Source organism: Neglectibacter timonensis, from assembly GCF_900048895.1.
Classification (GTDB): Bacteria; Bacillota; Clostridia; order Oscillospirales; family Acutalibacteraceae; genus Acutalibacter; species Acutalibacter timonensis.
In genome coordinates this window covers 351,029-466,371 of sequence record NZ_LT160639.1, presented here as the reverse complement: position 1 = coordinate 466,371, position 115,343 = coordinate 351,029, and the positions used below count along the sequence as shown (strand labels likewise).

The 115,343-nt window shown below is 50.9% G+C and carries 100 protein-coding genes, 2 other RNA genes and 1 pseudogene (2 of these 103 running past the window's edge); 52 read left to right on the top strand and 51 right to left on the bottom strand.

Annotated elements, in window-relative coordinates:
* The 13 genes from BN3911_RS07230 to BN3911_RS07165 all read left to right on the top strand — a co-directional run.
* A protein-coding gene (locus tag BN3911_RS07230; protein WP_187127704.1) for an Orn/Lys/Arg family decarboxylase crosses the window boundary here: on the top strand, positions 1 to 458 show its 3' portion. It extends 892 nt beyond the left edge of the window; only the last 458 of its 1,350 coding nucleotides appear in the window; its start codon lies beyond the left edge, outside the window; the stop codon is at positions 456 to 458.
* A gap of 573 nt (positions 459 to 1,031) precedes the next feature.
* Complete coding sequence (locus tag BN3911_RS07220) at positions 1,032 to 2,054, top strand: M42 family metallopeptidase (RefSeq protein WP_066863373.1); 1,023 nt, start codon at positions 1,032 to 1,034, stop codon at positions 2,052 to 2,054.
* A gap of 144 nt (positions 2,055 to 2,198) precedes the next feature.
* Complete coding sequence (gene alaS / locus BN3911_RS07215; RefSeq protein ID WP_066863370.1) at positions 2,199 to 4,832, top strand: alanine--tRNA ligase; 2,634 nt, start codon at positions 2,199 to 2,201, stop codon at positions 4,830 to 4,832.
* Positions 4,833 to 4,866: 34 nt separating this feature from the next.
* Positions 4,867 to 5,217 carry a histidine triad nucleotide-binding protein gene (locus BN3911_RS07210; protein ID WP_066863367.1) on the top strand — a complete coding sequence of 117 codons (351 nt, stop codon included), beginning with the start codon at positions 4,867 to 4,869 and terminating at the stop codon, positions 5,215 to 5,217.
* Between the two features lie 517 nt (positions 5,218 to 5,734).
* Positions 5,735 to 6,274 carry a phosphoribosyltransferase family protein gene (locus tag BN3911_RS07205; protein WP_066863364.1) on the top strand — a complete coding sequence of 180 codons (540 nt, stop codon included), beginning with the start codon at positions 5,735 to 5,737 and terminating at the stop codon, positions 6,272 to 6,274.
* Complete coding sequence (locus BN3911_RS07200) at positions 6,246 to 8,456, top strand: ComEC/Rec2 family competence protein (RefSeq protein ID WP_187127703.1); 2,211 nt, start codon at positions 6,246 to 6,248, stop codon at positions 8,454 to 8,456. The genes BN3911_RS07205 and BN3911_RS07200 overlap by 29 nt, the downstream gene beginning before the upstream one ends.
* Positions 8,456 to 9,502, top strand: a complete 1,047-nt coding sequence (gene holA / locus BN3911_RS07195; RefSeq protein ID WP_066863358.1) for a DNA polymerase III subunit delta — start codon at positions 8,456 to 8,458, stop codon at positions 9,500 to 9,502. Before BN3911_RS07200 ends, holA begins: the two co-directional genes overlap by 1 nt.
* Positions 9,499 to 10,098 (top strand): ribonuclease M5, encoded by a 600-nt coding sequence (locus BN3911_RS07190; protein ID WP_066863355.1) that lies wholly within the window; start codon positions 9,499 to 9,501, stop codon positions 10,096 to 10,098. Before holA ends, BN3911_RS07190 begins: the two co-directional genes overlap by 4 nt.
* Positions 10,099 to 10,100: 2 nt before the next feature.
* A complete protein-coding gene (locus BN3911_RS07185; protein ID WP_066863352.1) occupies positions 10,101 to 10,502 on the top strand; it encodes a DivIVA domain-containing protein in 402 nt (133 codons plus the stop codon).
* Between the two features lie 15 nt (positions 10,503 to 10,517).
* The gene (locus tag BN3911_RS07180) at positions 10,518 to 11,240 is read left to right on the top strand and encodes a CBS domain-containing protein (protein ID WP_066863349.1); all 723 of its coding nucleotides are present in this window, start codon (positions 10,518 to 10,520) and stop codon (positions 11,238 to 11,240) included.
* Positions 11,241 to 11,454: 214 nt separating this feature from the next.
* Complete coding sequence (locus BN3911_RS07175; protein ID WP_066863346.1) at positions 11,455 to 12,228, top strand: nitroreductase family protein; 774 nt, start codon at positions 11,455 to 11,457, stop codon at positions 12,226 to 12,228.
* A gap of 11 nt (positions 12,229 to 12,239) precedes the next feature.
* A complete protein-coding gene (locus BN3911_RS07170; RefSeq protein ID WP_066863343.1) occupies positions 12,240 to 12,608 on the top strand; it encodes an ArsR/SmtB family transcription factor in 369 nt (122 codons plus the stop codon).
* Positions 12,608 to 13,378, top strand: a complete 771-nt coding sequence (locus BN3911_RS07165) for an EFR1 family ferrodoxin (protein WP_066863341.1) — start codon at positions 12,608 to 12,610, stop codon at positions 13,376 to 13,378. Before BN3911_RS07170 ends, BN3911_RS07165 begins: the two co-directional genes overlap by 1 nt.
* A gap of 152 nt (positions 13,379 to 13,530) precedes the next feature.
* On the opposite strand, the gene BN3911_RS07160 is transcribed toward BN3911_RS07165, so the two are convergent.
* The 3 genes from BN3911_RS07160 to BN3911_RS07150 all read right to left on the bottom strand — a co-directional run bounded on the left by BN3911_RS07160 (position 13,531) and on the right by BN3911_RS07150 (position 15,315).
* Positions 13,531 to 13,992, bottom strand: coding sequence for a MarR family winged helix-turn-helix transcriptional regulator (locus BN3911_RS07160; protein WP_066863337.1), 462 nt, complete (start codon positions 13,990 to 13,992; stop codon positions 13,531 to 13,533).
* Positions 13,993 to 14,108: 116 nt separating this feature from the next.
* The gene (locus BN3911_RS07155; RefSeq protein ID WP_066863334.1) at positions 14,109 to 14,693 is read right to left on the bottom strand and encodes a uridine kinase family protein; all 585 of its coding nucleotides are present in this window, start codon (positions 14,691 to 14,693) and stop codon (positions 14,109 to 14,111) included.
* A 19-nt stretch (positions 14,694 to 14,712) separates the two neighbouring features.
* Positions 14,713 to 15,315 (bottom strand): GNAT family N-acetyltransferase, encoded by a 603-nt coding sequence (locus BN3911_RS07150; protein ID WP_066863332.1) that lies wholly within the window; start codon positions 15,313 to 15,315, stop codon positions 14,713 to 14,715.
* Between the two features lie 507 nt (positions 15,316 to 15,822).
* Between BN3911_RS07150 and BN3911_RS07145 the strand changes: the two genes are divergently transcribed.
* The 5 genes from BN3911_RS07145 to BN3911_RS07125 all read left to right on the top strand — a co-directional run bounded on the left by BN3911_RS07145 (position 15,823) and on the right by BN3911_RS07125 (position 21,615).
* On the top strand, positions 15,823 to 16,680 hold the full coding sequence (locus BN3911_RS07145) for a glycoside hydrolase family 25 protein (protein ID WP_242871103.1): 858 nt from the start codon (positions 15,823 to 15,825) through the stop codon (positions 16,678 to 16,680).
* A gap of 144 nt (positions 16,681 to 16,824) precedes the next feature.
* A complete protein-coding gene (locus BN3911_RS07140) occupies positions 16,825 to 17,736 on the top strand; it encodes a glycoside hydrolase family 25 protein (protein ID WP_082942152.1) in 912 nt (303 codons plus the stop codon).
* 135 nt (positions 17,737 to 17,871) lie between these two features.
* Positions 17,872 to 18,417, top strand: coding sequence for a sigma-70 family RNA polymerase sigma factor (locus BN3911_RS07135; RefSeq protein WP_066863325.1), 546 nt, complete (start codon positions 17,872 to 17,874; stop codon positions 18,415 to 18,417).
* Positions 18,395 to 20,176, top strand: a complete 1,782-nt coding sequence (locus BN3911_RS07130) for a DUF4179 domain-containing protein (RefSeq protein WP_187127701.1) — start codon at positions 18,395 to 18,397, stop codon at positions 20,174 to 20,176. Before BN3911_RS07135 ends, BN3911_RS07130 begins: the two co-directional genes overlap by 23 nt.
* A gap of 428 nt (positions 20,177 to 20,604) precedes the next feature.
* Complete coding sequence (locus tag BN3911_RS07125) at positions 20,605 to 21,615, top strand: LacI family DNA-binding transcriptional regulator (RefSeq protein ID WP_066863321.1); 1,011 nt, start codon at positions 20,605 to 20,607, stop codon at positions 21,613 to 21,615.
* A 35-nt stretch (positions 21,616 to 21,650) separates the two neighbouring features.
* Here BN3911_RS07125 and BN3911_RS07120 read toward each other — a convergent pair whose 3' ends face one another.
* The 3 genes from BN3911_RS07120 to BN3911_RS07110 are packed head-to-tail and all read right to left on the bottom strand — an operon-like array spanning position 21,651 to position 25,667.
* Positions 21,651 to 23,120 carry an alpha/beta hydrolase domain-containing protein gene (locus BN3911_RS07120; protein ID WP_066863318.1) on the bottom strand — a complete coding sequence of 490 codons (1,470 nt, stop codon included), beginning with the start codon at positions 23,118 to 23,120 and terminating at the stop codon, positions 21,651 to 21,653.
* A gap of 21 nt (positions 23,121 to 23,141) precedes the next feature.
* On the bottom strand, positions 23,142 to 24,140 hold the full coding sequence (locus BN3911_RS07115) for an MBL fold metallo-hydrolase (protein WP_066863315.1): 999 nt from the start codon (positions 24,138 to 24,140) through the stop codon (positions 23,142 to 23,144).
* Positions 24,141 to 24,191: 51 nt separating this feature from the next.
* Positions 24,192 to 25,667 (bottom strand): putative collagen-binding domain-containing protein, encoded by a 1,476-nt coding sequence (locus BN3911_RS07110; protein ID WP_066863312.1) that lies wholly within the window; start codon positions 25,665 to 25,667, stop codon positions 24,192 to 24,194.
* 257 nt (positions 25,668 to 25,924) lie between these two features.
* On the opposite strand from BN3911_RS07110, the gene BN3911_RS07105 reads away from it, so the two are divergent.
* Positions 25,925 to 27,001 (top strand): alpha/beta hydrolase, encoded by a 1,077-nt coding sequence (locus BN3911_RS07105; protein ID WP_066863308.1) that lies wholly within the window; start codon positions 25,925 to 25,927, stop codon positions 26,999 to 27,001.
* 333 nt (positions 27,002 to 27,334) lie between these two features.
* Here BN3911_RS07105 and BN3911_RS07100 read toward each other — a convergent pair whose 3' ends face one another.
* From BN3911_RS07100 to BN3911_RS07075, 6 genes are all read right to left on the bottom strand, one after another.
* Positions 27,335 to 28,219 (bottom strand): carbohydrate ABC transporter permease, encoded by an 885-nt coding sequence (locus tag BN3911_RS07100; protein WP_066863305.1) that lies wholly within the window; start codon positions 28,217 to 28,219, stop codon positions 27,335 to 27,337.
* 18 nt (positions 28,220 to 28,237) lie between these two features.
* Positions 28,238 to 29,161: an ABC transporter permease subunit gene (locus BN3911_RS07095; protein ID WP_066863302.1), complete on the bottom strand. Its 924-nt coding sequence runs from the start codon at positions 29,159 to 29,161 to the stop codon at positions 28,238 to 28,240.
* Positions 29,162 to 29,278: 117 nt separating this feature from the next.
* A complete protein-coding gene (locus tag BN3911_RS07090; RefSeq protein ID WP_066863299.1) occupies positions 29,279 to 30,829 on the bottom strand; it encodes an ABC transporter substrate-binding protein in 1,551 nt (516 codons plus the stop codon).
* A gap of 204 nt (positions 30,830 to 31,033) precedes the next feature.
* Positions 31,034 to 32,620 carry a response regulator transcription factor gene (locus tag BN3911_RS07085; RefSeq protein ID WP_066863296.1) on the bottom strand — a complete coding sequence of 529 codons (1,587 nt, stop codon included), beginning with the start codon at positions 32,618 to 32,620 and terminating at the stop codon, positions 31,034 to 31,036.
* Positions 32,617 to 34,356: a sensor histidine kinase gene (locus BN3911_RS07080; RefSeq protein ID WP_066863293.1), complete on the bottom strand. Its 1,740-nt coding sequence runs from the start codon at positions 34,354 to 34,356 to the stop codon at positions 32,617 to 32,619. Before BN3911_RS07080 ends, BN3911_RS07085 begins: the two co-directional genes overlap by 4 nt.
* 35 nt (positions 34,357 to 34,391) lie before the next feature.
* A complete protein-coding gene (locus BN3911_RS07075; RefSeq protein ID WP_066863290.1) occupies positions 34,392 to 35,642 on the bottom strand; it encodes an ROK family transcriptional regulator in 1,251 nt (416 codons plus the stop codon).
* 248 nt (positions 35,643 to 35,890) lie between these two features.
* Here BN3911_RS07075 and BN3911_RS07070 point away from each other — a divergent pair, with 248 nt between their 5' ends.
* Together BN3911_RS07070 and BN3911_RS07065 are read left to right on the top strand one after the other, a co-directional pair.
* Entirely contained in the window at positions 35,891 to 37,456 is a 1,566-nt protein-coding gene (locus BN3911_RS07070) for a carboxylesterase/lipase family protein (protein WP_066863287.1), read from the top strand.
* Between the two features lie 12 nt (positions 37,457 to 37,468).
* Positions 37,469 to 38,431 (top strand): MBL fold metallo-hydrolase, encoded by a 963-nt coding sequence (locus tag BN3911_RS07065; RefSeq protein ID WP_066863284.1) that lies wholly within the window; start codon positions 37,469 to 37,471, stop codon positions 38,429 to 38,431.
* A 407-nt stretch (positions 38,432 to 38,838) separates the two neighbouring features.
* Here the strand turns inward: BN3911_RS07065 and BN3911_RS07060 are convergent, their stop codons facing one another.
* The 7 genes from BN3911_RS07060 to ffs form a co-directional block, all read right to left on the bottom strand.
* Entirely contained in the window at positions 38,839 to 39,396 is a 558-nt protein-coding gene (locus tag BN3911_RS07060; RefSeq protein WP_066863281.1) for a hypothetical protein, read from the bottom strand.
* A gap of 129 nt (positions 39,397 to 39,525) precedes the next feature.
* Positions 39,526 to 39,901, bottom strand: a transfer-messenger RNA (tmRNA) gene (ssrA, locus tag BN3911_RS07055).
* Positions 39,902 to 40,034: 133 nt separating this feature from the next.
* A complete protein-coding gene (smpB, locus tag BN3911_RS07050) occupies positions 40,035 to 40,502 on the bottom strand; it encodes an SsrA-binding protein SmpB (protein ID WP_066863278.1) in 468 nt (155 codons plus the stop codon).
* A gap of 57 nt (positions 40,503 to 40,559) precedes the next feature.
* Complete coding sequence (gene recR / locus BN3911_RS07045) at positions 40,560 to 41,159, bottom strand: recombination mediator RecR (RefSeq protein ID WP_066863275.1); 600 nt, start codon at positions 41,157 to 41,159, stop codon at positions 40,560 to 40,562.
* Positions 41,159 to 41,509 carry a YbaB/EbfC family nucleoid-associated protein gene (locus tag BN3911_RS07040; protein ID WP_066863272.1) on the bottom strand — a complete coding sequence of 117 codons (351 nt, stop codon included), beginning with the start codon at positions 41,507 to 41,509 and terminating at the stop codon, positions 41,159 to 41,161. Before BN3911_RS07040 ends, recR begins: the two co-directional genes overlap by 1 nt.
* Before the next feature lie 53 nt (positions 41,510 to 41,562).
* The gene (dnaX, locus tag BN3911_RS07035) at positions 41,563 to 43,320 is read right to left on the bottom strand and encodes a DNA polymerase III subunit gamma/tau (protein WP_242871102.1); all 1,758 of its coding nucleotides are present in this window, start codon (positions 43,318 to 43,320) and stop codon (positions 41,563 to 41,565) included.
* Positions 43,321 to 43,401: 81 nt separating this feature from the next.
* Positions 43,402 to 43,499, bottom strand: an RNA gene (gene ffs, locus BN3911_RS07030) — signal recognition particle sRNA small type.
* Between the two features lie 286 nt (positions 43,500 to 43,785).
* Between ffs and BN3911_RS07025 the strand changes: the two genes are divergently transcribed.
* Complete coding sequence (locus tag BN3911_RS07025; RefSeq protein WP_066863266.1) at positions 43,786 to 44,322, top strand: GNAT family N-acetyltransferase; 537 nt, start codon at positions 43,786 to 43,788, stop codon at positions 44,320 to 44,322.
* 33 nt (positions 44,323 to 44,355) lie between these two features.
* Here the strand turns inward: BN3911_RS07025 and BN3911_RS07020 are convergent, their stop codons facing one another.
* A complete protein-coding gene (locus tag BN3911_RS07020; RefSeq protein WP_066863263.1) occupies positions 44,356 to 45,198 on the bottom strand; it encodes an NYN domain-containing protein in 843 nt (280 codons plus the stop codon).
* A gap of 134 nt (positions 45,199 to 45,332) precedes the next feature.
* On the opposite strand from BN3911_RS07020, the gene BN3911_RS07015 reads away from it, so the two are divergent.
* Together BN3911_RS07015 and BN3911_RS07010 are read left to right on the top strand one after the other, a co-directional pair.
* A complete protein-coding gene (locus tag BN3911_RS07015) occupies positions 45,333 to 45,812 on the top strand; it encodes a YbaK/EbsC family protein (RefSeq protein WP_066863260.1) in 480 nt (159 codons plus the stop codon).
* Positions 45,813 to 45,898: 86 nt separating this feature from the next.
* Positions 45,899 to 46,855, top strand: a complete 957-nt coding sequence (locus BN3911_RS07010) for a DUF3658 domain-containing protein (RefSeq protein WP_066863258.1) — start codon at positions 45,899 to 45,901, stop codon at positions 46,853 to 46,855.
* 127 nt (positions 46,856 to 46,982) lie between these two features.
* On the opposite strand, the gene BN3911_RS07005 is transcribed toward BN3911_RS07010, so the two are convergent.
* From BN3911_RS07005 to kdpA, 6 genes are read right to left on the bottom strand one after another with little or no spacing between them, the layout of a single operon-like run.
* Entirely contained in the window at positions 46,983 to 47,699 is a 717-nt protein-coding gene (locus BN3911_RS07005) for a response regulator (protein ID WP_066863255.1), read from the bottom strand.
* Positions 47,692 to 50,388, bottom strand: coding sequence for a sensor histidine kinase (locus BN3911_RS07000; protein ID WP_066863252.1), 2,697 nt, complete (start codon positions 50,386 to 50,388; stop codon positions 47,692 to 47,694). Before BN3911_RS07000 ends, BN3911_RS07005 begins: the two co-directional genes overlap by 8 nt.
* Positions 50,389 to 50,422: 34 nt before the next feature.
* Positions 50,423 to 51,313 (bottom strand): hypothetical protein, encoded by an 891-nt coding sequence (locus tag BN3911_RS06995; protein WP_066863249.1) that lies wholly within the window; start codon positions 51,311 to 51,313, stop codon positions 50,423 to 50,425.
* A 19-nt stretch (positions 51,314 to 51,332) separates the two neighbouring features.
* Entirely contained in the window at positions 51,333 to 51,938 is a 606-nt protein-coding gene (gene kdpC, locus BN3911_RS06990; protein WP_066863246.1) for a potassium-transporting ATPase subunit KdpC, read from the bottom strand.
* Between the two features lie 57 nt (positions 51,939 to 51,995).
* Complete coding sequence (gene kdpB / locus BN3911_RS06985; protein WP_066863244.1) at positions 51,996 to 54,065, bottom strand: potassium-transporting ATPase subunit KdpB; 2,070 nt, start codon at positions 54,063 to 54,065, stop codon at positions 51,996 to 51,998.
* A 19-nt stretch (positions 54,066 to 54,084) separates the two neighbouring features.
* Entirely contained in the window at positions 54,085 to 55,899 is a 1,815-nt protein-coding gene (kdpA, locus tag BN3911_RS06980) for a potassium-transporting ATPase subunit KdpA (protein WP_074039124.1), read from the bottom strand.
* A gap of 407 nt (positions 55,900 to 56,306) precedes the next feature.
* Here kdpA and BN3911_RS06970 point away from each other — a divergent pair, with 407 nt between their 5' ends.
* From BN3911_RS06970 to BN3911_RS06960, 3 genes are all read left to right on the top strand, one after another.
* A complete protein-coding gene (locus BN3911_RS06970) occupies positions 56,307 to 56,486 on the top strand; it encodes a ribbon-helix-helix domain-containing protein (protein ID WP_066863235.1) in 180 nt (59 codons plus the stop codon).
* Positions 56,487 to 56,759: 273 nt separating this feature from the next.
* A complete protein-coding gene (locus BN3911_RS06965; RefSeq protein ID WP_074039129.1) occupies positions 56,760 to 57,137 on the top strand; it encodes a BlaI/MecI/CopY family transcriptional regulator in 378 nt (125 codons plus the stop codon).
* A gap of 29 nt (positions 57,138 to 57,166) precedes the next feature.
* Positions 57,167 to 59,278 carry a M56 family metallopeptidase gene (locus tag BN3911_RS06960; RefSeq protein WP_066863232.1) on the top strand — a complete coding sequence of 704 codons (2,112 nt, stop codon included), beginning with the start codon at positions 57,167 to 57,169 and terminating at the stop codon, positions 59,276 to 59,278.
* Between the two features lie 167 nt (positions 59,279 to 59,445).
* On the opposite strand, the gene BN3911_RS06955 is transcribed toward BN3911_RS06960, so the two are convergent.
* Complete coding sequence (locus tag BN3911_RS06955; protein ID WP_066863229.1) at positions 59,446 to 61,560, bottom strand: glutamine synthetase III family protein; 2,115 nt, start codon at positions 61,558 to 61,560, stop codon at positions 59,446 to 59,448.
* Positions 61,561 to 62,017: 457 nt separating this feature from the next.
* Between BN3911_RS06955 and BN3911_RS06945 the strand changes: the two genes are divergently transcribed.
* The 7 genes and pseudogenes from BN3911_RS06945 to BN3911_RS17745 all read left to right on the top strand — a co-directional run bounded on the left by BN3911_RS06945 (position 62,018) and on the right by BN3911_RS17745 (position 71,998).
* Complete coding sequence (locus tag BN3911_RS06945; RefSeq protein WP_066863223.1) at positions 62,018 to 63,088, top strand: carbamoyl phosphate synthase small subunit; 1,071 nt, start codon at positions 62,018 to 62,020, stop codon at positions 63,086 to 63,088.
* 19 nt (positions 63,089 to 63,107) lie between these two features.
* Complete coding sequence (carB, locus tag BN3911_RS06940) at positions 63,108 to 67,190, top strand: carbamoyl-phosphate synthase large subunit (protein WP_074039123.1); 4,083 nt, start codon at positions 63,108 to 63,110, stop codon at positions 67,188 to 67,190.
* A 249-nt stretch (positions 67,191 to 67,439) separates the two neighbouring features.
* Positions 67,440 to 68,288: a diaminopimelate epimerase gene (gene dapF, locus BN3911_RS06935; RefSeq protein ID WP_066863220.1), complete on the top strand. Its 849-nt coding sequence runs from the start codon at positions 67,440 to 67,442 to the stop codon at positions 68,286 to 68,288.
* Between the two features lie 75 nt (positions 68,289 to 68,363).
* Positions 68,364 to 68,516: pseudogene (locus tag BN3911_RS16805) on the top strand (hypothetical protein); the annotation flags it as partial.
* 119 nt (positions 68,517 to 68,635) lie between these two features.
* Entirely contained in the window at positions 68,636 to 69,823 is a 1,188-nt protein-coding gene (locus BN3911_RS06930) for an LL-diaminopimelate aminotransferase (protein WP_066863217.1), read from the top strand.
* Positions 69,824 to 69,922: 99 nt separating this feature from the next.
* Positions 69,923 to 70,615 (top strand): L-ribulose-5-phosphate 4-epimerase, encoded by a 693-nt coding sequence (gene araD / locus BN3911_RS06925; protein WP_066863214.1) that lies wholly within the window; start codon positions 69,923 to 69,925, stop codon positions 70,613 to 70,615.
* Positions 70,616 to 70,939: 324 nt separating this feature from the next.
* A complete protein-coding gene (locus BN3911_RS17745) occupies positions 70,940 to 71,998 on the top strand; it encodes a GNAT family N-acetyltransferase (RefSeq protein ID WP_082942200.1) in 1,059 nt (352 codons plus the stop codon).
* Positions 71,999 to 72,249: 251 nt separating this feature from the next.
* On the opposite strand, the gene BN3911_RS06915 is transcribed toward BN3911_RS17745, so the two are convergent.
* From BN3911_RS06915 to BN3911_RS06905, 3 genes are all read right to left on the bottom strand, one after another.
* A complete protein-coding gene (locus tag BN3911_RS06915; RefSeq protein ID WP_066863212.1) occupies positions 72,250 to 73,296 on the bottom strand; it encodes a hypothetical protein in 1,047 nt (348 codons plus the stop codon).
* A gap of 82 nt (positions 73,297 to 73,378) precedes the next feature.
* Entirely contained in the window at positions 73,379 to 73,888 is a 510-nt protein-coding gene (locus BN3911_RS06910; protein ID WP_066863209.1) for a GNAT family N-acetyltransferase, read from the bottom strand.
* Positions 73,889 to 74,228: 340 nt separating this feature from the next.
* Entirely contained in the window at positions 74,229 to 76,907 is a 2,679-nt protein-coding gene (locus tag BN3911_RS06905) for a MerR family transcriptional regulator (RefSeq protein WP_066863206.1), read from the bottom strand.
* Between the two features lie 357 nt (positions 76,908 to 77,264).
* Between BN3911_RS06905 and BN3911_RS06895 the strand changes: the two genes are divergently transcribed.
* From BN3911_RS06895 to BN3911_RS06885, 3 genes are read left to right on the top strand one after another with little or no spacing between them, the layout of a single operon-like run.
* Positions 77,265 to 77,603, top strand: a complete 339-nt coding sequence (locus BN3911_RS06895) for a PadR family transcriptional regulator (protein WP_066863200.1) — start codon at positions 77,265 to 77,267, stop codon at positions 77,601 to 77,603.
* Positions 77,600 to 78,202, top strand: coding sequence for a DUF1700 domain-containing protein (locus BN3911_RS06890; RefSeq protein WP_066863197.1), 603 nt, complete (start codon positions 77,600 to 77,602; stop codon positions 78,200 to 78,202). Before BN3911_RS06895 ends, BN3911_RS06890 begins: the two co-directional genes overlap by 4 nt.
* A complete protein-coding gene (locus tag BN3911_RS06885; RefSeq protein WP_066863194.1) occupies positions 78,199 to 79,224 on the top strand; it encodes a DUF4097 family beta strand repeat-containing protein in 1,026 nt (341 codons plus the stop codon). Before BN3911_RS06890 ends, BN3911_RS06885 begins: the two co-directional genes overlap by 4 nt.
* A gap of 74 nt (positions 79,225 to 79,298) precedes the next feature.
* On the opposite strand, the gene BN3911_RS06880 is transcribed toward BN3911_RS06885, so the two are convergent.
* The 4 genes from BN3911_RS06880 to BN3911_RS06865 form a co-directional block, all read right to left on the bottom strand.
* Complete coding sequence (locus tag BN3911_RS06880; protein WP_066863192.1) at positions 79,299 to 79,508, bottom strand: DUF378 domain-containing protein; 210 nt, start codon at positions 79,506 to 79,508, stop codon at positions 79,299 to 79,301.
* 286 nt (positions 79,509 to 79,794) lie between these two features.
* Complete coding sequence (locus tag BN3911_RS06875; protein ID WP_066863189.1) at positions 79,795 to 80,376, bottom strand: manganese efflux pump MntP; 582 nt, start codon at positions 80,374 to 80,376, stop codon at positions 79,795 to 79,797.
* 77 nt (positions 80,377 to 80,453) lie between these two features.
* Positions 80,454 to 80,828: a sulfite exporter TauE/SafE family protein gene (locus BN3911_RS06870; protein WP_066863186.1), complete on the bottom strand. Its 375-nt coding sequence runs from the start codon at positions 80,826 to 80,828 to the stop codon at positions 80,454 to 80,456.
* Entirely contained in the window at positions 80,825 to 81,184 is a 360-nt protein-coding gene (locus BN3911_RS06865) for a TSUP family transporter (protein ID WP_066863184.1), read from the bottom strand. The genes BN3911_RS06870 and BN3911_RS06865 overlap by 4 nt, the downstream gene beginning before the upstream one ends.
* A gap of 173 nt (positions 81,185 to 81,357) precedes the next feature.
* On the opposite strand from BN3911_RS06865, the gene BN3911_RS06860 reads away from it, so the two are divergent.
* Entirely contained in the window at positions 81,358 to 82,746 is a 1,389-nt protein-coding gene (locus BN3911_RS06860) for an MATE family efflux transporter (protein WP_066863181.1), read from the top strand.
* Positions 82,747 to 82,883: 137 nt separating this feature from the next.
* Here BN3911_RS06860 and BN3911_RS06855 read toward each other — a convergent pair whose 3' ends face one another.
* The 8 genes from BN3911_RS06855 to BN3911_RS06820 form a co-directional block, all read right to left on the bottom strand.
* Positions 82,884 to 84,542 carry a recombinase family protein gene (locus BN3911_RS06855; RefSeq protein ID WP_066863178.1) on the bottom strand — a complete coding sequence of 553 codons (1,659 nt, stop codon included), beginning with the start codon at positions 84,540 to 84,542 and terminating at the stop codon, positions 82,884 to 82,886.
* A 128-nt stretch (positions 84,543 to 84,670) separates the two neighbouring features.
* Complete coding sequence (locus BN3911_RS06850; protein WP_066863174.1) at positions 84,671 to 84,856, bottom strand: hypothetical protein; 186 nt, start codon at positions 84,854 to 84,856, stop codon at positions 84,671 to 84,673.
* 147 nt (positions 84,857 to 85,003) lie between these two features.
* Positions 85,004 to 85,942, bottom strand: a complete 939-nt coding sequence (locus BN3911_RS06845) for a phage major capsid protein (protein ID WP_082942149.1) — start codon at positions 85,940 to 85,942, stop codon at positions 85,004 to 85,006.
* Positions 85,943 to 85,955: 13 nt separating this feature from the next.
* The gene (locus BN3911_RS06840; protein ID WP_147578542.1) at positions 85,956 to 86,162 is read right to left on the bottom strand and encodes a hypothetical protein; all 207 of its coding nucleotides are present in this window, start codon (positions 86,160 to 86,162) and stop codon (positions 85,956 to 85,958) included.
* A 145-nt stretch (positions 86,163 to 86,307) separates the two neighbouring features.
* Positions 86,308 to 86,529 (bottom strand): hypothetical protein, encoded by a 222-nt coding sequence (locus BN3911_RS06835; protein ID WP_066863168.1) that lies wholly within the window; start codon positions 86,527 to 86,529, stop codon positions 86,308 to 86,310.
* Positions 86,530 to 86,542: 13 nt separating this feature from the next.
* Positions 86,543 to 86,827, bottom strand: coding sequence for a PaaD family protein (locus BN3911_RS06830; RefSeq protein WP_066863164.1), 285 nt, complete (start codon positions 86,825 to 86,827; stop codon positions 86,543 to 86,545).
* Positions 86,828 to 86,830: 3 nt separating this feature from the next.
* On the bottom strand, positions 86,831 to 87,085 hold the full coding sequence (locus tag BN3911_RS06825; protein ID WP_066863161.1) for a hypothetical protein: 255 nt from the start codon (positions 87,083 to 87,085) through the stop codon (positions 86,831 to 86,833).
* 176 nt (positions 87,086 to 87,261) lie between these two features.
* Positions 87,262 to 89,580 (bottom strand): phage/plasmid primase, P4 family, encoded by a 2,319-nt coding sequence (locus BN3911_RS06820; protein ID WP_187127700.1) that lies wholly within the window; start codon positions 89,578 to 89,580, stop codon positions 87,262 to 87,264.
* Positions 89,581 to 90,201: 621 nt separating this feature from the next.
* Here BN3911_RS06820 and BN3911_RS06815 point away from each other — a divergent pair.
* From BN3911_RS06815 to BN3911_RS06790, 6 genes are all read left to right on the top strand, one after another.
* The gene (locus tag BN3911_RS06815) at positions 90,202 to 90,426 is read left to right on the top strand and encodes a helix-turn-helix domain-containing protein (protein WP_066863157.1); all 225 of its coding nucleotides are present in this window, start codon (positions 90,202 to 90,204) and stop codon (positions 90,424 to 90,426) included.
* 4 nt (positions 90,427 to 90,430) lie between these two features.
* Entirely contained in the window at positions 90,431 to 92,950 is a 2,520-nt protein-coding gene (locus BN3911_RS06810; protein ID WP_066863155.1) for a DNA cytosine methyltransferase, read from the top strand.
* Positions 92,943 to 94,154, top strand: a complete 1,212-nt coding sequence (locus BN3911_RS06805; RefSeq protein ID WP_066863152.1) for a restriction endonuclease — start codon at positions 92,943 to 92,945, stop codon at positions 94,152 to 94,154. The genes BN3911_RS06810 and BN3911_RS06805 overlap by 8 nt, the downstream gene beginning before the upstream one ends.
* Before the next feature lie 21 nt (positions 94,155 to 94,175).
* Positions 94,176 to 95,174: a Shedu immune nuclease family protein gene (locus tag BN3911_RS06800; RefSeq protein WP_082942148.1), complete on the top strand. Its 999-nt coding sequence runs from the start codon at positions 94,176 to 94,178 to the stop codon at positions 95,172 to 95,174.
* Positions 95,175 to 95,198: 24 nt separating this feature from the next.
* Positions 95,199 to 96,341: an AlbA family DNA-binding domain-containing protein gene (locus BN3911_RS06795; protein ID WP_187127699.1), complete on the top strand. Its 1,143-nt coding sequence runs from the start codon at positions 95,199 to 95,201 to the stop codon at positions 96,339 to 96,341.
* Positions 96,342 to 96,464: 123 nt separating this feature from the next.
* Positions 96,465 to 96,746 carry a DUF6809 family protein gene (locus BN3911_RS06790; RefSeq protein ID WP_066863147.1) on the top strand — a complete coding sequence of 94 codons (282 nt, stop codon included), beginning with the start codon at positions 96,465 to 96,467 and terminating at the stop codon, positions 96,744 to 96,746.
* Between the two features lie 165 nt (positions 96,747 to 96,911).
* Here BN3911_RS06790 and BN3911_RS06785 read toward each other — a convergent pair whose 3' ends face one another.
* From BN3911_RS06785 to BN3911_RS06760, 6 genes are all read right to left on the bottom strand, one after another.
* Positions 96,912 to 97,880: a CehA/McbA family metallohydrolase domain-containing protein gene (locus tag BN3911_RS06785; protein ID WP_066863145.1), complete on the bottom strand. Its 969-nt coding sequence runs from the start codon at positions 97,878 to 97,880 to the stop codon at positions 96,912 to 96,914.
* 20 nt (positions 97,881 to 97,900) lie between these two features.
* Complete coding sequence (locus tag BN3911_RS06780) at positions 97,901 to 99,175, bottom strand: glycoside hydrolase family 125 protein (RefSeq protein WP_066864264.1); 1,275 nt, start codon at positions 99,173 to 99,175, stop codon at positions 97,901 to 97,903.
* 237 nt (positions 99,176 to 99,412) lie between these two features.
* Positions 99,413 to 100,135, bottom strand: a complete 723-nt coding sequence (locus BN3911_RS06775) for an amino acid ABC transporter ATP-binding protein (protein ID WP_066863142.1) — start codon at positions 100,133 to 100,135, stop codon at positions 99,413 to 99,415.
* Positions 100,122 to 100,856 (bottom strand): amino acid ABC transporter permease, encoded by a 735-nt coding sequence (locus tag BN3911_RS06770; protein WP_066863139.1) that lies wholly within the window; start codon positions 100,854 to 100,856, stop codon positions 100,122 to 100,124. The genes BN3911_RS06775 and BN3911_RS06770 overlap by 14 nt, the downstream gene beginning before the upstream one ends.
* Before the next feature lie 18 nt (positions 100,857 to 100,874).
* Complete coding sequence (locus tag BN3911_RS06765; protein WP_066863136.1) at positions 100,875 to 101,111, bottom strand: hypothetical protein; 237 nt, start codon at positions 101,109 to 101,111, stop codon at positions 100,875 to 100,877.
* Between the two features lie 54 nt (positions 101,112 to 101,165).
* On the bottom strand, positions 101,166 to 101,978 hold the full coding sequence (locus BN3911_RS06760; RefSeq protein WP_066863133.1) for a transporter substrate-binding domain-containing protein: 813 nt from the start codon (positions 101,976 to 101,978) through the stop codon (positions 101,166 to 101,168).
* Between the two features lie 421 nt (positions 101,979 to 102,399).
* On the opposite strand from BN3911_RS06760, the gene BN3911_RS06755 reads away from it, so the two are divergent.
* Together BN3911_RS06755 and BN3911_RS06750 are read left to right on the top strand one after the other, a co-directional pair.
* Entirely contained in the window at positions 102,400 to 105,462 is a 3,063-nt protein-coding gene (locus BN3911_RS06755) for a type 1 glutamine amidotransferase family protein (protein ID WP_066864261.1), read from the top strand.
* A gap of 29 nt (positions 105,463 to 105,491) precedes the next feature.
* Positions 105,492 to 106,517: a zinc-dependent alcohol dehydrogenase gene (locus BN3911_RS06750; RefSeq protein WP_066863130.1), complete on the top strand. Its 1,026-nt coding sequence runs from the start codon at positions 105,492 to 105,494 to the stop codon at positions 106,515 to 106,517.
* Positions 106,518 to 106,718: 201 nt separating this feature from the next.
* Here the strand turns inward: BN3911_RS06750 and BN3911_RS06745 are convergent, their stop codons facing one another.
* Positions 106,719 to 108,089 (bottom strand): DUF4179 domain-containing protein, encoded by a 1,371-nt coding sequence (locus tag BN3911_RS06745; RefSeq protein ID WP_066863128.1) that lies wholly within the window; start codon positions 108,087 to 108,089, stop codon positions 106,719 to 106,721.
* Positions 108,073 to 108,624: an RNA polymerase sigma factor gene (locus tag BN3911_RS06740; protein WP_074039121.1), complete on the bottom strand. Its 552-nt coding sequence runs from the start codon at positions 108,622 to 108,624 to the stop codon at positions 108,073 to 108,075. Before BN3911_RS06740 ends, BN3911_RS06745 begins: the two co-directional genes overlap by 17 nt.
* A 232-nt stretch (positions 108,625 to 108,856) precedes the next feature.
* On the opposite strand from BN3911_RS06740, the gene BN3911_RS06735 reads away from it, so the two are divergent.
* Positions 108,857 to 109,969: a GGDEF domain-containing protein gene (locus BN3911_RS06735; protein WP_066863125.1), complete on the top strand. Its 1,113-nt coding sequence runs from the start codon at positions 108,857 to 108,859 to the stop codon at positions 109,967 to 109,969.
* Here the strand turns inward: BN3911_RS06735 and BN3911_RS06730 are convergent.
* A complete protein-coding gene (locus BN3911_RS06730) occupies positions 109,908 to 110,792 on the bottom strand; it encodes an AraC family transcriptional regulator (RefSeq protein ID WP_066863122.1) in 885 nt (294 codons plus the stop codon). The genes BN3911_RS06735 and BN3911_RS06730 overlap by 62 nt on opposite strands.
* A gap of 197 nt (positions 110,793 to 110,989) precedes the next feature.
* Here BN3911_RS06730 and BN3911_RS06725 point away from each other — a divergent pair, with 197 nt between their 5' ends.
* The 5 genes from BN3911_RS06725 to BN3911_RS06705 form a co-directional block, all read left to right on the top strand.
* On the top strand, positions 110,990 to 111,754 hold the full coding sequence (locus BN3911_RS06725) for a sugar phosphate isomerase/epimerase family protein (RefSeq protein WP_242871087.1): 765 nt from the start codon (positions 110,990 to 110,992) through the stop codon (positions 111,752 to 111,754).
* A 19-nt stretch (positions 111,755 to 111,773) separates the two neighbouring features.
* Positions 111,774 to 112,928 carry a Gfo/Idh/MocA family protein gene (locus BN3911_RS06720; RefSeq protein WP_066863119.1) on the top strand — a complete coding sequence of 385 codons (1,155 nt, stop codon included), beginning with the start codon at positions 111,774 to 111,776 and terminating at the stop codon, positions 112,926 to 112,928.
* 114 nt (positions 112,929 to 113,042) lie between these two features.
* Positions 113,043 to 113,915 (top strand): sugar phosphate isomerase/epimerase family protein, encoded by an 873-nt coding sequence (locus BN3911_RS06715; RefSeq protein ID WP_066863116.1) that lies wholly within the window; start codon positions 113,043 to 113,045, stop codon positions 113,913 to 113,915.
* Positions 113,912 to 114,919, top strand: a complete 1,008-nt coding sequence (locus BN3911_RS06710) for a Gfo/Idh/MocA family protein (protein ID WP_066863113.1) — start codon at positions 113,912 to 113,914, stop codon at positions 114,917 to 114,919. The genes BN3911_RS06715 and BN3911_RS06710 overlap by 4 nt, the downstream gene beginning before the upstream one ends.
* 23 nt (positions 114,920 to 114,942) lie before the next feature.
* Positions 114,943 to 115,343, top strand: partial view of a GNAT family N-acetyltransferase gene (locus tag BN3911_RS06705; protein WP_066863109.1) — the beginning only. It continues 466 nt past the right edge of the window; only the first 401 of its 867 coding nucleotides appear in the window; the start codon lies at positions 114,943 to 114,945; its stop codon lies off the right edge, out of view.

Here is a 115,343-nt window from a genome sequence, read left to right as displayed (position 1 = left end):
GAACCGGAGGCGGAGAGCCTTTGAAGCTGACGCTGTACTGCAGGGAAAGCGGATGCACCGGAATGGAAGCCGCCGCGCTGCTGCGCGCCAACAACGTAGAGCCGGAGCTTGCCGACTGGGAGCATGTTGTGCTGATGTTTACACCGGAATCCAGGGAAGCTGATTTCCGGCGGGTTTTGGAGGCCCTGCGCAGCGGCCCTCCAGACAGCCGGAGGCTTAGCGCGCCGGAATGGCCGCCGGTTCTCCCGTCCAGACGGATGTCCATCCGCAGGGCTGTACTGGCGCCTCATGAGACTGTGCCGGCAGAACAGGCGGCTGGCCGAATATGCGGTGCGCCTGTCGTGTCCTGCCCTCCCGCTGTTCCCATAGCAGTCAGCGGAGAGGAAATTACGGAAGCCGCCGCCGCGCTGTTCCGGTATTATGGGATTGACAATGTGGAAGTGGTACAGCAGGCTTGATGCAGGGAAGCCAGCATCCCGTTGGTGAGGAAAGGCGGCAGGGCAACTGCCTGTGCTGTCCGAAGAATCTATACTGTGGCGATGGCCGCTGCGTTTTATTCCTAAGCGCCTGGACATAACGAGGGGAAACTTTTCGTCCCGCAAGTTTGCGGCGCGGAAGCTATGGGGAAGCCGGGCCTGTTAATTTTGAAAATGATTTGACAATTCCGGATGCTTCGGCTTATAATATGGGCAGTTGAATACTGAAGAGTTGCGCGGAGAAGATGCTTTTGCTACCATTCAGAGAGGCGGCCGGTTGGGTGCGAGGCCGTATGGAAACAAAGGCAGGCCGCTCCCACTGCCGTTTCCGATGGAAAGGCAGCGCGTTTTCCGGCGTACCGACCGCGAAGAGCGGCGGCGTGTTTCCGGCGTTAACGGAAAAGAAAGCGGCTGCAGGGCAGAAGAGTCTGCGGAAAAGGCGGACTTCTGCACAGCGGCAATTTGGGTGGTACCACGGACCAGTCCGTCCCATAGGGGATGCGGACCGGTCTATTTTTTTGTAGAGAGAGGGAAAGCAAAACAGGGGGTTTTGAAATGGAAACAGGCTATTGTGTGGAACAGCTGAGAAAGTTGTGTGCGATAGACAGCCCTTCCGGTTTTACAGAGAGGGCGGCGGATTATCTGATGGAAGAGTTGGCCCGTTTGGGCTATGCTCCTGAAAAGACAAGAAAGGGCGGCGTCACCGTCTGTTTGGGCGGAGAGGGGGAAGGACTGCTGCTTATGGCCCATGTGGATACCCTGGGCGCAGTGGTACAATCCATCAAAAGCAACGGCCGGCTGCTGCTTTCTCCAATAGGCGGCCTGCGGGCAGAAAACTGCGAGGCGGAGAATTGCGTCATTTATACCCGTTTCGGCGGCGCCTACACAGGGTGCCTTCAGCTTTGCGATGCGTCCGTTCACGTCAATGGTGATTACGGGGAGAAAAAGCGGAAGTTCGAGGCGATGGAGGTAGTCATCGACGAGCCTGTAGAAAAGCCTGAGGAAACCAGAGCGTTGGGCATTGAAACCGGAGACTTTGTCTGCTTCGATCCCCGCACGGTGGTGACCGGCAGCGGCTATCTTAAGAGCAGGTTTTTGGATGATAAGCTCAGCGCCGCCATCCTGCTGGGATATGCCAGGGAACTGAAGGAAAGGCATGTTACGCCCCGGCGGAAAGTATACCTGCACTTCACCGTGTATGAGGAGGTGGGCCACGGCGCCTCCGCCTCTGTACCGGAAGATGTGGCAGAGGTGGTCAGCGTGGATATGGGCTGCGTGGGCGAAGGCCTGCAGTGTACTGAGCGGGAGGTTTCCATCTGCGCGAAGGATTCCGGCGGGCCTTACGATTACGCCGTGACCACCGCTCTGGTGGAGGCGGCGAAGAGGGCCGGGGCCGCCTACGCTGTAGACGTATATCCCCACTACGGCAGCGATGCCGAGGCCGCCCTGCGGGCAGGCTACGATGTGCGCCACGGCCTCATCGGTGCGGGCGTGTATGCTTCTCACGGCTATGAGCGCTCTCACGTGGACGGCGTGGAAAACACCCTGAAGCTGCTGTGGGCGTATACCACAGAGTAAAAAACGGAGTGTCGGAGATCAGGATTCCGGAGTTTTCTGAGCTACCTTGTAGCAGAAAAGGTTTGGGATGCTTTTTTAGTGAAAGAAGATATTGTACACCGGATTTCAAAGAGGTGTGCACGAATAGAAAGAGGTTGAATAACGATGCAGTGGACGGGACTAAATGAACTAAGGGAAAAATTTCTGGAATTCTTTGAATCGAAGGAGCATCTGCGGCTGGGAAGCTTTTCACTGATCCCCCAGGGAGACAACAGCCTGCTGCTGATCAATTCCGGTATGGCGCCTATGAAGAAGTACTTTACAGGCGAGGTCACGCCGCCCAAAAACCGCGTGACCACCTGCCAAAAGTGCATTCGCACCGGCGATATCGAGAATGTGGGCTATACGGCACGGCACGGCACTTTTTTTGAAATGCTTGGAAATTTCTCCTTCGGCGATTATTTTAAGCGCGAGGCCATTGCCTGGGCTTGGGAGTTTTTCACCGAGGTGCTGGAAATGCCCAAGGATAAGCTGTATCCTTCCGTGTATATGGAGGATGACGAAGCCTGGGATATCTGGGTCAATGAAATCGGCGTGGACGAGAGCCATATGAAGCGGCTGGGCAAGGAGGACAACTTTTGGGAGCACGGCTCCGGACCCTGCGGACCCTGCTCGGAAATCTATTTCGACCGGGGCGAAAAGTATGGCTGCGGAAAGCCGGACTGCGGCGTGGGCTGCGAGTGCGACCGCTATGTGGAAATCTGGAATCTGGTGTTCTCCCAGTTCAACAACGACGGCCAGGGCAACTATACCGATCTGGTGCAGAAGAATATCGACACAGGAATGGGCCTGGAGCGCTTGGCCTGTGTGATGCAGGGCGTGGATAACCTGTTCCTGGTGGACACGGTGCAGAACATCATGAAGCATGTATCCAAAATCTCCGGTGTGGAGTACGGCGGCAGCGAGAGGAACGACGTGTCCCTGCGGGTAATCACCGACCATATTCGCAGCACGGTGTTTATGATTGGCGACGGCGTACTGCCCTCCAATGAGGGCAGGGGATACGTGCTGCGCCGCCTGTTGCGCCGGGCGGCACGCCACGGCAAGCTTCTGGGCATCAACGGGCCGTTCCTCTCCGAACTGGCGGACACTGTAATCCGTGAGAATCAAAAAGCGTATCCCGAACTGACGGAAAAGCGGGACACCATTAAAAAGATTATCAGCTATGAGGAAGACAGCTTTGCGAAGACCATCGACCAGGGACTGGCGCTGCTGAACACCTTTATCGATCAGGCTGATTCCAAGGTTTTCTCCGGCGAACATGCCTTCACCCTGAACGATACTTACGGCTTCCCGCTGGATCTGACGAAAGAAATTTTGGAAGAGCGGGGCATGGCGGTAGATGAAGAGCGTTTCCGGGAACTGATGCGGGAGCAGAAGGAGAGGGCGAGAAACGCCCGGAAGGATGCCGGAGCAGACGCCTGGAAGGGGGAGGGAAGCGCTGCTTCCGGATTGCCCGCCACCGTCTTTACCGGCTATACGGAGCTGTGCTCAGCCGCCAAGGTAATCGCTGTCATTCAGAATGGACAGCGGGTGGAGAGCGCAGGCGAGGGCGCCGAGGTCTCTGTGGTGCTGGATACCACCCCGTTCTATGGGGAAAGCGGCGGCCAGGTAGGTGACAGCGGCGTGCTGGAGGCAGAGGGCCTGTCCGCAGACGTCATTGACACCACCAAGCACGAGGGTGTATTCCTGCACCGTGCTGTGGTGACAGAAGGTACTTTGAGCGTGGGGGATACGGTGAATGCCGTGCTGGACTCCATGCGCCGCAAGGCCATCATGCGCAACCATACGGCGGCGCATCTGCTGCAGGCGGCTCTGCGCAGGGTGTTGGGCACACACGTGGAACAGGCCGGCCAGCTGGTAAACGAGAAGCATGTGCGCTTTGACTTCACCCATTTCTCTGCCCTGACGCCTGAGGAACTGACTGCTGTGGAGCTGATGGTAAACGATGAGATTCTGAAGGCGGTCCCTGTGAAAATGGAGGAAATGCCCATTGAGGAGGCCAGAAAGATCGGCGCTATGGCCTTGTTCGGCGAGAAATATGGAGATGTGGTGCGCGTCGTTTCAGTGGGAGATGATTTCAGCAAGGAGTTTTGCGGCGGCACCCATATGGATAATACAGCTCGGCTGGGGCTTTTCAAGATCGTGTCGGAATCTTCCGTGGCGTCCGGTGTGCGCCGGATTGAGGCGGTGACCGGTGCGGGAGTGCTCCACCTGCTGACTGTGCAGACGCAGGCCATTCAGGAGACTGCCCAGGCAATGAAAGTGCTGAATCCGGCAGAGCTTCCCGTAAGGGCAAGGCAGATGATGGCTGAACTGAAGGATAAGGATAAGGCCATTGAGACGCTCAATGCCAAGGTGGCTTCTGCCAATTTGGAGGGCGTGTTCCAGAATGCCCAGGATGTGAACGGCATAAAGGTGATATTCGCACTGCTTTCCGGCACGGGCAGCGACGCGCTTCGCGCTCTGTGCGATAAGGCCAAGGAACGGCAGGAGCCTGTTGCGGCGGTGTTCGCAGGAATCAGCGGCGGCAAGGCTACGCTGGCTGCAGCCTGTAACAAGTCTGCGCAGGAGAAGGGATTGAAAGCGGGAGCTCTCGTCAAGGAGGTGGCCCAGCTAACCGGCGGCAACGGCGGCGGACGGCCCGATTTCGCTATGGCGGGCGCTAAGGATCAGACCAAGCTGGACGAAGCCCTGGCCGCGGTGCCGGAGCTGGTTAAAAAACAGCTGGGTGCTTGAATTCACTACCAAGGATCTGGAAGGGAGTAAAAAAATGTCTGACTGTGTCTTTTGCAAAATCGCCCAGGGAGAAATCCCGTCGAATAAAGTATATGAGGACAGCCAGGTGGTGGCCTTTCACGACCTGGATCCTCAGGCCCCCGTACATGTGCTGCTCATTCCCAAGGAGCACATTGCGTCTGCGCTGGAGATCACTCCGGAAAACAGTGTGGTAGTGGCTCACATTTTTGAGGTCGCTGCAAAGCTGGCCGGGGAGCTGGGCTTGCAGAACGGGTTTCGCATTGTAAACAACTGCGGGAAAGACGGGATGCAGAGCGTGCAGCATTTGCATTTCCACCTTTTGGGCAAACAGCAGATGGGATGGCCCCCGTTCCCCGCAGCGTAACGCTGCAGCCAGGGTGCCGGGGAGTGAGCCATGAGCCCTCGCCGGGCGTCCCCGCGGAATAAAAGTCCTTGCCAGGCTTTCTTCAGAAAGCGGAGAAAGAAGAGTCCATAGCGTCGGGGAGTGAGCCGTGAGTCCTCACCGGGCGTCCCCGCGGAATAAAAGTCTTTGCCAAGCTTTCTTCAGAAAGCGAAGAAAGAAGAGTCCAGAGCGTCGGGCAGTGAGCCATGAGCCCTCGCCGGGCGTCCCCGCGGAATAAAAGTCTTTGCCAAGCTTTCTTCAGAAAGCGGAGAAAGAAGAGTCCAGGGCATCGGGGAGTAAGCTATGAGTCTTCGCCGGGAGTCCCCGCGGAATAAAAGTCTTTGCCAAGCTTTCTTCAGAAAGCGGAGAAAGAAGAGTCCAGGGCATCGGGGAGTAAGCTATGAGCCTTCGCCGGGCGTCCCCGCGGAATAAAAGTCTTTGCCAAGCTTTCTTCAGAAAGCGGCTGGAAAGCGGTCAGAAAGAATAAGGAGGAAGAAACATGGGAGAGGTTTATCAGATGGACATAGCGGGCTGCAAGAGGGAACTTCCTATCTGCCCGCTCAACGAGCATATGGACATTGCCGGATTTGTGATGTTCAGTGATGTGGAGATTACGGAAAAAACGGCAAAAGCCCTGTTGGAAAAGTGCCCGGAGCACGATATTATTGTCACGGCGGAATCCAAGGGAATTCCGCTGGCCTATGAAATGGCGCGTATCGGCTGCAGAAATTATGTGGTGGCCCGTAAGGGAGTAAAAGCCTATATGGAGGATCCCATCCACGTGGAGGTGAAATCCATCACCACTGACCATGTGCAGAAGCTGTATCTCTCCAAGGCGGACTGCGAAAACCTCAAGGGCAAACGGATCTTAATCGTGGACGATGTGATCTCCACAGGGGAATCTCTGGCCGCCATTGAGGAGCTTCTGGGCAGCATCGGCGGAAACGTGGTGGGTAAGGCCTGTGTCCTGGCAGAGGGTGAAGCCAAGGACCGTACGGATATCATCTATCTTGAACCGCTTCCGTTGTTCTTTAAGTGAAAAGGGTCTGCCGCGCTTCTTTGCGGTGACCGGGTTTTCGGTTTTCGCCGCACTGAGCACGGCGGCATTCCTGGGGGAAACGGTATCTATCGCCGCGGCTGTGCTGACGGCGGGCATTGCCATACTTGTTATGGGGATTCGGAGAAAAGTGGAACTTGTGCCGGTGATACTGCTTTCGGTATCACTGGCCTTTTCTCTTTACGCTTGGGCATATCATATACAGGCGGAGCCGTTCGAAGTGCTCGACCAGACGAAAGCGAGAATTCATGCCACGGTACTGGAGGGGCCGGAAGAGGAAAACCATAAGTACTATTATAAGCTGAAGGTCACGCGTGTGGAGGAAGTTCCGCAGCTTGGGAATTTTACCGTGCGTTTTTCTACCAACCAGGCTCTGTTCTGCCAGCCTGGGGATGAGGTGGAGTGTCTGGCGGGGTTTTACACCTTTGAGGAAGGCGGACTCTATTCTGCGAAAAACGCCAGATTGGCAAAAGGAACGGTGATGGGCGCATATCTGGCGGAATATGGAGGAACCTTCGTTATCCCTGCGGAGACAAAAAGCTTACTGGCCATTCTTTGGGAGGTGCGCAGATCTCTGCGCCGGTGTGTAGAGGGGCTGTTTCCGCAGGAGGAAGCCTCACTGGTGAGGGCTATGCTTTTGGGAGAGAAGGACGGCCTCTCTGCCGATGTGGAGTCCGACTTCCGGGATATCGGCGCTTCTCACCTGCTGGTCATTTCCGGTCTGCATTTGTCGGCCCTTGCCGCGTTCTTTTCTCTTTTTCTCTCCCTGTTTCGTTTGGGACGCCGGGTGAAAAACCTGCTTACTGCGGCGGCTGTACTTCTCTTTCTCATCTTGATCGGCTTTCCATTTTCCGCGGTGCGCAGCGGCATCATGCTGCTGCTGTTCCTCTTCGCCGATTGTCTCGGCAGAGAGGCGGACAGCCTTAACTCTCTGGGTTTTGCCCTGCTGCTGATTGGAGTGCTGAATCCTTTTTCCGGCGGAGATGTGGGACTCGCCCTGTCCGCCCTTTCCACACTGGGAATTCTGAAACTACAGTCCGGTATCTCCCGGGTGATAAACAGGCCCTTTCAAAACAGAAGGTATTTGCGCCGCGCTGCAGCGCCGCTGACGGCCTCTCTTTCAGTGAGTTTGGCCTGCGTGCTCGCCACACTGCCGGTACAGCTTCTGGTGTTCGATGGGTTTTCTCTGTTGTCGCCCCTCTCTTCGCTGCTGTTGGTGCTGCCGGGCACCTTGCTGCTGTATACGGCGGTACCGGCTGTGGTGCTTTCCCTGGTGCCCTGGCTCACACCGGCGGCCGCGCCGTTCCGGCTCTGTGCAGGTCTGCTGGCACAGCTGCTGCTGCGGGGTGCAGATGGTTTGGGAAGACTGCCTGTGCCCTTTGCAGCTGTGAGCCAGTGGGGAGCCGTGGTTTTTCTCTGCTTTTTAGGTGCCGCTCTGGCTTTGTGCCGCCTGGGCGGCAGGCGGCGTACAGTATGTGTTTCCGCTGCCGGGATGTGCGTTCTGGTGCTGTGCCTGGCTTGTGGTTTGGAGAACCGTGCGCTGCAGAGCGGAACTACCTTGGCCGTGGCGGACGAAGGAGAGGCTTCCTGCGTAGTGCTGCTTCAGGATGGAAAGGCGGCGGTGCTTTCCTTGGACGGCTACAACACAGGAGCAGCTGCTTCCATTCTAAAGAGAGCAAACGTGCGGGAAATCACTTCCCTGCGCCTGTCCGCAGATTCCTGGGAAGCCGCTGAGGCAGCCCGGCGGCTCCTGCGGAAATTTTCCGTCAAGCAGGTAATCAGGCAGGAAGCCCTGTATTTGGGAAAGGAGCTTGCAGGACTGATGGAGGGGATTCCTCAAACCGTATTTTCCGAGGAGCTTTCTTATGAGGCCATGGAGGGTTTGGAGGTCCGTCTTACAGAGGAGGGCGCACTGCTGACCTTTTCTGCCGAAGGCGTGGACACAGCGGTGGAAACGGGGAAGACTGAGAGAGGGACGTGCAGCCTTCTGCTGACCAATCAAGTGGAAAGCAGTGTGAATTCCTCATTTACTGTTCTGCAGACAGATGATATAATCGAGGAGACAGAAAGCGGCAGGGCGAGGTTCTGCATTTCTGCCGGGGAAAGCCGTATCATCTGGCTGCGGCTGAAGGATGGAACTGCAGCCATAAGGAGGGAAGACTGATGCCTGTATTGACGGAGAGCGATCTGAGACAACATCTGTCCTCAGGGGGATTTGCCAGTCTTTATGTGATTTTTGGAGAGGAAAAATATCTTGTGAAGCGGGCTGCCGTAAAGCTTATCAAGAAAGCCGCAGGGGAGGCCTTCCCCGAATTCAACCGGAATGAATTCCCCAGTACTGCCGGTATTGACGCTGTCGCAGACGCAGCGGAAGCGCTTCCCTTTCTGGCGGAGCACAAATGTGTGGCGGTTGCCGATTTTAATCTGGAAGAAAAAAATCAGGTGGAGCTCAATAAGCTCAATGAATTGCTGGACAACCTTCCGGAAAGCACTACGCTGGTGTTCTGGTATCCTACGCTGGAGTTTGATCCAAAAAAGTCCGCCAAGTGGAGGAATTTCCTTAAAAAGGCGGAAAACAGGGGCTGCACGCTTTTTTGTAAGCGCAGGGAGGCTTCTGATTTGCGGAAGCTGCTGCTGAAGGAGGCGGAAAAGGCGGGCTGTATGCTTTCTAAGGACAATGCTTCCCGAATCGTGGAGTACGTGGGGCCAGATCTGAACGCCCTGCTCAATGAGATGGAAAAGCTCTGCGCTTTTGCAGACGGCGGGGAAATCACCCGGTCCATGATTGAGGATATGGTGCCGAAGAGTACAGAAACCACGGTGTTTTTGATGGCCAACGCCCTGACTGCCGGAAGTTATGAAAAAGCATACCAGCTGCTGGATCAGTTGTTTTCTCAAAATGAGGAGCCTCTCTCCATTCTGGGCGCGCTTTCTTCCTCTTATGTGGATATGTATCGGGTCAGGGCGGCGCTTCAGAGCGGACTGCCCGCCACAGCCCCTTCCGGATACGGGGAATACAGGGGCAGGGAATTCCGGCTGAGAAATGCCGAACGCAGCGCCAAAGGAATTTCTGAGGAAGGTCTGCGCAGAAGCCTGGATCTGTTGCTGCAGGCAGACTTGCAGCTCAAGGGTTCCAAACTCGACGCCCGTATCGTCATGGAAGAATTGATTGCAAAGCTGCTGCTGGCGGCAAAAGGAGAGGCGGCATGATCCGGATCAAGGAAACCATCGTGGTGGAGGGAAAATACGACAAAAATAAGCTTTCCTCGCTAGTGGACGGTGTTATCATAGAAACCAATGGATTTGGAATATTCAAAGACAAAAAGCGCCTTGCAATGATCCGCCGCCTGGCGGAGAAGAACGGCCTTGTCATTCTGACGGACAGCGACGGAGCAGGATTTCTGATCCGCGGCAAGCTCTGTTCCTGTATCCGGCCGGAACTCATCAAAAATGCCTATATCCCCGATATCCTGGGAAAAGAAAAGAGGAAGAGCACTCCTTCCAAGGAGGGCAAGCTGGGCGTGGAGGGAATGGAGCTTGAGACCCTGCGGAAAGCTCTCCTGCGGGCCGGTGTCACAGTTGAGGGAAGGGCGGAACGCCGCAGCACGCTCACAAAGGTGGATTTTTATGAACTGGGCCTTTCCGGCCGGGAGAACAGCGCCGGAAAACGGACAGCGCTGCTGAAAAGGCTGGAGCTGCCGGAGCACCTGTCACCAAATGGACTTCTGCAAGCGTTGAGCGTCCTGTATACCCGGGAAGAGCTGTTTCAGCTTTGCGAGGAATTGGAAGACGATAAGGAGAGTTGAGCATGGAACTGACAAAGGATGCGCTGCGGGACGTATCATTCCGCGCCCGGGGGAAATGGTACCGGGGGGAGGATGTGGATGGGTTTCTTGCGGAACTTATGGTGGCTTTGGATGAAGCTGAACGGGAAAAACAGGAGCTGGAAGACGACGTCCGGCGCCTGGAACGGGAGCTGCACGCGGCGAAGGAAGAAACAGAACATCTCAAGCAGCACCTGACAGAGACGCTTCAGGCGCCCAGTCACCAGGAACTGGTATGCGCAGAGCTGGAAAAGGAGAGAGACGAGCTGATTGAAAGCATCAAGCTGCTGCGCAGGTTCCGGGAGGAATTCCGGAACAAGGTGCAGGGCGATGCGGAGGAACTGCTGCAGAACATACAGCGGCTGCCTTCCGACCAACTTTTATAAGGGAAGTGATGCGCCATGGGAAACGGAGACGGTCAGAGCCGAATCGACGAATTTTTAGATCTCTATAAACAGATGGAGGACGCACTGGAAGATAAATACCGGGGGACGCGGCGTCACTACTCCAGCGTTGTATTTGAATTTGCAAAGGATTATGAGAGCGGCCCTGTGCGGGATAAACTGGACGTGTGCCGGGAAATCCGGAACCTGCTGACCCATAACCCCAACTTGAACGGCGAACCCATTGTAGAGCCCTCCCAGTCTGTGGTGGAAGCTATGAAAGAGGTGCTGGAATTTGTGAAGCGCCCGCCGCTTGCCATGGAATTCGCCACCAAGGGCGAGCAAGTGATGAAAGCGAGCTTGAATCAGAAAGTGCTGCGATTGATGGAGGTTATGGATAAAAACGGATATTCCCATATTCCGGTGATGCGCGACGGGCAGTTCTGCGGGGTGTTCAGCGTTGGTTCTGTATTCCGGTATCTGCTGCGCAGCGGGGGAGAGGGAATCTCACCGGATACCACAGTGGCGGATATAGGGGGCCATATCCAGGTGAAAGACCACATGGAAAACTATGAGTTTGTTTCCAAGGACGCTACCTATATCACTGTGCGGAAAAAGTTTGAGCATGTGAAAGGAAAAAACAAGCGGGTCTCCGTTATTTTTATTACGGAGACAGGCAGCCCGGAAGAACGTCTGCTGGGTATGCTGACTCCCTGGGACGTATTGGGCGAGCCGGAGTAAGTCGCGGAATTCAGGTTATCTCCTGACAAGGGGGCCGCTCATCCATTTCCAGCAGCGAACTGCACGGACAGCCTGCTGAAAACGCCGCTGGAACTGACTCTGCCTGTCAGCTTCAAGGGCGTTTTTATTTGGTAAAGAATTTGTTTACCGATGTTGTAGAAATAATCCCCTATCGGTATAATGGTTAAGAAATGGGAACGAAAGGGGTTAGGAAATGGAACGGCATCAGATACAAATCAATCCGGATCAATGCATAGGCTGCGGCAGATGCGTAAAGGTATGTGTGGCGCGTAACATAGAGCTTCATGACCATAAGGCAAAAACGGTGTTAAGGAACTGCCTCCTGTGCGGGCAATGCACCGCGGTTTGTCCGAAAGAGGCCGTCTCCATCAGCGGTTATACCACCGGGCAGATCGAGAAAAAAGGCGAAGTCCGCCTGAAGCCGGAAGAGGTTTTAGACGTCATTCGCTTCCGGAGAAGCGTCCGGCAATTTCGGCCGGATAGGATTCCCGGAGAAGTGGTCAGGCAGATTCTGGAGGCGGGCAGGCTTACCCATACCGCGAAGAACATGCAGGATGTGTCCTTTGTTGTGCTGGAAAAGGAAAAAGAACGTGTGGAACAGATGGCGGTCAGCCTGTTCCGGAAGGGGAAGCCTTTTGCGGATCTGTTCAGTCCGATGGCCAGGAATCAGACCATAGGGGAGCGCTTCTTCTTTTTCAATGCACCCATAGCGATTGTCGTGCTGGCCAAAGATAGAACAAACGGTATTCTCGCCGCACAGAATATGGAATTCGTTGCGGAAGCAAACGGGCTCGGCGTACTATTCAGCGGTTTCTTTACCATGGCCGCCAACGCTTCCCGCAAAATCAAGAAAGCGATCGAAATGCCCAGGGGAAAGCGGGCGGCTGCAACATTGGTGCTCGGTTATCCCGACGTAAAATTTCTCCGGTCAGTGCAGCGCGAAGAATTGGAAGTCAAATACCGATAGAGGGCTTGAAAATGGATAGAGAATGTGAAGAGAGGCGTCAAAAAATCATTGCCGGGTTTCGGGAATGCAGGAATGCGTTCACAGCCATTGGGGATGAAACGAGACAGTTGATCCTGTTGGTGCTGTTAGAGAGCGATTTATCGGGAATTCGTGTTGGAGAAATAGCGGAGAAGGCTCATTTGACCCGACCGTCTGTCTCCCATCATTTGCAGCTTTTAAAGGCTTCTGGGATTGTCGCAGTACGGAGAGAGGGAACGAAAAATTACTATTATCTGAGTGCGGAGGAAACCTGTTGGGAAGAGATGGCCGGTTTGATCAATCTGATTTTTGCAAGTGTGCAGGAGATCAGCTCGCGATCTCAACAATCGGAGGGATTTTAATGGTTCTGTATTTTTCAGGGACAGGCAACAGTCGATATGTTGCGAAAAGAATCGGCAGAGAGATAGACGATGAGGTATCCGATTTATTTGAAAGAATCCGCAGCCATGATAATTCGGAACTCCGTTCAGAAAGCCCGTGGGTGGTTGTCGTTCCCACCTATGCCTGGAGAATTCCCCACATCGTGCAGGAATGGCTGGAGCATACAGCCCTTTTGGGGAACGGGGATATTTATTTTGTGATGACCTGCGGGGGAAGTATTGGGAACGCCGGAAAATACCTGAGGCAGTTGTGCGAGGGGAAAAAACTGAATTACCTGGGCTGCATGGCGGTTGTCATGCCGGAAAATTATCTTGCGATGTTTGACGTGCCGCCGCGGGAAAAAGCGTTGGAAGTGATCCGGAAATCGGAAAATGTGATAGAAAAAGCTGCCAATCTGATTAAGAGCCACAGTGGATTTCCACAGCCTGATATAACGGTGATGGATCGGGTAAACAGCGGCATAGTGAACGATATTTTTTACCCGGCGTTTGTTCATGCAAAAAAGTTTTATGCTACCGGAGCCTGCATTTCCTGCGGAAAATGCGTCAAGCTTTGTCCGTTGAATAACATCAGCCTCGAAACAGACAAACCCGTGTGGGGGAAAAACTGTACACATTGTATGGCCTGCATCTGCAATTGTCCCTGTGAGGCAATCGAGTATGGGAAGCACAGTAGAGGAAAGAACCGGTATCATTGTCCTGAAAACGGGTCAGATGAAAAGGAAGGATAGACATGTCTCAGGAATAAGAGAGCTGCTTTCAGCGCGAATTTTTTTCCTTCGCTTTCAGCTCTGTTGGTTTTAAAGGATAAAGGAAAAGCAGAGGCTCACATTGTGAACCTCTGCTTTTTTCTTTACTGGGCGCGTGCCTGCGAGGGCAGGCATCACCTCTTGTTTTGTCCAGTCATTTTAGTCAGGAGGGTGATCAGAGTATCCTTCTCCTTTTCCGAGAGGCTCTCCGTCATGCCCTGGCCCCACTGGGAAAGGTAGGTCTTGATGACGGGCACCAGCTCCCGGCCCTTGTCTGTCAGATAGAGATTGTTCTGACGCCGGTCGGCCTGGTCTGTCTCCCTCCGGATATAACCCAGCTCTTCCAGCTTTTTGGTACGGCGGGCCACATTGCATTTGTCGATGTACATGTGATTGGCAATGCTGTCCTGCGAAGCGCCTGGATGCCGGTCCACGTGCAGAAGGATCATATACATGGCTCCGGAAAATCCGTGCTCCCGCAGGCGCTCTCCCATGAATTTGCTGCGGCTGCGATGCAGACAGGTCACTGCCCTGCCAAGCTCCCGGGTAAAATCTTTGGAAAGCTCCGGACTGAATTGCTGTTCTTCTTTGGCCATGTGAATCCCTCCTCCTATCAAACAGGAATTTTAGCAGACGCCTTTTGTTAGGCGGTAAGGTCTCTATCATTCCTATTATAAGGCGAAAAGCGGCGGGCTGTCAAACGAAAATACAGTTATTCCGCCTCGTTTTGCGCCTGCAGCCTGTTTTGCAGGTAACAAGCCGCGATCTCTGTACCCTTGTTGGCATCGAGGGTGCCGTTGATTACCAGGTCGGCATGCCAGCGGGTGGGCTCGATCAGCTCGTTGTGGCGGAACCGAACGGTATCGAGATACCGCTCGGTAACCTGCTCAAAGCTCTGTCCCCAGCCCATGTGCTTTGAGATGCGGCGGACCAGGCGCTCGTCACTTTCCAGATCCACAAAAATTTTAAGGTTGGCCCGCTCCCGAATTTCATCCAGATATAGGGCGAACAGGCCTTCTACGATGATCAGATCGAACTCGCTGCCCTCTGCCGCCGCTTGGGCAAAGTCTGCATAAAAATGGGGCAGCTCAAGGGTATCGGGACTGTTGTGCTCTACGTACTCCTTCCGGGTGATGGGCGCGATTACCATAGGCGGCTCTTTTTTAAAATAGGAATCCATGTGCAGCACCAGAGTTTTGTGCGCTCCGCCTAAAAGCTCCCCCAGCCGGTCGGACAATGTGGATTTTCCGCTGCAGGTACCTCCGGCAACTGCAACGACATAGGGCTTTCTAGCCATTTTATGACAACTCCTTTGCCTATTTTAACAATTCACAAGGATAGACGCGGCAGACACGGCCATATTCCGCTTCTGATGGGGCCAATGGAGTGACGATGACGCGGTAGAGCTTCTCCAGGGAAGTTTTGATTTCCTCATCGCTGGGAAGCGTACCGTTCATAGGAAGAACCATGATACTGTATTCTACGCCGAACAGCATAGAGCAAATTCCAGTCATGTTACAGCCGCAGTGCTCATAGAAACGGATCCGCCGTTCACGGAGCTCCGCTTCCTGGGAGTTCTGCGCGCTTCTCACGCTTTCCACCTCGATCAAGAGGGAAGGGGCTCTGAATTTTTCGGCAAAATTCCGCAGCTCCGAGAGAAACCGGCCGCCCACTCCCTGGCCCCGCATACTCTCGTTTACCGCATAGTAATCCAGCAGGGCCGCGCCCTCTGAAACCACAAAATAGGCGTAAGCGGCAAGCGTGTCTCCCTCAAAGCAGCCGAAGCAGAGATATTCTCCGCTTTTCATCAGCTTTTCCATGCTGGAGTAGGGACGAAGTTCACTTGGCGGAAAATCCTGCTTCATTTTCTCCTGGTAGATCTGCCATACTTCCTGTGTGTTTAACTGTCTGGTCTCCATTGTCGATAATCCTTTCCCGGGCAGTTATGCCCGTCCCCTGCAGCCGCCAGGTTCAAGCCTGATGGCTATTTCCAGTGTAGCACATCCTGGCAATAGTATGCAAGGCCGTAAAATCCAGGAGAAGGTACGATTCTTATTGCACTTTCGACAGTTTTCGTGTACAATGAATACCAAATGATAATTTCTTATGAGAGAGTTTTTGTTTTGCCGCCAGACCATGATGGCCTGCGGTGTCACACGGTAGAATTTCAGTCAGCGTGTTCAACTGGAACCTCATGGATCGGCAGGGTAAAAAAATCAGAATTCGCCCCCTGCACTAAGGAAACCGAAGCGCAGGATGTTGTTCTGCCGGAACACTGGAATTCTGGAGGCTCTCTTTTTTGTTTTCGAATTTTGGCCTAATTGGGAAACCGTAAAAAAAATTTTGGCCTCTGCGGCTGTTGTTCAATTGTTTAGAAGGGACGGACTTCTATGAATTCAGTAAAAAAAAGGAATCTTTTTTTGCTTGTGATATCGGTTTTGATTCTAGTGCTTGTAGTGATTTCTGTGGCGGTGGCGATGCGAGGTCCACGCACAAGCCCGGTGGAGGTGGTTTCCAAGGGGAAGGACGGCACATTGCTGATCGACGACCTGAACGATGGGAAAATGACAATTCCCGACTTTGATATCCCAACCAGCAGTTATGATATCGATAAGTTCACGGAAAAGGATGGGATCATCACCTACGAAAATGGTCAGTCCGCGCTTGGGATCAATGTCAACCAGAACCGGGGCGATATCGACTGGGTCAAGGTCAAGGAGAGCGGTGTGGAGTTTGCCATGATCCGAGTGGGCTATCGCTCTTTCAAGACGGGCTTGATCACGCCGGACTCCAAATTTGAAGAGAATATGAAGGGGGCAAAGGAGGCCGGCGTGGACATCGGCGTCTATTTCTTCTCCCAGGCGGTCACGGATGCCGAGGCGGAGGAGGAGGCCAGCTTTGTGCTCCAGCAGATTCAGGGCTATCAGGTGACCTATCCGATTGCTTTTGACTGGGAATTTGCCATCAAGGATGACGGCAGTATCAACGAGGATTCCCGCACCGTCAACTGTACTGGCGAACAGATCACCGGTTTTGTGGATGCTTTCTGTAAGAAGATCAAGAAAAGCGGTATGACGGCCTGCTATTACGCGGATAAAGCAATGGGATATGAGAAGCTGGACCTCTCCCGGCTGTCGGGATATGACCTGTGGTATGCGGAATACCAGAAAGCGCCCAGCTTCCATTATGATTTTAAGATATGGCAGTACACTTCAAACGGCGAGGTGCCCGGCATTTCCGGTAAGGTGCCCATCAACATTGCGCTGAAGTCTTACGGCTCTTGACAAGAGTTTTCCCGCCCGCGCAGTCCTCTGCTGCGGGCGGCTGTTATTTCTGAAGGGGTGTCGCAAAAATGCGGCCGATAAGACCGGAATACAGAAGAAAGGATAGCACGGCTCCCTGAAATTCCCACAAGAAGGGCTGTGCGTATGGATGTCATTATGCATGAATGGAAAAAGAGGCGGTTGTTCCTGGTCCTGATTTCTGCCTTGGTTGCGTTGGCAGTGATTATCGCAGCCCTCGTCCTCATTTTGGGAAACCGGGATGCCCAAAATCCTGGCAAAACGGAGAGCTCTCAGTGGATTCCAGAAGGGCAGCTGCTTGTCAGCGATCTCTACGAGGGAGACCGGTTGATTCCGGAATTTGATCTGCCCAGGAACGAATATGAGACTGCCAAATTTCAAAAGAAGAACGGGCTGATAACCTATTCCGATCCCGCCGCTAAACTAGGTGTGGATGTATCTGAGCATCAGGAGAATATCGACTGGGAGCAGGTGAAGGCGGCTGGCGTTGATTTTGCCATACTGCGCCTGGGATATCGGGGCCATACGGAGGGACTTCTCTATGTGGATGAAACGTTTGAGCGGAATCTGGAGAACGCAGAAGCGGCTGGAATCGCGGTAGGGGTGTACTTCTTTTCCCAGGCCACTTCAAAGGGGGAGGCGGAGGAAGAAGCGGAATTTGTGCTGACGGCTCTGGGGAATAAGAAACCTGCCTATCCGGTGGTGTTCGACTGGGAGCAGCCGTTTCCCAGTGAGGAGATTCCCGCCGAGGATCTTCGGGCCTATAATTGTACAGGAGAACAGGTTACCTCTTTTGCAGAGGCTTTCTGTGAAAAGGTGAAAAAGGCTGGGCTTACGCCGGCTGTCTATTTCAACAAGACCATGGCCTATGAGTTCTTGGACCTGGAAAAGTTGAGTGCCTATGATTTCTGGTATGCCGAGTATCAGGACGCTCCCAGCCTCTACTATGACTTTGCCATGTGGCAGTACACCGACAGTGGAGAGATTCCGGGTATCGGCAATGTGGATCTGAATATTTCTTTTAAAACCTATCAATAAAAATGAGCTTCCCGAAGAACCAGTTTCGGGAAGTTTTTTCTTTTGCCTGCAACCGGAAGAGAAGTAGATCCCTCTAATAAGTGTAAAGGCCTTTGCAAGACTGAGCGGTGAAGCCGCCGGAGAAGAGGAAACAGGATGGAGAAATTGGTGAAACAGGCACAGAGGGGGGATAAAGCCGCCTTTCTGGAGCTGATCGAGGGGAATAAGCTGTCGCTGTCCAGGGCGGCCATGGCAATTGTGCACAATGAAGAAGACGCCGCGGACGCCGTATCGGAGACGGTGCTCACTGTGTTCCAGAAGCTCTGCACACTGCGGGAACCAAAGTATTTTAAAAGCTGGATGATGAGAATTCTAATTTATCATTGCTATGACATTCTGCGCAGACGAAAGCGCAGCGTCTCCTGGGAGACGCTGCCGGAGGAAAACCGGGAAGAGATCTGGGAAGATCGGGGACGGGATGAAGTTCTCGATATCCGCTTCAGCCTTTCAGCTTTGGCGGAGAACGACAGGCTGGTTCTCACCCTCTATTATTTGGATGATTTGTCGGTCAGAGATATTTCAAAGCTGCTGGGCGTGACGGAGAACGCGGTGAAGTCCCGGCTGATGCGTGGAAGAAGCCGGTTTCGCCGGATTTATGAGGAAAGAGAGGCGGAAAGCTGTGAAGCATATGAAAGAGGATGAGTTTACACTGCAGGAACTTCGGGAAGAATTGGAGCTGAGAGCGGTGCCGGAGAAAGTGGAGGAAAAATTGAAGGCGCTGTATGCCGAGCTGCCGGATGAGCTGCCTGTCCGGGGCGGAGGCGCCCGCAGTCTGCTGAAGGTACTGGGAACTGTGACGGGGACAGCTGCGGCGGCGTTTCTACTGTTGTTCGGCCTGAATACTGTAAACCCGGCTTTGGCGGAAAGCCTGCCGGGGCTGGGAAACCTGTTCCGGAACCTGAACGGGACCAAAGTGACGGGAGGAAATATTCCCACCTATGACGACGCGGTGAAGCCGTTGGACGTTGCCGCAGAGCCGAAAGCAGGGGAACAGGAGAAGCTGAATTTTACGGAATACTATTCCGACGGAACCTATCTGTATCTGAGTCTGAAACTGGAGGCTCCCGGGGAAGAGAAAGAGATCGCCTGGTATTCCCCGGAATGGTATACGGATGAGAAAACCAGGATGGGTATTGATCTGTCCCAGGTAACCGTAAACGGAAAGCAGGCGGAAACCTACAAAAAGCTTTTTCTGGAGAAGAATGGAGAAGGAGCCTATGAGGGGACCTGGGCAGTCAGGCTGCCGGAACGGGCAGAAAATGGGGAAAGCCTGACGGTGCAGGCTTCGGTTCCAGAGCTTTACGGCACCAAAACGGCGAGGTATCTGGACAATCCGCCGGACGCCGTCCTGAAACCTGAGTTTAAAGCCTCCTTCACCGTGACGGCAGATACCTCTCACAATCGGATATCTGAGGCGGAGACGGAGGATAACGGTGTAAAGGTACAGAAAGTAGAATGCACGCCTGCCAATATCAGGATAGGGCTGGACATCCCCTTTTGGGGAAGAGAAAGCGATACCCTGCTCAACACCAATGCAATTGCCCTGGGATATCCGGTACTGACCCTGGAGGATGGAACCAGGCTTTCTCACAGCTTTGAATCCCCTGACTTCGATTGGGATTATGACAATCTGAAAAATGGGGGACGCATCCAGGGTATCTGGGTGTATGAGGGCGCGCCAGAGGACAGCGGCACTGCGATTTTGCGGATCTATGAGAAACAGTCCGACCTGCTGTTTTCTGTGGGGGATGCAGAGCTGGACCACCGCTTTGTCTTTGCAGAATTCACCATTGATTTGAATACCGGGCATGCAGAACCCAGCAAGCGCTACCTGGAGTTGGGCATGGAAAAACTGGATACCGGTTCCTACGACCGAACAGCAAGGCATGCGCCTTTTACCAACGGCTATTTTGTCCATTGCTGCGAAGTGGAGGAAGGGGTAGAGCCCATAGACGAGTACACCGCGAAGGGGAACGGTGTGTTCACACAGAATGTAATTCTCTATACGGAGAACCCGGAATACCGTGCGCTGGAACTGCGCTGTTATCGTGACGGAGAACTGATTACCTCACTGCGCTCCTGCCCGGAGGAGGAATACAACCAGACCGATGAATATCTCGACGGAAGCATAAGCTATTACAAGGGCGAGGAGGGGGAATTCTACTGCAGTCCCATTCGTGATCCAGAGCTGACGGCAGGAATCGATATGACAGTGCTCTCCTTCCATGTAAACTACGCGCCGGATACGCGCAAGGATGGGGAGTGGGGAAGCATCCTTCCCGAGGACCGTTTTGACAAGCTCACTTTGGCAGATCCGGAAACAGGGGAAATTTTGATCGAGGACGTGTGGGAGACTCTTCAGCAGGAAAATCTGGAAACCTATGGAGAACGTTTTTCTTAAGTACCGGGAGCGGCGGAGATTTTCCCGCCGCTCTTTTCTGTGCTGCTGAAACCTCTTGCTATTCTTTTCTTTATTTTACTGACTGCCTCTATTATAACCCCCCAGTTACGCCGGATGTGAAATTATGCTCCGACGGAACACGGGGGAATAGTTCCAGTACAATGGTTCGGTCTGTCATGACAATCGTAAAGCTATCGATAACCGGAATGAGAAACGTGCGGACGTGGAAGGAACCGATTACCATGACGGGCAATTTTCCCCCAAAAAAAGCTGTGCAGAAATTTTCTTGAAAATCCTATAGCAGAAGTCGGATTTAGTTTAGTAAAATAGTCAATGCGTTTTTTAGTTGACCTTTTCTTCCTTTTGTGGCATTATTTAATTTACAGCAATATTTGAAAGGAAGTTTTACTAAAAGGCATGGTGAGGGTATGGGGAAAATGACTTTAAAAGAATTGGCAGACAGACTGGATGTGAGTGTTTCCGCTATCTCTCTGGCAATAAATGGGAAACCGGGCCTTTCAGATGAAACACGAAGCAGGATACTGGCGGAAGTGGAGAGCGTGGGTTATCCGCTTAAGGAAAGGGCAGAACAATTCACAAAAATTCTCCTGCTATTCTGCAAGGATTCCGGCAGTTCGCGTCCTGGCAGCACACACGGAACAGACTATATCTTTATGGATCTTCAGCAGGGGGTTTTGGATCTGGCTTCCAGCGAAAACTGTGTTGCGGCCATTCAATATTGGGATGTGGAAAAACCTCTCAATTTGGATTCCTTTCGGGATTATGTCGGGATTTTGTTATTCAATTCGCCTGTGCTTTCTCTGGAAAAGCTCGACGAACTGCTTTCCTGCGGCATTCCCTTGGTCTTGGTAGATAACGTTTTTCCACAGCGGAAGGTCTGTTCTGTTTCCATAGACAATGAAGGCGGCATCATCAGCGGTCTGGAATGGCTATTCAGCCAGGGATGCCGTCGCCCTGCTTTTGTAGAGTCCCAAAACGGCCATATGCGGCGCAACGAAATGGAACGCAGAGAGACGTACCGGTATTGGATGAGGGAAAAGGGGCTGACGCCCATGTGGATGGATCTTGTCAGGGACAAGGAACTGCAATCTTTTAAAAAGCAAATGCAGGAATTGAAACAGAAACCCGACGCCCTTTTCTTCTCCTCTGATTATTTGGCTTTTAGCCTGCTGCCTTTGCTTTCGGAGTTTGCATCTCAGAATGGTCAGAGCTGCAAATTGATAGGCTTTGACAACCTGGTAGGCCGCATTCCCTCTGCTTATACCTTTTCCTCTGTAGATATCAATTCCGTTGTCAGGGGCCGTGAGGCTCTGCTCCTTCTGTTGAGGGTGGTCCGCGATAAGGATTATCCTTGCTGCCATATTCGTGTGGGGACGCAACTTGTTGTCCGGGAGAATAAAGGTGAATTTCCAATATAAAATGTCCGCCGGCTGTGTGAGAGCCGGCGGACATTTTATATTTCACATGATAAACCTCGTTGCTTAGCCGTCTCGACAGAGGCTTCGATCAGTGCTTCTCTGTCGTCTGCCAGTATCCAGCCGTGGGCAACAGCGTTGTCTACGCTCTTTTCCACCAAAGTCCGGTAATGCCCGATATCCCCATAGATTGCATTCAGCCTTTCTGAAGAGAAGGGGAACTCTGTACCAAACATCTGCTGAATACCGCCGTCCTTCCTGAGCGTGTAGCTCTGACATACGGAAGTGGGGCAGTCTGCCGCGGGATAACGGATGCCGCCCAGCGCGTTTCCAAAGGAGTCGGTCCTGTTGGCTACCTGAACGCCGGTAGGATCGGTAGGACCATAGGTCATCTCTGTTATGATTTTTGGTGCGTAAGGGGCGGGGATTCCATCCCGCACCCAATGATAGAGCGCATCGAAGGCAGCATGGAAAATGAAATGATAGGGTGTGTTCAGGGCCTCTCCCTGATACCCTTCCCAATCCATGTCGCGGCCCAGCCGGTGCAGACTTTCTGTACCGTAACCCAGGTGGTAGTAATCTACCAGATTATAGCGGTTGTCGTGGCTGGAGCAAGGGATTTGCCAGGTACGGAATTTACAGTTGGGTTCATCGAAGTTTCCATACCAGAAGGTACTCCTGTTCTCACTCTCAGTATTGATGGCAATACAGGGCTCCTTGGTACAGAGCAGGCTGGCAGTGGGCCGTCCTTTGCGAAAAGGGGTGCTGAAGGGCTCATAGGCATTGATCGGCGCATTGGAGGCGCCGCTTCCTGCATCGATATATCCGTCAAACAAAGGACCGTTTTGACAGTTCTCCGGAAGATAGGCAAAGGTGTTGACCACACGGGACAAGTATGCGCCGGACTGGGACCACCCGGTGAGATAAAGCCAGGCCTTTCCACAGTCCGCAATGGGGTTCATAGGGGACTCTGTCCGCAGGATTTTAGCCAAATCGAGAAGCATATCCCAGAACAGCCCCTGTTCATACTGGGGCAGGAATCCAAAACGGCTATTTTTCACTTCATCACAGGGGACGCGGTTTGAATTCGGATTGGCCCAGTTGATGGGTGCATAGCGTTGCGGGTCATAGGCCTTGAGAGCGTCTACAACATGACCCTTACTGGTGATGCCAATATAGATGTCGCCATGTCGGGTGAAATATCTCCAGCAGTTTACCCAAATGCGGTCGATGTCCATCATGGCGGAGGCGTTGAGGATTTCGATAACCACATTTCCGCTGAATTTCTTGGGGTCTTTGGGACGCCGGATGAGAAGCCGGGTGGTATAGGGAGCGTCTGGGATTTCCACAACAGGAACTTCTTCTTCCTCCCGGTATACGTTTGCCGTGCCTGATTGGAAATATTCTTCCTCGGCATAGCCCAGTTCCTCCAGGGGACAGACCTTTAATGCTGTGGCAAAAGGACGTGTCTCCTCGGTGACGGGGACTTTTCTAATTTCAGTAATCATATCTTTTCTCTCCCTTTTTCTCTAGTTTTTGTCCCAGATTCTATTCAAGTAATAACAAACTCTGCAGTCGTTCCTTTCGAGCTGCCGGTCAAATTGGCCATCCGGTGTTAACTTGCGCAGAAAACAGAAACAGCCGCGCCCATCGGTAACATCCAGATGTTTCTCCATCCCTTTTTCCCGAAGACCGTCCGCCACAAATTCCATATTGGGCGATCTTCTGGCGCGGACTGGTTTTCCGTCTTTGCTTGTTACATTTGGGATGCGGTCCTCATATGGTTTATAGTACTCCTCTCCTTCGTCTTGATGTCCCTCTAAGATGTATTTCAGCGTGTCATAATACCGCTCGACATAGGAAGCGTCGTGGATGCCGTTGCCGGCACATAGGAGGTCATAAGAATCCCTGAAGGATAACCAGCGTTGCACATTACGGAAGGAATACTCAACGGAAATTCGGCTGTCAAAAAAGTTCCCATTCAATTCATCCCCGCAAAAGAGTATGCGGTTTTTTCTGTCCAGGAATTGCAAGGAACCCATACAGTGCTCTTCAACCTGATAGACTTCGAGTTCTCTGCCTTTCAGATTGACCACGTCGCCGTCTTTCAAAAACACCACGGGATAATCGTCTGGAAACTCTATTCCGGCAAAGTCTGCGAAAGGACGGCAGCGTTCCTTATAGCACTTTTCGGACATATAGACGGCATCAAAAAGATAGTTGCTGGCAGTGTGGTCGAAATGATTATGCGTATTCAATAGGCGGTAAAGAGGCTTGTCAGAAAGGGATTGGCAGAAGGCCCGGATATTTCCTGCGCCGCAGCCCCCGTCGATGCAGATCAGCTCATCCTCTCCTTCCAACACGTAGGTATAATCTCCATCACTCAGCACCTGCCATGTTCCTGAAGCAATCTTCTCAGCTTTAAAGTAGGGCTGGTCCATAGGTTGAATGTTTCCGTCGCTGTCTTCCAGCAAAATGCCGTGAAGCGATGAAAAATCCACAGGTTCCATATTCCTTTTCCATTTCATGGTATCATTTTTCCTTTCCTGGAATGGTGATTGTGAGAACCGCAAAGCACGTCAATGGATGGCTTCTCCGATTTTTTTGAGGTAGAGAACAACCTCTCCCAAATATGGCGGAGTAAAGTCAAAGGCTGTTCCTCCTTCAAAAGGTTCCCCGGGAATCGTCTCGCCGGTATTGGGGTTAAACCATTCTACAGAAAACGGTCCCCGCGCTCCAAATAAGCGTACACGGAACTGTCCGGCGGCCGGTGCATACACCAAGTATTCCTTGCCGGGGACGGCGAGACAATATCCCGTGGAGGACAAATTACCACTCGGCAAGGCGTGTACTAGATCGATTCTTTCGGCAAACATCCTGGTTTGCCCAAGAGCTGTGCGAACTGGTTCGCCCCAGTTTTTCGGCAGCATATATTGTTGGCGTCCGAAAAGGTTTGATACAGGATGAGCCTCGTCCTCATATGCGCCCATATTCCGCATTTCACCCCAAAAATCCATAAAGATCGGGTTTAGTCCGCGCATAAAGGATTTCCATGCCCATTGGCTGGTTCCCCAAAATCCTCCAAGGTGGTCGGTGTCCGCCAGAATAACTTTCCTGCCATCGCTTGCCGGCGGGTTCTGACAGTAATCCTCGGAAACATCTTCCACACCAGGGCTTATTGCCTCTGCCGGACTGACGAATAGGCTTTCATTTTGGGCTTGAACCAAGTGACTCATCCAGACAGGGTGCTGTTTCGGCATGTTTCTCTCCGTATCGTGTATGAAATCAATCATCTCATACTGCCAGTAACGGCTCCAACGGAATGCCTCGTTGGCAATTTCGTACATCACATTATCAAGATCGTTTACGGTTTCAATAACACGCTTTATGTACTTCTTTTGATAGGCCGTTATTTCTGGTATGTCAAGCGTGTGAACTCTTAGATGCTCTTCGGTAACCATAGGGTTAACATCGGCCATAACGTCCATGTGGGATTCCACAATTCCTTCTGGATTTCCATCGATACCATTTATATTGTTGGCTTTGTGAAAGGGATGTCCGGCAAAAGGATAGCCGTCAGGATTCCTTCGCCTGCTGTCAAGCGACCAGCCTTCAAACAACATGACGGAGACATAAATGCCGTTCTCGCCTGCTTTGATTACCCGGTCTCTAAGGCGTTGGAAATATGCTGTATTAAATTTGTTGAGGTCGTACACTGGGTGATCCCCTAAATGACCATCCTGATTTACATCCACATAGGGGAACGGTTCTGTCCGGGTCATTGCCGGTGGGGTTGAATGCCCTGGTCCAAAGCCGCTTTCTCTTGTCCATAGTCTAAGAAAATTATGTCCATGTGCTGCCATGTCCGCGATATAAGCATCAAAGTCAATTACCTCCTGGGGAGATCCGTCATTCAGCATTACATGATCTACCAGTGCTCCGTGGACATGGGAACCGGTTAAATAAATTGCCCTGCCGGAGTCATCCGTAAAATAACGCGGATTCACGGGTGAAACCCGTAAGGGCCCATGCATGGGAAATTTGCTGTCCTTCATACTGCCAACCTCTTTTCTCTGTGATAGTGCGATTTTTGTGCCACTAAAATTATATTAAATATTTTAGAATTAATTTAGTAAAATGTCAAGTATAATCTAAAAAATCATTTGACGATCTCTTTTACCTGTGATATGATCTAAAGTAATAAATGCGATTGATGCTGTTTTTAAAGAAATCTAAAATTTTAGTAAATTGATGATGGGCGGATCATGGTTGCTTTCTTCAATTGATCCGCAGTAAAGAATGGAGTGTTTTTATGCCAACTGAAAAAGATACCATGCAGGAATTTCTAGAAAAAATGTTTGGGCTGATGCGGGATGTCAAAGCGGAGTTCGGTCCCGAAGAGCATGATGCGGTCGAGATTTTTGAGGATTCTCCCTGTTATCCTCTGGAGGATCTGATAGAGCTCTATCATTTGGGCGAAGCGGTATACCGTTGTCCCAAGGAGGAACGGTATAAGCACGTGGAGAATTTTTCCCAAAAAAGGAGAAGCATGAAAAAGAGACCGGACTCCCCCGAGCGTATCTATCTCTGGCCGGAGGGAAGGATCCCTACGTTAACCGACTATTCCGACAACAGCGAATATCGCTATAACCATAACCCCGATTTTGCACCTTATATGTACGCACTGACACTGCCCAGGGAAGTGAACCCAAAGGGCGCCGTAGTGGTTTGCGCCGGAGGGGACCATGGTTCTTGCTCTCTGCCGGAGGGCTTTCAAAATTGTTTGGATTTTCAGAACATGGGGTATCAGGTTTTTATGCTCAATAACCGTCCCAATCACAATCCCTGGAGCGAAAGGGAATGCGGCGCTGATGCGGCGCGGGCGATCCGCATCATTCGTCGTGATGCAGATAAATACAGAATCGACCCTCACAATATTGCTTTCGCCGGATATTCCAATGGCGGCGTCACCGGTGAGGCTTGCATTCTCTTCTACTCCGGCGATAAAAAGATGACCGATTATTTCCAGGACTATCAGCCCGATGAACTTGATGAGGTCTATGGTGCTCCCGATGCTTTTCTCTGTATTTACGGCCCACGGTTTGCCGGTGCGAAAGTTGATTATACCGGAGTTGTCTATCCTCCAACTTTTTTTGCAGTAGGCAGGGAGGACGGCGCCATGGAGAATCTGCACGCTACCTATCCGGATCTTATAGCCCATGGAGTACCGGTTGAAGTTCATACTTTTGCCGGAGTTCCCCACGGAAAGGCCGGAGTACGTGTTGTAGAGGGGCAAGTAAATTATCCGAATTTTGAGCTTTGGCTGCCTTTGGCAGATGCCTTTTTGCAGGATGTATTCCATAAAGAGCAGGAGGACTTTTTTGTGTGATGCGTCGTTTCCTACAAAGGATGGCAAAAGGAAGCGCTGTATTTGAAAATATGTTGTTTTTCAGGGAACAGGAAACTGAATGGGGGCGTGCAAGAATAAGGTGACCCTTGTTCTTTGATAGGCAAAGAATACAAAAGAATTAAAAAAACAGCGAGTAAGCCATAATCGACTTACTCGCTGTTTTTGACACCGGTAGGAAACCAGTTGCCAGAGTACAGATTCTGGCATCCTGAGTTTGACCGGGGGTGAGTATGGAAAGTGCCGATAAAAAAGACACCCACCATACTCCCGGGCAGATAAATGGGAAAGATCTGCGTCATTCTTGACTGATAACTATTCTTTCACTGCGCCGATGGTGATTCCTTTTACGAAGTAACGCTCAAAAAATGGGAAAGCAATCATCAGCGGAGCCATAGACAAAACTGCAATCGCCATTCGCACCGTTAGGCCGGGAACTTGCCGGCTAGCGGAAGGGACGCTGCTGGTGTTGGCTAGATAGGAGATGTTGTTTGTCATATTACGCAGTACCTGTTGAATACTGGCATACTTTGCATTATCAACATAGTACAGTGCGTTCTGCCAGTCGTTCCAATAAGCAATTGCGCTTAGAAGGCCGATTGTTGCCAGGATTGGCGTAGAGAGCGGTACGATAATACTCCGGAATATCTTGAACTCGCTGCATCCATCGATTTTTGCTGATTCACGGAGTGCCGGAGAGACGCTGTTTGCAAAGTAGTTTCTCAGTAAGATTACATTAAATGCGCTGCATAAAAGGTTAGGGACAATGTAAGCAAAATATGTATTTTTAATATGAAATACTGTAGTGTAAAAGTAATAAGTGGGAATAAGGCCTCCATTAAACAGCATGGTGAATAAGACGAAAAACATGAACACTTTTCTGCCGGGGAGATTGCGCTGTGCCAGTGCATAGGCCAGACAGGAAGAGATTAGCATGCTTACCAGGGTGCCTACAAATGTTACCCCTATGGTAATTGCATAGGCGCGTCCCACCACATCAAATCTTGTTAGAATGTAATCGTACGCTTCAAGGCTGAATTTCTGCGGCCATAAGGTATAACCATACTTGATTACTGTCGATTCGTCGGAAACAGAAGACATAAAAACGATCATAATTGGAATGATGATCGCAAGCGCGCAAATCGTTAGCATCGTAATCGAAACGGCCAGATATACCGTTTTTTCCTTTGGTTTATGCATATGATTTCCTCCTTTGGTTTAAAAAATTGCGTCGTCAGGGCTGATTCGGCGAATAACCCAGTTTGCCAAAATCACCGTGACAAACCCTATGACAGACTGGAGAAAACCTGCTGCAGCGGAATATCCGAGATTTCCCGAGCCGGTGAGCCCCCGGAATACATAAGTGTCAATTGTCTGTGTTGTTTTATATAGTGCTCCGTTTCCCAGGGGGACCTGATAAAACAGGCCAAAATCCGACTTGAAAATAGCGCCTAGACTAATAATCATCAATGTAATGATTGTCGGTTTCAGCAGTGGCAGAGTGATATACCAGAATTGCTTTGCCTTGCTTGCACTGTCCAACTCTGCCACTTCGTAATACTCTGGGCTAATAGAGAGCATACTTGAAAAATAGACTACACTACTGAAACCGCTTCGCATCCAAAAATGTACAAAAATTAGAAGCGCAGGCCAAACTTCGGGTGTTGTATACCATTTTACTGGATCTAAACCGAGTGTGGGCAGGATTGTCTTGTTCATAATCCCTGTGTCAATGCATAAAAATGCGTATACAATATATGTAATGATTTGAATGGAGAGAAGCGAAGGAAGTAAAAGTGACGTCTGAAAACACTTCAGGATTTTTTTGCTTCCTAGTTCGTTCATAAAAAAAGCCAACGCGATACCGACAATCGGGTTTAGAATCAAAAAGATCAAGTTATATACAAGTGTATTTCGGATAATCAGAGGAAAATCCGAAGACATCGTCAAAAATTTGAAATTCTGTAGCCCAAGAAATTCTCCGCTAAAAATACCATCGACAAGGTTTACTTTTGTAAAAGCCATATATAAACCCAGCATGGGCAGATAGTTATTGATAAGCAGATATGCAATACCTGGAAGCATAAAAATGTAAAATGGAAACCAGGTCTTGGCTTTTGCTAAAATCTTGGATCGATTCATATTCTAACCCTCCCACACAGCAGTGACTGCTGTGGCTTTTTTGTTTAAAGAAGGGTAAGAAAAAATTCTTACCCTTCGTTTTCAGTCAAATACAGAGATGTGCATCAATCAGATACATTATTGCTTATTTGAAATAAACTCATCTAACTGCCGCTGCGCTTCGTCGATGATTTTCTGTACTCCGTTGTCAAGGAGTGCCTGTTGGAATTCTTCTAACTTGGATGGCTCCAGTGTACCGGAGCCAAGACCCGGATCATACTGGGTTATCACATTTTGAACGGCTGTTATCTCGCCTTCGACAGGTGTTGTGTCAAACACAAAGCCCAAAGCTTTCGAAGGTGCTGCAGCCATGTTGAATTCATCCATTTCTTCCCACAAATTGGAAGGACTGGGGGCCATCACATACTGCAAATAATTGTTGGGGAGTTCCCATTTTCCCCAGCTGTAATACGACACGGTGGATGCATCTATGCCTTCAGGATACTCAATGATATTTGGATCATCTGTCTTAATATAGTGGACGCCTTCAATGCCCCAAGATAACAGATTGTTTAGATCGACGTCATAGTATAAAAGGTCAAGCAATTGGCAGGCACGTTCAGGATCTTTGCAGTTCTTGTTAACGCCCCAATTAAAGTTTGTGTTTGTCACGAGAACTCCGTCTTTCGGATCAGGCATACACACCGCAACCATTTCTGTACCGCAGGAGACGGTTTCTTGTGATTCAATACCAGGCTTGTAGGACGTTCCGTACCCAGCTGCCGTTCCGGCGACAACTTGTTCAAATCCATTCAGAATGCTGGAGTCATACATCAGCCCCTCCTCTGTCCATCTATATGCCATTTCAATGGTATCTTTATAGAAATCACTAAAGAACATGCAGGAGACTTCCGATGAAGTGGCCGGATCCATCAGACCGATGCCCAAGCCTGTCCCTATGCACATATCCGTCATGTACTGCGTGCCGTCTTCGCGGGCGTTGACTGTGCTGGTGAACAATGTACTCCGGCCCGCGGTACCGTTTGTCAAGGGATACATGTCAGGATGGTTTTCCTTAATTTTACGAAGCAGGACTTCAAAATCTGCAAATGTTTTGATCTCTTCTGGATTCATTCCAGTTTCTTCAACGATATCTTTGCGCATCATGTAGCAAGAGTAGGAAACCCAGTCCTTAATCGCCGGCAGACCTAATAATTGATCGCCATTATATCCATTGCTGATAAAATTTCCAAGTGCTTCTAACGCGTTGGGCATCAGATCTTGATACGGTGTTAAATCAGCGTAGTAATCTTTATAGGTGTTCCAACTGAACCAACTGTTGAAAACGTCGCATGGTTCACCAGAGGAAAGCCACAGATTCATGTTTGTTCTGGTGTCGGTAAACGTGCAACGTTTGATATTTAATGTGACGTTTAATTTCTCATTAAGAAGCTCATTGATTGCTTCGTCCAACATGGCGTTGTCGGCGCACTCTATGCCATCCGTTTGGATGACCATTGTTAGCTCGACTGGTTCGCTGTTGTCCACACCACTGACCGTTTTGGTTTCTGACTGCACAGAATCTGCCGATTCCAATGTGCTAGACGGGGATGACGATTCCGTTTGTTCACAGGCTGCTAAGGAAACTAACATGAAAGCGGCCAGAACAATTGCAACAAAATTCTTCATAACATGATTCCTCCTTACTAAGTCGTATTGCGTCGTATTTGTGGCTTACATTACAATGACATTATAGCGAAGCACGGATTGTTTATACATCGACAAAAACGGACAGCTGTATGAAAATACAGCGTACTATGGTTATTTTAAAATGAAAAAAGCACAGGCTTTTTCCGTACATGGAAAAAGAAGTCCTGTGCTTGCAATAATCTGCTATGATGTTTTGCGATGGATTGCTCGGAACTCGTTTGCTGAAACACCCTCGTGACTTTTAAATAGCTTAGAAAAATAGGCATAATCGGAAATCCCAACATTTTCTGAGATCACTTTCAAAGGAAGATTTGTTTCAAGCATCAGCCGCTTTGCCTTATTTAATCGTTCTTCGCACACATATTGTGAAAATCCCTTATGTTCATATTTTGAGAACAAGTGCGATAAATAGTCTTTGCTGATAAAAAATTTTTCAGAGATCTCATTTCGATCCAGCCGGCTCTCAATATGGCTGTCAATGTAAGATCTTACCTTTTTGAGGAGTGCTGCGCCTGCATCTGCAGAGGCGGCATTGCGCCTTTCCTGGTATTGGGCGATGACCGCATCTAAAAACAGAAGCAGCTCAGAAGGGGAGTCCGTCGCTTTGGTAAACAAATTTGCTACACTTTGTTTAGCCATTAGATGCTCAGCGCTTTGCAGGTCAAAACTGTAAAAAACATTGATTACGAGTTGCACGATAAGAAGTAGTGTTGTGCGGTCTATTTTTGAATGTTTGTCTCTCGAAAACAAGAAGTTTTTTACTTCTTCTTTGATGAGTTCTCCTTTTCCATCCAAGAGCCATATTTTCCATTTCTGCATAGACAGTTCATCACAGGTAACCAGTTCTTCATTGTGACTATCTTCACATTCCCTGTATTCGTATACACCTGCATATTTACCAACATTATTATTGCTCAGCTTCTGTAGTTTTTGATAGGTTTCTGGTAGATTTTCCAATTTTGTTCGTTCTGAGACATAAAAAGCCAAAGAGCTGACACCTTCTTTTGTCTCAACTCTGACAAAAGGCTGCAGGCGGAGCGGAATATTTCGTTTTTCCGGATCTTCCAGAATAATGCACCATGTAGTCATGTCAACTTCGAATCCGGCCGCTACCGGAAAGTCCTTGGCGATTGCTTTTTTTATTTTTAAAAAGCAGTCATCTTCCGCGTGGCTTGTCCAACTGTCCAGTGATTCTTTTCGCCAAAGCAAAGCAATCAGAATAATGCGAAAAGACTGGCGGCTATTAAAAAAAAGCTGTGTTTTTTCCAGGATTTCCTGCATGGTATTTAAATCGTACTGGGGGACCTTTACAAGGATCTTTCGCCACGCGTTTTGCCTGTTCCGTTCCAGCTCCTGCTTTTCGTTGACACTGTTGTTCCACGCTTTTTCAATCTGCTGTGTTAATCGGTTATTGATAACGCGAATGATTGCTTCCTGCAATTTCTCATAGTCCACAGGCTGAAGAATATAATCGCAGCAGCCAATGCGGATCGCGGTCTGCGCATACCGAAATGAGTCATGGCTTGTGAGAAAAACCGTCGCAATATCTTTTTTTTCTCGGTGAAGTTTTTCTGCAAGATCTAACCCGCTGATTCCCGGCATTTCGATATCGGTAATTAACAGTTGAATTGCCTGATGTTCAATGATTTCCAATGCCTCAATACCGGAAGAGGCAAAGAAAAGTTTTATATCACCGATTTCGTTCCAATTGACGCCATTAGCAATTCCTTGCAGCACATCGTATTTATCGTCAACCAACAAGATGTTCATGCCTCACTCGTTTCCTTTCCTGTTTTGACACTGAAGACAGCTGGTAAGATTACTTCTGCCGTCGCTCCTCCGTTTTCGTTATTATAAATCGTCAAATAGTTATAGTCTGGATAGAATAGCTTTAAGCGATTGTATAAATTTGAGAGGCCAATTCGGCCGCTTTGATCATTAAATCCATTTTTTCTAATTTCGGATAAATAGACTTCGTCAAATCCTTTCCCGTTATCGCTGATCCGGAGCTGGAGAAACTGTTCGCAGTCGTCGCCATATAACTGAACGTCGATGTCAATTTCAAGGTTTCCATTTGCTCCGTATTTAATGGAATTTTCAACAAATGTCTGAACCAGTAGTTTGGGTACTAACGCTTCTTTGGCGTGAGGATGCACACTGAGAAAAATCTTAACGCAGCTTGGGGAACCGGAATTTGTGATAGTCAGATAATGCTCAACATGTTCGAGTTCCTTTTGGAGCGGCACCATTTTCTCATTGTCATATGTCAGATAGCGAAAACAGTCCGCCAAGTTAAGTATCATGGATTTAAGTGTTTCATATTGCTTCGTCTGTGCCAATGCATAAATGTATTTCATGGAGTTTAAGTAAAAATGTGGTTCAATTTGAATAGATAAGAATTGAAGTTCATAATGGGTTCGTTTAAGTTCGCTTTCATAAGATTCTATTTTTAATTCCTGGATTCGGGAAGTCATCTCATTTAATGTGTTATATACGTCTGAAAATTCTCGTGGGACACTGGAATCGATCGGAATCTTTGCCTTTAAGTTTCCGTCCCGTATACTTTCCAAACACTTATTCAACGCTTTTACAGGTCGTAAAATGGCAAAAGTTATATTGTTAAAAATGATAAAACAAATAATAATAATGAAAAAAACCGTGCTCCAGAGAAGCCGTACAATGTTCAGGAAGTTTTGTGAGAGCAGGCCATCCTTGATGAAAAAAATCGGTCGGTAAAGATTCAAAGAATATGTGTAAACAATGATTTGGTCTTCGTAAATGTTATAAGAAGAATATCGTTCTGTGTAGTTTTTCAAGAATTGATTGTTATTTCTTGCTACAACAGAGTCGATCATGTTTTCCTCCTGGTCATTTAATACCGCAATGCTGCTGTTATCGTCCAGTTTCATCTGAAAGAGAGAAGCAATGGTTTTCACGCGGATGCCTTGACCTATGACATAATCTCTATCTGCAATGTTGTAAACAAAATACCATTCATCTCCGATCAAGCAAGGTTTCCACATATAGTTTGTCCCTGCTGTTTCCCGTTCCAACGATTCTACATAGTCTTTCACGGCAAGTTTTTCTGCGGAAGAAATATGACTGGTGGAGGAGAGTGCGATCCCAAATCTGTCGAAGCCGAATTTATATGCATATACGATCTCCGAAATTGTCGAATTGAGGATTTGGCTTTCCAAATCGGATGTAACGTTGGTGACCGCAAAATAAGCCTCGTTTTTATCCTTACAGTTGATTAATTGATTGATGTGTTTACCACTCATTTTATAACTGAGCAATATAGCGGACGCTTTTCCGATGTCAGTATCCAGAGATTCTCGCTGCATGTTTAGTATGCTGAGATATTGTGCTGCTGTTTCATTTTTTAGCTGGCGCATTGAATAATCGATGTCGATGATAACGGCGCCTGCCGTCGCCACGAATCCGAAGATCAACGTTAAAATGACCCATCGCTTAATGGAAAGTTTGTGAGATGTTTGTTTTTTCATGCGCACATTCTCCCTCCAATGGAGCGGACGAAGCATTACAAATTCTGTGTAAATTGATCGAAATACCGGTTGCGCAGAAATAGAGCCGCGCCTTTTCGAACGCGTTCGGAAAAGGATTCTGTATCAAAGAAAAGGCGGATGGGAACTTCTAAATACCCTTTGCTTTTTTCACCACAGGCGGACAGAAGAGCATGATGAAAGTAATCGCATTGAACCGAAAAAGAATCGTGAAAAATGATGCACGCTGGATCCCCCATAATCTGCGCGTTATAGAGAAGTTGGGCAAAAAGTCCGGCCAGATGGGTAACCTCCTGTATAGCGCATGGATTTCCTTCATTGGCTTTTCGCAGCAAATCATCCATGGATTTTACAGAATCGATTTCCAATCCGCATGGGTCCATTTTCCGGATAGCTGCATTTGTTTGCCGGCGCACGGCATCGGGATAAAGCATAGCCTCAAAACATCCCTTTCGCCCGCACCGGCAGGGGAAGCTACTTTCATAGCTGATTGTCGTATGGGCGATCTCTCTCAACAAGCCGTGCAGCCCTTTATCGATCCTTCCGTTTCGTATAAAGGCCGCACCGATCCCCCGGCTGTGCGCCATCACATAAAGACAAGACGACACCTCGTTTTCTACCAAGGAAACGTAACTGTTCAGTCCGCTGAAGTTACACATATTATCTAAGCAGATGTCTGCGTCCATGTCCAGCTGGTCATGAAGGTCCTGGACCATTGATAGGTTAGTTCCCCATTTTTCTGGATAATTATCTCCGGTCAGCCCTATTAAGACTCCTTTGTCGCTGTCAACTGTCCCGGATACCGCAATAGCGATGCCGTACACATCGCTTTGTAAAATACCTGCGTCTCTTAAAAGACTTTGTGTCATTTTGACAATGTGCTGTAGTAAATCTGAATAGGAGAGCTGTGACACATCCCCCATTCTATACATAAGTCGAGCCAGGGAAAAATCGTATAGTTCCGCAATGATAATTTGCGAACTCAAGTAGAAAAAAATACTGTGTTTATAGTCGGACCGCATCCGATAAAAAATCGCTCGTTTTCCACCAAAGCTAGAAGAATCGCGTTTTCCGCCGTCCGCGATTAACCCTTCTTGCTGTAAAAAGAATATAATATTTTGGACTGCGGTGCGACTTAGGTGCAACTTTTCAGAAAGTTCGTTAATCGTTTGACCCGCTGTCTGTGAAAGCTCCTGTAAAATCAGAAGGCTGTTACGGGCGCGCAGATCCTGTGGTCGGGTACCCTTTGTGCGCTGTGAGTTATCCATAGGTCTGTTTCCTTTCCTGGCAGAAGAGTAAAATTGTTTCCAATCATGTTTTAAAACTATAAAATGTATCTTTGAATGCCCTGCCTCTTAAGGTGGTCTATATCGCTTATATTTTATAATAAATACATGGTTAATTCAAGTATATTTATTTGATATACCAAAATATGGGTTTGTTTTTTATTATAACACATAGTTGCATTTCTAAAAAGTCTATGGTATAGTGAAAGAAAAAGTTGGGAGGTGTGCTTATGTATAACAAAATAATTAGGGAATTTGTGTGCAGCGAGACAGAACCTGTAGTGCAAACAACTGCAGGAAAAATTCGCGGTTACAAAGCGAACGAGGTCTATGCCTTTTTGGGGATTCGTTACGCTGTGGCCGAAAGATTTTTGCCTCCAGAGCCTGTACCCTATTGGGACGGAGTTCTTGATACCCAGGATTACGGTTTTGTTTGTCCAACAAAGCCGGAAACCACCACTGTGGGAAATCTCGCCTTTCCCAAGCGGTACTGGTTGGCAAACGAAAATTGTCAATATCTAAATGTTTGGACAAAGTATCTGGATACCGACGCAAAAAGGCCGGTAGTTGTTTGGCTGCATGGCGGCGGTTTTGCACACGGTTCATGCCTGGAACTGGAGTGTTATGATGGTGAAAACATGTGCCGATATGGCAACGTCGTTCAGGTTTCCCTCAATCACCGATTGAATATCTATGGATATCTGGATCTGTCCGACTATGGTCCGGAATTTGAACATTCTGGCATTGCCGGGATGGAGGATATTGTAGCGGCATTGCAATGGATCCATGACAATATTGCGCAGTTTGGCGGTGATCCTGGAAATGTTACAATATTTGGAGAATCCGGTGGTGGCGCCAAAGTACGTGCGTTGATGCAGATGGCCAGTGCAGATAGGCTGTATCACAGGGCGATTATTGACAGCGGTATTTTGCCGAAAGGCGATATGACTCCCCAGCAGGAAAAGGCGCAGGCGAAACAGTTTGCGGAGAAAATTGTTCATGCTGCTGGTGGATTGGAACGCCTTCGACGGTTGACGAATGGGGAACTTCTCGCTGCGATGGACGCTGTGGCGGGTGAGGGAATTATTAACTGGATGCCGGTGCCTTGCACAGGCAGCTATATAGGCGAATGGTTTAACGCTGGATTCCGTGAGGAAAGTTTGTCCATCCCCGTGATAGCTGGCAGTGTATTTACAGAGCTGGTGCCACGCCCCAAAGAGATCAATGAAAAAAATGCATTGTCAGAGCAAGAGCGGTATACTGCTGTTGTGCAAGCATTTGGGAAACAAGCTGCTCCGGCAATTTGTGATGCATTTAGAAAAGCATATCCAGAATTTAACTTGTACTATGCTTCGATGATTGATTGTATGGTTCGGCGGCCTACTGCTGAATTCTGCCTTAAACGTGTTAGCGCAGGAGGAAAGCACACATATAATTTTGTATTCGCACATGAGACTTATTACAAAGGAGGGCTTCTCTCCACACATGCGGACGAGCTGGCGTTTGTTTTTCACAATGTAGAGTATATCGGTGCGCTTTATGGTGGGGAAGAGACCTTCCGGCTGCAAGATGAGTTTTTCTATTCATTCATGGCGTTCGCCGCTACTGGCGATCCCAACAATGAAAAGATAAGCAAATGGAAACCGGTTTGTTTGGACGAGCACAATTGTTTTGTTTTCTCCAAGTTGTCCGGTAACCGTGTTGCACACGATGAGACCTTGATGGAGCTTGTTGCTGGGAGTTCCAAACATGCCATCCCGCATTTTTTACGCAAAGAAAATGAAAATCATAAATAAAGGAGTGTTATCATGATTCCCCAATTGGTGTTTGGCAGCCCGCACGTTATTGAAAACGACTATTTCCGTGCGACGGAAACTTTCCCTGGAATTTACAAGATTTCCCAACCGTGGTTTCGTCCGGAATCTTTACATTCATATGCCTTTTTGATCGTGGGTACATCCGCCGCAATCGTATATGATTCTATGTTCGGATATGGCAATTTGCGTGATTTTTGCCAGTCTATAACCGATTTGCCGCTCTTAATGGTCAACTCACATTATCATGGCGACCACAGCGGAGGCAATTTCGATTTTGATTGCTGCTATATTCATGCTTTCGATCTTCCAGGACTTTATCAGGGTTTCGCCAAAACGCGAGAGGAACTTCTGCAAAAAGCGATTGATACAGCGGTAGATGAATTCAAGGACCGATTAAAGCTGGAAGACATTTGTTGGATTCGTCCAATGAAAGCGTACCCTCTCTTTGATGGCGACGTGTTTGATATTGGTGACCGGAAATTAACAGTAATCCATGTGGGCGGACATTCGCCCGGCAGTATTATGCTTCTGGACCCGAAATATCATGTTGCCTATTCCGGAGATACCTGCAACAATGATACGATCGTGACGCAAGGGGACGCCATTGAAGAATATTTGGAAGGGCTAATTCACCTGCGCCGTTTCACGGATGATATCCAATATCTGTTTGGCGGACACGAGGATTTTCCTGCTGCAATCATCGACGAGGGAATTGAACTCTGTAAACGTGTGACTGCAGGAACCGACGACCGTGTGGAATATGTTATTCCATTTCCCCCAGGCCAGCAGAGTAAAGTGCTGTTTGCTGCAAAAATGAAATCGTTTTATCGCCGTGTGGACGGAAAAGACATGAACCTCCAGTATTCCTTGGATAATATTTACTTTTCCGGCAAGAGGTCCCGCATTTTGACGGAACAAGCCCCTAAAGTCGAGCGGATATATCCGCTTGACTGACGCATGCGATTATTTCAATACGATTCTTATCGGAAAATCTCAATGCTTGTGGCAAAGAAACCTATGAAATCTTTGATAGTGACTATCAAAGAATGTGGATACATGTTGTGTTTGTAAAGATGAACGCTGTCCGCCCCTCTCAAATATACAAGATAGGAAAAAGGATCCAAAGACAGCAAAACAAAAACAGCGAGTAAGCCGATTATGGCTTACTCGCTGTTTTTAACACCGGTAGGAAACCAGTTACCAGAGCAAAAACTCTGTCTCTGGTATAAGACAACCCCCAGAATGTTGGACAGTCTATAAAAACTGTTCCATACTTCGGGGGTTGGTCATTTGATGGAGGCATGGTCTCGCTGGTCGAACACTTACAGCTTAACAATAGGTTTGCATTAGATTGCGAAAACTTATATTTTCATCTGCTTCTCAATTTTAGGTATAGTATTTTTGAAAAGTGTATCAGATGAATTTTTGAATTTCTCTAAATAATCCATATTACCTGAGGTCAATAAATCAGATACAAAATGTTGATAATTTTCACATAGACTATTTATTTCATTTAACGCTTCAAGGTCAAGCTGAAATAAGTATTTTGTACTTTGTAATTCATTGCAGTATAAGTTCAATATTTCAAGGCAAGTGGTCATTTTTTGAAAAGCATCGCTTGGTACACTGGCACTGTGAGTATTAAAGAAAAATGACAAATAGACACCTGCCCATACGTCTTGGGTATCAAGCATACCAGGCGGCAGTCCTTGCAAGTTCAAACTATCCCTGAAATTTTTTATTTGAACAAACTTACTATGTAAAGTTGCTCGTTTTTCAAAGAGAGCAATTCTATTCTGCTTTCTGCTCACCGATATTGACACCCATATCGCGACAATACTTATTATTAAAGTAACTACAGATAAAATGGCAGATAAAAAGCCACCATTTGTATTACACCAGTTTATTAAGTTCTCCACATTTTCTCACTCCTCCAGTTATAATAATAATTTTTGGATTTAAGTTTGGCTACTAAATAGAAACGCACAAGACGAACCCATACGAGAAGATATAAATCTTCCCATTATAAGTTCGTCCAGTGATTACTTTGGTGGAGATGGCGGGAATCGAACCCGCGTCCGAAAGATGATTACCAAGGCTTTCTACGAGCGTAGCTTTTGGTTTAACATTCCCTTAACCCGGCGCCCAAAAGCAGGCTTCAGGTCTTGGTAGCCTTTTCGTCATGACAGGGTTAAAGGCGTCGCCCTGTTCACGTTCACCGCTAGGTTACGCCTAACCCCGGGCCGCGGTACTCCCGGGGAAGACGACTGCCTTTTAGTTAGGCAGCAACCGCCATATTAAAGTTAATATTGGTGGTTTTGTTAGAAGTTTTGTCGTTTAATTTTAAACGTGCGGTTTTAAAGCGGTCCGCCCCGCTGCTCGCTTACCAGGGCTTTCGTCCCCCGTCGAAACCTTTACATCCCCAAATATTGCCTGCTGCAGATAACGCGCAGACACGAAGATCCTATTCCTAAGTTTACACTACAAAGAGAAACTTGACAAGCCGTGAACCACAAAATTCCAACGATCTTTTGCGGATGCCACTGCCGGGGCACTCTCAATGGTTCCGTTCCTTGATGGCTCGTTCGATATCCCGCTTTGCGGCTTTTGCGGCCAAATCGGCCCTCTTATCATATAGCTTTTTGCCTTTGCAAAGACCGATCTGCACTTTTACACGGGAATCCTTAAAATACAGGGAGAGGGGAATTAAAGAAAAGCCTTGTTGCTTTACAAGACCATACAGCCTCATGATTTCCCGCTTATGCAGCAGCAGCCTGCGCACCCGCATAGGATCACGGTTGAAGATATTGCCGTAATCGTAGGGGCTGATATGGCAGCCGTTCAAAAGCATTTCACCGCCCACCACAGAGCACCAGGCATCTTTTAAATTGGCCCGGCCCTGGCGCAGGGATTTTACCTCAGTCCCTACCAGTTCAATTCCTGCTTCTATGCTCTCCTCAACGAAATAGTCGTGGTAGGCTTTTTTGTTTTGGGCTATGGTTTTAAAGTTTGCATTTCCTGCCACAATATTCCTTCCTTTCTGCTGAAAGCCAGATGAACATACACTGGAAGCTTCGGCATTTTACAGCTCTTGGCGGCCTTCCATGGCGCGCTGCAGAGTTACTTCGTCTGCATATTCCAGATCACCGCCCACAGGAATGCCGTAGGCAAGCCGCGTTACTTTGACTCCCAAAGGTTTCAACAGGCGGGAGAGGTACATGGCGGTGGCTTCTCCCTCCACTGTTGGGTTTGTTGCCATAATCACTTCATTCACACTGCCGTCAATACGCGCAAGCAGCTCTTTAATTCTCAGCTGGTCCGGACCTATGCCGGAAAGGGGAGAGATGGCTCCGTGCAGCACATGGTATTGGGCGGTATATTCTCCCGCACGCTCTAAAGCAAACACATCCTTGGGTTCTTCCACCACGCAAATTGTGGATTTATCCCGGGCGCTGTTTCTGCATACCGGACAGAGCTCGCCATCTGTGAGATTACAGCAAACCGAGCAATAATGAATTTTCTCGTGGGCCTCCAGAATGGCATTTGCAAAGCTTTCGGCCTCTCCCTTTGAGAGATCCAGAATATGATAAGCCAGCCGCTGTGCCGATTTGTGTCCGATTCCGGGAAGGCTTTCAAATTTTTCCACCAGCCCCTCCAGAGGGGGAACATGATATCCAGCCATCAGAACATCCCCGGCAGATTCATACCGCCGGAAAGAGCGGACATTTTTTCTTCTTTCTCCTGAGATGCGGCGCGGAGAGCCTCGTTGACCGCCGCCGTCACGAGATCGCCCAGCATCTCTGCGTCGTCCGGATCAATGACTTCGGGCTTAATCTCTACGGATTTTACCTCCAGCTTACCGGTAACTGTGGCTTTGACAGCGTCTCCGCCGGAAGTGGCGGAATATTCTTTTTCCTCCAGCTCTGCTGTAACCGCTTCCATCTGCTCCTGCATTTTCTGGGCCTGGCGCGCCAGCTGCTGCAGATTGGCGGCTCCGCCGCCTCCATATCCCTGGGGCAATCTTGCTTTCATGACAGACAACACCCTTTCCAAGGCCTGCTTATTCCAAAGAAGGCCGATATTTTTTAAGTTTCTTCCTCGATGTCAATCCCCAATTCCCTCGCACGGCGCTCAAATTCTTCAAGAGGATCGGCGGCGTCCTTTTGGGCTTTGGGATTTCGGTAGGGCCCGAGCTTATACACGCGGCCCGTCACATGATGGATCGCTTCCCGCATTCTTTTTCGCTGTTCCGGACGCTTTAGCAGTTCAAAGGCGATTTCGGGAGCCTCGATGAGCATATAATCCCCGTTGATGTAAGCGGAGGAACCGGAAAAGGCCATAGCCACGCTTTTGGTGCTGCTCTTGATCACCTGCAGGATTTCAGGCCAGTCCAGAAACCGCTGCGCTCCTTCAGATAATTCTTCACTGGACAGCTCGGCAGTCTGAATTGCCGGAGCAGGAGCGGATACGGTTGGCCCGGATACCGGTTGAGAAGGAATGTCCTGAAGAAAGGGCGGATTCTCTTCCGGCGGGGCTGCATCGGGCGTAGGCACAGGCGGTTCCTCCAAAACGGGATCCTCAACCTGTTCCGAGGACACGGCAGCAGGCATTTCAGCAGGCGAAGGGGTTACAGTATCCGACAAGGGATCAGAACTCTCTTGTTTTTCAGAGAGGGGAGGGCGGGGTGCCGCCGCAGTCGGCTGCGGTCTATAAACCGGTATCCCGTTTTCCAATGCCTCCAACCTGCGCAGCAGCGCCTCCGAAGAGGTGTCCAGTTCGGGAGAACACAGGCGTACAAACGCCATTTCAAATTCTGTCCGCTGGTTGGCATAACGCATCTTATTGAGGGTCTCTTCGAGCGTATCGAGCCCGTGCAGAATGGTAGAGAGGCTCATGGAAAGCGCCTGGCCGGTCATCCTTTCCAGCTCGTCCGGGGGAACAAGCAGCATGGAGGAGGCGTCCCGCATGGTTTTGATCAGCATAAGCCCGCGGAAATATTCCGCCATCTCTTCACAGAGGCGGCTCATATCTTTGGATTCCCGGTGAAGTGCGTCGATAGAAGCGAGAGCAGAGGCGGCATCCTGCTCCAAAACGGCCTGCGCCAGAGAGGACAGATAGTCCCGGGCTGCCACACCCGCGGTTTCATTGACGATTTTCAGGGTGACATGGCGGTCCCTGCCCAGGCATTGGTCCAGCAGGGAGAGGGCGTCCCGGAGGGCGCCGTCCGCAATACGGGCAACGAGCAGCGCCGCTTCCCGGTCAATCTCCGCACCCTCCTGGGAGCAGACAAATTCCAGACGGTCTGCAATTGCTTCCGGAGAGATACGTTTGAAGTCAAATCTCTGGCACCGGGACAGGATCGTGGGAAGCAGTTTATGAACCTCCGTGGTAGCCAGAATGAAAATGACGTGGGGAGGCGGTTCTTCCAAGGTTTTCAGCAGCGCGTTAAAAGCCGCTACAGACAGCATGTGAACCTCGTCGATGATATAAACCCGGTACTTGGCCGTGGCCGGAGTGAAGTTGGATTCCTCAATCAAAGTGCGGATGCTGTCTACTCCGTTGTTACTGGCTGCGTCAATCTCCACCACATCCAGAATAGATCCCTCTTCCAAGCCTCTGCAGACCTCGCATTCCCCGCAGGGATCCCCGTTTTGCGGATTCAGACAATTGACCGCTCTGGCCAAAATTTTGGCACAGGTGGTCTTGCCCGTTCCGCGGGAACCGGTGAACAGATAAGCGTGGGAAATTCTGCCCCGCATGAGCTCGTTTTTCAGGGTTACGGTGACCTGGGGCTGGCCCACCACGTCGGCAAAGAACTGGGGGCGATATTTCCGATACAGCACTTTATACAAGGCAGATCACCTCCTGAACAGAAACAGTGAAAAAGAAAATGCAAGACAGAATGCCTGACAGTAGAATATGTGAACGGACAGGCGACCTGCATCGCCCGGGAACATCCGCTTAATGCTGCTCGGTTCCCCGCCTGACATGGTTCACGGCGACCCGCCGCGCAGACCTGTCCGCTCGCATATTCCACGGCAACACACTGCCTTGCACCCTACTTTTCTGAAAGAAAAATAGGCAAAAGACTTTTTATCCGGCTTTGGCTTTCTAGGCAGCGGCAACCCGCGCCGCAAAGCCCCCCGGGCAACAGAACGAAAAAAGAGAATCAGATTTTTCCGCGTCCCTTCGGACAGAGGATCATCGTTCGGTCGACGGTTTTTATATTATACCTTTTCTCACTTGAAAAAACAAGAGGAAATTGTTATCATGGAACAGATGTTTTAGTAAAGGAAGGGGAGCATGAGATGGAATTGAGAAAAGCGGAGTTTTCCGATCTTTCCGCGATCACCGCTATTTATAAAGACGCTAAAGAAGCGTTAAAAGCACAGGGCATCGACCAGTGGCAGGACGGATATCCCAACGAAGAGTCCGCCCGGGCGGATATTGAGAACGGGACGTCCTATGTTCTTGCGGATGAAAGCGGAGTGTTTGCCACAGCATGCCTGGCGTTTGGGCACGAACCCACTTACGATGCGGTGTACGGAGGCGCCTGGCAGGCGGAAGGGGAGTACGGCTTTCTGCACCGAGTTGCGGTTTCCGGTACCCGTAAACGCTCCGGCGCAGCCTCGCGCTTTTTTGAGGAATTGAAGCGCCAGGCAGAGGAACGGGACGTCAAAATCCTTCGGGGGGATACGCATCAGGACAACGCCGCCATGCAGCGCACGATGGAGAAAAACGGATTTTGCCGCCGCGGGACAATTCTTTTGGAGGACGGAAGCGAACGGATCGCCTATGAATGTCTGCTGGAAACGGAGGAAAAGGAACGGGCGAAACCTCAGTAGGAGGTTCTGCCCGTTGTCTGTTTTCTCAATCGTTTATTTCAGGCGGATGTAGATTTGCGGAGAGCTGTTGTCTCCTTTGCGCTCACTTTTGGTTTCAAACATATCCAGAGAATCGAGAAATGGAGTGAGCTTGGAGAAACCGAAATTTCTCACGTCAAAGTCGGGATATCGCTTTCCCAGCAGATTTCCTACCTTTCCAACGAAAATCCACTCGTCCTCTTCGGAGTTCTCCTTTACGATGGAACGCAGGGCCCTTCGGATGGTGCGCAGACCGGTTTTGGGTTCCTCGATGGGCGTCTTTTTTGAAGCCGCAGCTTTGGGCTCCGGTTTGGGAGTGTCCTCTTTGGCCTTGCTCTTGGCGGTCCGGTGCACGGCGGGCTTTTTTTCCTTCTGCACAGGCTGTTTCTGTCTTGGGACGTCCTCGGTTTCCTCCTCCTCGGCGGCGGAGAGAATATCCAGATATTTGAATTTGTTACAGGCGGAAATGAAGGAATTGGGGGTTTTACTTTCCCCCATGCCGATGACGGTCATACCGGATTCTCTCAGCCTTGCTGCCAGCCGGGTGAAATCGCTGTCCGAGGACACAAGGCAGAATCCCTCTACTTTGCCGGAATAAAGAATATCCATGGCGTCGATGATCATGGCGGAATCCGTGGAGTTTTTGCCGGTGGTATAGCTGTACTGCTGGATGGGCAGTACAGAATTGTCCAAAAGAGCGCTCTTCCAGGAAACCAGAGAGGGATTGGTCCAGTCGCCGTAAATGCGCTTATAGGTGGCGATTCCATCCTTTGAAATTTCGTCGAGAATAATTTTAATGTATTTGACGGACACGTTGTCCGCATCGATGAGCACGGCAAATCTGCTGTCGCTTGCCATAAAACGCCCCGCTTTCTAAAGAGATATTGCGTGATAGCTATTGACTTCAGTATACAGAATGTTGGAAGAAAAAGCAAATTTTATTCCTTCGGCAGCTTGTGCGGAGGGACTGGAACAGGAAAGGAAGAATAGAGATGGCACTGACCGAGGTAAAAAAATATTTTCGTCAATTCGGCATGGAGGACAGAGTGCTGGAGCTGTCGGAATCCAGCGCCACCGTGGAGTTAGCGGCAAACGCGCTGGGCTGCGAGCCTGCCCGGATCGCCAAGACACTGTCTTTTTCCATGGAGGGGAAGCCGGTTCTTCTGGTGACCGCGGGAGACGCCAAGGTAGACAATGCCGGATACAAGGCCAGGTTTCACCAGAAGGCCAAAATGCTGACACCCCAGGAGGCGCTGGAACTGATCGGACATCCGGTAGGCGGCGTATGCCCCTTTGCAGTAAAGCCGGGAGTTTCCGTGTATCTGGATGAGTCTCTCCGGCGTTTTAAAACTGTTTTTCCAGCCTGCGGCAGCGGTAATTCGGCCATTGAGCTGACAATTCCGGAATTGGAGCGTTATTCCGGTGCTCTGGAGTGGGTGGACGTTTGTAAGGGCTGGCGCGGGGAAGCTTAGGCTTACTGCAGGATTTACCGAAGGGAAAATACGGTCAGCGGGGATAGAGTTCTGACTTCAAGTGATTCTTAGAGAGGTGAAAAACAGTGTTGGAAGTGGTATTTTCCGACAGCGCTGCCGGAAGCCTGTCGGTTGCGATGGGCGGGGGAAGGCATGTGGGCGGCGCTGTCAGTGTATCCATCCTCCGCAGCGACGGCAGGAAGCCGACGAAGGCGAAGCTCAAAAAAGCACAGCGGGAAGCAGAAGAACAGGAGCGTCGCAATTGGACACAGGCAATTCCGCTGGAGGGCAGCCGGAGGGATGTTTTGGCTTTTTCCTTGGCTTTGAGCGTAGGCGATATTCAGGAGGAAGGAATCGGTCCAAAGCGGGAGGCCGCAGTTTCCCAGCTGATGGGCACTTATCCAGATATGGGAAAGAAGGCCGCGGAAAGGCTGCTGGAAACCTCCCGCAGCAGCCTTTCCGTGCTGCGGGAGCGCGTCGGAAGGGGAGAACCGCTGCGTATCTGGGCCAGCGGCAATCCCGATGAGGCATGTGGCCTTTGCTGGATTATGGAACAGTTGAGGGCCTTTGGGTTTGACAATCTGGAGATTACAATTGTAACTCTTCCTGATTTTGAGGAAAGATCGGGCTCAATTGCAGTTCAATATACCGGCTGGGGCGAGGTGGAACCTCATCAATGGGGGAAATTGGCGGATCATGGGAAAAAACTGTCCAGTGCCGTGGCCCGGGTATTGGCAGATCAATGGAGAGAACTGCAGGCTGAAAACGCACCGCTTCGGGCAGTGCTGAACGGCCGCTTGGTAAGCGTCCCGGAGTCGCTGTATGACTTTGTTATCCTACGTGAATTAGCCCATGAGAGCGGAGAGTTTATGGAAGCGCAGGTTGTGGGCAGAGTGCTGGGAAAATACCGCCTTGGCATAGGAGATGCCTGGGTGGCTTTACGCATAGAGCAGTTTGTTCAGGACGGGCTGTTGGAGCCTGTTACACAGCCGGCTCAGGGAGAACCGGCCTACCACCGCATCCTGCGCAAATCCGCGGTGTGACGGCAGCGCAGGATGCTCCTGAAGTTTGCACAGCTCTATGACACGGATAGACAAGGCCAGACAACTGCCGGAGCGGTTGTCTGGCCTTGTTTTTCATGAGAGTAGGTAGCCCCCTTTGTCTAGGGGGTTATGAGACAGAGCTGTCGCTCACCTGAATCATCCGATAGCCCACGCCTACGTGAGTCTGAATGTACTTGGGGTGTACAGTGTCTGTTTCAATCTTTTTACGCAGCGTTGCCATGAACACCCGCAGAGAGGCAATGTCCGTTTCCAGGACGCTGCCCCATACTTCTCGAAGGAGGTATGTATGGGTCAGCACTTTCCCGACGTTTTTAGCCAGCAGACAGAGCAGCTTATATTCGATGGGTGTCAGATGCAGTTCTCTGTCTTCCACGAAAACACAGCCGGAGGTGTAGTCGATTTTTAGGTCCCCGTTTACGAAGACGGATTCTTCAGCGGGATGGCTGTTTTGTATATAGGAAAGCCGCCGCAGGGTGACGCGCAGGCGGGCCAGAAGCTCGTCCACGGAAAATGGTTTTGTCAGATAATCGTCAGCGCCGGCATCCAGCGCCTCTATCTTATCATGATCATCGTTTCGAGCGCTGATGACGATGATAGGGACATTGGACCAGGACCGCACCTTGCGGATTACCTCTACGCCATCCAGGTCGGGCAGGCCTAGATCCAGCAGAATGATGTCGGGTTTTTGTGAGGCAGTTTCCAGCACAGCCTGGCCTCCGGTTTCCGCTGTGTGAAACTTATATTGCTTTAATTCCAGAGTGGTGGTGATGAGATTCCTTACGGCATGATCATCCTCTACTACAAGAATCATAGGTTTATTCATGTAATTTAACCTCCTCCAAGGGCAGGGTGAAGCTGAAGACGGTCCCGTGGGGCGGATTATCCCGTGCCGTTATGACGCCCCCGTGAGCGCTGACGATGGATTTACACAAGGCCAGTCCAAGCCCCAGTCCCCGGCGGCTGTCGGCAGCGCCCGGGTTCCATGTATAGAACATATCAAATACTCTTTCTTTGGCTTCATCTGGAAGACCGGGACCATTGTCCGCGATTTCAATCAGAGCGTCACTGCCGGATTTTTTGGTGGTAAGCACCACTTCAGACCCTACAGGAGTGTATTTGACGGCATTGTCCACAATATTGATGATCACCTGTATGATAAGCCGTGCGTCCATTCTGGCCATCAGGAATTCTTCCTGGTGCTCCACCCGGATATGGTGCTCCCCACTGTGCCGGTTGAGGTGCCGAAGCGCTTCGTTGACCACTTCTTCCACCAGTTCTGTCTCCAGGTTCAGGTGCATTGTGCCGTCCTCAATCCTGGTGACGGAAAGCAGGTTCTCAACCAGATTGATCAGCCACATGGAATCGTCGTAGATATCCTGGTAAAGGTCGGTCCTTTTCTTCTCGCACAAGACTTGGGCGTTGTTGAGCAAGACGCCGGCATTACCGGAAATGCTGGTCAGCGGCGTGCGCAGGTCATGGGAGATGGACCGCAAGAGATTGGCCCGCAGCTTTTCATTTTGAGCCTGCATGGCGGCCTCTTCCTTTTTTTTGCTCAGAACCCACCGTTCCAGGGCCAGGGCGCATTCTCCCAGCATGGAGAGAACCAGGTTGTTTTCAAAGGTATCCAGCCCTTCCTTTTCCATCGCGATTCCCACGACGCCATATACGCCTTCCGCCCCGCGGATAGCCAGGTACAGACAATGGGCCCCATGCAGGGTGTTGGTGGAGGCGCCGGCGTGCTTGTTGTTTTTAAAGACCCATTGCGCAACTGCCTGCTCATTGTCGGATTGATAAACGTTCTCTTCGTTCTGCGGTGTGTCGCAGAGGAACACAGCAGGCTTGGAAAGCGAACCGTCCTCCGCAGTATAAAGGACAATATCCCGGTTCAGCAGCCTCAACAGCTGGCTGGCCGTGGCAGTGGCGATTTCCTCCGGCCCTCTGGCCCGCTGAAGCAGCTGGTTGGTGTCCAGCAAAACTTTGGTGCGGTAAGCCGTCTGTGCCGACTGCTTAGCCTGTTTTTTTATTTTGGCAGCTAAGGAACCGGTGAGGAAAGCTGCCAGAAACATGATGAGAAAGGTAACCGGATATCCTTTGTCATAGGCCTTCAGAGTGAATTCAGGATAAGTAAAGAAGAAGTTGAACACCAAAACGCTGATGAGGGCGGAAACGGTGCTGTACAGGCGGCTGGAGGTGATTACAGCGGTTCCAAGCACGCCCAGAATGTATATGGTGATGATATTGGCTTCACTGAATCCAAGTGCCTGGAAAGCATAACCCATGGCTGTAGCAGCCGACAGCAAAAGCACGGACCAGAGCAAATCGGCCCAGTTTAAGACCGAGGCTTTTTTCTTGCGGCGGGCAGGACTGAAAGGAGGCGTGGATTGATCCGGAATAATATAGATGTCCAGATTCGGGGAGAGAGAAGCAAGCCTTTCAGAAAAGGGCTGCTTAACAAGATGCAGACGGCTTTTGGTATTGCTTCTCCCGATCACGATTTTCGATACCCGGGATAACCGGGAGTATTCCGATATTTGAAACGCGATATCATCGCCGTAAACTGTTTCGATAGTAGCGCCCATCTGCTGGGCAAGCTTCAGGTTGGCGCGAAGCCGTGTCAAATCCTCCTCCCCCATCTCGGAAAAGGCGGAGGTCTCCACAAACAGTGCGGTAAACCGGCCCTTGAAGGCAGCAGCCATCCGGGCCGCCGTGCGGATGATCTTTGCATTGGAGGGCGAAGAGGAGAGGCATACCAGAATGTGTTCTTCCGTATAATACCCATTGTCCGAAGAGGGCTGAAGGGCGGCCGCCCGCTGATTTACACGGTCCGCTGCCCTGCGCAGGGCAATTTCCCGCAGGGCAACCAGGTTTTCGGTGCTGAAAAAATGGCCCAGTGCTTTTTGTGCCTGTTCCGGCCGGTAGATTTTTCCTTCAGTAAGGCGGGCGATAAGTTCCTTTGGCTCGATATCTACCAGCTCCACCTGGTCGGCGCTGTCGAATACCCGGTCGGGAATCCTCTCGCGCACCACCACCCCGGTGATGGATGCGACAATGTCGTTGAGGCTTTCCAGATGCTGAACGTTTACCGTGGTGTATACGTCGATTCCCGCCTTGAGGAGTTCCTCGATATCCTGATACCGTTTGAGATGGCGGCAGCCTTCCGCGTTGGTGTGGGCCAACTCATCCACTAGGATCAGCTGCGGATGGCGTGAAATGGCGGTATCCAGGTCAAATTCGTGAAGGGTGATGCCCTTGTAAGGAATGTTCAGCGTATGCAATGTTTCCAATCCATCCAACAGGCGCAATGTCTGAGGGCGGGTGTGAGGTTCGATATAGCCGGCTACCACGTCGACACCTTGTTCCAGGGCTGCGTGCGCGGCTTCCAGCATAGCGTAGGTTTTCCCTACACCGGCGGCGTATCCAAAAAATATTTTCAGCTTTCCTCCGGGTTGAGTATCATCGTTCTGCTCTATTTTTCGCAAGATTTCATCTGGAGTGGCCCGTATCTGAGGCAAGGGAGACTCCTCCTTTCTGCAACGTGACAGGAGGTCAATGGCGGGAAGGAATAGCGGGAAACAAAATTTTCAAAAATAGCTTTTCTGCTGCTGAGCCGCCTGCATAATCATAGAGGATCCGGCTGCCGTCGCTGCGGGTGATATGGAAGTTGTTCTCCTCATAAGAGATTTTAACGTGTGCTTTATCCAAAGCCATCCGCAGAGAAAGCTCCCAAGAGAATAGGGAATTGAGGCGTCCCTCCTGAAAGGCGGACAGAACGTAATCAAATTCCGGTGCGCTTATGCCGTCGCAGAGCAGCAGGAGCCAAAGCCGTTCCTGCTGCTCTGCGCTCAAAGAAGAGCAGGCTTCTGCCGGGTCGGCATATCCGTTAAGGGGAATGAACTGGTAGTAGGTGTCGGGATTCAATTCTTCCAGACCCTGAAAGATGTCTCTGAAACGGCGCGTTCGGCGTATGGCCAGAAAATCATTGCGATAGTCCAGGTGCCGCAGACATTCCCTCAGGTCGGTCAAAAGCTCCGGGTCGTCCGTCTCAAGGCGGACGCAGAGATCTCCCAGTTGTCGAAAATCTCGGCCAGAAATATCCTTTTTTTCAGTGATGATCAATTTGCTGCCATCAGAGAAAAAAAGAAGGATTTCCCCGGTCTCCTGAGCTTCTGTACTTCCGCAAAAAGAAAGTTTGAGAGTCTGTGAGATGACGGCAGCCGGAACGCTGTAGTCGTTCACAAGACTGTCGCACAGAAAGATAGAGTGGGGATAAAAAACCCAGAGCGTAGAGGGGCCGTCAGTGTGGTAAAGTTTTGGGTTGCATCCAAGCTCAGCACTCAAAGAATAAAACAAATGAAGCAGCAGTTTCCCCATTGGTTCTGATTCGTGGCGATAGGGGGGAAGCATCTCCCGTTTTCGGGCAGTCACTTTATTCATCATGACTTTTTCCTCCCTGGCTTCATGATATCAAGCCGTCAAGTGCCAAATTCACCTTTAGCACATTGACAGTCTCTTCACCGAAAATACCCAGAAAACGGTGGTTGGTATAACGCTTGACGATGGATCGAACCTCCTGTTCGGGAATACCTCTTGCCTCTGCCAGCCGCGGAATCTGATATTCTGCGGCAGCTGTTGAAATGTCAGGGTCAAGTCCGCTGCCGGAACAGGTTACGAGATCCACCGGAACAGGGACATCTCCCTGCTGGGGGTGCGCTTCTCTGATTTTTTTTACCCGTTCCCCCACCAGCTGTTCGAATTCCTCGCTGGCTGGGCTCAGATTGGAAGGACTGGCATACATCAGAGGCTTTCCGTCTTCACCGGTATAAGTGGTGACATCTATGTTCATGATACGGCCCCACATATGAGACTCATCGGTGTATTGCTGTGCCAACAGTTCACAGCCGTATTTTTTGCCGTCAATTTCAATGATACTGCCGTTGGCCTGGTTTGGGAACAGCAGCTGCGCAATACCGGTGCAGACGGCGGTATATACGATACCACAGATTACAGTGAAAATCAAAATGCAAATAAAGGCACGGGGCAGTACATTCTTTAAGGTCTTCATGAAAAGATCACGCCTTTCCGAACCCTAGCGTCGCGCAGGGTTCTCTCTTGTCGGGGTTTACACCAGCCTCAAGAAGGCCAGCAGCATATCGATGAGCTTGATGAAGAGGAACGGGGCGGCGAGGCCGCCCAACCCATAGACCAGCAGATTTCTGGAAAGCAGTTTTCCAGCTGAAACCTCTCTGTATTTAACGCCCTTCAGCGCCAGCGGAATCAGGGCGATGATGATAAGGGCATTGTAGATAATAGCGGAAAGCACCGCGCTTTGCGGGCTTGCCAAATGCATGATGTTCAGCGCGGAAAGCCCGGGATACAACCCCATAAACAGAGCGGGGATAATGGCAAAGTATTTAGCTACGTCGTTTGCGATGCTGAAAGTGGTCAGGCTGCCCCGGGTCATCAAAAGCTGTTTGCCGATGCGAACGATATCGATCAGCTTGGTGGGAGAAGAGTCTAGATCTACCATATTTCCAGCTTCCTTGGCGGCCTGGGTGCCGGAATTCATGGCTACCGCCACATCGGCCTGGGCCAATGCGGGCGCATCGTTGGTGCCGTCCCCCGTCATAGCCACCATATGGCCTTTTTTCTGAAGGCTGCGGATCATTTCTAGCTTTCCCTCGGGAGTTGCCTCCGCCAGGAAGTCGTCTACGCCCGCCTCGGCGGCAATAGCAGCCGCCGTCAGCGGATTATCACCGGTAATCATGATGGTTTTGATGCCCATTTTACGGAGATCGGAAAACTTTTCCCTTACGCCGTCTTTGATGATGTCCTTCAAGTGGATGACACCGAGGATTCTGTGATCTTTAGCTACAACCAGCGGAGTTCCGCCCTGGTTTGAGATTCTTCTGACAATTTCATCGCACTCAGAACTATAGACGCCGCCTGCGTGCGTCACATATTCCTGCATGGCCTCTGCGGCACCCTTGCGTATTTCGCTGCCATCGTAATCCACACCGCTCATCCGGGTTTTTGCAGTGAAGGGGATAAAAACCATTTCCTTGTCGGAAAGGCTGCGGCCACGGATATTGAACTGCTCCTTTGCCAGAACCACTACGCTGCGGCCCTCCGGTGTTTCATCTGCCAGAGACGAAAGCTGGGCTGCGTCGGCCAGTTCCTCCGGCGTTACGCTGTTTACCGGGATGAATTCACAGGCCTGCCGGTTTCCCAGCGTGATGGTGCCGGTCTTGTCAAGCATCAGGGTATCCACGTCTCCGGCCGCCTCTATGGCGCGGCCGCTCATGGCCAGAACATTTGCCCGGTTCAGCCTGCTCATGCCCGCTATCCCGATGGCAGAGAGGAGCGCGCCGATGGTAGTGGGTGCCAGACAGACCAGCAACGCCACAAGTGTGGTGACGGAAGTGGGGTTTTCAATACCGGCCAACTTTGCGGAAAAGGCAGAATACGTGTAAAGACTCATGGTAACTAGAATGAAAATGATGGAAAGCGCAATGAGAAATATCTGAAGAGCGATCTCGTTTGGAGTTTTTTTTCGGGAGGCGCCTTCCACCATGGCGATCATCTTGTCCAAAAAGCTTTCGCCGGCTTCGCTGGTCACCTGTACGACAATCCAGTCTGAGATGACGGTAGTGCCGCCGGTGACAGCGCTTCGGTCACCGCCGCTTTCACGGATTACCGGAGCGGATTCTCCGGTGATTGCGCTTTCATCTACCGAAGCTGCGCCCTCGATCACCTCCCCGTCCGCAGGGATTTGTTCCCCTGCCTTGACGAGCACCAGGTCTCCCTTTTTCAAGGAGGCGGAGGAGACCGCTGTGACGTCTTCTCTGCAGCTGGCTGCTGGAATTTTATGGGCTTCCACATCACGTTTGGCTGCCCGTAGGGAATCTGCCTGAGCCTTACCGCGGCCTTCGGCAATAGCCTCCGCAAAGTTTGCAAACAGGCAGGTGGCCCAAAGGATTATCGCGATGGCCAGGGTATATCCTGCGCTGACGTCTTTCAGCCCGAACAGGGCCGTGACCCAGAGCAGAGTGGTGAGGATGGCCGAGATATACACCAACAGCATCACTGGGTTCTGTGCCTGAACTTTTGGGCTCAGTTTGAGAAAGGAATCCTTAATGGCTCTCAAAAGCATCTTCCGGTCCGCAAAACCGGATTTTGATTTATGATTCATGATTCTGGAGTGCCTCCTTTTAAGCGGTCATGCCGAGAAATTCGGCCAGCGGTCCCAGCGCCAGCGCCGGGAAGAAACTCAATGCGCCCACCAACAGCACAACAAAAATCAGCAGAAAGATAAATAATCCGTTACTGGTGGAAAGGGTGCCTGCTGTGGTAGCCAGTTTTTTCTTCTGTATCATACTTCCCGCAATAGCTAGAATACCGGTGATGGGCAGAAAACGGGCGAACAGCATCACCAAACCGATGGATACATTCAGAAAGGGGGTGTTGGCGTTGAAACCGGCGAAAGCAGAACCGTTGTTCCCTCCAGCGGAGGAATAAGCGTAGAGCATTTCTGAAAATCCATGAGCCCCGGCGTTGTTCAGGCTTTCCATTACACCGGGAACGGCAGCTGCTATCCCACTGCCCACCAAAATACCGATAGGGGTGGCCAGGCAAACCAAAACCGCCCATTTCATCTCGTAGGGCTCAATTTTCTTTCCCAGATATTCGGGAGTCCGCCCTACCATCAGTCCGGCTATGAAGACCGCCAGAATGGCGAAGGCGAGCATTCCATACAGTCCGCAGCCCACGCCTCCGAAAATGACTTCTCCAAGCTGCATCTGAAGCATGGTGATCATGCCGCCGATGGGAGTGTAGCTGTCATGCATGGAGTTGACCGAACCGTTGGAAGCGGCAGTGGTCCAGCTGGCCCAGGTTGCCGAAGAGGCGATGCCAAAACGGCTTTCTTTGCCCTCCATATTACCACCGGCCTGCTGTATATTACTCAGATCCACAGCGCCGTTTTGCGCCAGCTGAGGGGTGGCTGCCTGCTCGTTAACGGCTATCACGGCCAGAAAGGCGGCCAGCATCAGGAACATGGCAAGAAAAATCGCCCTGCCCTGCCGCTTATCTTTAACACCACGGCCGAAAGTAAAGCACAGTGCCACGGGAATCACCAGCAGAGCCAGCATCTCCAGCATATTGGAGAAGGGCGTCGTGTTTTCCAGCGGATGGGAAGAGTTCACACCGTAAAAGCCTCCGCCGTTGGTGCCCAGCTGCTTCATGGATATCTGACTTGCGGCAGGTCCCAGAGGAACGATTTGTTTCCGGACAATGACAGCCCCTTCCACGACGGCACCCTCCACCAGAACCTTGTCGCCGTCAATGACGGCGTCCTCCAGGATGTTCCCCTCCGAATCTACGGCAATGGGCTCCAAAAGATCCACGGTTTCTGCGGGAGCAAAGCTCTGCGCCACTCCCTGGGAGACGAGGAGTACAGTCATTACCAGACAGATGGGCAACAGTATGTAGAGAATTATTTTGGTAAGATCGACCCAGAAGCTCCCCAATCCTTGTGATTTGACCTTGATTAGCCCGCGGATGAAAGCAAAGAGAACTGCAATGCCAGTGGCTGCGGAAACAAAATTTTGAACCGTCAGCCCCATAAACTGAGTGAAATAACTCAGGGCGTTTTCTCCGCTGTAGGCCTGCCAGTTGGTGTTCGTCATAAAGCTGGAAGCCGTATTAAAGGCAAGATGCCAGCTGTTTCCTTCGATATGCTGTGGATTAAACGGCAGGAAGCCCTGACAGAGGCACAACAAGAAAAGCAGTAAAAAGCCAAAGAGATTAAATAGTACAACAGAGAGCAGGTATTTTTTCCACCCCATCTGTTCATCCGCCTTGACCCGCATTACCTTGTAAATTAAATTTTCACAGGGAGTCAGTACTTTAGATACTCCAGGGATGCGTTCCCCGTTCATCACTTTGGTGATGTAGAGCCCCAAAGGGAACGCCAATCCGACGAGTAGCGCCATATAAAATAAGTATTGTAGGATAGTTGCCGTCACTGTCTATCACCTCGCATTAGAATGACAAAGTAGTATGCCAGAAGTGCGGCGGCAACACAGCCGATGAGGATGATCAAGAGTTGCATTTTCGTTCTCCTCCTTTTCTGTAAAAAAGCATACCATATCAAAAATAAAGACGGCGTTAGAAAACATGCCGTCCCTATTAAGAAAGTATAAAGATGGGAGAACCGTTCCAGATCCATTTTATAAAACAATTATCAAAGAGGGAGGATAATATCAAATATGTCCGGCAAACGCTCTCCGGCTGGAATATCGGACAGTCCAAGGTGTCTGTGCAAACCAAGAGCGCGTTTTATGAAAAAGCAAACCGCAACAAACAAATTTGTGCAAATGAATTGAATATTTCACAATATGTCTTATAATAGATGTGAAAGGAAGTGACACAAATGAATACATCCAAACGAAATAGAATTCAAATTGCGTCCACAGTTGACCCGGAGCTTTGGCAATGTTTTAAAGGCCTGTCGGAGAAGACCAAAATTCCGGCATCCCGGCTCCTGGATGAGGCGGTCGAGGACCTGCTGCTAAAGTACAAGCTAATAGAAAAAAAGACAAAGACGCCGTAAGGTTCAGCTGATAGACATTTTTCTGACAGGATAGGGGAGGCGGTTGTCGCAGGAACGGTATGGCAAAACAGGTTGTACTGTACAGTTTGAAAAGTAAAAAAAGCGGAGGCTGTTTCCTGCCAGGGGAAGCAGCCTTTGCTTTTTTGCATTGCGGGAATAGTCATCAGACTGGCAACAAATTTGTTGACATATGTAGAACAAAGAGCTATAATAAAATTAAGATAAGGCAGAACCAGGCAGAGCCTGTAAAAATGAAAGGAAAGGGTGATCCAGGTGGAAAGAAAAAATTCGCCATCTGCTTCTGCAGAAGAATGGAAGCTGATGACGCTACTCTGGGAGGCGCCGCGTACTTTGATGCAGATGGTGGAAGCGCTGAAGGAAGAAAAGGGCTGGGCCAAGAGTACAGTGGCCACCATGTTGAACCGTATGCAGAAAAAGGGGCTGATCCATTATGAGGAGCGGGGCAGGGCCAGACTGTATTTTCCGGCGGTAGAACAGGAAGCAGTGGCACTCAGGGAAACGCACAGCTTTCTTCAACGGGTTTACAGGGGCAGCGTAGGGATGATGCTGAACGCCTTGCTTGAGGAGGATCGTTTGTCCCAGGAAGAGATTGAGGAGCTGCATGAAATTCTGAGAAAGGCAGACCGCTAAAGGGGTTCCGGGGAAGGGAGGTCTCAGGGATGTTGGAGTGTATCGTCACCTCGTCTGTTTTGATTATGGCGCTGCTCGTCCTGCGCCGTGTGTTCCGGGGAAAGTTAAGCGCCCGGCTCCAATATGCACTTTGGATTCTGGCGGCGCTGCGCCTGTTGCTGCCCTTTTCCCTGGTACAAAGTCCTGTCAGCGTGATGAACGCAGTGGAAAAGGCTTCTCAAGCCTACTCTGCGCCCCCGCAGGCGCAGGGAATAGAGAACACGTCCCGGAATCCTGTTGACCTTCCCGTGCAGCCTGCGGTTTCCGCCGGGAAGGCTTCTGAGAGCCCGCAGGCGGGAGAACCTGCTGTTAATCTTCAGGACGTGTTTTTTTCAGTGTGGGTGATGGGGATGGGCGTTATGGGCCTTTGCTTTGTCTGGTCCAACCTGCATTTTCGGCGGAAGCTGAGAAGGGAAAGAGGCCGGGTGGAGTGCCCCGGATATCCCCTGCCGGTGTACCGGTCTGAAGGAATTCTCTCGCCTTGCCTGGCAGGGGCTTTAAGGCCCGCCGTCTACCTGACGCCGGAAAGTATGGAGACGCCTGTCCGGCAGAGGCATATTCTGGCGCATGAATACACCCATTATCTGCAGGGAGACCTGCTGTGGGCTGTTCTGCGAGGCGTCTGCCTGAGCATTCACTGGTTTAATCCCTTGGTATGGGCCGCCGCCTTCTGCTCGAAAACCGACTGTGAGCTGGCCTGTGACGAGAGGACAGTCAGGCGTCTGGGAGAGAAAGAGCGTCTGGCCTACGGGCACACGCTGGTGGAGATGGTGAGCTGCCGGAACTTTCCCGGCATTGTGCTCAGTACGGCCACCACAATGGTTTCTGGAAAAAAGGCGATCCGGGCACGCATCCAGCGTCTGGCAAAGCGTCCCAAACGGCTTGTGCTGCCGGCTGCCGCTGTACTGCTGGCATCATTGCTGGTGTCTGGCTGTACCTTTACAGGCGCTGCGACAGCGGAGCGCTCAGCCTCTTCAGGGCCGGAAGGAGCGGTATCTCATCCTGCGGAGACGGTTTCCCGACAGGAAGCGGCCGCTTCGGCGTTTTCCCCGGGAGAGGGATCCCGCTCGGAAACCGTACAAATCAGAAGCCTGATGGGGACGTCGTTTACGTATTGCGGAGCGGGAGAACATTTGGAAGAAGCCGAGGACCGCGGTACGGTAGAGCTTTCCGGTCTGGATGTCACAACAGGCCAGGGGGATAGGGTGAGTTTTTCGAGGCTGAATGTGGGGGATTTGGTCCGGTTGGAGTTTTCGGGGGAAACCGGCTCTGAAGTGACCGGCGTCACGCTGGTGAATCCAGATCCTCATGTCCTGGAAGAGGCTTCTCTGACGGAGCAGGAGGTTCAGGAATTGATGTGGGCTCTCTATGCAAAAAATGATTTGCTGCGTCTGGAGTGGAAGCCGGAGCAGGGAGAGAGCCATACTTTTGAACTGGCAGACCAATTTTATTCAGGCAGGTATGGAAACCTATTGGCTGGGTATCGCTGGTACCGGTGTCAGGAAGACCCGGAGCCTGATTCCAAGGAGCTTTTGCTGCTCTCTTCAGGCGACGCATCCCGTTCCTTCACCTTTTACCGGGGGAGCAGATATGCGCTTTATTCGGAGAACGGGCAGCGGAGCTGGTACTCGGCCAGAAGACGGTTCTGGCAGTATCCGGACTCCATTGCAGAACTGATGTGGGAGGAGATCTCCTTTAACGAAGCGGCTCAGGAGATTACGGTTCCGGCATCTGTCACAGGTTTTGAGGAAGTTGCGCAAAGCTATACGGAGCAGGAAAAGAAACTGGCTTTACACCGGATTCCTGGAAGCCGGTATGAAGCGGAGGACTTCCAGGTTATCCGGTGCGAGGTGACCGGCACCAGGGACGGGGACGATTCCATATTTGCCTTTACCGCCCGGTATGCCGTAAAGCCTGCGGACGCGGAACGCTATCCCCAGGCCGGAAATTTTAAACCGGCGGAGAGCGGGGAGGAAGGGTATTATACCTATTCTCTTCAATATTTGATGCAGAGACTGGGGGATACCTGGCGGTGTGTAAACACCGGCACGTCTGCTTCGGGCTTGTTGGAAGACTATGAACGGAAAAACGGATTGCTGTAAAGGAATCGCCGGCATAAAGGATGAAAAAACACACCGGAAAAAGCGCGGTTTCAGGGTTTCAAGCCCTAAAACCGCGCTTTCGTTACAGTTGGACAAAGTTTTTATTCCCGTGCAGAATCGCGCAAGGAATCTTCCGCATGACTGTGGATCCTTATGGGATTTCACAGTCAAATCTGGAACATCAGGTCCTCATATCCGGGATAGGGCCAATAGGAGGAGGCGGTGTGCCATTCCATCTGGTCAACATCGGCCCTCAAGGCGTCCATAGCGGGAATTACCGCGTCCCGGTAATAGGTGGAAACCGTTAGTACATTGACGCTGACCGTTTTGGGGTCTGCCAGGACTGCTTCCAACGCCTCCAGCTTCTCATAGGCGGAGTCTGCAAGGAAGGAGAGCTTTTTGACCAGGCTGAGTTCTGTGGCGCAGGGGATATCCTGGGATACAGAGCGCTTGGAAAGGATGGCGTTGGACAGCTTTGCAATATAGGCGCTGACCGAGGGCAGAATATCCTGCCTCACCATTTCGATCATGGTGAGCGCCTCGATGTTCAAGGTTTTTGCATATTCTTCCAGAATGGTCTCATAGCGGGCTTCCATCTCTGCTTCGGTATAGATTTTATGGTTTGCGAACAACTCCACATTTTTCTGGTCCAGATACCGGGGCAGGGCGTCCACCGTGGTACGCAGATTCAGCAAACCGCGTCTTTTGGCCTCCTGCACCCATTCCTCAGAATAGCCGTCTCCGTTGAAAATGATGCGTTTGTGTTTCTGCATCACCTTTTTTACCAGTTGGAGAACGTCGGTTTTTAAATCAGCAGTCTGTTCCAGCTGGTCTGCAAAGCGGCGGAGCTCTTCGGCCATAATGGTGTTGAGCATGATGTTGGGACAGGCGATGGAGATAGCGGAACCGAGAGAACGGAATTCGAATTTATTTCCGGTAAAAGCAAAGGGGGAGGTGCGGTTCCTGTCCGTTGTATCCTTGTTGAGGTCGGGAAGCACATGGACGCCGGTCTCCAGTTTCTGGCACTCCATACTGTCGTAAGCCCTGTCGTTTTCGATGGCCTCCAGTATGCCGGTGAGCTCATCTCCCAGAAAAATGGAGATAATGGCGGGCGGCGCCTCGTGGGCGCCCAAGCGGTGGTCATTTCCAGCGGACGCTACGGAGATGCGCAGCAGATCCTGATATTCATCCACTCCCTGCACCATGGCGGCCAGGAAGAGCAGAAACTGCATGTTTTCGTTTGGGCTCTTGCCGGGATCCAGCAGGTTCTTACCTCCGTCCGTGGAGAGGGACCAGTTGTTGTGCTTGCCGCTGCCGTTGACCCCGTAAAATGGTTTTTCGTGAAGCAGGCAGACCAGCCCGTGGCGGGCGGCTACATTTTTCATGGTCTCCATGGTGAGCTGGTTGTGGTCGGTTGCGATGTTGGTGGTAGCGAAGATGGGGGCCAGTTCATGCTGCGCCGGAGCAGCCTCGTTGTGCTTTGTCTTGGCAAGGATGCCCAGCTTCCAAAGCTCCTCGTCCAATTCTTTCATAAAGGCAGAAACCCTGGGCTTGATGGCGCCGAAGTAATGGTCTTCCAGCTCTTGCCCCTTGGGCGCTTTGACGCCGAACAGGGTGCGGCCACAGAAAATAAGGTCTTTCCGCTGCTCGTAAAGCTTACGGTCGATGAGAAAGTATTCCTGTTCCGCGCCCACGGTGGGAATCACACGATTGGTCCTGTCATCTCCCAGAATCCGCAAAATCCGCAGCGCTTGAACGTTCAAATCCTCCATGGAACGGAGCAGGGGAGTCTTTTTGTCCAGCACCTCGCCGCTGTAGGAACAATAGGCGGTGGGAATATAGAGGGAGTCCCCCTTTACAAAGGCATAAGAGGTGGGGTCCCAAGCGGTGTAACCCCGGGCTTCAAAGGTGGCGCGCAGGCCGCCGGAGGGGAAGGAAGAGGCGTCAGGTTCACCCTTGATCAGCTCTTTGCCGGAAAACTGCATGATGACCCGGCCGTCTGAAGTGGGGGAGATAAAGCTGTCGTGCTTTTCCGCCGTGATCCCATTTAAAGGTTGGAACCAATGGGTATAATGGGTGGCGCCTTTCTCCACGGCCCAGTCTTTCATGGCGCTGGCTACGGCGTTGGCTACATTCAGATCCAGATCCTTGCCCTGGTCAATGGTCTTTCGCAAGGATTGATAGACGTCTTTCGGCAGCCGTTCCTGCATCACATCGTCGTTGAAGACAGAGCTCCCGAACAGCTCGGGAACACTTCTGCGTTTTTCAGAACAATTTCCCATAACCAAACCACTCTTTCCTTGTTCGTTTGCCCGTCACCGGGGTGTACGGGACGCTTCCAAAATCGGGCAAGGCGCTGAGGGAGCTACCCATCAGCGCCTTGCTGTGATGCAAATATTTTAGACCACAGCGCGGGCTTTGTCAAATGGTTTTTCATGGATTCTATTCTTTTTTTCAACGTCTCAAAATGCTTTCAGGAGGGCCTACAAGAATTTTTTTCGTCGTGTGATAAAATTTGTAGAAACAGGAGAAACGAAAATTTTTCTTGCTTGTTTGAAAGGTTTCTTGTATGATATAGTATTGATAAACAGAAATGAACGGCTGACTGTCTCCAGGCTTAACTGGCGGATGGGACGACCAGGACGGGGCGCTGAAAAGGAATTTGCAGATGTCTCCGGCCTCTTTACGGATTAACACGACGGCGCGCTTTTTGAAAAGGCGCGGGAAAGGACGGAATGTATGGGAAAAACTGCGTATCTGGTTTTAGAGAACGGAAAAACATTTCGGGGCGAGCGTTTCGGCGCCGAAGGGGAGATGACCGCCGAGGTGGTGTTCACCACCGGCATGACGGGGTATCTCGAGACATTGACCGACCGCAGCTATTATGGACAGATCGTTGTACAGACGTTCCCTCTTATCGGCAATTACGGCGTCATCCCCGCTGACTTTGAAAGCGACGTCATCGGTCCCAGCGCATATATTGTGAAACATTGGTGCCAAGCTCCTTCTAACTTCCGTTCTGAAGGCAGCCTTGACACCTTTTTTAAAGAAAGAGGCGTGATCGGCCTGGCGGAAATCGACACCCGCACGCTGACAAAAACAATTCGGGAAGCGGGTGTAATGAACGGTATCATTACGGACGACCCCGCGGGGGTTGACTTCCAGGCGCTGAAGGGCTATCGGATAGAGGGCGCGGTGAAGGCCTCCTCTACGAAGGAGCAGTACACGGTAAGGCCGGAGGGGCCGGTCACAAAGCGAATCGCACTGCTGGATTTCGGCCAGAAGGAAAATATCCTGCGGGAACTGGTGAGTAGGGGTGCGGAGGTCACGGTTTGTCCCTGCAACGCCACAGCGGAGAAGATCGGTACTCTGGACGTGGACGGCATAGTGCTCTCCAACGGTCCCGGAGATCCGGCGGAAAATGTGGAGATCATAGAGAACCTGAAGGAAATATGCAAGCTGAATATTCCCCTGTTCGGCATCTGCCTGGGACATCAGCTTCTGGCTCTGGCCCACGGCGGCAGGACGGAAAAGCTGAAATACGGCCACCGCGGCGCGAACCAGCCTGTGAAGAACAGGTTGAACGGGCGGGTGTTCATCTCCAGCCAGAACCACGGCTATGCGGTGGTGTCGGAGAGCATCGATCCGGAGAAGGGGGAGGAACTTTTTGTCAACGTGAACGACGGAACCTGCGAGGGGATGCGGTATTTCTGCTGCCCGGCGTTCTCTGTGCAGTTCCATCCGGAGGCCTGTGGAGGCCCGCTGGATACCGGTTCGCTGTTTGATGAATTTTTCGCCATGATGGGCTGATTGAATAGGAGGAAAAACTATGCCACTGAATAAGGATATCAAAAAGGTTTTGGTGATCGGTTCCGGCCCAATTGTCATCGGCCAGGCGGCGGAATTTGACTATGCGGGTACCCAGGCCTGCCGCGCCCTGCGGGACGACGGAATTGAGATCGTGCTGGTCAATTCCAACCCGGCCACTATTATGACCGACAAGGCCATGGCGGATAAGATCTATATAGAGCCCCTGACTCTGACCACGGTAAAGCGGATTATTGAGAAGGAAAGGCCGGACAGCATCCTTTCCGGCTTCGGCGGCCAGACTGGCTTGACTCTGTCCATGCAGCTTGCCAAGGAGGGCTTTTTGGACAGGATGGGTGTGCGCCTGCTGGGAGCCTCTCCCGAAACCATCGACAAGGCGGAGGATCGGCAGATCTTTAAGGATACCATGGAGAAGATCGACCAGCCCTGTATCCCCTCCAAAGTGGTAACTACACTGGAGGACGCGGAGTCTTTCGCGGCTGAAATCGGTTATCCGGTCATTATCCGCCCTGCTTTTACCCTGGGCGGTACCGGCGGCGGTATTGTATACGATCTGGAGGAATTGCGGGAGACCGCGGCTAACGGGCTGGCACTTTCCCCCATCACCCAGATTTTGGTGGAAAAATGTATCTCAGGCTGGAAAGAGATTGAATTCGAGGTCATCCGGGACAGCAGAGGCAACGCAATCACCGTGTGCTCCATGGAAAATATGGATCCTGTGGGCGTGCATACGGGAGACAGTATCGTTATCGCTCCCACAGTCACCCTTTCCGATAAGGAATTCCAGATGCTTCGTACAGCGGCTCTGGAAATCGTGGGAGAGTTGGGAGTGGAAGGCGGATGCAACGTGCAGTTTGCTCTGCATCCCACCTCCTTTGAGTATGCAGTCATCGAGGTAAATCCCCGCGTGTCCCGTTCCTCCGCCCTGGCCTCTAAAGCCACGGGCTATCCCATCGCCAAGGTGGCTGCGAAAATCGCCATCGGCTACACTCTGGACGAGATTAGGAACGCCGTCACCGGAGAGACTTACGCGGCCTTTGAGCCGGCGCTGGATTATGTGGCGGTAAAATTCCCCAAATGGCCCTTTGATAAATTTGTGTACGCCAAGCGGGACTTGGGCACCCAGATGAAAGCCACCGGCGAGGTGATGAGCCTGGCCGACACCTTTGAGATGGCTCTGATGAAAGCCGTACGCGGTGCGGAGATTTCTCTCGATACCCTGAACCTGCCCAAGTTTGCGGCGGAGACGGATGAAAACCTGTGGCACATTGCCGTCCACGCTACAGACGAACGGTTGTTCGCGGTGTACGAGCTTTTAAAGCGCGGTGTCACCGTGGAAAAGATGCACGAGGAGACCATGATCGACTGCTGGTTCCTGTCCAAGTTCCTGAATCTCCTTTCCTACGAGCGTGAGCTGGAAAAAGGCGTGCTGACGGAAGAGCTTTATACCCAGGGCAAGCAGCTGGGCTACCCGGATTCCACCATTGAGAGGCTGTCGGGCCGCAAAGTGGAATTTGTCCGCAAGCCCACCTTTAAGATGGTGGATACTTGCGCTGGCGAGTTTGCCGCCCATACCCCGTATTTTTATGCCACCTATGACACGGAAGAAGCGGGCGGTGAAGATGAGGCTCTGGAATTTATCGGGAATGACCGGGAAAAGCAGACCGTAGTGGTGCTGGGCTCCGGTCCCATTCGAATCGGCCAGGGCATCGAGTTCGACTATGCCAGCGTTCACTGCGTGCTTTCTCTGCAGGAGCTGGGATACGAGGTCGTCATCATCAATAACAACCCGGAAACGGTCTCCACGGACTTCGACACAGCAGACCGGCTGTACTTTGAGCCCTTGTCCCCCGAGGACGTGATGGATATCATCGACATCGAAAAGCCTATCGGCGTGGTGGTGGCGTTCGGCGGGCAGACCGCCATCAAGCTGACCAAGACTCTGGCGGAGAATAAGATACCGATTCTGGGATCCTCCGCCGACACCATCGATATGGCCGAGGACCGGGAGCGTTTTGACGCGCTGCTGGAACGTTCCGGCATCAAGCGTCCTAAGGGCCATACCATCATGACCACGGAAGAAGCCCTTGCCGCAGCCCGTGAACTGGGCTACCCCGTTCTCATGCGTCCTTCCTATGTGCTGGGCGGACAGAATATGATCATTGCTTACTGTGACGAGGATATCGAGGAATACATGGCCATCATCCTCACCCATAAGCAGGATAATCCGGTGCTCATCGACAAATACCTGTCCGGCATGGAAATCGAGGTTGACGCCATCTGCGACGGGGAAAACATCCTGATTCCCGGCATCATGGAACACGTGGAGCGCACGGGCATCCATTCCGGCGACAGCATCGCCGTGTACCCGGCCTCCGACATCGACGACGATATGAGCGCCAAAATTGTAGCTACCACCGAGACACTGTGCAGGGAGCTGCATGGCATCGGCCTCATCAACCTGCAGTATATCATCATGGACGGGGAAATTTACGTCATTGAGGTGAACCCCAGGGCCAGCCGTACCGTACCCTATATCAGCAAGGTGACGGGCGTGCCCATGTGCGATTTGGCTACAAAGACCAGCTTAGGCTATCAATTAAAGGATTTGGGCTACGGCACGGGACTCTACAAGCCCTCCCCCTATGTGGCGGTAAAGGTACCTGTGTTCTCCTTTGAGAAGCTGACTGACGTGGACACCCATCTGGGACCGGAAATGAAATCCACCGGAGAAGTGTTGGGGATTGGTAACAATCTGGAAGAGGCACTGTATAAGGGCCTGATCGCCTCCGGGCATAAGATGCGCAGAGGCGGAGGGGTCTTTATCACCGTACGCGACCAGGACAAGCCGGAGATCGGCGAGATTGCCAAAAAGTTTTCGAAGATGGGATTTGAGCTGTACGCCACTACCGGTACCGCAATGGTGCTTGCCAAAGTGGGTCTTTCTGTGAAGATTGTGGATAAGATTCACGAGAGCTCTGCCATGAATACGATTACCCTTCTGGAAAGCAAAAAGGTGAACTATGTCATCTCCACCTCTGCCAAGGGCCGCAACCCGGCCCGTGACAGTGTGAAGATCCGCCGTAAGGCAAGCCTTTTGGGGATCCCCTGTCTGACGGCGCTGGATACGGCCAACGCCTTGGCGGATTCCCTGATGAGCCGTTATACGCCGGAAAATACGGAAATTGTGGATATCAACAATCTCAAGGAGCGCAAGCAGAACATCACCTTCACAAAAATGTCGGCCTGCTCTAACGACTATATCTATATCAACTGCTTTGATCCTGCCAATCAGGTGTCCTCTCCCGAATTCCTGTCCATTTACCTGTCCGACCGGCACAACGGCGTGGGCGGGGACGGCGTCATCCTCATCTGCCCCTCCGAGAAGGCGGACGCGGAAATGCGCATGTTCAATTTGGACGGCAGCGAGGGTATGATGTGCGGCAACGGTATTCGCTGTGTGGCAAAATATCTGTTCGATAATGGAATTGCCAGGGGCGTAAAGACAGGGGAGGGCCGGTATACCCTACATGTTGATACCCGAAGCGGCGTCAAAGAGTGCACCGTCATCACCAAAAACGGCTTGGTTTCCAAGGTGGCCGTAGACATGGGAAAGGCGGAGTTGTCCCCTGCGAAGGTGCCGGTGCTGCTGGAAGGCGAAAGGGTGGTGGATAAGCCCGTCTCCATTGACGGCAATGTCTACCGTATCACCTGCTGTTCTATGGGCAACCCCCACTGTACGGTGTTTGTGCCCTCCGTGGATAAGCTGGATCTGGAAGACCTGGGCCCGAAGTTCGAACACGATCCTATGTTCCCAGAGCGGGTAAACGTGGGCTTTGTGGAGGTCATCGACGGGAATACCCTGAAGGCCCGCATTTGGGAGCGGGGCAGCGGCGAGACCATGGCCTGCGGCACCGGCACCTGTGCCGCTGTGGTAGCTGCCACCCTCAATGGCTTCTGTGAAAAGGGAAAAGATATCCGTGTAATTTTAAAAGGCGGCGAGCTGAAGATCAACTATACCGATGAGCGCATTTTGATGACAGGCAAGGCGGAAAAGGTCTATGACGGCGCGGTCGAAGTATAAGCGCAGGATTTTTTGAAACCATATTCGAAAAGAGGGGAAGCGTTTCTGCTGCAGTGTACATTCCTTCCCTTACTGCGGCGTTTGGAAGACCTGCAGCGGTTTTCTGCCGTCTGGACGGTTACCTTCTGGGCTGTCCCTGGACCACCTCTTTTTGAAGAGAGCGGACGCCTACTGAATAGCAAAGGACTTTCCGACAGGAAAGTCCTTTGCGAATTTTAAGCCAGATATTGAGAAGAGGAGATGCTGAGTATGTCTGGGAATAAACTCTGTTTCACAAAAATGCACGGCTGCGGAAACGATTATATTTATTTCAACTGTGTTGGGGATTCCATCGAGAATCCGGAAAAACTGGCGGTGCGGCTTTCCGACAGGCATAAAGGGATTGGAGGGGACGGAATTGTGCTGATCTGCCCTTCAGAACTGGCAGATGCTAAGATGCGCATGTTCAACATTGACGGCAGCGAGGGCAAGATGTGCGGCAATGCCATCCGCTGTGTCGCGAAGTATCTCTGGGATCGGGAAATGGTGCGCAAGGAGGAAATACACATCGAAACCCTCAGCGGAATCAAAACCTGCTGGGTGCATGCTGTGGAAGGATTGGCAGATACTGTTACCGTGGATATGGGCAGTGCGGTTTTGGCGCCTGCGAAAATCCCCGTAAACTTAGCCGGAGACGTGATCGTCCGTAGGAATACGGAGGTGGCCGGAGGGATCTATGATATCACCTGTGTCTCCATGGGAAATCCGCACTGTATCGTATTTGGAGAGGATCCAGATGGGCTGGACCTGGAGAGCCTGGGGCCTGCCTTTGAGCATGACCCGCTGTTTCCGGAACGCGTCAACACGGAATTCGTACAGGTATTGGGACCGAATACACTGAAGATGCGGGTTTGGGAGCGCGGCAGCGGAGAAACAATGGCCTGCGGCACAGGGGCCTGTGCGTCTGCCGTGGCGGCAGTGCTCTGCGGCAGCTGCAAAATGGGGGCGGATATCGTTGTGCGGCTGCGCGGCGGAGATTTGGTGGTCAACTATACAGAGGATCGTGTGCTGATGGCCGGGGAAGCGCGGGAAATATTTGAAGGAAGCGTAGAAGTCTGACAGGATCATAGACCAATTTATTTGGAAGAAAAGGGCGGTTTGTAAATTATCAAGGCAGGCAGAGAGAAACCTGGTGTGACAAAATACATTTTTGTGACAGGCGGAGTTGTTTCGGGGATCGGAAAGGGGATCACCGCGGCGTCTTTCGGAAGACTGCTCAAAGAACGAGGGCTGAAAGTGGCAGCTCAGAAACTCGATCCCTATATCAATGTGGATCCCGGTACCATGGAGTCCCTATGAAAAGAAAGGCTCCCGCAGAGGTTTCCGGACAGAAGAATGCCTGTTTATAATATGTGAAAGCCAATCAAAAAACAGGGTGGCGGCCTGCTAACAGAAAGAAGGAAAGCATGATGAAACTGAACGGCAATTTTCAAAATTTACAACAGAGCTATCTCTTTGTGACCATCTCCCAAAAGGTGGATGAGTATGGGAAAGCGCATCCCCAGAATCAGATCATCAAAATGGGAATCGGCGATGTAACACAGCCTTTGGCTCCGGCAGTAATTGAAGCCATGCACCGGGCTGCGGACGAGATGTCCTGCAAAGAGACCTTTCGGGGTTATTCTCCGGACAGCGACGGCTATCCTTTCCTGCGGGAAGCCATTGCCGGATATTATAAGGGCTTCGGTGTGGATCTGGATGCCTCCGAGGTATTCGTAGGAGACGGAGCAAAAAGCGATGTGGGCAACATTGTGGATTTGTTCGACGTGGATAACACAGTGTTGGTACCGGACCCGGTGTACCCCGTATATGTGGACACCAACCTGATTTCCGGTCGGGAGATTCTCTATCTCGACGCCAACGAGGATAATGGTTTTCTGCCCCTGCCGGAGAAAGACGTACATGCTGACATCATCTACCTGTGCTCTCCCAACAATCCCACAGGTGCGGTATATGACAGAGAGCAGCTGCAGGCCTGGGTGGATTATGCCCTGGAAAACCGGGCGGTTCTGCTGTTTGACGCGGCCTATGAGAGCTTTATCACCGGGGAAGGCCTGCCTCACAGCATCTTTGAGATTCCCGGAGCGGAGCGCTGCGCCATCGAGTTTTGTTCCTTTTCAAAAACCGCAGGATTTACCGGCATGCGCTGCGGCTATACGGTTATCAGGAAGGAGCTGCAGTTTGAGGGCGTACAGGTTTCCAAGCTCTGGGAGCGCAGGCAGGGCTGCAAGTTCAACGGCGTCAGCTATATCACCCAGCGGGCGGCGGAAGCGGTATTCAGTCCCCAGGGCCGCCGGCAGGTGATGGAAACTATCGCCTATTACCAGAACAATGCCAGGGTGATGGCAAAAGCGTTGGAGGAGATGGGAATCTGGTTTACCGGCGGCGCCAACTCTCCTTATCTCTGGATGAAGTGCCCGGATGGTATGGACTCCTGGGAGTATTTCGACTATTTGCTGAACGAGGCGGAGATTGTGGGGACGCCTGGAGCCGGATTCGGAAAAAACGGCGAGGGTTATTTCCGCCTGACTGCGTTCGGCGACGCCCAGAAGACCGTAGAGGCCATGGAACGTATGAAAAAACTGAAGAAATAAGGGCTTTACCAGAATGTCTGCAGGTGTTAGAATACACATGCAGACATTTTTTTCGGTTCGTTTCCTGAAAAAAGAACGAATTTGTGGAGGTAGCATATCATGTTGGAACAGTTGAAAGAGGAAGTTTATCGTGCGAATATGCTTCTGCCGGAGCATAAACTGGTAACGTTTACTTGGGGCAATGTCAGCGGAATTGACCGGGAGAGCGGCATCATGGCCATTAAACCCAGCGGAGTGGAGTATGATAAGCTCACTCCCGAGGATATGGTGCTGGTGGATATCAGGACAGGCGAAAAGGCAGAGGGAAAATGGAATCCCTCCTCCGACACGGCCACGCACTGTGAACTGTACCGTTCCTTCCCGAATATCGGCGGCGTGGTGCACACTCACAGCAGGTGGGCTACGGTGTTCAGCCAGTCCGGCAGAGGTGTGCCCGCGTTGGGCACCACCCACGGCGACTATTTCTATGGGGAGATTCCCTGTACCAGAAAAATGACACCGGAGGAGATCGCCGGAGAGTATGAGCTGGAGACGGGGAAGGTGATTGTGGAAACCTTTTCCGATAAAAAACCGGACGATACCCCAGCTGTGCTGGTGCATAGCCACGGTCCTTTCACCTGGGGAACGGACGCACACAATGCCGTACATAACGCTGTGGTTTTGGAAGAGCTCTGCTTTATGGCCTGGCACAATCTGATGCTGGATCCCTCTTTGCCGGCCATGCAGCAGGAGCTTCTGGACAAGCATTATCTCCGGAAGCACGGCGCCAACGCCTATTATGGCCAGCGGTGATTTGAGATTCAAATCACCGCCCAAAGAAGCGCAGACGAAGTAAAACCTGCTAGCAGGTGAATACTGTGGCATTGCGGAGTGGAAAGGCTGTTGTATCAGGTCCGAAGGCAGAAAAATAGTTTTGGAGCATTTTTTATAAAAAGGTGCGGGCAACGTGGAGCGGGCTGCCTGTAAGAGGGAGCTCGAAGCCGGAATAAAAGTTTTTGGCGCATTTTTTATCAAAAAGGTGTAGGCAACGTGGAGTGGACTGCCTGTAAGAGGGAGTCCGAAGCCGGAATAAAAGTTTTTGGCGCACCTTTTTTCAAAAAGGTGCGGGGAGAAAAGATGGAAATTTATTATCAGGATAAAAATTTGATCATCCGTCCCTTGCAGGAAGAGGACTGCGGCGTCTTTGCAGAAGGATTTGCGGCACAGGGCTGGAATAAACCGCTGTGCCAATTTCAGAAATACCTGGAGGAACAGAAAGCCGGAAGCCGGAAGGTAGTTGCTGCCCAGTGGCAGGGAGAAGCGGCTGGCTATGCCACGTTGCTGCCCGGGGCCGAGGCAGGTCCCTTTGTGGGGAAAGGCTGGCCCGAGATTACAGATTTCAATGTGCTGCGGAAATTCCAGCGAAGGGGCATCGGAAATAGGATCCTGGATACGGCGGAACAGCTGGCTGCGCGGACGAGCGGACAGGTAGTGCTGGGAGTCGGTCTGCACAGCGGCTATGGATCCGCCCAGCGTCTCTATGTAAAACGAGGTTATGTTCCCGATGGCTCCGGTGTGTGGTACGAGGATGGTCCTCTCGGTCAGTATGAGTCTTGCAATAACGATGATAACCTGGTGCTCTACCTCTCCAAAAAGCTGCAGAAAAGAGAGCTGCGGCAGTTGAAGGAGGAGGAACTGGCACCACAGCTCTTTGCCTATTTCGACCGCTTTCAGCCGGTAGAACGGTGTTGGCGGAAAATCGATGGTAACTGGATAATCAAGGATGTTCCCTTTACAGAGCGCTGGGGAGAGGCGGAATATCTGGAATTGACAGAATGCCTCATGCGCACGGTGAAAACCGGAGGTTTTGTCTGGGGAGTATTCCTAGATGGAAAGCTGAAAGGCTTTACTTCAGTGGAAGCTGACTTGCTGGGGGGAAAATGCCGGTACGCAGACCTTTCCTGTATTCATGTATCGGCAGACTGCAGAGGAGAAGGGCTGGGCAGGCTGCTGTTTTTAAAGGCGGCGGAGAGCGCAGTGGAATTGGGTGCAGAAAAGCTTTATATTTCAGCCCATTCCTCTGTGGAAAGCCAGGCCTTTTATCGCAGCATGGGATGTGCGGAGGCGGAAGAATACAATGCTCGCCATGTGGAGTTGGAACCCTGCGACTGCCAGCTGGAGTATTTACTGGGATAGAAAAAAAGCGTAGAAGGCTGCAAAAGGCGAAAACGGAGAGCGGGCCGCGAAAGAAGTTTTGCAGCCCGCTTTAACCGCTTTTGGCAATCACTCAGTTTAAGTGCGATAAGCAGGAAGTACCGCCATTTGCTTCTTTGGCGGTGCCCTTAATAATGCGGTCGTATTGGGAACCCCTCCGATAAATCGACAAGGTTGTCCCGCCTGAACAGGGGCCAATCGTTTACGTTGCTTTCTTCCTTCTTCTATCGGCTTTATGACTGAGTCGAACTTTCCTGTATTGTCTGTACAATTTCGTCGGCGCAAGCGGCGAACTCCCGGATTTTCGCTGCAATCGCACTCCGCCGGGAAATATCCTGCAAGGCTTCTAAGGTTATGTTAAACCCACCGCCGATGGCTTCTAAGCTGTCGGCGTCTTTTTTCCACATATTCTGCATTTTGTGGTATAGACGATAAAGCTCTCCGATAAAGCCGAAATCGGGATTGAGTTTTTCCGCTCGATCCAAAAATTCATAACAGCAGCTGCTGTTTGTGGCTAGGACGCAAACATAATTTTGGTACATAAACCAGGGGTCAAATTCCTCCGGTTTCATATGGTCATACCTGCCGCTTTCAATTTCGTCTGCCCACCCACGAAATGCCGACGCACCGAAACAATAATTTTTTGTTTTGCTCATCAGCAAGTTCGGAAGACTCAGGATCGCATCCCGGTATATTTGCTTTAAATTCTTTTGTTCTTTTTTCTCGCCTACAAAAACGAAGCCCCGGCTTCTTCCGCATTCATCATCGATATTTTCGCAAAAGACCTCTTCCGTGGAAACACGTTCCGGTTCGGTCATATTGTCTGTCATAAATAAAAGCGTTTTTCCGTCTTCTTCATAGCCCACGAAAACAATCCATTTTGGATGGCCCATTATGCGTAGATTACTGATTACAGGAATACCCTTGTCAATATAGGAGAGAAGCAGCTGCAAATACTTTTCCTTGTCGGCTTTTAACTGCTCCTCCTGCACAAAGGCCGAAGCATAACCGCACTTACTGAAGATCTCTTCCACAAAAGCAGCCCGACCTTCGCTGAGCACGTAATCGGTTACCCCATCTCCGCGGAAAATATTGTATGAAAAAATTTGAGCGAATACATCGCCTGTCAGTCCCGCAAAAAACTCGTAGTCGTAATCCTTTTCACCCAGAGCGTTCATCACATAACGCCCACAGCCGTTGAACCAGTAGTTCTCACCCTGCTCGTTTGTGATGAATTTATGGATCTTCGGGATCTTGTTATTACTTTGCTTAGTCGTCATGGCCGTTTATCCTCCGGTTTCTTTGTTTTATCAGCAGTACGCGTTTATCAGCCAGACGGTTCAGGCGTTATTCATTTCTATCTTAATTCATGCGTTCATATATACTTGCCAAGAAAGTTATGGGATTTCCCTGGGAGTCGTTAGCAAAGCTGGTTTCCAGGGATTGCACCTTTGTAAACCCCAACTTATTAAGAAGCGCTACAGAAGGTTTATTACAATCGGCCGTTCCCGATGTAAATTTTTTGATACCGCATTCTTTTATGAAATAATCCATGAAAGCACAGCTTGCCTCGTAGGCATACCCTTTGTTTTGGTAAGCTGAATGAATCGTAAATCCAAGATCACGTATGGTTTCATCCTCTGTACGGCTTGCAACAACAAAACCGATTACCTTGCTCTTTTCGATGAGTTCGACGGCATGCCATGCATCGTCATTGATGAGACATACCAAGATATCCCCGAAATTATCAACCGGCCACGGTATGTCATAGGGCGCATATTTTGACGACATTTTATCGCGAATCAAAAGTTCGAAATCTTCAAGATCGCTTTCGTGAAATCGACGTATCCTGAGCCTCTCGGTTTTCAGCATAATGCGCCTCCTCAAAATTCCTTTTTCAGGCCATATTCCGGCACTGGCAGCATTTTGGCAAAGTCTCCGGCCTGGCGCTGTGGGTGATAACGGCGGTCTCCTCCATTGTCTGATTCTTTGGGGAACCTAGAAACAAATCGCGTCAGGCGGCCCGGCGCCCATCCTGCGGACAGCAATTGGCCGGTTCTGTGCCAAAGACTCCTGGAATATCTTTGGTATTCTGATATGGCAATTATTTTACCGGCTTTTTCTGGAACGACCTCAAAGCCCCTGGGCACGCTGGACGCCGGATGGATTCAGCGTTATCTTGAGCGTTTATGAGGAATATGCTGCTCCATGCCTAATTCCTACTTTTCATGTGCTGGGCTATAATTTCAGCGACCTGCGCCATGCAATCCCCTGCCTCCCACAGCCTGGCGGCAATTTTTGCACGTTGAGCGGTGTTCTGCAAATTGGTAAGGGTTACGTTAAAGCCGCCGCCCAAGGCTTCCAGATCGTCGCTTCCTTCTTCCAGGTTTCCGCCGCTGCTTCCGTTCCAAATGGCGGCGGTGCGTTGGTAAAGTTTGCGTATATCCTCGAGAAAGGTCATGTCGGGGTTTAATTCCAGCGCTCTTGCCAGAACGATATCAGCACAGCTTCCGTTGGTGGCCATATTGCAAATATTGCTTACATGAAAGCTCCAGCCGTCTTCGAATTCCTCCGGCGTTACCCGCTCCATTCTTCCTTCTTCAATACCCCGGGCCCAGGCATAGAAGGCCTCCGGTCCAAAGCAACAGGCCTCTGTCTTCACAGAAAAAAGGTATGGAATGTTGAAAATCATGTTTCGATAGGCTTCCTTCACATCAATATTCCCGGTTTTTTCTCCCAAAAACAGCCAGCCCTTGGCGGCGTAAGCTCCCTCACTGGCGCCGATAATGCAGTCAATGGATATTCTCTCCGGCTCTACTTGGTCTCCTGTCATAAAAAGCAGAGTTTTACCGTACTCCTCATAACCTACGTAAACGCCCCAGGGCGGTCCGCCGTAAGTCAAGGCCATAACAGGCATTCCTTTATCAATATAAGCAATCAAGGTTTGGAGGTACATTTCCCTGTTTGCGGCGAGCTGTTTTGCTGTAATGAAGCTGGAAGAATACCCACATTTTTCGAATATCTTTTCAAAATACTCTTGATCTCCACTGTTAAACATGCAGGGCGTTACAGATTCACCCATGTACTCATTGTAGGAATAAACCTGAGCCAGCACGTCGCCGGTAAGTCCGGCAAAGAACCAATACCCAAAATCAGGTTCGTCCTTGAATTCTCCGGCAGCTTCCATCAGGTATCTGGCGCAGCCGTTAAACCAATAGTTTTCGCCGTATTCGCTGGTGATCAGCTTATGGATGTTTGGAATGCTGTTATTGCTTTGTTTTTTACGCATGGTCAGCGCACCTTCTTCAATTTTGTTTTTGGGAACCTGAGTCAGCTGGGAAATCTGAATGAGCCTGTAATACTTTTTCACAGAGCCGTTGGAGCCGATGATAATGGGCTGTGCTTTCTGCAGGGTCAGGTCGGCCGACATATAGGGGAAATTCACGCCGCAGTAACGGACCTCGCCGTTGAGTATAACGGCAAAATGCTTGAGTCCCACAATCCAGGTAAGACGGTTGTATTCTCCGGGGTTGATGCGTCCCCTTCCTGGGAAGTTATAATAGTCGCCAAAAACCGGCTGGTGAAAGGAAACCGCCTCCTGGGAAAGCCGTTCGTCCGGATTGTTCTCCATATTAACGCCAAAGACACGGTTTAAATCCTTACCGTGATGAAAACGAATGCTGCCCTCGTTTCTCCCATGCCCCCAGCCGCCGCTTTCTTCCCCGACTCTGAATTCAATATCCACTCGAAAGGGGATTTTTACCGAAATATTTGTGGAAAGCACCCGTGTGGATATCCATGAAATGTATTCGGCCTCGCCCTCCTCTGTCAAGCGGTAATGGGGCCCATTCATCGGAGTAAGTTTTGAAAGCTCCGCTGTTTTTATCCACACAGCCGGGTTTGAGCGTTCCAGTTCTTCAAGGGTTATGGCGTTCATTTCCTCGGGCTTTCCAAAATACTCAGGAGGGGCCAACCGCTTTTTTACCGGTAGTAGAAGGGAAAAAAGCTCGCGCCGTTCGTCGGGGGACAATAACCTTTCCAGCATTGCTTCCTGGCGCAGGCGACCTTCGTGGGTGTAATCCACTTCATAGGACTGGCTGTCGTCAAAATAGGAGATCAAAGCCTGAAAGCATTCAGCCAAATCTTCCTCCAGATAAACATTTACCGCTGCAAATAATCCTCCTTCAAATAGGTAATCCACATAGGGGCTGTCATTGACGAAGCCTTCGTCAATCCGGAGGATTCTAACATCTCCCGCATCGCTTTGAAATTCAAACTGACTGTGTCCTCCCGGTTCATTTATGAAAATCTCATGAGCCTGCACGAAAGACCAAAAGCCTGAAACATCGGAGAAGCCGGGAGCTTCCTTAAGGCAGGAGGAAAGCACCCGCATAGGGGAGAGATATATAACGGCAGGTTCCAGGGGCCGTGCAAGCCGCCTGCTGATCTCTGAAAGCTTTTCAAAGCCTGTGGGTTTTTGTTCCTCTCTCAGTTTCAGCTGCCTGTCCATTTCCTCATACAATAGAGGTAAGGCGGAAATTTTTCGGATGCCCCGGTCGATCATCTTCTGCAAAAAGTTATAGATAATGTTCTTTAACTCTGAGAGGGCCGTAACCTCCCCATCAATTTCATTCATTTTTTCCACAAATACATCCACAAGAGCCGTTGTGTCCGGATTGTTAAAAATCTTTACGATATCTTTGATGGGAATTTGCATCTTTCGAAGCACAAGGATCTGTGTGAGCCGTTCCACTGCTTTTTCATCAAAATAGCGGTATTTTTCCTGTGGGGGACGGATGCTTTCAATCAGCCCGATTTCCTCATAATATCGAAGCGTTCGGGAGGATAAACCTAGCTGGCTTGTCAAGTCGTTAATTCTGATTAAGTCCATAAGATCCTCCTTTGAGCCTTTCTTGGCCTCATTATATCGCTTGACCTAACGTCAATGTCAATAGAAAATCGCCAAATTGCATGGATTGATTCAGCTTTCATTCAACAGCATGGTTTTCGCGGGTTGGGCCCCTTTTTTCTTTCTGGTTGGTCTTGTTTTATTCTGCCGTAAACTTCTGCGCCTGAGGACAGTTAGTGATATCTTCCTTTTTGCCTGTTTTTCTGTAGCCTTTTCTTCTGTTGGGAAAAGGAAAGTGGAAAGAAAGAATTTTGAAAGAAATACTTGTTGACACATTATACTATGTGATGTATAGTATAATACATAAACGGGCAATACGTGAAGAAAGGAGAGCGGAGAATGGATGCACAGCTGAAAAAGGGGCTTATTGAAATCTGCGTGTTGGTGGTGCTCAAACAACAGGATTCCTATGGGTACCAAATTATCAAAGATATCTCAGACTACGCGGAACTTTCCGAATCAACGTTGTATCCCATTTTGAAAAGGCTGGAAGCCGGAGAATTCGTAACGACTTATTCGATCGAACACAACAGCCGTCTGCGAAAGTACTATCATATCACGGACAAGGGAAAGCTGCGGATTGAGGAATTTCTGGTGGAATGGCAGGATGTACAGAAAGTGTATGAATTTATTGCAGGTTCAGTCAGTAAGGAAAAGGATGGAGGTATAGGGGTATGAATAAACAGCAATTTCTCAACGCGCTGGCGGAAGCGCTGAAAAAGCTTCCCCGGGAAGAACGTTACCGGACGCTGTCTTACTATGATGAATTGATTGATGACCGCATTGAGGACGGGCAGAACGAATATGCGGTGGTGGAAAGTCTGGGAAGTCCGGAAGCAATCGCCGGGGACATTTTTGGAAGTGAAGAGGCTGAAAAAACAAAGAAAGAATACGGCAAGGGCGCGAAGATATGGATTATCGTACTGCTGATTTTGGGTTTCCCCCTGTGGGGCAGTCTGCTTCTTGTGGCAGTACTACTGGTTTTGGTGGCCTATATCCTTCTGTATCTTCCCATCGTCATTTTGGGAGCTCTGGCGTTGGGCTTTTTGGGAGCCTCTGTGTTGGGAATTGTAGGAACGCCGTTTTTGATTGCTGAAATTGGAATTCAGAATAGTGCGGGCGGTATTTTTCAATGCGGTTCCAGTATCGCGCTGTTGGGCTTGAGCATTCTGTGCACGGTGGCGCTGGTATATACCACAAAGGGAATTGTGCGGGCGAGTAAGGCCATTTGGCGTGGCTGTACGGCCGGCTTTCGGAAAAGGAGGATTGCGGGATGAAACAGGGGAAAAAGTATTACCTCAAATGGATGACCGTAATCGGCGGCGTATTGTGCGGCGCAGGCCTGCTGGTGGCCGGTGCGGCATTTGCAGCGATGGGTTTCAGATTTGATTCCTATGTCTATTCCTCCGTACCGGAAGAGAAAGTGGAGAGCTTTACCTTCACTGGGGATGAGATTGAATCTGTGGAGATCGATGTGGATTTTTGTGATATCCGTGTGGAAAAATATGACGGCAGGGTACCCGAACTGACCATCGCTTCCAATTTGCTCGGCTACCAGGTGGAGAAGGGAAAGCTCACCGTCACAGAGCAGGAGGAATACCGCACAGGCGGGTGGAAATGGTATCGGCTGGTCAACATCGGTAACAGCGGTTCCAAGGAGGCGGTACTGAAGCTCCCGGAAGGTTTCTCCGGTTCGTTAGATTTGAAAAGCGACTTTGGAGCCATCCGAGTACAGGATCTGAAAGGTTTGAAAGAACTTAACCTGCAGGGGGATAACGGAAATATCAGGCTTTCCGGGCTGAAGGTACAAAAAGATTTGAACGTCCAGGCAAACTTTGGCGCTGTGCGCGTGGAAAACTGTGAAATTGGCGGTGACTTGACGGTACGTGATGACAACGGCGATGTGACATTGGAAGGGTCCTCCTTCCGCAGGGGGGATATCACCATGGCATTTGGCCAGTTAAACGCGGGAACCCGCAATTCCGGTATTGACTGTCAAAGCCTTTCCGTGCAGGTGGACAACGGAACGATTTTTCTGAAAGAAGTGAATGCGCCGGAAGGTCTGAAAGCTGTTTCGAAATTTGGTGATATCCGTCTGGATAAAGCCGGATCGCAAAAGTTTGAGCTGGAAAGCTCCAATGGCAGTATTACGGGATCCATCCGTGGCAGGGAGGAAGAGTATCAGATTCTGGTGGAAAAGGAATTCGGCGACAGCAATCTCCAATCCAAACTGGAGGGGAAATACCTGTTGGATATCAGCACAAACTTTGGTGATATTGATATTCGGTTTGAACCGTAAAAGATTAAAATACGTGATAGAACGAGGCCGGAAAGCGAAATTTTCGCTTTCCGGCCTCGTTTCTACAGTTGGAATTATTCTTTTATTTCATCGTTGCCCTTAAACAAAAGGGAAATGCACCAAAGTGCGGCAATGCCCACAAGAGTATAGATGATGCGGGCGACGACGGACGCCTGTCCGCCGCAGATCCAGGCCACCAGATCAAAGCGGAAAATACCAACCAGACCCCAGTTGATGCCGCCGATCACGATCAAGGCCAGCGCGATTCTATCCAGTACCGACATGATACCACTTGCTCCTTTCCGTTTCGGAATTCGAAGCTAGTGTGCGCAGTTTTTTCAGTATTTATACATGCGGCATGTGAAGACGGTTTTTTATGTCTATCAGCGCCCAAAAATGATTCAAAACGGTACGCCCCAAAACCAGAGGCGTTTTGGGACACAGGCAATGGATTATGATATTCCGAAGGGAAAAGCCTGCCGGTATCTTGAGAGCGGATTACAGGGAGAGCCTGGTTTCAGCCACAGCTGTTTTCAGAGATTTAGACCGGGTTCGGAAAGTATGCTGAGTTCATAGGACATCCAAGTGCTCCAGCAGGATTTTGACGCCCATCAAAATCAGGATCAGTCCGCCGGCAATTTCAGCTTTGGATTTGAATTTGGCGCCGAACAGGTTCCCGATTTTTACGCCCAGCATGGAGAGAAAAAAGGCAACAATGCCAATACAGGCAGCCGCCGGAAGGATTGGCGTATTCAAAAAAGCGAAGCCGACGCCGACGGCAAGAGCGTCAATACTGGTGGCGACAGCCAGCGCTGTCATGCTTCGGACCGAAAGATCTGCGCCTGTGCCGGCAGCGTCACATTCTGAGCACCCAGCGCAGCCTTTTACCGCCTCTTTGAGCATATTGACGCCGATCACGGATAACAGCCCGAAAGCGATCCAATGGTCCACACTTCGAATGGCGCTGCTGAATTGCACGCCTACAAAATATCCCACCAGAGGCATGCCGGCCTGGAACAGGCCGAAATACAGGCCCACCAATACCATCTTCCTGGGCGTGGCCCTGCGCATACCCAGGCCTTTGCATACGGCTACGGCAAAGGCATCCATTGCAAGGCCCAGTGCGATTAAAAATAGTTCGAGAAACCCCATTATGTAACAGATTCCACCTTTCGGGAAAAGAGTGGAGGACAAGAGGCAGGGGGATTTTTGTCCTCCGGACACTTTCGTTATGAACCGGTTTTCCTCTTCGACTTGGAAAACAGCTCCCTGCAGCCGATAAACAGCAGGAAAACACCAAAAATCCTGCGCAGTAAGGTGACATCCAGATTGGAGGCCAGCAGAGAGGCCAAAATACAGCTGGGCACTCCGGCAAGGGTACACCAAAGCACGGCTTTCTTTTCCAGAAGGCCGTTTTTCCAGTGGCTGATCAGGGCTGGCAGAGCGCAGCAGACGAAGTAGACCAGATTGATGCCTCCGGCGTGAAATTGATCCATACCGGATACCAAGGTGAGCCAGAGGATGAGCAGCGTACCGCCGCCGATGCCGAATCCGGAGAGGATACCGGTAAGCAGTCCTGCCAGTACAGAAAAAAACCACATCATAGCGCCAGCACCGCCCGGATTCCACCATAGAGAATCAGCAGCCCAAAAATACGGCGCAGGAAATTCAAAGGTACCTTCTGAAATACCAGCCCTGAAATTACTCCGCCGATTCCGCCGCCCAGCAAATAGGGCCATGCAGTGGAAAAATCCAGGGCACCTTTGGTAAAGTACACCACGGAAGAGACGATGGACAGGGATAAGATAATTGCCACCGAGGTGGCAAAGGCCTTGCGTTCTTCCAGCTTGCTCCACCTGGTCATCAGCGGCACCAGAAAGAGGCCGCCTCCGGAGCCAAACAGACCGTTTGCCAGCCCGCCCAAAGCTCCGGTTACCACATATTTCCATTTTTCCTTCATGATTCGTCCAGTCCTTTACACCCGGCTTTAAAGTTGTTCTTCAACTGCTTCCGCATTTTCCTGCTTTACTCAGTGTTCCCCTCTGCGCGTGAAAAATTCCGGGTGACAGTATTGGCAAAGCGTGTTATAATTTAGTATCATATGCAACTTTTTGGAAATGGGGCTTTAAAAAAATGGAAGAGATGACTGCTCAGGAAAAACAATTTCACAAAATGACGGAAACTCCGGTGCCGGGGCTGGTGACAAAGCTGGCGGTCCCCACCATTATAAGTATGCTGACCACGGCGATCTATAACATGGCAGACACGTTTTTTGTCTCTCAGCTGGGCACCAGCGCTGCAGGTGCCGTGGGAATCGTGTTTTCCCTGATGGCGCTGATTCAGGCGGTGGGCTTTATGTTGGGCATGGGCTCCGGCGCCACCATCTCCCGCCTGTTGGGCCAGCAAGAAAACAGGGAAGCCAACCGGGTGGGATCCACGGCTTTTTTTACGGCGCTGTTTTTCGGCTTACTTCTGACTGTGACGGGGCTCTCCTGGGGCAGTGGCCTCATGCGGCTGTTGGGCGCTACGGAAACGATCCTGCCCTATGCTCAGGCTTATGCCCAGTACATTCTGTTCGGCGCGCCGGTCATGTGCGCTTCTTTTGTTCTCAATAATATACTGCGTTCTCAGGGACGCGCCACCCTGTCTATGATCGGTATCGCTACGGGGGGTGTGCTGAATATTGCGCTGGATCCCCTGTGTATCTTCGTGCTTGACTGGGGAATTGCGGGCGCGGCGATCGCCACACTGTTCAGCCAGTGCTTGAGCTTCTGCATCATGCTGTTTTTCTTCCTCAGCGGCAAAAGTACCGTGCGCATCAGTATCCGGTCTGTCTCCCGGAAGCCCGGCGTCTATTGGACCATCATTAAAACGGGACTTCCATCCCTGTTCCGGCAGGGTCTGGCAAGTATTGCCACTGTTGCGCTGAATGTCAGTGCTGCGGTATACGGCGACGCCGCTGTAGCGGCAATGTCCATTGTAGGGCGGATTATGATGCTGATCGGTTCCGCCATGATCGGATTTGGCCAGGGCTATATGCCGGTGGTTGGCTTCAACTACGGGGCCAAGCGTTTTGACCGGGTGCGCCAAGCCTTTCGTTATGCGCTGGTGGTGGGAACGGCGTTCCTGACGGTCCTCGGTGTGGTTGGGTTTATTTTGGCGCCACAGCTGATGGCGCTGTTCCGTGCGGATGATCAGGCGGTGATCGAAATCGGCGCGTTTGCCATGCGGGCGCAATGCCTGACACTGATGTTCCAGCCCGTTTCCGTACTCTCCAATATGACGTTCCAGACGGTGGGGCGTTCCTGGCAGGCAACTTTTGTCTCTTCCTGCCGCCAGGGCGTGTTTTTCCTGCCTTTCATCTATCTGCTGCCCGCCCTCTTTGGGCTGACAGGTGTGGAAATCACCCAGACAGCTGCCGATTTCTGCACGTTTCTGTGCTGCATCCCTTTTCTGGTTCGTTTTTTCCGGGATCTCAGAAAGGAAGAAGACCTGGGAAAAGCAGTTCCGGCAGTACGGTGATAGCTGTTTTCTCCACTGTGTTTCCGGTTACGAAAGGAAGGCACGCCTGGGGGAAATAAAAAATGCGCCATAAAAGGGGGTCTCACTAAGGGATTTTATTCCTTGGAAAAATATCGGCATAGTTTGGAGAAATCCGGCTATGCCGATTTTTTCTGTTCCTGGGGCAGTTCGACTGCTCCAATGAAGTTCCAATGAATGAGAATGGTCTGCTTTTTCGTTCTGGTACCCGGCACCTTCTCCGGCTTGAACACATCGATGCGCTCCACCAATGCTCGGATGATCTCGGCATCCAGTTCCTTAACCTCGGTGTACTTCTTGACCTGTGCGAGGAAGGAATCGATGTTGAGCCTCTGTGCCTTGGCTTTTGAGAGGGTCTCACGCAGGACGATCACCCGTGCTTGGAGGTCTTTCTGCTCCTGTTCGTAGGTGGCGGTCATCTTGGCAAAACGCTCATCGGATATCTTTCCATCGAGGTTATCCTCATAGAGCCTTTGGATGATGCCATCCAGTTTGGTGATGCGCTGTGTGGCCTGTTCCAATTCACGGCTGTACTCACGGAACTGGCGATTGAGGTCGCGCTCGTTTTTCTTGGTAAGCAGTTCCACAAATTCGCCCTCGCGGTCACGCACAAAGGCGAGCATCCGGTTGATCTCCGTCAGCAGAATCTGCTCCACCTGCACATTGTGGATCTGGTGGGATGTACATTTTCCTTTCTGCTTGCGGTATGTGGCGCAGACGAAATGCTCCTGCTCATGCGTCCACCCTCTGGCTCGGACTTGGTACAGTTTCGCACCGCAGTCTGCACAGAACAGCATCCCAGACAAGACCGGCATTTCACCCATCGGCGTGAGCCTGCGTCTGCCGTTGCGAATATTCTGGACAATTTCAAAGGTCTCCTGGTCAATAATGGCTTCGTGGGTGTTCTCAAAGATCACCCATTCGGACGGGTCATTGTTGACCTTTTTCTTTGATTTGTAGGATTTCTTCTGGGTCTTGAAATTGACTGTGTGACCCAAGTATTCCATTTTCACCAGAATATCTGCTACTGTGCGCTGTTGCCAAGCGTAAATGTCCTCCGGCTCTCTGGCAGGGGTGTTGATGCCCATGCGGTGGAGATGCACTGTGGGAACGGGTATCTGACGCTGTGACAGTGCCTTGGCTATCTGCGAAGGCCCCTTTCCGGCTACGCACATTTTGAAGATGTCTCTGACCACATCGGCTGCGACCTCATCCACGATCCAGTGATGTTTATCGTCAGGGTCTTTGAGATAGCCATACGGAGGATTGGTACACAGCGGCTTGCCGGATTCACCCTTCGCCTTGAACACCGCTCGGATTTTCTTACTGGTGTCCTTGGCATACCATTCGTTGATGATGTTGAGAAACGGAGTAAAATCGCTGTCCTGCTGATTGGCGCTGTCTACGCCGTTGTTGATGGCAATGAACCGGACATCGGCACCGGGCAGCACCACCTCGGTGTAGTAGCCTACCTTGAGGTAGTCTCTTCCCAGTCTGCTCATGTCCTTGACAATGACCGTGCCGACCTTGCCCTCGTCCACCAGTGCCATAAGGCGCTGCCAATCCGGTCTTTCGAAGTTCGTCCCACTGAATCCATCGTCAACGAAAAACGAGGTGTTCCCGAAGCCATTGTCATCAGCGAATTTCTGGAGAATAGCCTTTTGATTCAGAATGGAATTGCTATCGCCTTGAAGTTCATCGTCACGGGACAAACGGCAGTACAAAGCCGTGATCTTATCCGTCGCAATAGTGGAGGACTGTCTATTTAATTGTTTCATGATATGCTCCTTTCCGACAGTCCTCAAGCGGGTACTCTATATTCCCGTACTATTGCGGATAAGTCAAGGGTTATTTGCAGTCTTTGGTGTGAATTTTATGATAACGGCATGGCCTGCCGCACAGGCGCTTATGCAGCCGTAGCCGTGGGTGGCGTCTCCGTATTTTCATTGTTCAGTATCATCCTTTTTACCTTATCATAAAGGTGTTCTCTGGCTCGATCACTTTCAACGGAGACTACGGTGAAAATGGTATCACCGACCTGCATTTCTGTGACCCGGCTCGGTTTCTTTTCAGTAATGGTGTTCACATCCATAACAGTCTCCTTTCCGACCCGGTAGGGCGGGTCTAATCTCTGTGCCTATATAGGCGGACAACGGGCATGGGGTCGCGTGTGCAAATTCGCATAAGTTTTAGGGGGAATAGCCCCTGCAGGACGCTGCCCACAGGAGCCTCCCGGAAATTATGCAGTCATCTGCATGACCTTGATGGCTTCGGGACGGACGAGTTTCCCGTCCAGAAACTCGTATGCCAGATATCCCACGCAATCCACCATCGCAAACTGCTCGGTGAGAGTACGGACACTGACCGGGCGGCGGGACACGATCCAGTAGTAGCTGAAGTCACCGAATGCGATAGGCTTGCTGCCGGATTCGGCAATGGGCATGAACTCGGAGATGCACACCTTGTGACCCAGGATGGTATCGTTGGACTGATTCCAGATGGGCTGTCCGGCGTTATCCTTGAGGGTACGCAGAGCCAGCGCGGTCTCATCGTTCATGATCCAGATGCCGTTCTTGCGATACTCAGGCTTCACAGAAAAGAACAGCTTGACCACATCATCGTAGGTCAGCGCAGAAGTGGTCACACCGACCTCTGCACCGCCGGTCTCTGCCAGAATGCCGGTGGGCATATTCTCGCCGGTGCCATTGATGAAACCGTTATCCTCGGCTCTGCCGAAGTTCTTGGCCAGACGCTTGACCAGATAGTTCTCTACCTTGAAGTAAGGGTCACGGATGAGGGCATCCTCCAACTTGAGGAACACAGCCAGTTTGTGGCTTGCCAGAGCAATATCGCTGAAATCAGCCATACCGTCCGTGATGGGGATCGTGCCGCCCTCCGGTACCCAGACTGCTACATCATCACCCTCTACGGTCTTGATGTTGTAGACATGGTCATAAACCTGGATATCGGTGGCAAGGCTGCGGAACAGACCTTCCTGCTTGATGGCAGCCATGTACTTCTCCTGTCCCTTGGTGGTGAGAGTGAATGCGCCGGTAGCGGTATCGATGCCTTTCACAAGATGCTCTTTGTGACCCTGCTTGCCACGGATGGCATTCCAGAAGTGGGTCTCATAATCGTTGCCCTCGATATGGGGCAGCATTTCGGTATAAGTTTTCATTGCGTTTTCCTCCTTAATGGTTATTAGGCTTGATGGACAGACCGGCCAGATTGCAGTAGTCGGCAAGATCGGCACAGTCCATGTCGAACTCAAGACGCGCACCGTCACGGCGGATGCAGGGTGCCTTGCTGATGGTCAGCGGGATATTGTCCTGTGCATAGACGGTGACCTTGTCATGCTTCTTGAGCTGCTTCTCGAAATAGTCCTTAGTGATGTTCATAGAAATAACCTCCATAATGTTTTAATTGGGTATATTACCCCTTTGAATACGCGATTTTGTGCGTGAGACTCCACGCCCGTTGTCCAGGGGAAAAGCCACAGAGATGTTGACCTCCCCTCCGGGCATGAGGTACGCACGGGTGGCATCAGCCAATGGCGATGACAGGCTTCAAGCAGAGATGGTGCTTCTTGTAGAAATCCATCAGTTCATCGTAAGTCCTAAACATAAAGCTGTGATGACCGCCGTTCACGATCAGATTGTGGTGCTTGACAAAGGTGACGGGAGTGCCATCTGGCTTGTAGAGCGTGATGGAATCGTGCTTGCGGAAGTGTTCCTGCAGGAACTGCTTGGTGATCTTGTTGGACATAGAATTTTCCTCCTTATTTCTTGGCGCAGGCACTACATACATACAGGCCGCGCTTGGTTTCGTTGATGCTCCCGCTGATACGCTTCAGTGCCGAGCCGCATCGAGGGCAGCGGATATAGAAGGTGTCAGCGGAACAGCTGCTTTTGGTGTAGAGCCGGAAGTAGTGAGGTATCATCTCTTCGATCCACATTCCGCTCTGCGCCTTGACTGTGCTGCCGTTGGTTGCGGGGATCATTGCCACTTTCTCCGTACCCTCAGTGTCGCAGTCGATGAGTGGGTAATACTTGATGTCTGTCATGGCTTACACCGCCTGTCCGTCTGCATCGAGGAACCGACCTTTGCAGTAGGCCAGTGCTTCTGCCTTTGTTCCGAAGAACACGGTGGAGAAACCATTCTGCACCTTCCAGATATCCAGGCTCTTGTGACGGGCCACCACTACGGGTGCGCCACGCTTGGTCTGGAAGAGCAAGCTGCACTCATAGTCCTTCTGGGAGAAGTCCTTGGTGCTGAGATTGTTGATGCCCGGCTTCAAGCCGTAAAAGAATCTGTGTTTCATAGCGTTTTGCTCCTTTCGTTGATTTTGGGTGTATGGGTCACAGGATGCTACGCAATCATAGGCACCGCCTCCTTTCCGCACGGGGCAATGTGGCAAGTAATTATGGTTGTTTTCAAGATTTGTTTTCCTATAGAAAAAACCTATAATCATCTGCCACATTGCCCCATGCCGTGTGATTATGTCAGCGGCGGAGCATCGAACTCGGAAATGAGCCGATAGCCGATGAGCATCGTGGTTTTTTCGCCGCCGTGCTTGGGACGCTTGCGGACTACCTGAGCAAAAGCCTGCAGTCCCTGCTTGAAGTTCTTCATGCTCTCCGGGTAGCATCCGTTCTCCTGGCACCATCCCTTATACCGGGCATAGACCGTGGAGGTCAGTTCCTCTGCCGTTTCATCTGCTACCAGGTTGTCCTCAAAGAACAGTGCCATCTTGTCACTGTCATGCTGATAGCGGTCGGTGGCATCTTTTACGGACTTAGGGAGAAATACTCCCTCGCTCTGGAGCAAGCGGTATCCCTCCAACAGCCAGTTGAGGATGGCACTTTGGACACCTTCCTCTGCAAAGCGGCGTTTCAGTGTGGTATCACGGGACTGCTCATCAAAATGCCGGTCAAACGGGATAATGATGATGCGGTCACTGGAGAACAAGGTCATATCGTTGATGACTGGCAGGAAGTTGGTGTTCACATAGATCTTGAACTGCGGTTGGAAGTCAAAGCTGTTCTCGTGAAGGAAACGGGCATTGAGGGTATCGTTGCCGGTCATAGCCTTAACCTTGGCGGCATCCAGCACCATTCCTTTTCCTGGCTCCGGGATATTTACGAAGCGAACACCGGCAAGCCGAGCCACATCCTCGCTGGGCTGTGAGCCATTGGTGTAGCTTTTCATGGCGATAGTCTCCGGGCGGGAGGCACAGCCATAGTCACCAAGCACCTTCAGTACGCTTTCACAGAGGGTACCTTTGCCGTTGCGTGTGGTCACGCCGTAGAGGATGGTCATGCATTCGTGCCGGGTGTCTCCAGTAAGACCATAGCCGAGGATCTTCTGCAGGAACTTGGCTCTGTCGGTATCACCGCTCATGATTTCATCAATGTAGGTGCCGAAACGCTCCGAGTAGGCTGTTGGGTCATACACCACGGGACTGATCTTGGTGAGAAGGTCGGTGCTGCGGTGTTCGGTGAACTCCCCGGTGTCGATATGCAGAGTGCCGTTTTTGCAGTTGAAGATGTAGATGTCCGCATCGAAGCTGCCGTATGGAATGGGATGATATACTTGAGCATCCTTGAGAATATTGACCCGGTTGGAGTGGCTCTGCCATCGGCTGGCGTATTTCATATAGGATTTACGCTTATCCTCGTCCCTTATCTCAAGGGCGAAGGTGTACATGAGGTCAGCCAGTTCCATGCAGTAGAGCATCGCACGGAGATTGCCGGTATCCGGCTGCCATACACCATTTTCATAGTGAAACCACATCTTCCGCTCCGGCACATAGCGCAGTCTGTCTTGATAGAAGTCAGCGAAGATGTGACCAGCGCCAATGTCGTTCCACGGGTATTTGGAGGAATCCATAGGATCAAGTTCCTTCAGCCGTTCCACTCCGAAATCCTCGGCGGCAGAGCGTGGGATGATAGGCTTGTAGTAGTCGGTCATTCGAGCGACTGCCTTTTCGATGGAGATGTTGCCGTAGGTGCCAGCACCACGGAGGGAATCCCACTTTTCACGCATCAAGCCGGACTGTCGAAAAAGCCTGTCCATCTGTGCTTTATCACCGCTGCACCAGAATGCCAAGATGGAAACCAATGCAGCATCCGCTTCGCTTTGGCTCTTGTACCCGGTGATGTCACCGTTCCAGAGCCGCTTGAACTTTTCACCGTTCTGGGCAGCGGATGCTTTAGCAATCACAGCATCATCACTGAGGTAGCTTTCGTTGGGAATGGCAATGGCGGCAGTCGAAGGTGTGGGGCGGCGCATATAGGTGTCGAGCAGCCAAACGAGAGATTCTCCCGTTTCCGTCACATCTGCGCCGTTGATGGTGTTCCCGGTCACTGTGAGGAATCTGTTGGTGTGACCAGGAATGTAGACCTCGATGTTGCCCTTTTTGATGTAATAGGTCTGGGTATCGTATTCAAAGCCGCTCGGCAGCAGACAGAAAATGCGGATGCCCTCGCCGGAGGGACTGATTTCGATGTAGGTCGCACCGAAGCGGTCTACGATGGCCTGCGCCCACGGGAGCAGCTTGCCATCCTCGATACAGTGGTCCAGGTCGATACCCACGATCCGGCCGCAGACACGGATGCCGATGCCGTCATAGCCTGTTGCGGATACCGCAGTCTCAAAGGCTGTGAATGTGGTCGGGTCATCCACATTGGCTTTGCGTCTTGTGCCGGACATATACGGCACCTTGGTCTGATTGCCGTCCCGCAGTTCATATCTCCAGTTGCAGAACTGGCCGTTGTCCTTTAAATACTGCGGTATTTTTTCTAATTGAACTTGCACTGTGTGTGCCTCCTTTCGATTTTGTGTATTGCCCCTTACAGTTAGCACTTGGTCAGCAAGGAGCCGTTTTGACGATGGTTGAGGAAAAATCCCTTTCCACTAACCACTGGAGGTCAGATCTCGGTTTGGCCGAAAACTTTGGAAATTTTCTTCCCTCTATTCCTCTTTGGAGATGGGAGAAGCGTTTTGACGAAGAAAATCATATTTTTATATGAATTTTCTGCCGCCTTCGCTTACATGGGAAAAATGTCAACCCCCACTACCCACTGGAGGTGAGATTGCGGTTTGAACAGAGAACTTAGAAATTTTCTCTCTTCGCTCACCACCGGACATGAGAACGCCGCTTTTTCAACGAAAATCAAAAATGTTTCTTTCCTCTGCCTATAAGCGAAAAATTCGTCCGAATCGAACCCCGTTGGAGAGAGTATTTTTTCTCACTACTTAGTCACGGCGGCGGGGATTTTTTGCCAGGTAAAACAAAAAATCCCCATGTCATTTCTGACACAGGGACAAATAGCATATGAAATCTGTTTGGAAATCGCATATATTTGCGATTGCATCTTGAAAAATTCACATTTTGTCGCTATAATATTGATATACGACTTTTACAGGAGGCATAGTATGTCTGTTTCATATAATCGTTTATGGAAACTTCTGATTGATAAAAAAATGAGTCAGTCCGAATTGCGGAAAGAAGCTGGAATTGCCCCTAATACTATGACCAAAATGCGCCGGGATGAAGCGGTCAACTTAGCTATCCTTGGTAGAATATGTGATGTCCTTGACTGTGACTTTGGGGATATTATGGAACACAAATGCATGAACGATGACAAGGGGGAGGTGTAACGCATTGTTAAAGGATAAGACCATGACATACATTTCCCTGTTCAGTTCGGCAGGTGTTGGTTGCTATGGATTCCACATGGAAGGATTTGAATGTGTTGCAACCAATGAACTTTTATCGAGACGCATGGATGTGCAACGTGTAAATAAAAAATGCAAACTGAACTCCGGCTACATTCCTGGCGATATTACGCAGTCAGCAATTAAGCAGAAGATATATGATGAAATCGACAAGTGGGAAAAGATGGGCAATGATGGCATTGATGTGGTTATTGCAACCCCTCCGTGCCAGGGCATTAGTGTCATCAATCATAAAAAGAATGATCGGGAGATCAACAGAAATAGCTTGGTAGTTGAATCTGTAGAGATTATTAACCGGATTAAACCCCGTTTCTTTGTTTTTGAAAATGTAATGGCATTCCAAAAAACATTGTGCATCACCCCAGATGAGCAGGTCATGCCTATTGGTGAGTACATCAGAAGTGCATTGGGTGCCGAATATATCATTTCCGGAAGAATTCTTAACTTTATGAATTATGGTTCTAATTCTTCCAGAACGAGAACTCTGATGATTGGTGTCAGTAAAAAATATAGAAACAATATCACACCGTTTGATTTATATCCCAGCTTTAGGCCTGAAAAAACATTGAGAGAGGTTATTTTTGATTACCCCCGACTGGAGTGGGGCGAAATTAGCCAAAGTGACTTTTATCATGCGTTCAGAACATACGATCCTGCTATGCGCCCCTGGATTCATGATTTGAAAGAGAGTGAATCTGCGTTTGATAATGCCGATCCTGCAAAACGGCCACATCGTATAGTTGATGGTAAGCGGGTCGAAAACGCTCGCAAAAATAGAGACAAGTACACGCGGCAACCTTGGGACAGATTCGTTCAATGTGTTCATACTCGTAACGATCAGCTTGCAGCACAGAATACCGTCCACCCAGAGCAGGATCGTGTGTTCAGCATCAGGGAACTTATGGATATGATGACCATACCGCATTCTTTTAGGTGGGTCGACTATTCAATTGATGAACTCAATGCAATGAGTGATGTTGAGAAACGGAAAGTATATAAAGAGCATGAAGTAAATATCCGTCAATGCCTCGGTGAGGCTGTTCCTACAGAGATTATGCGCCAAATTGCTGGCCGTATTAAAGCGGCAATGCAAACGAAACGGAGCGATGCAGCCGAGATTAACCGCATCATTGCAGACAACAACCTTGCAGAAAGAGACAATCTGATTGTATTTTTGAGGGACAATCCGCTCAATTTGGACATTGCTTCTCTGATGAGGATCACAGAACTCTGCAATGCACACAGGGAAAAGAATGCGGCATTTTATACGAATAAGTTTATCGTAAATGAAATTATGGGACGACTTCCTGTGTTCAATAAGGAAGAAATTCGTATCCTGGAGCCTTCTGTTGGAGCAGGAAGTTTTATTCCATTTCTGTTCAAGCAGTATGAAAATGTTCCCCATGTAATCCTTGATGTGGTCGATATTGACCCAGCAAGCCTGGAAGCATTTTCTCTCCTGCTGAACCGAATCGGCGTACCTGCCAATTTCACTATCAATCAAATCTGTCATGACTTTATCACCTGGCAACCAGAGCATAGATATGACCTGGCTGTTGGAAACCCGCCTTTCTCCAAGCTGAAGAAGAAAACTCCTGCTATTGCAGAGGCATTGAAAGCAAATGTCAATCAGAAAACGAACAACTTAGCAGCAATGTTCTTGGAAAAGTGTATTCGTTGTAGCGACTGTGTTTCTTTGGTCTTGAACAAGAATATCCTTGCATCCGAAGAATACACCCAAACAAGAGATTATTTGCGGACAGTAAAGATTGATAGCATTATTGATTTTGGGCGGTATGGCTTTACCGGGGTTTCTATTGAAACCATGTGTATGATTATCTATCCTCGGCAAAAGCCAAAGGACACGACTGTTTATAGTATGAAGTACAATATGCAGCATACCCGTAGTCAGGAGTATCTTACCGATCCGGCGTACCCCTCCTTCGTGATTTATCGCGATGAACAATTTGATGAGGTCGCAAAAAAACTCCGATTTGATGTATTTACTGTATTCCGAGATAGGCAGATCACCAAAGCAAATACCGTTGCAAAATCGAATGGCAATTGCCTGTGGGTCATTAAAGCCAGAAATATTGATGACGATGGATTGGGCATAACACATATACCGGATTACGATGTATATCTTCCGATGCAGATTGCTGAAACTGTGTCGGCATCTCAGTTTGTAAACAATGAACGGGTGTACCTAACTCCGAACATGACCTATAATCCGCGGGTCATTGACAATTTGCCAAATACGATTCCTGATGGCTCTGTAGCTGTACTCATTCCAAAGGAAGATCTCCGATTAACAGCGAAGCAAAAGGCGTTCTTTTCGTCCGAGGAGTACAGACGGTTTTATGGGATTGCGCGGAATCTGTCTACTCAGTCAATTAATGTCGACAATAATAGCGTGTATTATTACGGGGTGCTAAGAGATGAATAATAATCTTGTATCGAGGTTTTTAGAAGAACGAAATTATGATGTCCGTATTTCAGGCAATGGCCGTTGGATTGACCAGAAATGTGCTTTTGATGCCGTATGCTTCGTTGCTGACTGTATTATGGACTATATTCAGAGCGGCGGCAGTCAGCCGTTTCAGTCTCCAAATATTTGGAAGTCGGAATATGCCATTACGAACGTTCAAAATATTTTTTGCAAACCCGACCCACTGCGCCGAACTACTCTGGATGAATATAACAAGTTCTTCCGGCAACCAATGAAAATGCTGGCTGCCGCAGGCGTATTGCGTGAGGACGGCGTTGTTCGCAATACCATTCAATTTAGCGTTGCCAATATGGACATCCTGCAGTATATCGCACTTCGGGAGAGAAATGCTTTTGACTTTTTGTGCCTCTACATCGAGAAAACACTGAAAGATAGTGGGCTGTGGGACAGTTTTGAGACATTCTTCGACGAGCAGACAAATGATGCTCTTCAGAGCCTCAAGGATACCTTTGCAGCTTTCTGCATTAAGTACACCCCCATCAACACCGCTGTGGAGGCAAGCAGAATTTTCACCAAGGTTCTCAATCCTCTGGCCTGTAAATACCACAAGAAAGGCACCGCCAAGGGGAAAATATCTCCATCCATGATTACATATGATAAGATCATTTATAATCAGACCAATTGGCGTGATGATGCGGCGGGCAAGGATAAAAATGTGGCACGAGGAGACTTTGTTCCCGTTGCCCAGACTGACGATGAGTACCAGTACCGTGTATCCAGAGCAATAAAGTATTTGCGGCAGTTCAATGACAAATACAATGATGGAAAATCCGAAATTCTGGACCGGTTTTCTGTTGGAGAAAAGGCTACGCATATGCATCATATTTTCCCGAAACATCGGTATCAGGAGATTGCAGAGTACCTGGAGAATTTGATTGCATTGACGAGTGGTCAGCATCTGCAAAAGGCGCATCCTAACGGAAACACATCTGCAATCGACAAGGATTATCAGTACACTTGCCTCATCGCTAAAACCGATAGCATACGGAAGAATCTCATGGATAATCACGGTGAGCCTGTGATTTATGATTTTGCGGATTTTATGTATGTTTTGGATGTCGGTTTGGAAACAGATTATTTCGGAGCGTTACCGCAATACGATTTCGGTGCTGTTCTGACTGGAATAGAGTTCAATTTCTAACTCAGTATTGAGAGGTTTTTTATGGCAAAAGAGTGGAAAAATGTAAGTAAAACAGCCGATGGCCAAGAGTATGTTGAACCCTGCATTTTAGGATCTGGCCCCAGAAGTGCTTGCAAAGCAGTATTTTTTAGAAATTGCCATAAATCCAGCGGCGAGCAAATTGTATCACTTAAAATTGCTCGACAGAAGAAAGTTGGGAATCAATGGATAACCAAGGAAGATAAAGCCATTACTCTTAAGCCTGAAGAAATCGATAAACTAATTGAATATATTCAAGAGTACTATACCCCACTGAATATCGGTATGACTGAGTTCATAGAGGCAGATGAGGATGCAGCCAAGCTATTTACCAAGGTGCGTGATTTAGGCATCTCTGATGATGAGGTTGTATCTAAGTTGATCGAATCCGGTATTTTGACGCAAAACCTTACCGTAGCGATCACTGCTGCAGAACGGAATAATGCAGTCCAAGAATTTGAACATGCAATTGATGTAGAGAGGACGGAATCGTTTTGGCAGAATTGGTTCTCTCAAAACAAATGGGTACTTGGTTCAGATTACCTCAACATTTTGCCGGAGAGAGATATTGATACCAACGACATTGCTGACTACCTAATGCGTTCAATAGACGGATTTCTTGATGTTGTAGAAATTAAACGGCCTGATTTGCAATTTTGGGCAGGGCCAGATTCCCATGGAAATTATTATCCCACTGCTCAGCTAACTGCGGCAATTTCCCAGTGCTTAAATTACCTCTACAGAATTGAACTTCAATCCAATTCCGTAGAATTTATGGAACGTGTGGACGGAACAAAGACTGTAAAGCCACAATGTATGTTGGTGTATGGACGCTCTGACGATTGGGGCGAAGATAAGATGCGTGCTCTCCGTATTTTGAATTCGGCATATCATCAACTTCACATCATTACATATGACCAGTTGTTACTGCGAGCAAAACAGCTGCTCGGTCTTTCTGATCCAGATGATGACGAGGAGGATTATGATTCCCTTCCGTTTTAATAATGAACAAAGAAGGTACTGATAGTGTCCAAATTTCAATACTACTCAATGGATAGCCTTATTCGCTTTTTCCTTGAACAAGGCAAAGAAGGTGACTGCTGGGATTTCAAGCAAGAGTGGCATGAGAATATTGCAGATTTGATTAAGGACATCGTTTGCTTTGCCAACACTGTACACGATGAAAACTGTTATTTGATTTTTGGTGTAGCCGACAACCTGGAAATCAAAGGTATGCAAAAACCGAGAAAGAAACAGGCAGATATTATCGATTCTATATCAAATCTCATTTTTGCAGGGGATGTGTATCCTACTGTGGAAGTAAAGACCATCGTTTTTGATGGTGTTGAATTGGATGTGCTGACTATCTTCAATGTTGAAAACACACCCATTTATTTAAAGAAACAGTATGGGCAGATGCGTCCATGGTGTATTTATACTCGGACGGGCGACAAGAACACACCGGATAACGGAAATGCTGATGTGACGGATATAGAGAATTTGTGGCGAAAAAGACTGGGTCTTACCAAACCCCCATTAGAATATATCTATGATCGGCTACATAACAAAGCAGAATGGACTACTTCCGATAATAGGTATTACAATGTTTATCGCCCAGAATACACGATAGAAATACATCCTAATGACGATGATTTGGACGCAGAGTTCTATGCCTATGCCATGCCGAATTCCAATACTTCCTATGATGAATTAAACATCAAGTACCAGACTACAATCCTCGACTCGTATCAGATTGTCGTTCTTGATGGCGGTAGATTGCAGATTCCTACGCCCACTTGGGGGTATGTATGTCATGACGAATATGGTCTGCACCACAAATACACTTATAAATATTATGTCGGTGGTAGCAAGCGATATAGAATCTTAAGGTTCTTATATGATCCTCAAAACAGTGATCATCGTTATGCTTTTATGCACCTCCAAGATGTTGTGCTATTCTATCGCTCGGACGAGGAAAGACTGGCCTTTGAGGTGTATATCGAAGGGCACCAGAACTTACTGAGCGACAAAATCAGCGAGATTACACGATTCGACCACATCAGTACCGGCTCAGACAGGAAAACAGAGGTTTATAAGGAGCGTCTGAAAACAGGTGTTGCTCTTAATGCACTCCTCAAAGAGTGGCGGAATACACACGATACTAAATAATTAAGTAAAAATTGACCACACATCAGATTTCGCAACTTGTTGTGCGGTCTTTCTGTTCACAGTTTGTTATCTGGACTAATCGCACCGTCTATGGCATAGTGTCTCGCTGCAAGGAGGTGCGATATGGGCAACATACTGGAAGAGTTCTGGTACGGGAATATAAATCCCCAGGAACAGAGTAAGGAAAGCAACCGGGCAATTAAAGAACTGATCAAACTGATGGGACGTAACCGGGATCGTCTACATGACTCTATGACAGCGGAACAACAGGAGACGCTTGAAAAATACGATGACTGCGTCAATGAAATGTACGGCTTGATCGAACTGGAGATATTCTCCTATGCTTTTCGGCTCGGCGGTAGGCTTATGCTCGCCACGCTGATGGACAGCGGTGAGGATGCCTAAAGCAGAAAAAGACCACACAACAGACTCTGTAGCCTGTTGTGTGGTCTTTCTGTTGGCACCGCTTGAGGACGTCACTCAAAAATTATCATTGTTTTCAATAATCCCTAAGTGAACGCTCCAAAACGGGAGTTTCTCCGTTTTACGGCGCATTTCAAATTCTGATAATCAATTCAAATCGTCCAGGAAATAGGCGTTGGTACCGGCATAAAGGCCATGGCTGTCGCGGACCTCAATCCGGAACCAGCCCTCTTTTCCGGAGAGCGCGAACTCCGCCTCTGTAAGGCTCTCCTCTTTGGGAGCCAGCCGCTTGTAGCAGCCCCTGCCTTCCTGCATCACAAAAATCTTTTCCACAGGAGAAGTTTTTACCCGGAGAATTCCGTTTTCCAGGGAAACTCCCCGAAGCTCCGGCCCCATGGACCAGTAAAAATCTCCGGCCGCCAGGGCGCTGATCACACTGGGATAGTCGAGCTTGGAAGCATGGAGCATCACAAAGCCGCCGAAGGAATCGCAGAGCGGGTCGCCGAAGGGCATCCTGTTGTGATTGTCGTCTGTAGCCAGGCAGAACAGCCGCTGTCCCGTGCGCAGCATCTCATCGTAGGCCTGGGGAGCAAAGCCGTAAAGGCCGTCGTGTTCACAGCCGTGGTTATAAATTTCCATGGCAAACAGGCTGCGCAGCCCCTTATAATCGTCATAATCCTGCAAGGACCAGTAGGGGTGATTGTAGCTGACCAGAAATCCCAATTGATTCATCTGCTCCAGATAGCCGTTGAGAGCGTGAATATCGCCGTACCTGCGGGGAGGAAGGGGGCTTTGCGCCTTTTCCTGTGCGTGCTCTGCTGGATCGGTGTCAAACAGGTTGATGTGGTAAGTCTTCAGCCTGGGCCAGCCATCCCGGGATTTCATAAAATCGTTCAGATCTACCTCATATCCTGCCAGGGCGAGAAAGCTGTCGTCGCAGAGTTCCCGATGCCACGCGTATTTATGGTGGTCTGTAAAGGCCACAATGGAATACCCTTCCGCCTGATACGCCTTTTTAGCCTCCTCCGGCGTCAGAGCTCCGTCGGATACCGTAGTGTGGCTGTGCAGGTTTGCTTTATAAAAGCCGTTTTCCGGCAGCAGTACCCGGTCTTTCATGAAAAACACCTCCGAAAGCGTTATTTTACCTCTTCTTCCAGCATCTGAGCGAACAGAGTGTTGGCCCAGGCAAACCAGGGTCTGGTAAATTTGGAGGGGTCATCCACGTCAAACCCCTCATGCATAAAATTGGTTCCCGCATGGGTGCGGGCTATGGTGTCCAGGCATTCCTGTTTTTCCTGGGGATCGGTGCTGGTGAGGATCTGCATGGAAAGGCCGATATGCCAGATATAGCGGGGCGGTGTGTGAGGGCTTCCGATGCCTCTGGCTGCTTTTCCACTGTAATAATAGGGGTTGTCCTCTGAGAGTACGAACCGGCGGGTATTCTGGTAGATAGGGTCTTCTGCGCTGCGGTAGCCCAGATAGGGGATAGCCAGCAGGCTGGGGGAATTGGCGTCGTCCATCAGGTTGTAATTGCCGAAGCCGTCAGTCTCGTAGGCGTATATTTTTCCGTATTTGGGATGATCCACAATGCCGTAGGCCTCGATGCCGTCCTCGATTTCAGCGGCCAGTGCCAGGCAGTCTGCTTTCAGGGCTGTGTCCTCGTACCCTGCTTCCAACAGTCCGGCAGCTTTGCGCAGGGCCACAACCGCCATCATGTTGGAGGGGATCAGGTACCCGAATTTGCAGGAATCATCCGACGGACGGAATCCGGACCAGGTCATGCCCGTGTAATTTACGGGACGGCCCTTGCCGTTCATGGGCAAAGTGTCGCTGGGAGCCCAGGCATTTTCCCGAACAAACCAATAGGAAGATCTTTCCCCATGGCGCTGCTCCGTATGGAAGGTGTGAACGATTTTTTCAATCATCAGCCGGAACTCTTCCGTAAAGATGGAACTGTCCTTGGTGACCTCGTAATATTCGTGGGAAAGGTACAGCGGAGCGCAGAGGGAATCCACTTCATACTTGCGTTCCCAGATCCACCCGCTTTGGAAATCGCTGTGGTCATCCTCGCTGTAGCCCTTTTTCAGCACTTCACTGTTGAAGGCGTTGGAATAGGGGTCTAGGTTTACATAAAAAGCATGCTTGCCGATGACGCTGCGCAGGATATTCTTCAGATCCTCATCCTCCGCGGCGTATTTGAGATAGGGTTTCAGCTGCGCCGCGCTGTCGCGCAGCCACATGGCGGGAATATCCCCCGTGATGACAAAGGCGCTTCCATCGGGAAGCTCGGTCACTGTGGTCTCAATGGTGTTCAGAAAGCATTGCTTTGCGAGAGGGGCAAGGGAAGGAAGCTTTTGGGCTGTTTTAGCTTCCAGTTCTTCCGCCTTCTGCAGCAGGATTTTAGGTATCATAGCGTTTCCTCCGTTTCCTCCGGAAGTTCCGGAGCTGTTCTGCGGCCATTGTAGCATATCCGGTAAAAAAGTGCCACAGCTTCCGGAAAAAATCTCCAAGCAACAGAAAAAGAAAAACAGTGAGGCGCCGCAGGCCTGTTCAGCGAATCCCGGTGCCGCTGAATTTGGGACTCCCTTCTGCACAATAATTGAGACCGCTGCAAGAGATTAAATCTCTTGCAGCGGTCCCTTGTTTTTTTACAGTACTTTGGAGAGAAATTCCCGGAGCCGCGGATTCTGAGGATTTGTGAAGAATGCCTCCGGTTCGTTTTGCTCGGCAATGACGCCCTCGTCCATAAACAGGATCCGGGTGGCTACACTCCGGGCAAAACCCATTTCGTGGGTGACCACAACCATGGTCATACCGTCGTCGGCCAGCTCTTTCATGATTTCCAGTACCTCGCCGACCATTTCAGGATCCAGCGCAGAGGTGGGTTCGTCGAAGAGCATTACATCCGGATTCATGGCCAGAGCCCGCGCAATGGCGATTCTCTGCTGCTGGCCGCCGGAAAGCTGTTTGGGATAGGCATCTGCCTTATCGGGGAGCCCGACACGCTCTAACAGCTCCAATGCTCGCTTGTCCGCTTCCGCCTTGGTCATCAGCTTGAGCTTGAGAGGGGCAAGCTTAATGTTTTCCTTGACCGAAAGGTGGGGGAAAAGATTAAATTGCTGAAATACCATGCCCATCCTGGTACGCATCTTATTGATGTCGTTTTGGGGATCGGTGATGTCCACCCCTTCAAAGGTGATGGTGCCGCCCGTAGGCTGTTCCAGCAGGTTCAGGCAGCGCAGAAAGGTGGATTTTCCGGAACCGGAGGGGCCGATGACAGCCACCTTTTCGCCCTTATTAATGTGCTCATTGATCCCTTTGAGCACAAAATGGTCTCCAAAGGATTTTTCCAGGTTTTTAACGTCGATCACTTTCGCGCAGCCTCCTTTCAAAGATGCTCAGCAGCTTGCTCAAAATCAACACCAGGGCCAGATAGAGAACGGCGATAGATAGGTAGGGCACAAAGGGCGCGTAAGTGCGGCTCTGCACGATCATGGCTCCCTTGGTGAGGTCCTGCAGGCCGATGAAGCCGCAGATGGAGGTTTCCTTCAGCAAAGTGATCAGCTCGTTGCCCAATGCGGGGAGTATGTTTTTGATGGCCTGGGGGATGACGATGTAACCCATGGTCTGCGTATAATTCAGACCCAGAGAGCGCCCTGCCTCCGACTGCCCCAAATCGATGGACATGATGCCGGAACGGACGATTTCCGCCACATAGGCGCCGGAGTTGATGCCGAAGGAGATGGCCGCAACCCAGACCATCATATCGTCTCTGGCCCATTTGAATACGATAAACCACATGATCAGCAGCTGCACGGTGGACGGGGTGCCGCGGATCACCGTAAGATATAGTTTGGCAATGGCGTTAAAAAAGGCCAGTATCACATGACCGATTCCCTTTTTGCTGCCCCGCTGTGAATCGTGTGCCGAGCGTATCACCGCGATGACCACACCGATCACCACGCCTAGAATCAACGCTAAAAAAGTGACTTCCAGCGTAGTGACAATACCTTTTGCGAAATATTGCCAGCGGTTGTCCGTGATAAAGGTCTGCTCGAATTGGTTCACGAGCCAGGCCCAGGATTCCGCCATACTTCATTCCTCCTACCATCAATAATAATAAATGCGGCCCGCCCCGTACCCTGCCGCCGGTTTGGCGGAGCCTGCTTCTAAGCGGCCGGAACCCATGCTGTTGCAGTATTCTTTAAGCATACCATAAAGACGGAATTTTTCACAGCTGGTTCTGCCGTCAATCTTTTTAGGCTCACTGGAAAACGATCCGGGATCGATACGAAAAGGGCGGGGGAGAATTACCGTCTCCCCGACGCCCTGTTTCCCATGTTTCATGTGGCCCCGACGTTCAGAACATCAGCAGGCCGTGGAACATTTCACACGCCTGTATCAGTCGGATGTGATGTATTTGTCCACAATTTTCTGTACAGTGCCGTCTTCGATCAGTTCGGCCAGAGCTTTGTCCACCTTTTCCAGCAGCTCGGTGTTGTCCTTGGCGATCGCGATGGCATAATCTTCGTTGGCATACTCAGTATCGAGGATTTTCAGGCCTTCGTTGGCAGCAACAAAGGCTTTGGCAGGTTCGTTGTCGATGACCACGCAGTCCACCTTGCCGGAAAGCAGAGCCATCACGGCGTCGGAACCCTTGTTGTAACGGGTGACGGCGTCTTCGCCATAACCGCCCTTTTCAGGAGAATCTGAACAGTAAATGTCCCCAGTGGTTCCCTGCTGTACGCCAATCTTCTTGCCCTCCAGATCGTCGATGGAGGCAATGGTGGAATCTTCAGGTACGATAACCACCTGAATACCGGTGGCGTAGGAGCGGGTGAAGCTTACGTTCTCTTCACGCTCCGGGGTAACGGTCATGCCGGCCATACCCATAGAAGCTTTGCCGCTCTGAATAGCGGGGATAATGGAATCAAAATCAATATCGGAAATTTTGAACTCCATTCCCAACTTGTCGGCAATTGCCTTGCCCACTTCGGCGTCGATTCCCACAACCTCGTCACCCTCGTAATATTCGTAGGGCTCGAAGAAGGCGTTGGTGGCCATGATCAATGTGTTATCGTCAGCAGTGGTGCTTTCCTCGGAAGCAACGGTTGAGCCTGCAGCAGCGGAACTGCTGGAGGAGGGGGTCTCCCCGCAGCCGGCGAAAGAGGCGGCCAAAAGCAGGGCGGACAACAGTAATGCAAGTTTTTTCATGTTGGGTTCTCTCCTTGAGTTTCGAAATAAATATTCATTGAGACTAAGGATATTATACATCTTTTTTGTCGGTTTGCAAGGGAAAAAACAGCGAATAAATGGATATCTTCCTGAAAATCTTTGTGAAAAGCGTGTATAAAAATACATTCTTACATGAGTGGAAAACGCTGTGGAGGAAAACCTTAGGGACAGTTTCCCGCTTTCCGGAAGGAGGAAAAAAGAGCTGGATACAGTTTCTGCATTGAGCCCTTGCGGCTTTGTAAAGCAGGCATTATAATAGGAGGCGCAGGCAGCTTTTCCCTGTTGTGCGGGGGAGGGGCGCTGTGGAGGAGTATTGCAGTCCGGCCGAATGCAAAGGCCGGCATTTGCTGCGCAAAGCCGCAGAGTGCTGCGGCGGGCAGAAAGGAAGATGGTGATAGAAATGGATTATCTAAAAGAGTTCGAGCATCCTTCGTCCAGATTTCGCGGGGCGCCGTTTTGGGCTTGGAACACAAAGCTTGACCGGGACACGATTCTCAAACAGATCGATGTGTTCCGGGAGATGGGCATGGGCGGCTTTACCATGCACTGCCGCACGGGCCTGAACACACCCTATCTGGGAGAAGAATTTTTGGATGTGGTGAAAGCTTGTGTGGATAAGGCCGGAGCTTTGCAGATGAAGGCCTGTCTGTACGACGAAGACCGCTGGCCGTCCGGAGCCTGTGGGGGAGCGGTGACCAAGGATCCGGAATTCCGCAGCCGTTATCTGGTCTTCACGCCGTTTTCCAAAGAGGAGGGGACTGGCCGCAAGGAATCGGAGTCGATCAGCGCGGCGAAGGGCGTCTTTACCGGAAAGGGTACGGAGCTTGCCCGGTATCAGATAGAACTGCGGGACGGGCGCCTTGCCGCCTACCGGAGACTGGCGCCCGAAGAGGAAGCGGATGGAGCCTGGTATGCCTATCTGGAAATCAGCGAGCCCTCCTCCTGGTATAACAATGAAACCTATGTCAACACATTGAATAAGCGTGCCATAGAGCGTTTTGCAGAGACCACCCATGAAGTCTATGCCGGGGCGGTGGGTGCGGAGTTCGGTAAAGCGGTTCCTTCTATCTTTACCGATGAGCCGCAGTTTGTACACAAGGAGACGCTGGGGAAGGCGGAGGAAAAGAAGCCCCTGATCCTTCCCTATACCGATGATTTTGAGGACAGCTACCGTGCGGCCTATGGAGAAAGCTTTCTCGACCGTCTGCCGGAGGTGGTGTGGGAGCTGCCGGACGGGGTGCGGTCCCTGACGCGGTACCGTTATCACGACCACATTGCCCAGCGGTTTGCCGAGGCCTTTTCCGATACCCTGGGAGAATGGTGTGAATCGCACGGCATCGCTCTGACCGGCCATATGATGGAAGAGCCCACGCTTCAATCCCAGACCGCCGCCATCAGCGAGGCCATGCGCCATTACCGCGGCTTCCAGATCCCAGGGATCGATATGCTCTGCGACTCACGGGAATACACTACGGCAAAACAGGCCCAAAGCGCGGTTCACCAGTTCGGCAGGAATGAGATGACAAGCGAGCTTTACGGTGTCACCAATTGGGATTTTGACTTCCGGCGGCATAAGCTGCAGGGCGATTGGCAGGCTGCGCTGGGCGTAACCCATCGGGTGCACCATCTCTCCTGGGTCTCTATGGAGGGGGAGGCAAAGCGGGATTATCCGGCTTCCATTTTCTTCCAGTCTCCCTGGTACCGAGAGTACCGGCTTCTGGAAGACCACTATGCCCGGGTCAATACCGCCCTGCAGAGCGGCAGGCCGCAGGTGCGCATTGGGGTCATCCATCCCATCGAAAGCTATTGGCTCTGGTTCGGCCCGAAGGAGCAGACCGCCGACATGCGTGAAAAACTGGAGCGGCAGTTCCAAGAAGTGACAGAGTGGCTGCTGTTTGGACTGTTAGATTTTGATTACATCTGCGAAAGCCTATTGCAGGAAATGCCTGAAGGGAATGACGGTAAATTCCAGGTGGGCGAGATGGCCTATGATGCCGTGGTGGTTCCCGGCTGCGTGACTTTGCGCAGGGAAACGCTGCGCAGGCTTTCGGCATTTGCCGCCGAAGGAGGAAAGGTAGTTTTCCTGGGAGAAGCGCCCACCCATGTGGATGCGGTCCCCAGTGAAGAACCCCAAAGGCTGGCGGAAGCCTGCACCCAGATCGGGTTTGACAGAAGCTTGCTGCTTCGGGAGCTGGAGCCTTGGCGGTTGGTGGATTTGAAGGATGAAAACGGGGTGAGAACCAACGAATACCTTTCCCAATTGCGGAAGACGGAAGAGGGTTATCTGCTGTTTCTCGCCAACGGCCGGGCAATTCACGGGGAGGATGTGCCTGAGGCCCGGAAGCTGACGGTGGAGCTGCCGGCTGAGTATAAGCTCACCCTTTTGGACACTCTTACGGGAAAGAGGAGTCCTCTTCCGGCGGAGTATCATGGTGGCAGAACGGTTTTGCAGCGGGAGTTTTATGGACAGGACAGCCTGCTTCTGCAGCTGGAGCCGGGCAGAAATCCGGCGGGACAGACACAGAAGCAGCCGAGCCGCGTGCTGGTTTCTCCGCTCTGTCATGGGAAGGGATACCGGCTGGAAGAGCCAAACGCCCTGTTGCTGGACCAAGCGGAATATGCGGTGGACGGAGGAAGCTTCCAGCCCTGCGAGGAACTGCTGCGGGCCGATACGGCGGTCCGGAAGCGGCTGGGATATCCGGCGGACGGCGGAAATGTGGCCCAGCCCTGGACCCTGGAGGAGGAGCCTTATGAGCATCAGGTGAGCCTGCGCTTTACCATAGAGGCAGAACAAAATGTAGGCCGGGTAAAGCTGGCGCTGGAGCAGGCGGCGCTGGCCTCGGTTAGCTGGGACGGCGAGCCGGTAAAGGGAAAGCCCGAAGGCTGGTATGTGGACCCCTGCCTCAGCGTGCTGCCGCTGGCGGAGGTGACGGCGGGCAGGCATACCCTGGAAATTGTCCTGCCTTACCACAGCAAATCGAGCCTGGAATGGTGCTATCTTCTGGGAGAATTCGGCGTACGGGTTCGGGGCAGAACGGCAGTGCTTACAGCCATGCCTGCTGATGTGGGTTTCGGCGACCTGACAAATCAGGGATTTCCCTTCTATGGAGGCAACTTTACCTACCTGCTGGAGGTGGAGACAGAGGAGGGCGAATATGAGCTTTCTGCAGCTAAATACCGCAGCCCGGTGCTCTGCGTGAAGGTGGATGGGGAAAAGCGCGGCGATATCGCTTTTTCTCCTTACCGGGTTTCGCTGGGAAGGCTGAGCCGGGGCAGGCATCTGATCGAGCTGACGGCCTGCGGCAGCCGGATCAATACTTTCGGCCAGGTCCATCTGACAGACGAGGAGCTGACCTGGTTCGGACCGGAATCCTGGCGCACCGGAGGAGACAGGTTCAGCTACGAATATCAGCTCAAGCGCACCGGCGTTCTGGCGGCGCCCATGCTTTTTAAACTCATATAAATAATTCGGAAAAACAGGAGGAATCAGTAATGCTGCAGCAGGTGATGACAGAACCGGGGGAAATCGAATTTCGTGAGGTGGAAACGCCGAAGCCCGGTCAGGGCGAGGTCTTGGTTAAAATTATGAAAATCGGCGTTTGCGGTTCGGATATCCACGTCTACCACGGAGAGCATCCCTTTACCAAGTATCCGGTTACGCAGGGACATGAGGTTTCGGGAGAGATCGCAGAGCTTGGAGAAGGCGTCACGGGCCTTCGGGTGGGACAGAAGGTGACCATCCAGCCTCAGGTTGTGTGCGGAAAATGCTATCCCTGCCGCCACGGCAAGTATAATCTCTGTGAGGAGCTGAAAGTGATGGGCTTTCAGACAACAGGCGTAGCCTCCCATTATTTTGCTGTGGATGCACAGAAGGTGACGCCGCTGCCGGAATCCATGAGCTTTGACGAGGGCGCTATGATCGAACCCTTGGCGGTTGCCGTCCATGCGGTGCGCAGGGCCGGTGACATGGAGGGAAAGAAAATTGCGGTTTTGGGTGCCGGTCCCATCGGCATTCTGGTGGCTCAGGCTGCAAAGGGCATGGGAGCTGAAAGCGTACTCATTACAGACGTCAGCGATGTGCGCCTGCAGAAGGCGAAGGAATGCGGCGCTGATTTCTGTGTCAATACCAAAGAGGCAGATTTCGGGAAGGCGCTGGTGGACTCTTTCGGTCCGGATAAAGCGGATGTGATCTACGACTGTGCCGGCAACAATATCACCATGGGCCAGGCAATTCAGTATGCCAGAAAAGGCAGCACCATCATTCTGGTGGCGGTTTTTGCCGGACCGGGCAAACTGGATCTGGCGGTTTTGAACGATCATGAACTGGATCTCAACACATCGATGATGTACCGGAATGAGGATTACGTAAAGGCAATCCAGTTGGTGGAGGAGGGGAAGGTTCATCTGGCGCCTCTCGTCTCCAAGCATTTTGCCTTTCGGGAGTATCTGGAGGCATACCGGTATATCGATGCGAATCGGGAGACTACCATGAAGGTAATCATTAATGTTCAGGAATGAGTCTGAAAGCTAATCGGCAAATAGGAAAGAAAAGCGCTCTTTTGCAGAAAGCGGGCCTGCGGAGAAAAGAGTGAAATTTGTACTCTGGCCCGTCAGAGTATTATAATGTAATCCGCCCTGAGGCAGGCAAGTTGAGCCATGCTTCAGGGCGGATTTTTTCAATTGTTTTGGAACCTCCCGTGCCGCCGGAGTCCTTGAAAGTTAAGGCCTGGATTCCGGTACTGCCGAGGGAGAAACGGTGGGCTGTACAGAGGGGACGGGCTGATTGGAAACGGGGCTGGACTCTGCTGGGTCATGAGAGATTTCTCCCTCTGGGCTTGGGGACGGAGAAGGGGGCGTAGGGGAAGGCCTGCTGGAAGGCGCCGGAATGGCTGTGTATTCCGCCAGTGTGACACCATCCTGTCCGCTGACCCGGAGGATCAGCCTCTCGCGGTTTTCCGAAGGCAATGCAGCAATTCCCCGCCAGTCAGAACTGGATCCAGCAGAACTTGGACCAAGCTTTTCACAGCTGACAGTGTCCAGATAGCTTCCGTCTTCTCCGCAAAGGATGACTACCGGGTCTGAAATGAGGTCGGAAATTTCCAGGCATACCAACAGTTTGCTGCTGTTGACGGCCAGTTGATCCAAAAAGATTTCTCCGCTTTCCTGGCCTGTGTTCTCCACGGAACACAGGCTGGCAGCTCCCGGCGCAAACGCCAGACGGAAAGTGATGGTGTCTCCCGCAGCTACGCCTTCTGCCCCGCTGACCGGGGAGTCCTCCCAAGCTTCGAAGCCGGAAAATGTCAATTCGGCCTGCAGTTCCACTTCTTCGAACTCCTCGTAGTCCAAAAGATCAATTTCGGTTTCACCGGTCCAGACGTCCCCGTCTCCCTGCCTCTCCAGGCAAAGGCCCGACTCCTGCCGGATCCGACGGTCTTGGCCGTCAAGCTTCAGTTCAACACTTTGATACGTGAGGAAGCGGTACTGTTTCAGATCCCCGTCGGCAGGCGTAAAAGCGAGAGCCAGATGCAGAGTGAACCCCTCCCCTGTGAGGCTGTCTATTTCTCCGGTCAGCCTACCGTCGTCAGATATGGTCTCAAACAAGGTATCGGCTGACTGCTGCGGAGAAGGCGAAGCAGATCCCGTGGGTTCGGGGGTGGAAGGGAGGAAGCTTGGTTCCGCTTCTGGAGGAATCTCGGGCTCCTTCGGCTGGTATCGGAACTGCCGGTTCACTTTTTCTACAATACTTCCCACGATGGGAAGGTTTTCTGCGGCTGTGGGATTAACGGTATTCAAAAAGAGCAGAAAGAGAAAAAAACCGGCTGCGAAGCAGGCTGCACAGAGAGAAGCGATCCGGCGGCGGATTTTTCTTCCGGGCTTGACAAAGACCGGAATCTGCTCGGTTCCAATATCCTCTTCCATTCCGTCTTCCTGGAAATATTTGCTCTCCAGATCCGCAGCGCTGCATCTTTCGGCCTGCACTTTGTCCAGAGACTTTGTCAGAATCCTCTCGGCTTCCTGTTTGCTCAGAGGGGATTGTGAGGTGTTCAGATACTGGAGTTGCTCCAATAGACGCTTATTTGCAGAGAGCATACCGGTCGCCTCCTTTCTGGAGCAGCTGCCGTTTGAGTCTTTCCCGGCCACGGGAAAGACGGACATTGACATTTCCCTCTGTAAGAGAGAGGGCCTCAGCTATTTCTTTGGATGTTTCCAGCAAATAGTATTTCCGAAGGAAAATTTCACGGTCCGGGGACGGCAGGCTTTCCACCAACTCCTGGAGCATAGCTTCCAAATCGCTTATGTTTTCTGGCAGGCCGCTGTCTCCTGTCAGCTCTTCATAAAGTGGAAACTCTTCCCTGCGGGTCAGTTTTCTCCAACGATCAATAGCGGCATTGCGTGCGGTGACCAGCAGCCATGCCCGGACAGGCACAGCGTCAGACAGAAGCTTCTCAGCATGGCGCCACAGGGCTACAAATACGTCTGCACAGCATTCCTCCGCCTCCTGGGAAGCGTTCCGGAGCACACGGCGGACTACACCGTTTACAGCTGCGCCATGTTCTGCGATGGCTTTCCGCAGGCCTTCTTCGGGGTCGGAACGAAGGAGAATGAGAAGTTTCTTGTCATTCACTTAGAAATCATCCTTTCCGAGAAGAACTCTTTTTTTATGCCTGCTGTTTTCTATTAAAACGAATGAATGGTTCAGAATCTAACAAAAAATCCCTGCATCTTATTTTTTACGCAACTGCGTATTTTTGTGCTATAATATCGTTGAAATTTATTTTTGAAAATATAAGATAAAATACAGCTGGCATACTTTGCACTTTTGTCGGAATTCCGGCGGCTATTGGAGGATGCTGAAGATGGAGATTGCTGTCAATTTACTGGTGGTTTTGGAAATGGTAGGTGTAAACCTCTCCGTGATGCACACCTGTGGTACAAGAAAATACTCCGGCAGGCGTATTGCGGCGGTGTTTCTGCTCTTTACGGCCGGGTTAGTGGGAGGATCCTATGTGCTGCTCTCCCGGGGCAGCCAATTCGGGAACGGGAACGGCTTGTTCTCTGTGCTGGGTTTTCTGTACCTGATACCTATCCGGCTGCTGTACCGGGAAAGCCTGCCGCGTATTCTGAGCATCATGTGTTCCTCCTGGATTTATACCATGCTTATCTTTGTGTTTTCTGTCCATTTTTCCAGCCTTTTCAGCGAGGCAGGCTTCGCCCTGCGCGTGCTGTTGGTTCAGACGGGACTGTATGCGGGCACAGTCTGGTTCTTTTTCCGGTGGGTGAAAGGCGGCCTGCTCTTTCTGCTGCACCATATGAACGGAGGACTGGATAAAATTTTGCTGGCGGTAAGCGTTGGGTGGTACGCCGCGGCGATTTTGCTGAACCTGACCTTCCTCTATCCGAAAGCGCTTATTTTGCGGCTTGTGACCCTCTGCGTACTGACTGGGATTGCCGCTATGAGCTATCTGCTCATCTACCGTCTGGTGAAGAGCTGCCGCAATGAAACGCAGCTGCAGGAAATCGCCTACACCGATCATTTGACCGGGCTTCGAAACAGGGCCGGACTGTTTTTGGACGCCAATACCCTTATGGAGAAGAAAACTCCCTTTTCCCTGGTTTTTATGGATCTGAACCGTTTTAAATCCATCAATGACAGCTATGGGCATCTGGCAGGGGATCGGTATCTCTGCTGGTTTTCAAAACATGTGCAGGAACTGCTGGATTCTCAGGGCAGGCTTTACCGGATGTCGGGGGATGAATTTGTATGCCTGTATACGGGTAGGGAAACTCCGGAATTTGTAAAAAACATCCGTCTGCTGCCCCGCGTAATCCAAGAAGAGAAGATTCCCTTTTGGGGCTGCAGTGTGGGTGTTTCCTGCTATCCTGAGGATTCCTGCTCTCTGGACCGCCTCATCTACCTGGCCGATCAGAAGATGTATGGCGAGAAGAGGGAGCATCCGCCGAAGGCGTAAAAAAGCCGCTGCGTTTGGCTTCCGCAGGGGAACTGCCGTAAATGTTTCGATAGCACCGGTAAAAGGCGGAATAGTCCCGGAAACCCGCCCGGGAAGCGGCCTCAGAGGCGGAAATGCCCTGGCGCAGCAGCTGCTGCGCCAGGGCGGCGCGTTTATGCAGCAGATAGTTCCAGACCGTCGTTCCGGTAGCACGGTGAAATAATAGGTTGAGTTGGTTCTTGCTGAGAAAAAACTGTTCGCAGAGGTGTTTAAGAGAGAGGTCTTCCGTCAAATGCTGGTTTACATAATTTAGAATTCCCTGAACCGGGTGGGAGACCTCCGCCCCTCTGTCTGTTCTGGAAGCGTATTCCACAGCGCATAATTCGGTGAGCAGCGCCTCCAAACGGCTTTTGACGGCGGCGCTCTTCAGCGGCTCCGGAAGCGTTCCGCTTGCCAGCAGGGAGGCACACCGGTCCCGAAACCCTGTGCCGGGGTCTTCCAAAAACAAGCCGCCGGGACGAAAAGGAATCAGCAGGGTCTCCCGGTATTCGGGGGAAAGCAGCTCCGGAAGAAAATGAAGCGCGTAGCGCTCATAAGGGGCGTCGCTGTCGATGCGGACTCCGTGGAAGGCTCCGGCGGGGATCAGCAGCACGCTGTTCTGCCGGGGAATGTAATGGTTTCCTTCCACCAGATATTGCAGTTCGCCGCAGACAACATAATAAATCTCAAAAAAACTGTGGCAGTGCAGGTCGTACCGCAGACTGCTCTTTCGGGTAATTCGATGGCTGTAAAGCTGCAGGGAGGTTCGCACCTCTTCCTCTTTGTCCATGACAATTCCTCGCATTCTCTTCTACCTGTCGAGCCCCAGAGGTTCTTTTGCCGGAAGTTTGAAGAGGCCTTTCAGATTCTTCTCTTTGCAGTATAAAAGAAGACAGTGATATTTGCAATGTTTTTTGTTCCTTTTGCAATGGAAACTCCAGGAAAGAATGGTATACTTGAGATACTGGAAAACCAGAAAATGTGACGGGAGGATGAATCAAGATGGAAATGATTCTGGGCGCGCAGCTGTTCACCCTGCGGGAGTATACGCAGACGGAAAAGGATTTGGATTTCAGTCTGGGCAAGGTGGCTGAAATGGGTTATACCACGGTGCAGATATCCGCAATTGGACCGATTCCCGCTGAAAAGGTACGGGAAGTCTGCGACAGGCACGGGCTGAAAATTGTATTGACTCATACGGACCCCAACCGTATTCTCAACGATACGGAGGCCGTCATCAGGGAACATGACGTGATGGGCTGTGATTATATCGGTATCGGAATGATGCCTCCGAAATATCGGACGCCGGAATGGCTCTGCCATTTTGCCGAAGATTACAGGGAGCCTGCCCGGAAGATTGCGGCGGCCGGCAAGCTGTTGATGTACCACAACCACAATCTTGAATTTGAGAAGTTCGGCGGAAAGCTGGTTCTGGACACACTGCTGGAAAGCTTTGCTCCTGAAGAGCTGGGCTTTACCCTGGATACCTTCTGGATTCAGATGGGCGGGGCGGATGTATGTGATTGGCTGGAAAAGCTTTCGGACCGGATCCCCTGCGTACACTTAAAGGATATGTCCGTAAAAGGGATGGATCCCATCATGGCGCCGGTGATGGAGGGAAATCTCAATTTTCCGAAGATATTGGAGACACTGGAAAGGCTTGGAAAAACCAAATATCTGCTGGTGGAACAGGACGTCTGCCAGGGCAGCCCCTTCGACTGCCTGAAGCGAAGCTATGACAACCTGCATGCACTGGGCTACCGGTAAAGAAAGAGAGGAATTTTCAATGGAGAAGGTAAGGCTTGGCATCATAGGGGCCGGTAATATGGGCAGCGGCCACGTACAGAACATTTTAGCCGGAAAGACGCCGGAGGTAGAATTGGCCGCTGTGGCGGACCGGCGGGCAGACCGCCGGGAATGGCTGAGCTCCGTTCTGCCGGAGAGCGTAGCGGTTTATGAGGAAGGCTCGGCGCTGATCGATTCCGCCTCCTGCGACGCCGTACTGATCGCCGTGCCCCATTATCAGCACCCGGTGCTGGCGGAGGAAGCCTTTGCAAAGGGACTGCATGTGCTCTGTGAAAAGCCGGCCGGCGTCTATACGAAACAGGTTCGGGAGATGAACGCAGCGGCTGACCGGAGCGGGAAGGTCTTTGCCATGATGTTCAACCAGCGCACTAACTGCCTGTACCGGAAGATGCATGAAATGGTGGAAAACGGCGAGCTTGGGGAGCTGAAACGTGTGAACTGGATCATCACCGATTGGTACCGCACGCAGATCTACTATGATTCAGGCGATTGGAGGGCTACCTGGAACGGCGAGGGAGGCGGCGTGCTGCTGAACCAATGTCCCCATCAGCTGGACCTGCTCCAATGGATCTGCGGGCTTCCTAAGACTGTGCAGGCCTTCTGCCATGAGGGGAAATGGCATGATATTGAGGTGGAGGATGATGTCACCGCCTATCTGGAATTTGAAAATGGAGCCACCGGCGTTTTTGTGACCACTACGGGCGACGCTCCCGGCACCAACCGCTTTGAAATCACCGGAACCTTGGGCAAGCTGGTATGCGAAGAGGATAAGCTCACCTTTTGGAAGCTGGGGATGGAGGAAAGGGAATTTTGCAGGACTGCGAAAAACGGTTTTGAAAAGCCTTCTTGCGAAAAAATTGAGGTGGAGACGGATGGGGAGAATCCCCAGCACGTGGGTGTGCTGAACGCCTTTGCCGGAAACATTCTGCACGGCGCGCCGCTGGTGGCGGATGGCCGGGAGGGAATCCGCGGGCTCACGTTGTCCAACGCCATGCACCTTTCTTCCTGGCTCAAGCAGCCTGTGGAAATCCCGTTTGATGAGGAGCTGTATCTGGAAGAGCTCAACCGCAGGCGGGCGAATTCCCGTCAGAAAACCGGGCCTTCCATCACTTTTTCTACGGAAGGCACCTACTGAGCAGCTGTTGTATTTATTGCGCCTGAAAGCCTGGCGCGCAGGGGCCTGTATCTTTTTGTAAGCCCCTGTGTTCCGGACTTTTCCGGCACTCACTTTTGAGAGGGAAACAATCGTATGGAAAAATTGATCCTGTCCGGATTTTCGGACGAAATTGCAGAGAGTTTTGACGCGCAGCTGGATGCGGTGGCGGAGTTTGGGCTTTCCTATATAGAGCTGCGGGCTGCGGACGGTGTAAATGTGTCGAACTTTTCCACGGAAAAGGTAAAAGAGGTGAAACGGAAGCTCCGGCAGAGGGACATCCAGGTTTCCTCTGTAGGGTCTCCTATCGGAAAGATCGGCATTCAAGAAGAATTTGCCCCGCATCTTGCAAAACTGGAACGCACCCTGTCCATCATGGAAGAGCTGGAGGCACCGTATCTCAGAATGTTCAGCTTCTACCTTCCCAAAGGGGAACCACCGGAACAATACAGGGATGAGGTGTTCCGCCGGATGGAACAGATGGTGAAGCTTGCGGAGGCTCGTGGAGCGGTAATGCTCCACGAAAACGAAAAGGGGATTTACGGCGACAATGCGTCCCGGTGTAGGGATTTAATGGAACAGTTTTATGGGCGGCATTTCCAGGCGGTGTTTGACTTCGCCAATTTTGTTGAGGTGGGCCAGGAAACGCTGGAAGCCTATGAGCTACTCAAACCTTATCTTGCTTATATCCATATCAAGGATGTCTCGAAAGCTTTGGGTAAGGTGGTCCCTGCAGGCAAAGGTGATGGAAAGGTGAGAGAAATCCTCTCTGACCTTATCGGCAGCGGCTGGAGAGGGTTCCTTTCCCTGGAACCCCACCTGGTGGATTTCAGCGGGTTGAAGGCGCTGGAGCAGAACGCGGCGGCCCGCAATGCCGCCATGGACGGAAAAACTGCCTGGAAAACGGCTCTGGATGCCCTGAGGGAAATTCTCCGGACAATACCGGGAGCTGAGGAGGCCTTGGAATGAACAAGAGAAAAAGCGCTATTGTAGGCTGCGGCGGAATTGCCCAGGTACACGCCAAGGCCCTGCGGGATGGGGATTACGCGGAGCTTGCGGCCTGTGCCGACATCCGGCCGGAACGTGCGGAAACCATGGCACAACAGTATGGGGGAAGGGCCTATTCCTCTTTGGAAGAAATGCTGGATGGGGAAGCAATCGATGTGCTGCATATCTGTACGCCTCATTCTCTTCACACTCCCATGGCAAAGGAGGCGGTCAGGCGGGGCATCCAGGTGTTTACCGAGAAGCCCCCTGTCATTTCCCGGGAGCAGTGGGCGGAGTTTTCTGCGCTGGGAGAGGGGAAAGCCAGAGTGGGAATCTGTTTCCAGAACAGATATAACCGCAGCGTGCGATATTTGGAAGAACTCCTTGCGTCGGGAAAGCCCGGAAAAGTTCTGGGCGCCAGAGCCTTTGTCACCTGGCGCCGGGATGCGCCTTACTACACGGAAAGCGGCTGGAGGGGTTCCCTTCAGACAGAGGGCGGGGGCGTTCTGATCAATCAGTCAATTCACACGCTGGACCTTCTGGTTCGTTTTCTGGGCAGGCCCCGGGCGGCGGAGGCCACGCTGGCAAACCATCACCTTAAGGGCGTCATCGAGGTGGAGGATACTCTGGAAGCCTGGGTGGACTTTGGCGGCGCCTGCGCCGTGCTTTTCGCCACCACGGCCCACTGCTCAGACTCGCCGGTGCTGTTGGAGCTGACCTGTGAAAATGCCGTGTTCCGCATGGAAGAGACAGAGGTGTGCTGCGTCTGGAAGGATGGAAGAAAGGAACAAATTTCCTTCTCGGCGCCCGCTGCCCAGGGAAAGGCCTATTGGGGCAGCAGCCATGAGACCTGCATCCGGGATTTCTACCGGGCATGGGAGGAAAAACGTCCCTATCAGAATGATATTGAAAGCGTGCGGAATACGGTGGACCTGATGCTGGGCATTTATGAATCGGCTCGGGAAGCCCATCCTGTCACACTGTGACAGGGCACGGGAAAGGAATTTGTTTGCTGAGTATTAAAAAGAATTGTCTAACAGAAGCAGAAAAAGCTGAAATTACAGCGCTGCAGGACGATTGCTTTCGGGAGGACGGTTTGCAGAATGCCGTCTTCCTGTCAAATGAACTGAATGTAGACCGGACTGCGCCTTGTTTTTATCTGGGCTATGTGAAAGCGGAAGAAAAATCCGGAGAAGAAAAGCTGGTCTCCTTCCTGAGCGTCTTCTTTCCCACCAAAGAGGATGGAGAAATTGTTGCTTTTACTCATCCCGGATTCCGCCGGCGAGGGTATTTTACCGCCCTGTGCCAAGAGGCTGTGGAAGATCTGCGGCGGACAGGGATCGGCAGGGCTGTGTTTGCGGTAGAGCCCCAGAGCCGGAGCGGGACTGCTGTTCTGATACGTATTCCCGA

Coding starts and splice junctions, on each gene's coding strand:
- BN3911_RS06765 (WP_066863136.1), bottom strand. CDS start 101,111: ATGAAACATGGGAAACAGGGCGTCGGGGAGACGGTAATTCTCCCCCGC.
- BN3911_RS07090 (WP_066863299.1), bottom strand. CDS start 30,829: ATGAAGAATTTTGTTGCAATTGTTCTGGCCGCTTTCATGTTAGTTTCC.
- BN3911_RS07125 (WP_066863321.1), top strand. CDS start 20,605: ATGGGGAAAATGACTTTAAAAGAATTGGCAGACAGACTGGATGTGAGT.
- kdpC (WP_066863246.1), bottom strand. CDS start 51,938: ATGAAGACCTTAAAGAATGTACTGCCCCGTGCCTTTATTTGCATTTTG.
- BN3911_RS07120 (WP_066863318.1), bottom strand. CDS start 23,120: ATGATTACTGAAATTAGAAAAGTCCCCGTCACCGAGGAGACACGTCCT.
- kdpB (WP_066863244.1), bottom strand. CDS start 54,065: ATGAATCATAAATCAAAATCCGGTTTTGCGGACCGGAAGATGCTTTTG.
- BN3911_RS07085 (WP_066863296.1), bottom strand. CDS start 32,620: ATGAACATCTTGTTGGTTGACGATAAATACGATGTGCTGCAAGGAATT.
- BN3911_RS06735 (WP_066863125.1), top strand. CDS start 108,857: ATGGAGATTGCTGTCAATTTACTGGTGGTTTTGGAAATGGTAGGTGTA.
- BN3911_RS06790 (WP_066863147.1), top strand. CDS start 96,465: ATGGGCAACATACTGGAAGAGTTCTGGTACGGGAATATAAATCCCCAG.
- BN3911_RS07070 (WP_066863287.1), top strand. CDS start 35,891: ATGTATAACAAAATAATTAGGGAATTTGTGTGCAGCGAGACAGAACCT.
- BN3911_RS06910 (WP_066863209.1), bottom strand. CDS start 73,888: ATGCTGAAAACCGAGAGGCTCAGGATACGTCGATTTCACGAAAGCGAT.
- BN3911_RS07110 (WP_066863312.1), bottom strand. CDS start 25,667: ATGAAGGACAGCAAATTTCCCATGCATGGGCCCTTACGGGTTTCACCC.
- BN3911_RS06715 (WP_066863116.1), top strand. CDS start 113,043: ATGGAAAAATTGATCCTGTCCGGATTTTCGGACGAAATTGCAGAGAGT.
- BN3911_RS07040 (WP_066863272.1), bottom strand. CDS start 41,509: ATGAAAGCAAGATTGCCCCAGGGATATGGAGGCGGCGGAGCCGCCAAT.
- BN3911_RS07185 (WP_066863352.1), top strand. CDS start 10,101: ATGGAACTGACAAAGGATGCGCTGCGGGACGTATCATTCCGCGCCCGG.
- BN3911_RS06885 (WP_066863194.1), top strand. CDS start 78,199: ATGAAACAGGGGAAAAAGTATTACCTCAAATGGATGACCGTAATCGGC.
- holA (WP_066863358.1), top strand. CDS start 8,456: ATGCCTGTATTGACGGAGAGCGATCTGAGACAACATCTGTCCTCAGGG.
- BN3911_RS06835 (WP_066863168.1), bottom strand. CDS start 86,529: ATGTCCAACAAGATCACCAAGCAGTTCCTGCAGGAACACTTCCGCAAG.
- BN3911_RS06730 (WP_066863122.1), bottom strand. CDS start 110,792: ATGCGAGGAATTGTCATGGACAAAGAGGAAGAGGTGCGAACCTCCCTG.
- BN3911_RS06755 (WP_066864261.1), top strand. CDS start 102,400: ATGGATTATCTAAAAGAGTTCGAGCATCCTTCGTCCAGATTTCGCGGG.
- BN3911_RS06815 (WP_066863157.1), top strand. CDS start 90,202: ATGTCTGTTTCATATAATCGTTTATGGAAACTTCTGATTGATAAAAAA.
- BN3911_RS07180 (WP_066863349.1), top strand. CDS start 10,518: ATGGGAAACGGAGACGGTCAGAGCCGAATCGACGAATTTTTAGATCTC.
- BN3911_RS06875 (WP_066863189.1), bottom strand. CDS start 80,376: ATGGGGTTTCTCGAACTATTTTTAATCGCACTGGGCCTTGCAATGGAT.
- BN3911_RS06850 (WP_066863174.1), bottom strand. CDS start 84,856: ATGGATGTGAACACCATTACTGAAAAGAAACCGAGCCGGGTCACAGAA.
- BN3911_RS07135 (WP_066863325.1), top strand. CDS start 17,872: ATGGAGAAATTGGTGAAACAGGCACAGAGGGGGGATAAAGCCGCCTTT.
- BN3911_RS06760 (WP_066863133.1), bottom strand. CDS start 101,978: ATGAAAAAACTTGCATTACTGTTGTCCGCCCTGCTTTTGGCCGCCTCT.
- BN3911_RS06960 (WP_066863232.1), top strand. CDS start 57,167: ATGTTGGAGTGTATCGTCACCTCGTCTGTTTTGATTATGGCGCTGCTC.
- BN3911_RS07205 (WP_066863364.1), top strand. CDS start 5,735: ATGGGAGAGGTTTATCAGATGGACATAGCGGGCTGCAAGAGGGAACTT.
- BN3911_RS06785 (WP_066863145.1), bottom strand. CDS start 97,880: ATGAAAGACCGGGTACTGCTGCCGGAAAACGGCTTTTATAAAGCAAAC.
- BN3911_RS07170 (WP_066863343.1), top strand. CDS start 12,240: ATGGATAGAGAATGTGAAGAGAGGCGTCAAAAAATCATTGCCGGGTTT.
- BN3911_RS06945 (WP_066863223.1), top strand. CDS start 62,018: ATGGGAAAAACTGCGTATCTGGTTTTAGAGAACGGAAAAACATTTCGG.
- BN3911_RS07095 (WP_066863302.1), bottom strand. CDS start 29,161: ATGAATCGATCCAAGATTTTAGCAAAAGCCAAGACCTGGTTTCCATTT.
- BN3911_RS07080 (WP_066863293.1), bottom strand. CDS start 34,356: ATGAAAAAACAAACATCTCACAAACTTTCCATTAAGCGATGGGTCATT.
- BN3911_RS06840 (WP_147578542.1), bottom strand. CDS start 86,162: ATGAACATCACTAAGGACTATTTCGAGAAGCAGCTCAAGAAGCATGAC.
- recR (WP_066863275.1), bottom strand. CDS start 41,159: ATGGCTGGATATCATGTTCCCCCTCTGGAGGGGCTGGTGGAAAAATTT.
- BN3911_RS06725 (WP_242871087.1), top strand. CDS start 110,990: ATGGAAATGATTCTGGGCGCGCAGCTGTTCACCCTGCGGGAGTATACG.
- BN3911_RS06845 (WP_082942149.1), bottom strand. CDS start 85,942: ATGAAAACTTATACCGAAATGCTGCCCCATATCGAGGGCAACGATTAT.
- BN3911_RS07075 (WP_066863290.1), bottom strand. CDS start 35,642: ATGGATAACTCACAGCGCACAAAGGGTACCCGACCACAGGATCTGCGC.
- BN3911_RS06770 (WP_066863139.1), bottom strand. CDS start 100,856: ATGGCGGAATCCTGGGCCTGGCTCGTGAACCAATTCGAGCAGACCTTT.
- BN3911_RS06890 (WP_066863197.1), top strand. CDS start 77,600: ATGAATAAACAGCAATTTCTCAACGCGCTGGCGGAAGCGCTGAAAAAG.
- BN3911_RS07115 (WP_066863315.1), bottom strand. CDS start 24,140: ATGAAATGGAAAAGGAATATGGAACCTGTGGATTTTTCATCGCTTCAC.
- BN3911_RS06930 (WP_066863217.1), top strand. CDS start 68,636: ATGATGAAACTGAACGGCAATTTTCAAAATTTACAACAGAGCTATCTC.
- BN3911_RS06905 (WP_066863206.1), bottom strand. CDS start 76,907: ATGGACTTAATCAGAATTAACGACTTGACAAGCCAGCTAGGTTTATCC.
- BN3911_RS06995 (WP_066863249.1), bottom strand. CDS start 51,313: ATGATGAATAAAGTGACTGCCCGAAAACGGGAGATGCTTCCCCCCTAT.
- BN3911_RS06780 (WP_066864264.1), bottom strand. CDS start 99,175: ATGATACCTAAAATCCTGCTGCAGAAGGCGGAAGAACTGGAAGCTAAA.
- BN3911_RS07160 (WP_066863337.1), bottom strand. CDS start 13,992: ATGGCCAAAGAAGAACAGCAATTCAGTCCGGAGCTTTCCAAAGATTTT.
- BN3911_RS17745 (WP_082942200.1), top strand. CDS start 70,940: ATGGAAATTTATTATCAGGATAAAAATTTGATCATCCGTCCCTTGCAG.
- BN3911_RS06865 (WP_066863184.1), bottom strand. CDS start 81,184: ATGAAGGAAAAATGGAAATATGTGGTAACCGGAGCTTTGGGCGGGCTG.
- BN3911_RS07140 (WP_082942152.1), top strand. CDS start 16,825: ATGGATGTCATTATGCATGAATGGAAAAAGAGGCGGTTGTTCCTGGTC.
- BN3911_RS07165 (WP_066863341.1), top strand. CDS start 12,608: ATGGTTCTGTATTTTTCAGGGACAGGCAACAGTCGATATGTTGCGAAA.
- BN3911_RS07065 (WP_066863284.1), top strand. CDS start 37,469: ATGATTCCCCAATTGGTGTTTGGCAGCCCGCACGTTATTGAAAACGAC.
- BN3911_RS06825 (WP_066863161.1), bottom strand. CDS start 87,085: ATGAAACACAGATTCTTTTACGGCTTGAAGCCGGGCATCAACAATCTC.
- BN3911_RS06855 (WP_066863178.1), bottom strand. CDS start 84,542: ATGAAACAATTAAATAGACAGTCCTCCACTATTGCGACGGATAAGATC.
- alaS (WP_066863370.1), top strand. CDS start 2,199: ATGCAGTGGACGGGACTAAATGAACTAAGGGAAAAATTTCTGGAATTC.
- dapF (WP_066863220.1), top strand. CDS start 67,440: ATGTCTGGGAATAAACTCTGTTTCACAAAAATGCACGGCTGCGGAAAC.
- BN3911_RS07015 (WP_066863260.1), top strand. CDS start 45,333: ATGGCACTGACCGAGGTAAAAAAATATTTTCGTCAATTCGGCATGGAG.
- BN3911_RS06915 (WP_066863212.1), bottom strand. CDS start 73,296: ATGACGACTAAGCAAAGTAATAACAAGATCCCGAAGATCCATAAATTC.
- BN3911_RS06955 (WP_066863229.1), bottom strand. CDS start 61,560: ATGGGAAATTGTTCTGAAAAACGCAGAAGTGTTCCCGAGCTGTTCGGG.
- BN3911_RS06860 (WP_066863181.1), top strand. CDS start 81,358: ATGGAAGAGATGACTGCTCAGGAAAAACAATTTCACAAAATGACGGAA.
- BN3911_RS07155 (WP_066863334.1), bottom strand. CDS start 14,693: ATGGCTAGAAAGCCCTATGTCGTTGCAGTTGCCGGAGGTACCTGCAGC.
- BN3911_RS07105 (WP_066863308.1), top strand. CDS start 25,925: ATGCCAACTGAAAAAGATACCATGCAGGAATTTCTAGAAAAAATGTTT.
- carB (WP_074039123.1), top strand. CDS start 63,108: ATGCCACTGAATAAGGATATCAAAAAGGTTTTGGTGATCGGTTCCGGC.
- BN3911_RS07210 (WP_066863367.1), top strand. CDS start 4,867: ATGTCTGACTGTGTCTTTTGCAAAATCGCCCAGGGAGAAATCCCGTCG.
- BN3911_RS07190 (WP_066863355.1), top strand. CDS start 9,499: ATGATCCGGATCAAGGAAACCATCGTGGTGGAGGGAAAATACGACAAA.
- BN3911_RS06805 (WP_066863152.1), top strand. CDS start 92,943: ATGAATAATAATCTTGTATCGAGGTTTTTAGAAGAACGAAATTATGAT.
- BN3911_RS07220 (WP_066863373.1), top strand. CDS start 1,032: ATGGAAACAGGCTATTGTGTGGAACAGCTGAGAAAGTTGTGTGCGATA.
- BN3911_RS06895 (WP_066863200.1), top strand. CDS start 77,265: ATGGATGCACAGCTGAAAAAGGGGCTTATTGAAATCTGCGTGTTGGTG.
- BN3911_RS06830 (WP_066863164.1), bottom strand. CDS start 86,827: ATGACAGACATCAAGTATTACCCACTCATCGACTGCGACACTGAGGGT.
- BN3911_RS06710 (WP_066863113.1), top strand. CDS start 113,912: ATGAACAAGAGAAAAAGCGCTATTGTAGGCTGCGGCGGAATTGCCCAG.
- BN3911_RS06870 (WP_066863186.1), bottom strand. CDS start 80,828: ATGATGTGGTTTTTTTCTGTACTGGCAGGACTGCTTACCGGTATCCTC.
- BN3911_RS06745 (WP_066863128.1), bottom strand. CDS start 108,089: ATGCTCTCTGCAAATAAGCGTCTATTGGAGCAACTCCAGTATCTGAAC.
- BN3911_RS07100 (WP_066863305.1), bottom strand. CDS start 28,219: ATGCATAAACCAAAGGAAAAAACGGTATATCTGGCCGTTTCGATTACG.
- araD (WP_066863214.1), top strand. CDS start 69,923: ATGTTGGAACAGTTGAAAGAGGAAGTTTATCGTGCGAATATGCTTCTG.
- BN3911_RS07020 (WP_066863263.1), bottom strand. CDS start 45,198: ATGGCAAGCGACAGCAGATTTGCCGTGCTCATCGATGCGGACAACGTG.
- BN3911_RS06970 (WP_066863235.1), top strand. CDS start 56,307: ATGAATACATCCAAACGAAATAGAATTCAAATTGCGTCCACAGTTGAC.
- BN3911_RS06800 (WP_082942148.1), top strand. CDS start 94,176: ATGGCAAAAGAGTGGAAAAATGTAAGTAAAACAGCCGATGGCCAAGAG.
- BN3911_RS07025 (WP_066863266.1), top strand. CDS start 43,786: ATGGAATTGAGAAAAGCGGAGTTTTCCGATCTTTCCGCGATCACCGCT.
- BN3911_RS06750 (WP_066863130.1), top strand. CDS start 105,492: ATGCTGCAGCAGGTGATGACAGAACCGGGGGAAATCGAATTTCGTGAG.
- BN3911_RS06880 (WP_066863192.1), bottom strand. CDS start 79,508: ATGTCGGTACTGGATAGAATCGCGCTGGCCTTGATCGTGATCGGCGGC.
- BN3911_RS07150 (WP_066863332.1), bottom strand. CDS start 15,315: ATGGAGACCAGACAGTTAAACACACAGGAAGTATGGCAGATCTACCAG.
- BN3911_RS07175 (WP_066863346.1), top strand. CDS start 11,455: ATGGAACGGCATCAGATACAAATCAATCCGGATCAATGCATAGGCTGC.
- BN3911_RS07005 (WP_066863255.1), bottom strand. CDS start 47,699: ATGAATAAACCTATGATTCTTGTAGTAGAGGATGATCATGCCGTAAGG.
- BN3911_RS06720 (WP_066863119.1), top strand. CDS start 111,774: ATGGAGAAGGTAAGGCTTGGCATCATAGGGGCCGGTAATATGGGCAGC.